100 protein-coding genes and 7 pseudogenes (2 of these 107 only partly in view) are annotated in these 113482 nt (G+C 68.3%); 48 read left to right on the top strand and 59 right to left on the bottom strand.

Annotated elements, in window-relative coordinates:
• Positions 1-226, bottom strand: partial view of a thiolase family protein gene (locus ACFZDJ_RS12215; protein ID WP_384907824.1) — the beginning only. The gene continues 944 nt to the left of window position 1, outside the view; the window shows 226 of its 1170 coding nt (coding positions 1-226); its start codon is at positions 224-226; the stop codon falls past the left edge of the window.
• A 102-nt stretch (positions 227-328) separates the two neighbouring features.
• Here ACFZDJ_RS12215 and ACFZDJ_RS12210 point away from each other — a divergent pair, with 102 nt between their 5' ends.
• Positions 329-790 (top strand): helix-turn-helix domain-containing protein, encoded by a 462-nt coding sequence (locus tag ACFZDJ_RS12210; protein ID WP_168507045.1) that lies wholly within the window; start codon positions 329-331, stop codon positions 788-790.
• Between the two features lie 67 nt (positions 791-857).
• Here the strand turns inward: ACFZDJ_RS12210 and ACFZDJ_RS12205 are convergent, their stop codons facing one another.
• The 3 genes from ACFZDJ_RS12205 to ACFZDJ_RS12195 are packed head-to-tail and all read right to left on the bottom strand — an operon-like array spanning position 858 to position 3726.
• On the bottom strand, positions 858-1589 hold the full coding sequence (locus tag ACFZDJ_RS12205) for a cupin domain-containing protein (RefSeq protein ID WP_390937124.1): 732 nt from the start codon (positions 1587-1589) through the stop codon (positions 858-860).
• Positions 1586-2527 carry a DUF6807 family protein gene (locus tag ACFZDJ_RS12200; protein WP_391058208.1) on the bottom strand — a complete coding sequence of 314 codons (942 nt, stop codon included), beginning with the start codon at positions 2525-2527 and terminating at the stop codon, positions 1586-1588. Before ACFZDJ_RS12200 ends, ACFZDJ_RS12205 begins: the two co-directional genes overlap by 4 nt.
• A complete protein-coding gene (locus ACFZDJ_RS12195) occupies positions 2524-3726 on the bottom strand; it encodes a Gfo/Idh/MocA family oxidoreductase (RefSeq protein WP_391058206.1) in 1203 nt (400 codons plus the stop codon). The genes ACFZDJ_RS12200 and ACFZDJ_RS12195 overlap by 4 nt, the downstream gene beginning before the upstream one ends.
• 355 nt (positions 3727-4081) lie before the next feature.
• Here ACFZDJ_RS12195 and ACFZDJ_RS12190 point away from each other — a divergent pair, with 355 nt between their 5' ends.
• On the top strand, positions 4082-4957 hold the full coding sequence (locus ACFZDJ_RS12190) for an undecaprenyl-diphosphate phosphatase (protein WP_391058203.1): 876 nt from the start codon (positions 4082-4084) through the stop codon (positions 4955-4957).
• Between the two features lie 368 nt (positions 4958-5325).
• On the opposite strand, the gene ACFZDJ_RS12185 is transcribed toward ACFZDJ_RS12190, so the two are convergent.
• The 3 genes from ACFZDJ_RS12185 to ACFZDJ_RS12175 all read right to left on the bottom strand — a co-directional run bounded on the left by ACFZDJ_RS12185 (position 5326) and on the right by ACFZDJ_RS12175 (position 7707).
• The gene (locus ACFZDJ_RS12185) at positions 5326-5538 is read right to left on the bottom strand and encodes a hypothetical protein (protein WP_358389609.1); all 213 of its coding nucleotides are present in this window, start codon (positions 5536-5538) and stop codon (positions 5326-5328) included.
• Positions 5539-5996: 458 nt separating this feature from the next.
• On the bottom strand, positions 5997-6272 hold the full coding sequence (locus ACFZDJ_RS12180; RefSeq protein WP_358389611.1) for a DUF4277 domain-containing protein: 276 nt from the start codon (positions 6270-6272) through the stop codon (positions 5997-5999).
• A gap of 241 nt (positions 6273-6513) precedes the next feature.
• A complete protein-coding gene (locus ACFZDJ_RS12175; protein WP_391058199.1) occupies positions 6514-7707 on the bottom strand; it encodes a hypothetical protein in 1194 nt (397 codons plus the stop codon).
• Between the two features lie 257 nt (positions 7708-7964).
• On the opposite strand from ACFZDJ_RS12175, the gene ACFZDJ_RS12170 reads away from it, so the two are divergent.
• Entirely contained in the window at positions 7965-9968 is a 2004-nt protein-coding gene (locus ACFZDJ_RS12170) for an AAA family ATPase (protein WP_391058196.1), read from the top strand.
• Between the two features lie 14 nt (positions 9969-9982).
• Positions 9983-11599 carry a UvrD-helicase domain-containing protein gene (locus tag ACFZDJ_RS12165; protein WP_391058193.1) on the top strand — a complete coding sequence of 539 codons (1617 nt, stop codon included), beginning with the start codon at positions 9983-9985 and terminating at the stop codon, positions 11597-11599.
• A 238-nt stretch (positions 11600-11837) separates the two neighbouring features.
• Here ACFZDJ_RS12165 and ACFZDJ_RS12160 read toward each other — a convergent pair whose 3' ends face one another.
• The 6 genes from ACFZDJ_RS12160 to ACFZDJ_RS12135 all read right to left on the bottom strand — a co-directional run bounded on the left by ACFZDJ_RS12160 (position 11838) and on the right by ACFZDJ_RS12135 (position 20782).
• A complete protein-coding gene (locus ACFZDJ_RS12160; protein ID WP_391058190.1) occupies positions 11838-12458 on the bottom strand; it encodes a hypothetical protein in 621 nt (206 codons plus the stop codon).
• Positions 12458-13672: an ImmA/IrrE family metallo-endopeptidase gene (locus ACFZDJ_RS12155; protein ID WP_391058188.1), complete on the bottom strand. Its 1215-nt coding sequence runs from the start codon at positions 13670-13672 to the stop codon at positions 12458-12460. Before ACFZDJ_RS12155 ends, ACFZDJ_RS12160 begins: the two co-directional genes overlap by 1 nt.
• Positions 13673-14052: 380 nt before the next feature.
• A complete protein-coding gene (locus ACFZDJ_RS12150) occupies positions 14053-14868 on the bottom strand; it encodes a hypothetical protein (RefSeq protein ID WP_391058185.1) in 816 nt (271 codons plus the stop codon).
• Between the two features lies 1 nt (position 14869).
• Positions 14870-18595 (bottom strand): AAA domain-containing protein, encoded by a 3726-nt coding sequence (locus tag ACFZDJ_RS12145; protein ID WP_391058182.1) that lies wholly within the window; start codon positions 18593-18595, stop codon positions 14870-14872.
• Between the two features lie 1303 nt (positions 18596-19898).
• Positions 19899-20243 (bottom strand): AAA family ATPase, encoded by a 345-nt coding sequence (locus ACFZDJ_RS12140; RefSeq protein WP_390931869.1) that lies wholly within the window; start codon positions 20241-20243, stop codon positions 19899-19901.
• Positions 20244-20554: 311 nt separating this feature from the next.
• A complete protein-coding gene (locus ACFZDJ_RS12135; RefSeq protein ID WP_390931867.1) occupies positions 20555-20782 on the bottom strand; it encodes a helix-turn-helix domain-containing protein in 228 nt (75 codons plus the stop codon).
• Between the two features lie 225 nt (positions 20783-21007).
• Between ACFZDJ_RS12135 and ACFZDJ_RS12130 the strand changes: the two genes are divergently transcribed.
• The 3 genes from ACFZDJ_RS12130 to ACFZDJ_RS12120 are packed head-to-tail and all read left to right on the top strand — an operon-like array spanning position 21008 to position 22624.
• Positions 21008-22147 (top strand): site-specific integrase, encoded by a 1140-nt coding sequence (locus ACFZDJ_RS12130; RefSeq protein ID WP_391058179.1) that lies wholly within the window; start codon positions 21008-21010, stop codon positions 22145-22147.
• Positions 22148-22151: 4 nt separating this feature from the next.
• Positions 22152-22445 carry a CocE/NonD family hydrolase gene (locus ACFZDJ_RS12125; RefSeq protein ID WP_390931865.1) on the top strand — a complete coding sequence of 98 codons (294 nt, stop codon included), beginning with the start codon at positions 22152-22154 and terminating at the stop codon, positions 22443-22445.
• A complete protein-coding gene (locus tag ACFZDJ_RS12120; protein WP_390931191.1) occupies positions 22442-22624 on the top strand; it encodes a hypothetical protein in 183 nt (60 codons plus the stop codon). The genes ACFZDJ_RS12125 and ACFZDJ_RS12120 overlap by 4 nt, the downstream gene beginning before the upstream one ends.
• Positions 22625-22726: 102 nt before the next feature.
• Here ACFZDJ_RS12120 and rarD read toward each other — a convergent pair whose 3' ends face one another.
• The gene (gene rarD / locus ACFZDJ_RS12115; RefSeq protein WP_391058176.1) at positions 22727-23662 is read right to left on the bottom strand and encodes an EamA family transporter RarD; all 936 of its coding nucleotides are present in this window, start codon (positions 23660-23662) and stop codon (positions 22727-22729) included.
• A gap of 134 nt (positions 23663-23796) precedes the next feature.
• Here rarD and ACFZDJ_RS12110 point away from each other — a divergent pair, with 134 nt between their 5' ends.
• The gene (locus ACFZDJ_RS12110; RefSeq protein ID WP_391058173.1) at positions 23797-24702 is read left to right on the top strand and encodes a LysR substrate-binding domain-containing protein; all 906 of its coding nucleotides are present in this window, start codon (positions 23797-23799) and stop codon (positions 24700-24702) included.
• 605 nt (positions 24703-25307) lie between these two features.
• Positions 25308-25949 (top strand): hypothetical protein, encoded by a 642-nt coding sequence (locus ACFZDJ_RS12105; RefSeq protein ID WP_391059128.1) that lies wholly within the window; start codon positions 25308-25310, stop codon positions 25947-25949.
• A gap of 135 nt (positions 25950-26084) precedes the next feature.
• On the opposite strand, the gene ACFZDJ_RS12100 is transcribed toward ACFZDJ_RS12105, so the two are convergent.
• A complete protein-coding gene (locus ACFZDJ_RS12100; RefSeq protein WP_391058170.1) occupies positions 26085-26216 on the bottom strand; it encodes a hypothetical protein in 132 nt (43 codons plus the stop codon).
• A gap of 277 nt (positions 26217-26493) precedes the next feature.
• Positions 26494-27567 carry an enoyl-CoA hydratase-related protein gene (locus ACFZDJ_RS12095; protein WP_391058168.1) on the bottom strand — a complete coding sequence of 358 codons (1074 nt, stop codon included), beginning with the start codon at positions 27565-27567 and terminating at the stop codon, positions 26494-26496.
• A gap of 94 nt (positions 27568-27661) precedes the next feature.
• Between ACFZDJ_RS12095 and ACFZDJ_RS12090 the strand changes: the two genes are divergently transcribed.
• Together ACFZDJ_RS12090 and ACFZDJ_RS12085 are read left to right on the top strand one after the other, a co-directional pair.
• Positions 27662-28906 carry a CoA transferase gene (locus tag ACFZDJ_RS12090; RefSeq protein WP_391058166.1) on the top strand — a complete coding sequence of 415 codons (1245 nt, stop codon included), beginning with the start codon at positions 27662-27664 and terminating at the stop codon, positions 28904-28906.
• Positions 28903-30363, top strand: coding sequence for an amidohydrolase family protein (locus ACFZDJ_RS12085; protein WP_391058163.1), 1461 nt, complete (start codon positions 28903-28905; stop codon positions 30361-30363). Before ACFZDJ_RS12090 ends, ACFZDJ_RS12085 begins: the two co-directional genes overlap by 4 nt.
• 86 nt (positions 30364-30449) lie before the next feature.
• Here the strand turns inward: ACFZDJ_RS12085 and ACFZDJ_RS12080 are convergent.
• Positions 30450-30836 (bottom strand): annotated as a pseudogene (locus ACFZDJ_RS12080) (MFS transporter); the annotation flags it as partial.
• A 1935-nt stretch (positions 30837-32771) separates the two neighbouring features.
• Here ACFZDJ_RS12080 and ACFZDJ_RS12075 point away from each other — a divergent pair.
• Positions 32772-34001 carry a cytochrome P450 gene (locus ACFZDJ_RS12075; RefSeq protein ID WP_391058160.1) on the top strand — a complete coding sequence of 410 codons (1230 nt, stop codon included), beginning with the start codon at positions 32772-32774 and terminating at the stop codon, positions 33999-34001.
• Here ACFZDJ_RS12075 and ACFZDJ_RS12070 read toward each other — a convergent pair.
• Entirely contained in the window at positions 33991-34359 is a 369-nt protein-coding gene (locus ACFZDJ_RS12070) for a metal ABC transporter solute-binding protein, Zn/Mn family (RefSeq protein ID WP_391058157.1), read from the bottom strand. The two genes, ACFZDJ_RS12075 and ACFZDJ_RS12070, sit on opposite strands and share 11 nt — an antisense overlap.
• A 989-nt stretch (positions 34360-35348) precedes the next feature.
• Here ACFZDJ_RS12070 and ACFZDJ_RS12065 point away from each other — a divergent pair.
• From ACFZDJ_RS12065 to ACFZDJ_RS12050, 4 genes and pseudogenes are all read left to right on the top strand, one after another.
• Positions 35349-35915 (top strand): annotated as a pseudogene (locus ACFZDJ_RS12065) (CocE/NonD family hydrolase); the annotation flags it as partial.
• Between the two features lie 101 nt (positions 35916-36016).
• Positions 36017-36319: pseudogene (locus ACFZDJ_RS12060) on the top strand (alpha/beta hydrolase); the annotation flags it as partial.
• Positions 36240-36446, top strand: a pseudogene (locus ACFZDJ_RS12055) (alpha/beta hydrolase fold domain-containing protein); the annotation flags it as partial. The pseudogenes ACFZDJ_RS12060 and ACFZDJ_RS12055, both read left to right, overlap by 80 nt.
• A 28-nt stretch (positions 36447-36474) precedes the next feature.
• A complete protein-coding gene (locus ACFZDJ_RS12050; protein ID WP_391059125.1) occupies positions 36475-36786 on the top strand; it encodes an alpha/beta hydrolase fold domain-containing protein in 312 nt (103 codons plus the stop codon).
• Between the two features lie 30 nt (positions 36787-36816).
• On the opposite strand, the gene ACFZDJ_RS12045 is transcribed toward ACFZDJ_RS12050, so the two are convergent.
• Together ACFZDJ_RS12045 and ACFZDJ_RS12040 are read right to left on the bottom strand one after the other, a co-directional pair.
• Entirely contained in the window at positions 36817-37422 is a 606-nt protein-coding gene (locus ACFZDJ_RS12045; RefSeq protein ID WP_391058155.1) for a TetR family transcriptional regulator, read from the bottom strand.
• Between the two features lie 1079 nt (positions 37423-38501).
• Complete coding sequence (locus tag ACFZDJ_RS12040) at positions 38502-40034, bottom strand: carboxylesterase family protein (protein WP_391058152.1); 1533 nt, start codon at positions 40032-40034, stop codon at positions 38502-38504.
• Positions 40035-40112: 78 nt separating this feature from the next.
• On the opposite strand from ACFZDJ_RS12040, the gene ACFZDJ_RS12035 reads away from it, so the two are divergent.
• Both ACFZDJ_RS12035 and ACFZDJ_RS12030 read left to right on the top strand, forming a co-directional pair.
• Positions 40113-40706: a TetR family transcriptional regulator gene (locus tag ACFZDJ_RS12035; protein WP_391058149.1), complete on the top strand. Its 594-nt coding sequence runs from the start codon at positions 40113-40115 to the stop codon at positions 40704-40706.
• Positions 40703-42316, top strand: a complete 1614-nt coding sequence (locus ACFZDJ_RS12030) for a CocE/NonD family hydrolase (protein ID WP_390931162.1) — start codon at positions 40703-40705, stop codon at positions 42314-42316. Before ACFZDJ_RS12035 ends, ACFZDJ_RS12030 begins: the two co-directional genes overlap by 4 nt.
• Before the next feature lie 3 nt (positions 42317-42319).
• Here the strand turns inward: ACFZDJ_RS12030 and ACFZDJ_RS12025 are convergent, their stop codons facing one another.
• The 3 genes from ACFZDJ_RS12025 to ACFZDJ_RS12015 all read right to left on the bottom strand — a co-directional run bounded on the left by ACFZDJ_RS12025 (position 42320) and on the right by ACFZDJ_RS12015 (position 45031).
• On the bottom strand, positions 42320-43090 hold the full coding sequence (locus tag ACFZDJ_RS12025; protein WP_391059122.1) for an FAD-binding protein: 771 nt from the start codon (positions 43088-43090) through the stop codon (positions 42320-42322).
• Positions 43091-43170: 80 nt separating this feature from the next.
• A complete protein-coding gene (locus ACFZDJ_RS12020; protein WP_391058147.1) occupies positions 43171-44649 on the bottom strand; it encodes a streptophobe family protein in 1479 nt (492 codons plus the stop codon).
• Positions 44650-44746: 97 nt separating this feature from the next.
• Positions 44747-45031, bottom strand: coding sequence for a carboxymuconolactone decarboxylase family protein (locus tag ACFZDJ_RS12015; protein WP_391058144.1), 285 nt, complete (start codon positions 45029-45031; stop codon positions 44747-44749).
• A 235-nt stretch (positions 45032-45266) separates the two neighbouring features.
• On the opposite strand from ACFZDJ_RS12015, the gene ACFZDJ_RS12010 reads away from it, so the two are divergent.
• Both ACFZDJ_RS12010 and ACFZDJ_RS12005 read left to right on the top strand, forming a co-directional pair.
• Positions 45267-46019 carry an alpha/beta fold hydrolase gene (locus ACFZDJ_RS12010; protein WP_391058142.1) on the top strand — a complete coding sequence of 251 codons (753 nt, stop codon included), beginning with the start codon at positions 45267-45269 and terminating at the stop codon, positions 46017-46019.
• Positions 46016-46174, top strand: coding sequence for a hypothetical protein (locus ACFZDJ_RS12005; RefSeq protein WP_391058139.1), 159 nt, complete (start codon positions 46016-46018; stop codon positions 46172-46174). Before ACFZDJ_RS12010 ends, ACFZDJ_RS12005 begins: the two co-directional genes overlap by 4 nt.
• A gap of 39 nt (positions 46175-46213) precedes the next feature.
• On the opposite strand, the gene ACFZDJ_RS12000 is transcribed toward ACFZDJ_RS12005, so the two are convergent.
• From ACFZDJ_RS12000 to ACFZDJ_RS11985, 4 genes are all read right to left on the bottom strand, one after another.
• Positions 46214-46783 carry a MarR family transcriptional regulator gene (locus ACFZDJ_RS12000; RefSeq protein WP_390931152.1) on the bottom strand — a complete coding sequence of 190 codons (570 nt, stop codon included), beginning with the start codon at positions 46781-46783 and terminating at the stop codon, positions 46214-46216.
• 64 nt (positions 46784-46847) lie between these two features.
• Positions 46848-47282 carry a hypothetical protein gene (locus ACFZDJ_RS11995; protein WP_391058137.1) on the bottom strand — a complete coding sequence of 145 codons (435 nt, stop codon included), beginning with the start codon at positions 47280-47282 and terminating at the stop codon, positions 46848-46850.
• An 8-nt stretch (positions 47283-47290) separates the two neighbouring features.
• Positions 47291-47938, bottom strand: coding sequence for a hypothetical protein (locus ACFZDJ_RS11990; RefSeq protein ID WP_391058135.1), 648 nt, complete (start codon positions 47936-47938; stop codon positions 47291-47293).
• Complete coding sequence (locus ACFZDJ_RS11985) at positions 47939-48199, bottom strand: hypothetical protein (RefSeq protein WP_391058132.1); 261 nt, start codon at positions 48197-48199, stop codon at positions 47939-47941.
• Positions 48200-48504: 305 nt separating this feature from the next.
• Here ACFZDJ_RS11985 and ACFZDJ_RS11980 point away from each other — a divergent pair, with 305 nt between their 5' ends.
• A complete protein-coding gene (locus ACFZDJ_RS11980) occupies positions 48505-49368 on the top strand; it encodes a 3-hydroxybutyryl-CoA dehydrogenase (protein WP_390931145.1) in 864 nt (287 codons plus the stop codon).
• 13 nt (positions 49369-49381) lie between these two features.
• Here ACFZDJ_RS11980 and ACFZDJ_RS11975 read toward each other — a convergent pair whose 3' ends face one another.
• The 6 genes from ACFZDJ_RS11975 to ACFZDJ_RS11950 form a co-directional block, all read right to left on the bottom strand.
• Positions 49382-50566, bottom strand: a complete 1185-nt coding sequence (locus ACFZDJ_RS11975; RefSeq protein WP_391058130.1) for an acetyl-CoA C-acyltransferase — start codon at positions 50564-50566, stop codon at positions 49382-49384.
• Between the two features lie 509 nt (positions 50567-51075).
• Positions 51076-52215, bottom strand: coding sequence for an aminotransferase class I/II-fold pyridoxal phosphate-dependent enzyme (locus ACFZDJ_RS11970; RefSeq protein WP_391058127.1), 1140 nt, complete (start codon positions 52213-52215; stop codon positions 51076-51078).
• 35 nt (positions 52216-52250) lie between these two features.
• A complete protein-coding gene (locus ACFZDJ_RS11965) occupies positions 52251-52886 on the bottom strand; it encodes an FCD domain-containing protein (RefSeq protein ID WP_390931140.1) in 636 nt (211 codons plus the stop codon).
• 39 nt (positions 52887-52925) lie between these two features.
• Complete coding sequence (locus ACFZDJ_RS11960; protein ID WP_391058124.1) at positions 52926-53186, bottom strand: hypothetical protein; 261 nt, start codon at positions 53184-53186, stop codon at positions 52926-52928.
• A gap of 146 nt (positions 53187-53332) precedes the next feature.
• Positions 53333-55570 carry an MMPL family transporter gene (locus tag ACFZDJ_RS11955; RefSeq protein WP_391058121.1) on the bottom strand — a complete coding sequence of 746 codons (2238 nt, stop codon included), beginning with the start codon at positions 55568-55570 and terminating at the stop codon, positions 53333-53335.
• A 128-nt stretch (positions 55571-55698) separates the two neighbouring features.
• The gene (locus ACFZDJ_RS11950) at positions 55699-56298 is read right to left on the bottom strand and encodes a TetR/AcrR family transcriptional regulator C-terminal ligand-binding domain-containing protein (protein WP_390931138.1); all 600 of its coding nucleotides are present in this window, start codon (positions 56296-56298) and stop codon (positions 55699-55701) included.
• Between the two features lie 399 nt (positions 56299-56697).
• Here ACFZDJ_RS11950 and ACFZDJ_RS11945 point away from each other — a divergent pair, with 399 nt between their 5' ends.
• The 10 genes and pseudogenes from ACFZDJ_RS11945 (at position 56698) to ACFZDJ_RS11900 (ending at position 63308) form a co-directional block, all read left to right on the top strand.
• Complete coding sequence (locus ACFZDJ_RS11945; RefSeq protein ID WP_390931136.1) at positions 56698-56835, top strand: hypothetical protein; 138 nt, start codon at positions 56698-56700, stop codon at positions 56833-56835.
• A 220-nt stretch (positions 56836-57055) separates the two neighbouring features.
• Positions 57056-57181 (top strand): hypothetical protein, encoded by a 126-nt coding sequence (locus tag ACFZDJ_RS11940; protein WP_390931134.1) that lies wholly within the window; start codon positions 57056-57058, stop codon positions 57179-57181.
• A 40-nt stretch (positions 57182-57221) separates the two neighbouring features.
• Positions 57222-57908 (top strand): hypothetical protein, encoded by a 687-nt coding sequence (locus ACFZDJ_RS11935; RefSeq protein WP_391058118.1) that lies wholly within the window; start codon positions 57222-57224, stop codon positions 57906-57908.
• Positions 57909-57963: 55 nt separating this feature from the next.
• Positions 57964-58071: pseudogene (locus ACFZDJ_RS11930) on the top strand (TetR family transcriptional regulator); the annotation flags it as partial.
• A gap of 162 nt (positions 58072-58233) precedes the next feature.
• Positions 58234-58713, top strand: a pseudogene (locus tag ACFZDJ_RS11925) (PP2C family protein-serine/threonine phosphatase); the annotation flags it as partial.
• A 35-nt stretch (positions 58714-58748) separates the two neighbouring features.
• Positions 58749-59468, top strand: a complete 720-nt coding sequence (locus tag ACFZDJ_RS11920) for a TetR/AcrR family transcriptional regulator C-terminal ligand-binding domain-containing protein (RefSeq protein WP_391058115.1) — start codon at positions 58749-58751, stop codon at positions 59466-59468.
• Entirely contained in the window at positions 59465-60394 is a 930-nt protein-coding gene (locus ACFZDJ_RS11915; protein ID WP_390931128.1) for an ATP-binding cassette domain-containing protein, read from the top strand. The genes ACFZDJ_RS11920 and ACFZDJ_RS11915 overlap by 4 nt, the downstream gene beginning before the upstream one ends.
• On the top strand, positions 60394-61227 hold the full coding sequence (locus tag ACFZDJ_RS11910; protein ID WP_391058112.1) for an ABC transporter permease: 834 nt from the start codon (positions 60394-60396) through the stop codon (positions 61225-61227). The genes ACFZDJ_RS11915 and ACFZDJ_RS11910 overlap by 1 nt, the downstream gene beginning before the upstream one ends.
• 36 nt (positions 61228-61263) lie before the next feature.
• Positions 61264-62640 (top strand): histidine kinase, encoded by a 1377-nt coding sequence (locus ACFZDJ_RS11905; protein ID WP_391058109.1) that lies wholly within the window; start codon positions 61264-61266, stop codon positions 62638-62640.
• Positions 62637-63308, top strand: a complete 672-nt coding sequence (locus ACFZDJ_RS11900) for a response regulator (protein ID WP_390931123.1) — start codon at positions 62637-62639, stop codon at positions 63306-63308. Before ACFZDJ_RS11905 ends, ACFZDJ_RS11900 begins: the two co-directional genes overlap by 4 nt.
• A gap of 192 nt (positions 63309-63500) precedes the next feature.
• Here the strand turns inward: ACFZDJ_RS11900 and ACFZDJ_RS11895 are convergent, their stop codons facing one another.
• Both ACFZDJ_RS11895 and ACFZDJ_RS11890 read right to left on the bottom strand, forming a co-directional pair.
• Complete coding sequence (locus ACFZDJ_RS11895; RefSeq protein ID WP_390931859.1) at positions 63501-64157, bottom strand: TetR family transcriptional regulator; 657 nt, start codon at positions 64155-64157, stop codon at positions 63501-63503.
• A gap of 832 nt (positions 64158-64989) precedes the next feature.
• Complete coding sequence (locus ACFZDJ_RS11890; RefSeq protein ID WP_391058106.1) at positions 64990-65619, bottom strand: TetR family transcriptional regulator; 630 nt, start codon at positions 65617-65619, stop codon at positions 64990-64992.
• Positions 65620-65753: 134 nt separating this feature from the next.
• Here ACFZDJ_RS11890 and ACFZDJ_RS11885 point away from each other — a divergent pair, with 134 nt between their 5' ends.
• The 9 genes and pseudogenes from ACFZDJ_RS11885 to ACFZDJ_RS11845 all read left to right on the top strand — a co-directional run bounded on the left by ACFZDJ_RS11885 (position 65754) and on the right by ACFZDJ_RS11845 (position 77719).
• Entirely contained in the window at positions 65754-66926 is a 1173-nt protein-coding gene (locus ACFZDJ_RS11885) for a cytochrome P450 (protein WP_390931119.1), read from the top strand.
• A gap of 82 nt (positions 66927-67008) precedes the next feature.
• Positions 67009-68259, top strand: a complete 1251-nt coding sequence (locus tag ACFZDJ_RS11880; RefSeq protein WP_391058103.1) for a cytochrome P450 — start codon at positions 67009-67011, stop codon at positions 68257-68259.
• Positions 68260-68296: 37 nt separating this feature from the next.
• Complete coding sequence (locus tag ACFZDJ_RS11875; RefSeq protein WP_390931115.1) at positions 68297-69103, top strand: SDR family NAD(P)-dependent oxidoreductase; 807 nt, start codon at positions 68297-68299, stop codon at positions 69101-69103.
• Between the two features lie 176 nt (positions 69104-69279).
• A complete protein-coding gene (locus ACFZDJ_RS11870) occupies positions 69280-70500 on the top strand; it encodes a cytochrome P450 (protein WP_390931113.1) in 1221 nt (406 codons plus the stop codon).
• Between the two features lie 225 nt (positions 70501-70725).
• Positions 70726-73956, top strand: a complete 3231-nt coding sequence (gene icmF, locus ACFZDJ_RS11865; RefSeq protein WP_390931111.1) for a fused isobutyryl-CoA mutase/GTPase IcmF — start codon at positions 70726-70728, stop codon at positions 73954-73956.
• A gap of 29 nt (positions 73957-73985) precedes the next feature.
• Positions 73986-74849: pseudogene (locus tag ACFZDJ_RS11860) on the top strand (3-hydroxybutyryl-CoA dehydrogenase).
• 234 nt (positions 74850-75083) lie between these two features.
• Positions 75084-75779, top strand: coding sequence for a TetR/AcrR family transcriptional regulator C-terminal ligand-binding domain-containing protein (locus ACFZDJ_RS11855; protein WP_391058100.1), 696 nt, complete (start codon positions 75084-75086; stop codon positions 75777-75779).
• A 451-nt stretch (positions 75780-76230) separates the two neighbouring features.
• The gene (locus ACFZDJ_RS11850) at positions 76231-76734 is read left to right on the top strand and encodes a GtrA family protein (protein WP_390931108.1); all 504 of its coding nucleotides are present in this window, start codon (positions 76231-76233) and stop codon (positions 76732-76734) included.
• 235 nt (positions 76735-76969) lie between these two features.
• A complete protein-coding gene (locus ACFZDJ_RS11845; RefSeq protein WP_391058097.1) occupies positions 76970-77719 on the top strand; it encodes a response regulator in 750 nt (249 codons plus the stop codon).
• A 34-nt stretch (positions 77720-77753) separates the two neighbouring features.
• Here ACFZDJ_RS11845 and ACFZDJ_RS11840 read toward each other — a convergent pair whose 3' ends face one another.
• Together ACFZDJ_RS11840 and ACFZDJ_RS11835 are read right to left on the bottom strand one after the other, a co-directional pair.
• Positions 77754-78407 (bottom strand): TetR family transcriptional regulator, encoded by a 654-nt coding sequence (locus ACFZDJ_RS11840; protein WP_391058094.1) that lies wholly within the window; start codon positions 78405-78407, stop codon positions 77754-77756.
• A gap of 112 nt (positions 78408-78519) precedes the next feature.
• The gene (locus ACFZDJ_RS11835) at positions 78520-79173 is read right to left on the bottom strand and encodes a TetR family transcriptional regulator (protein ID WP_391058091.1); all 654 of its coding nucleotides are present in this window, start codon (positions 79171-79173) and stop codon (positions 78520-78522) included.
• Positions 79174-79522: 349 nt separating this feature from the next.
• Between ACFZDJ_RS11835 and ACFZDJ_RS11830 the strand changes: the two genes are divergently transcribed.
• The 4 genes from ACFZDJ_RS11830 (at position 79523) to ACFZDJ_RS11815 (ending at position 83978) form a co-directional block, all read left to right on the top strand.
• On the top strand, positions 79523-81004 hold the full coding sequence (locus ACFZDJ_RS11830; RefSeq protein WP_391058088.1) for an MFS transporter: 1482 nt from the start codon (positions 79523-79525) through the stop codon (positions 81002-81004).
• A gap of 111 nt (positions 81005-81115) precedes the next feature.
• Entirely contained in the window at positions 81116-81835 is a 720-nt protein-coding gene (locus ACFZDJ_RS11825; RefSeq protein WP_390931098.1) for an alpha/beta fold hydrolase, read from the top strand.
• A gap of 36 nt (positions 81836-81871) precedes the next feature.
• Positions 81872-82654, top strand: a complete 783-nt coding sequence (locus ACFZDJ_RS11820; RefSeq protein ID WP_390931096.1) for an SDR family oxidoreductase — start codon at positions 81872-81874, stop codon at positions 82652-82654.
• Positions 82655-82814: 160 nt separating this feature from the next.
• Positions 82815-83978 carry a histidine kinase gene (locus ACFZDJ_RS11815; RefSeq protein WP_391058085.1) on the top strand — a complete coding sequence of 388 codons (1164 nt, stop codon included), beginning with the start codon at positions 82815-82817 and terminating at the stop codon, positions 83976-83978.
• Between the two features lie 28 nt (positions 83979-84006).
• Here the strand turns inward: ACFZDJ_RS11815 and ACFZDJ_RS11810 are convergent, their stop codons facing one another.
• The 15 genes from ACFZDJ_RS11810 to ACFZDJ_RS11740 form a co-directional block, all read right to left on the bottom strand.
• On the bottom strand, positions 84007-84507 hold the full coding sequence (locus ACFZDJ_RS11810; RefSeq protein ID WP_390931093.1) for a flavin reductase: 501 nt from the start codon (positions 84505-84507) through the stop codon (positions 84007-84009).
• Between the two features lie 136 nt (positions 84508-84643).
• Entirely contained in the window at positions 84644-86125 is a 1482-nt protein-coding gene (locus ACFZDJ_RS11805) for an AMP-binding protein (protein ID WP_391058082.1), read from the bottom strand.
• A gap of 28 nt (positions 86126-86153) precedes the next feature.
• Positions 86154-86465, bottom strand: a complete 312-nt coding sequence (locus ACFZDJ_RS11800; protein ID WP_390931089.1) for a hypothetical protein — start codon at positions 86463-86465, stop codon at positions 86154-86156.
• A gap of 51 nt (positions 86466-86516) precedes the next feature.
• Positions 86517-88934 carry a CoA transferase gene (locus ACFZDJ_RS11795; RefSeq protein ID WP_390931087.1) on the bottom strand — a complete coding sequence of 806 codons (2418 nt, stop codon included), beginning with the start codon at positions 88932-88934 and terminating at the stop codon, positions 86517-86519.
• 20 nt (positions 88935-88954) lie between these two features.
• On the bottom strand, positions 88955-89914 hold the full coding sequence (locus ACFZDJ_RS11790; RefSeq protein WP_390931085.1) for an enoyl-CoA hydratase-related protein: 960 nt from the start codon (positions 89912-89914) through the stop codon (positions 88955-88957).
• 87 nt (positions 89915-90001) lie between these two features.
• Positions 90002-91126, bottom strand: a complete 1125-nt coding sequence (locus ACFZDJ_RS11785) for a M24 family metallopeptidase (protein WP_390931083.1) — start codon at positions 91124-91126, stop codon at positions 90002-90004.
• Positions 91116-92327: a M24 family metallopeptidase gene (locus ACFZDJ_RS11780; RefSeq protein WP_390931081.1), complete on the bottom strand. Its 1212-nt coding sequence runs from the start codon at positions 92325-92327 to the stop codon at positions 91116-91118. The genes ACFZDJ_RS11785 and ACFZDJ_RS11780 overlap by 11 nt, the downstream gene beginning before the upstream one ends.
• A 62-nt stretch (positions 92328-92389) precedes the next feature.
• Entirely contained in the window at positions 92390-93553 is a 1164-nt protein-coding gene (locus ACFZDJ_RS11775; protein ID WP_390931079.1) for an amidohydrolase family protein, read from the bottom strand.
• A gap of 384 nt (positions 93554-93937) precedes the next feature.
• Positions 93938-94975, bottom strand: coding sequence for a TIGR03617 family F420-dependent LLM class oxidoreductase (locus ACFZDJ_RS11770; protein WP_391058079.1), 1038 nt, complete (start codon positions 94973-94975; stop codon positions 93938-93940).
• A gap of 27 nt (positions 94976-95002) precedes the next feature.
• Positions 95003-95824, bottom strand: a complete 822-nt coding sequence (locus tag ACFZDJ_RS11765) for a glucose 1-dehydrogenase (RefSeq protein ID WP_390931075.1) — start codon at positions 95822-95824, stop codon at positions 95003-95005.
• A 104-nt stretch (positions 95825-95928) separates the two neighbouring features.
• The gene (locus tag ACFZDJ_RS11760; protein ID WP_391058076.1) at positions 95929-97173 is read right to left on the bottom strand and encodes a cytochrome P450; all 1245 of its coding nucleotides are present in this window, start codon (positions 97171-97173) and stop codon (positions 95929-95931) included.
• A gap of 27 nt (positions 97174-97200) precedes the next feature.
• The gene (locus ACFZDJ_RS11755; RefSeq protein ID WP_390931072.1) at positions 97201-97395 is read right to left on the bottom strand and encodes a ferredoxin; all 195 of its coding nucleotides are present in this window, start codon (positions 97393-97395) and stop codon (positions 97201-97203) included.
• A 339-nt stretch (positions 97396-97734) separates the two neighbouring features.
• The gene (locus ACFZDJ_RS11750) at positions 97735-98385 is read right to left on the bottom strand and encodes a TetR family transcriptional regulator (protein ID WP_391058073.1); all 651 of its coding nucleotides are present in this window, start codon (positions 98383-98385) and stop codon (positions 97735-97737) included.
• A 200-nt stretch (positions 98386-98585) separates the two neighbouring features.
• Positions 98586-100094: an alpha/beta hydrolase domain-containing protein gene (locus ACFZDJ_RS11745; RefSeq protein WP_391058070.1), complete on the bottom strand. Its 1509-nt coding sequence runs from the start codon at positions 100092-100094 to the stop codon at positions 98586-98588.
• 90 nt (positions 100095-100184) lie between these two features.
• Positions 100185-101075, bottom strand: a complete 891-nt coding sequence (locus ACFZDJ_RS11740) for a helix-turn-helix domain-containing protein (protein WP_390931067.1) — start codon at positions 101073-101075, stop codon at positions 100185-100187.
• A 125-nt stretch (positions 101076-101200) separates the two neighbouring features.
• Here ACFZDJ_RS11740 and ACFZDJ_RS11735 point away from each other — a divergent pair, with 125 nt between their 5' ends.
• On the top strand, positions 101201-102163 hold the full coding sequence (locus ACFZDJ_RS11735; protein ID WP_390931065.1) for an SDR family NAD(P)-dependent oxidoreductase: 963 nt from the start codon (positions 101201-101203) through the stop codon (positions 102161-102163).
• 34 nt (positions 102164-102197) lie between these two features.
• Here ACFZDJ_RS11735 and ACFZDJ_RS11730 read toward each other — a convergent pair whose 3' ends face one another.
• Together ACFZDJ_RS11730 and ACFZDJ_RS11725 are read right to left on the bottom strand one after the other, a co-directional pair.
• Positions 102198-103808 (bottom strand): CocE/NonD family hydrolase, encoded by a 1611-nt coding sequence (locus ACFZDJ_RS11730; protein WP_391058067.1) that lies wholly within the window; start codon positions 103806-103808, stop codon positions 102198-102200.
• A 132-nt stretch (positions 103809-103940) separates the two neighbouring features.
• Positions 103941-105143 (bottom strand): FAD-dependent oxidoreductase, encoded by a 1203-nt coding sequence (locus ACFZDJ_RS11725; protein WP_391058064.1) that lies wholly within the window; start codon positions 105141-105143, stop codon positions 103941-103943.
• Positions 105144-105333: 190 nt separating this feature from the next.
• Here ACFZDJ_RS11725 and ACFZDJ_RS11720 point away from each other — a divergent pair, with 190 nt between their 5' ends.
• Entirely contained in the window at positions 105334-105963 is a 630-nt protein-coding gene (locus ACFZDJ_RS11720; protein ID WP_391058062.1) for a TetR family transcriptional regulator, read from the top strand.
• A gap of 97 nt (positions 105964-106060) precedes the next feature.
• On the opposite strand, the gene ACFZDJ_RS11715 is transcribed toward ACFZDJ_RS11720, so the two are convergent.
• Positions 106061-106339: a hypothetical protein gene (locus ACFZDJ_RS11715; RefSeq protein ID WP_391058059.1), complete on the bottom strand. Its 279-nt coding sequence runs from the start codon at positions 106337-106339 to the stop codon at positions 106061-106063.
• Positions 106340-106450: 111 nt separating this feature from the next.
• Positions 106451-106612, bottom strand: coding sequence for a hypothetical protein (locus ACFZDJ_RS11710; protein WP_391058056.1), 162 nt, complete (start codon positions 106610-106612; stop codon positions 106451-106453).
• Positions 106613-106893: 281 nt separating this feature from the next.
• On the opposite strand from ACFZDJ_RS11710, the gene ACFZDJ_RS11705 reads away from it, so the two are divergent.
• On the top strand, positions 106894-107451 hold the full coding sequence (locus tag ACFZDJ_RS11705; protein ID WP_391058054.1) for a TetR family transcriptional regulator: 558 nt from the start codon (positions 106894-106896) through the stop codon (positions 107449-107451).
• 71 nt (positions 107452-107522) lie between these two features.
• Positions 107523-108644 (top strand): SpoIIE family protein phosphatase, encoded by a 1122-nt coding sequence (locus ACFZDJ_RS11700; protein WP_391058052.1) that lies wholly within the window; start codon positions 107523-107525, stop codon positions 108642-108644.
• Positions 108645-108935: 291 nt separating this feature from the next.
• Here ACFZDJ_RS11700 and ACFZDJ_RS11695 read toward each other — a convergent pair whose 3' ends face one another.
• The 3 genes from ACFZDJ_RS11695 to ACFZDJ_RS11685 all read right to left on the bottom strand — a co-directional run.
• Positions 108936-111239 (bottom strand): MFS transporter, encoded by a 2304-nt coding sequence (locus ACFZDJ_RS11695; RefSeq protein ID WP_391058049.1) that lies wholly within the window; start codon positions 111237-111239, stop codon positions 108936-108938.
• Positions 111240-111597: 358 nt separating this feature from the next.
• The gene (locus ACFZDJ_RS11690; RefSeq protein ID WP_391058046.1) at positions 111598-113193 is read right to left on the bottom strand and encodes an MFS transporter; all 1596 of its coding nucleotides are present in this window, start codon (positions 113191-113193) and stop codon (positions 111598-111600) included.
• Positions 113194-113261: 68 nt separating this feature from the next.
• A protein-coding gene (locus tag ACFZDJ_RS11685) for a hypothetical protein (protein WP_391058044.1) crosses the window boundary here: on the bottom strand, positions 113262-113482 show its 3' portion. 106 nt of this gene lie beyond the right edge of the window; only the last 221 of its 327 coding nucleotides appear in the window; its start codon lies off the right edge, out of view — the gene reads right to left on this strand; it ends in the stop codon at positions 113262-113264.

Below are 113482 nucleotides of genomic sequence, written 5' to 3'. Positions count from 1 at the left end.
CCGAGAGCGCCGCGTAGCGGGTGATGTTCGCGGCCTGCTCGCCCACCTGGCTGACGGTCCCGCCGATGACGTCGTCGATCAGCGCCGGATCGACTCCGGAGCGCTCGACGAGGGTGCGCAGTGTGTGGGCGAGGAGCTCCACGGGGTGGACGTGGGCGAGGGAGCCGTTCGGCTTGCCCTTGCCGATGGGGGTGCGTACGGCTTCGACGATGACGGCGTCACGCATGTTCGATCTCCAGACTCACTAAGTTTGTTTTCCAAACCCACTAGGTGACTCAAGAGTAACCCAGTGAGTTGGACAATCCAACCCACCCCCTAGACTGGTGGCATGAAGGACGCCCGCCCCTGTTCGATCGCCGACACACTCGCTCTCGTCGGCGAGAAGTACTCCCTGTTGGTACTGCGCGAGGTGTCACTCGGCGCCACCCGCTTCGACCAGCTCGTCCGCAACATCGGCGCACCGCGCGATGTGCTCACCGCCCGCCTGAAACGGCTCGTCGACGCGGGCGTACTGGAGAAGGTCGAGTACAGCGACCGTCCGAAGCGCTACGAGTACCGGCCCACCCGGGCCGGTCTGGAACTGGAGCCGGTGCTGCACACGCTGATGGCGTGGGGCGACCGCCATCTCCAGGAGGGCGGTTTCCGTCCCATGGTGCTGGAACACACCTGCGGCCATGAGCTGGTCCCGCAGGTCGTGTGCCGGGAGTGCGGCGAGGTGGTCGAGCACGGCCACCTGACGGCCCACCCGCAGACCCCGGGCTGGACGGCGACGGGGCCTGCGGTGGCGTAGGGAGGGGCCTGCACTGGCTCAGGGACGGACCTGCGGTGGCGCGGGCCCGGAAGAACCCCCGTAGGGGCTAATCGGTCCCTTTGTATACGTCGAGCCGTCCGCACATCCCGAACTTGCCGTGCGCGGACGGCTGTTCGGCCCGTACGAGGGCGTCGGCGAGGTGGGAGACGTCGCCCCGCTCCAGCCGGTCGAGCTGCTCTCCCGTGGCCGCGGCGGCGGCCTCGGCACCGCGCCGCCACCGCTCGCGCCAGGCGGCGAGCCGGGGCCGCACCAGCGCGGCCGCGGCCCGGTGGAACGCGGCGAGCGGCTCGGGCCCGTCCGCCGCGCGCAGCGCCCGGTAGCACTCCAGGGCGAGGTCCCGCCGGGCCCGGGCGACCCGCTCCTGCTCCGCCTCGGGCGCGTCGGCCGGGATGACCGTCGCGGCCGCGTACGTCTCGGGGTCGGTCAGGTACTCCGGAGGCAGGGTGAGCACGGCGTCACCCGCTTCGGGCAGGCCGTTGTTCTGCATGAGGACAGTGATGCGCAGGTCGTCCTCGTTGACCAGGCGATGGATGGTGCCGGGCGTGAACCACGCGACGGTGCCGGGTTCGAGCGGCGTGACCTCGTACCCGGACGTCGTCAACGTCTGCACCGCTCCGCGCCCGCCGGTGACGACGTACGCCTCCGAACAGGTCAGGTGCAGATGGGGGGTTCCGCCGGAGACCCCGTCGGCGGCGGGCCAGTCGTACACGCACAGGTGCGAGACGGCGACGGCGCCCGGCAGCCCGCTGAACACCGGGGTCTCGTGCGCGCCGCTCACCACGGGTGCTCCTCCAGGTACTTGACGACCTCCTCGCGCTCCCAGGCCCCGTCGGCCACGACGACGCGGTAGCGGCGGGTGAGGGTGTCGCCAGGGGCGAGTTCGAGCTCGTCGAAGAAGGCGGACGAGGGGGCGACGGCGGCGAACGGATCGTTGCGCACGAACCAGTGGGCCGGGTGGGCGCCCGCCTCCCCGGTGTGGTCGTTCTCGGGAGCGTGCGCGAAGACGAGGGTCGCGTGGCCGTCGGCGCCGTCGTGCTCGCCGGAGTACGCGAGCCAGGGCGCCTGCTGCCCCATGAGGCCGGGCCCCTCGGAGTCGGGCCCGATGATCCGGCCGTCCCGGAAGGCACGCGGTCCGCGCCAGAACAGGCCCGTGTAGCCGGCCATCTCCCGCCCCGCGGTGGTCGGGCTGCCGAAGCGCAGCGCCTCGTCCCGCCGGTTGGTGACCGCGGTCGTCCAGGTCAGCGCCCAGGAACCCGACGCGGGATCGACGTCGTGCACCTCGACGCGGCGCTCCTCCTCTGCCCACAGCTCACCGTCGTACGGATGCCAGGTGAGGCGCTCGGCGATGACCGCTCGGCTCCCGTCCGAGGCCACCTCGTCGAAGCCGACGTGGGCCATCGACCCGACGCGCTCCGGGAGTTCGAGGTATCCCTCCCCGTGGACGTACGTGTTGCCGCCCCACAGGTTGGAGCCCGACAGGTGGGAGGCCGTCATCTGCAGACCCTTGTGCCAGCGGTGGTCGTTGGGCCGGTAGTCCGTGACGATGTCGCCGGCCAGCGTCCTGAGGGGGTGCAGATACGGCTTGGGGGCCTCCCAGGCCGCCTCGGGCCGGTAGACGTAGCTCAACAGCTCCACGCCGGTGGTCGTGTCGCTGATCGTGATGCGATCGCCATGGGCGTGGACGATACGCAGCGCACCCTGCGCGGACTCGGTCATGCCGACACCTCCTGACTCGCGGTGGACGCGGACTCGCCGGTGGACGCGGCGGCCGGCGCCCAGCCCGGCGCGCCCCCGTGCAGGGCCGTGTAGAACGGGTCCCCGGGCCCGACCTCCCCCGCGCGGACGGTCGTGTCCGTGAACGCCGACTTGTAGAGCGCGGTGATCAGTTCCAGGCTGGTGCGCCCGTCGGCGCCGCTGCTGCGCGGCCGCTCCCCCGCGCGCATGCTCGCGACCAGCTCCCGCAGCTGCTCCAGATGCGAGCTGGGTACGTCCGTACCGAAGTCACGCCAGGCCGCCACGTCCTCGTCGGACACGTCGGGGGCCGGGGTGATCCGCCAGTTGTCGTTGCTGTGGCCGTAAAGGTGCGTGAGCTCGACGGTGGCGCGCTCGCAGTCGATACGGATGCGGCTCACCTCGTCCGGGCTCAGGACGCTGTTGACGATCGTGGCCAGCGCGCCGCTCTCGAAGCGGACGAGGGCGGTCGAGACGTCCTCCGTCTCCACGTCGTGCACCAGGCGCCCGGCCATGGCCCGCACCTCGCTCCACGGTCCCATCAGGTCCAGGAGCAGGTCCATCTGGTGGATGCCGTGTCCCATCGCGGGCCCGCCGCCCTCGGTCTCCCAGCGCCCGCGCCAGGGCACGGCGTAGTACTCGGCATTGCGGTACCAGGTGGTCTGGCAGTGCGCGACGAGCGGGCGCCCCATGGTCCGCTCGGCGATGAGGCGCCGCACGTGCCGGGACCCCGAGCCGAACCGGTGCTGGAAGACGATGGCCGCGTACGGGCCCCCGTCCTTCCCTTCCTGCGCTTCGACGGCGTCGAAGTCGGCGAGCGTCAGGACCGGCGGCTTCTCGCACCAGACCCAGGCCCCGGCGCGCAGCGCGGCGACGGTCTGGTCCCGGTGCAGGGTCGGCGGGGTGCAGATCGCGACCAGGTCCGGCCGCTGCTCCTCCAGCATGCGGTCCAGATCGGTGTACGCGTGCGGGATGCCCGCCTCGGCGCTGAACTTCCGGACGGCGTCCTCCGCGATGTCGACCGCGGCGACGATCTCCGTCTCCCCCTCTTCGGCGAGCCGGGCGAGCGCGGGAACATGGCTCCCGCGCGCGATGGCGCCCGTACCGATGACGGCGGCCCGGATACGGCGGCCCTCGAACGAGGTCGCGGGGCGGTCGGGGGCGGACTCGGTGCTCTTACTCATGTACGTGATCAGCGCTCCACCGGACGTGACGTCAGACGTTGGCCAACGCATGGTGTCACCGAAGCGGAACCGGCGGCAGCAAGCGCTTTCTCCTCCGCTGCAACGTATGCGCCGGTCCAGCGGCAGGTCAACACCCCGGTCACACCGTGGACAACGTTGCCCACCGGGTCGGCACAAGACCGTCACCGCCCGCCCGCGGTCCGCCCACCGCCCGCCCACTGTCTGCGCACGAAACCCCTGTGGCAGAGCTGCCCTTGGGGGACGCTACGCTGCCACCAACACCCGTGATCACCGCCCACAGCGGCTCGACGTGCCCGTCGCCCCTCTCCGATCAGCGCTTGGACCACCTCACTTCATGTCTTGGTTTGAATCCCTCATCCTCGGACTCGTCCAGGGGCTGACCGAATTCCTTCCCGTCTCCTCCAGTGCGCATCTGCGCCTGACGGCGGCGTTCTCCGGCTGGGAGGACCCCGGAGCGGCCTTCACCGCGATCACCCAGCTCGGCACGGAGGCGGCGGTACTGATCTACTTCCGCAAGGATGTCGGCCGGATTCTCGCGGCGTGGTTCCGCTCGCTCACGAACAAGGAGATGCGCCGGAACCACGACGCCCAGATGGGCTGGCTGGTCATCGTCGGCTCCATACCCATCGGCGTGCTCGGTCTGACACTCAAGGACCAGATCGAGGGCCCGTTCCGCGATCTGCGGATCACCGCGACGATGCTCATCGTGATGGGCGTGGTCATCGGCATCGCCGACCGGCTCGCGGCGCGCGACGAGACCGGCGGCAAGCACCGGGCACCCAAGCAGCGCAAGGCACTCGAGGACCTGAACGTCAAGGACGGCCTGCTGTACGGCCTCTGCCAGGCGATGGCCCTGATCCCCGGCGTCTCCCGGTCCGGCGCGACCATCAGCGGCGGCCTCTTCATGGGCTACACCCGCGCCGCGGCGGCCCGTTACTCCTTCCTCCTCGCGATGCCGGCCGTGCTCGCCTCAGGCACCTTCGAGGTCAAGGACGCCACCGCGAACGGACATGTGGCGTGGGGGCCGACCATCTTCGCGACGGTGATCGCGTTCGCGGTCGGATACGCCGTCATCGCGTGGTTCATGAAGTTCATCTCGCACAAGAGCTTCATGCCGTTCGTCTGGTACCGGATCGCGCTCGGTGTGGTGGTGATTGTGCTGGTCAGCATGGGTGCACTGAGCCCGCACGCGGGCGAATCCGGCGGCTGAACCAGGGCCGCGCAGGTAGCGCTATCTAGCATTTCCTAGCGCCTGATTGCAGCACCACGCCATGATCATCTCCCACTTGTCTCCCACTCATCTCCCACCGGGGAGGCGGGATACGTCCCACTAGGACGTGTGCGTCCGCAAAGCGGTGGATGACACGGAGGGGCCGCACGTCCGTGCGGGCCCTTCCCTGCAGAGGGTGGAGCGGGTCAGCTGAGCTTCATGTCCGGCCAAGGCCGCGACCCTCGCTACGCGGAAACGCAGCCGCTCGCCCCCCGTGTCCCAGGCATCGCCGGCGAGGTCGTCCAGCGCGGCGGCGGCCGTGACGATGAGCCGGTCGAGGCGCGCTTCCACGTCCTCCCACGTGTGCGTCACCTCGACTGCCTCACCGTGCGGACCCGTGCCCAGTGCCCCGCGATGGCGACTTCCCCCATGTCCCCGTTGATCGCGAGGACCTGGAGGAGCCGGATGTCCCCAGCCGCTGGCGATCTCATCCGGCGCGCGGCCATGGAGCTGGTGCTCCACACCGCCGCGCCGTGAAGGGCCTCCGCGGCCTCGCCCAGCTCCTGACTGGGCTTGAGCACGCGCACCGGCTCCGCCGCACGCCGCCCATCCTCGAAAGGCCCCTCCACCAGGCCGGTTCACGGACGCTCCTCGCCTGCTGTTCGGCCCATGAGATCTGCACCGTCCCGCGCCACCGCGCACAGTGCCGTGGGCCGAGCCACACCCGATGGTGGCCCGAGGGCCGGCACACCGGGATATGACTGGACGACGAGGACATCGTCTGCGCTGAGGCCTGGCCGATCCTGCACGACTCGCGGTGTACAGGGTCGCCCACAACGCCATCAATACTGCGAGGCGATCTTTGAAGCTGATCGCACAGCTCGCGGCGAGTCAGATATGGTGCCGAAATCGCAGCGGCGTCTCGCCATGGACATCTTCGAGTTCCGGTGGTGTCCCTTAGGAGACATTTTGCTGCCACTGGCCGGACGCGACAACGCCGCTGATCGCCGAAGCCCCAGCAAGACACCGATGAGCTGCGTCAATGCACCAGCCGGGACACGCATCGGCCTCCACCAAGACCCTTGACGGCCTCACACGAGTAGGCCCAGTCCCCGACGCGGAACAGCGGCGCGGGAGCGGTCAGCCGGTTCGCCACCAGTACCTCGATGACCTGGCCGTGCGTCAGGTCCGCCCGCGAATCCGGTGGCCGCAGCCCGTCGACGATCCACACGACGTCCAGCCGACGCAGAACCTCGGCAGCGACAGGCAGAGCGCCCAGGCGCTTGGTCACCACGGACTCAACCACGACCTCCACGCGAGGGCGTTCCGTCCGCCCGGACGACACTCCGGGCCGTCTACGAGACGGTCCTCAAACCACGCGGTTGGCTGCGGCAACTGCGGGTCGGGCAAGGGCGGCAGAGCTCGACCTGGTACCTCGGCGACGGCAGCCAACCCCAAAGCCCTTACTCCCGCTCTCCCGACTCAGGGCGGCGCCAACCTGGAAGACCGACAGCGACCTCCGGGCTTCCTGCCCCTCAGGAGCGAACAGGCCGTTCTCAGACCTCCCAGGGATCTTGCTGGTCGAGCGCAGCCAGCACGCGAGTCGGATCGTCGATCAGATCGAACAGGCCGCTGGTCCGTCGCGCCCACTGCTCTGGATCCTCTCCCTCCGCGAACGCCGCGGCCGACGCAAACGGGGCCTGGAGGTTGACCGGCAGTCTGCCAGCCAGGGACGCACCGAGCTCTCGGCCCAGGACGGCTCGCGACGATGACGGCCGCATGCAGCGGGCCAACTTGCCGGTCGCCGGGACGGCAGTGCCGCTCACGCCCTCGAGAGCCGCAACGGCATCGCGCACCCAGCCGCCATCCCAGGTGTCGGGGAGCGGAACAGCGATCCGCTGAACGCCGGCGATCGCGTCCCTCCCCAGCGCGAGCGAGAGCCCTCCCGGATCCTCGTGGTAGTTCAGGTAGCGGGCGACGTCGACGCCCGGCGGGCAGACCTCGTCGAGCACGACGTCGCCGACGAAGTTGCCGGGGTCGACGAGCCACCCCTCCCGCACCACGACGTATGGCTTCAGACGGACCCGATACAGATAGAACTGGCTGCGCCGGTCGGCCTGGTCGCGGATCCGACGCAGCATGTTGTGGAAAACGGCCTCGTACGTACCGACGTGGAGGGCCTTCGCCCGCTGGCGCGCGTCCCACGCGGAAACCCGCTGCTCTCCGCCCATCCTCCTGCGGGTCTCGGGAGTCAAGACGGCTGCGGGGTCGAAGTGCCGCGTCGGCCAGTCCGGCTGCGTGCTCGTGTGGTACCAGGAGAACTGCGCGACCCTGTCGTCGTCGAGCGCCCGGTCGCCGGAGTCGACCGTCACCCGAGGCGAGTCCTCGTGCTCGCAGGTCATGCCGCAGCCGGGGCAGGTCTCCTTCGCCTGCTCCCACCGATCGAACCAGTCCAGATCGACGCACCACCGATGATCGCAGCGCCCACAGAGCATCTGCCGCTCGCGCCAGAAGTCAATCCGCCGTTCCACAGCACCATTCTCCGGAAGCGTCCGACGGAGAACCAGCCTCAGCCGAGGGTCTCGAAGCCGCCGGAACTCCGCTTCCGCGGCATCTGCTTCGTCGCAGAGCAGGCCGACGATCCGCTCCGCGGACCTGCTGGGATCCTCGGAACGCAGCTCAGTAGCGCAGCGAACGCCGTACCACTTGCCCGCGAAGGCCATCTCGGCGTTGAGCAGGCACTCGGACATGGCTGCGAGACAACTGCTCATACCTCAACCCAACGGGCGGATGCGCCTGATGCGACGAGACCCCGGCAGATTCGGCGGGGCCTCGTCGCGCTCCGAGGATCCAGCAGCGGCCGAAACAGATCCAACCCGCCACACCTCTGACCACTTTGAGCCAAGTAGGCACCTCTGTCCCTTCAGCATCAGATACTGCTTTGACTCGCGGCGGTCGCACGAGTGCGTCTGCCCGTGAGCGGGGTTGGAACGATGTCGGGAGTGCGATGCAGCTGATCCATGCCACCGTGATCAATTTCCGCGCTCTGGACAAGGCGGACGTGCGGATCGATCACCAGACCACGCTCATCGTGGGACGCAACAACAGCGGCAAGACGTCGTTCGTAAACCTCTTCGAGAAGTTCTTCGGTGACGACGACACGCGCTTCGTGCTGGAGGACTTCTCTACCTGCCGGATCCCTGACATCGAACAGGCCCTTCAAATCTTCGGTGAAGCACAGAGACATGCGGCTGAAGGCGATCAGGAGACGCGGGAGGGCCTGCTGGCCAAGGCGTACGAGCTCGTGCCGTCCATCCGGCTGGGACTCACGATCGAGTACGCCGAGGATGATGACCTCGCTCCGCTCACGGACGTGATCCTGGACCTCGACGACTCCTGTTTCACAGTCAAGATTGAAGCGGCGCTGGAGGCAGCGAGGCCGCACGACCTGCTCAAGGACTTCTGGACTGCGAGTCACAGGCCGAAATTCGAACCCATCAAGTGGCTGCGCAAGAACTTCACGGACTACTTCGTCTCCGTCTTTCGAGCAGTGAGCCCGGTCGATGAGAAGGTGACGAAGGAGATCAAGCGCAGTGCCGCGCAGGCGATCGTCTCGGTCAAGTTCGTCTACGCGCAGACCAAGGTCGACGACACCCCAGGGGACAAGGCCCGCACCCTGTCCAAGACGTTCGAGACCTATTACAAGGTCAAGAGCGGGCCTGGGGGGCGTCATCAGAGTATCGAGCAGATCGAGGATGCCCTGGCCGCAGCGTCGCTGGAGCTCGACACCAGCTACAAATCGCTGTTCGACCCGGTCTTCGAGGACCTGCGTAGTTTCGGGGTTGGGACGATCACACCTGTCGAAAAGCCTCGCATCGTGTCTCTGATGGAGGGCTCGGGCATCCTCAGGGGCAGCACGCGGCTCCAGTATCCGTCTGGAGACGGCGACTTCCACCTTCCCGAAGGCCACAATGGGCTCGGCTACAGCAAGCTGATCTTCACGATCCTGCAGGTCATCAGTTTTCACCAGGCCTACGAGCGTGCTGCCCCGAAGCCGGCGCTCCAGGTGTTGTTCATCGAGGAGCCGGAGGCCCACCTGCATCCCCAGATGCAGGAGGTTTTCATCAAGAACATTCAGGACTTCATCAAGCGCAAGGCCCCGTGGAAGGTGCAGGTGGTCATTACCACGCACTCTTCGCACATCGTCGCCAGCGGCGGGTTTCACTCAGTGCGGTACTTCGACCGCTCCGAGCCGGACGGCAAGGTCAAGGACCTCTCTACTTTCCAGGCGAAGGTCAAGGCCACTCCTGACGGTGACGAGACACTGCGGTTCCTGCGCCAGTACATGGTCCTGCACCGTTGCGACATGTTCTTCGCCGACAAGGTGATCCTCATCGAGGGCACCGCGGAGCGACTGCTGCTGCCTGAGATGGTCCGTCGGTGCGCCGAAGGCCTCCTGCACCAGTACGTGTCGGTGATCGAGGTCGGTGACGCCTACGCGGTCCGGTTCCGTGAACTGCTCGACTTCCTCAGCGTGAAGACCTTGGTCATCACCGACATCGACTCCGTCAGCCCCACAGATCAGAAGGCCTGCCCGCCGAGCACCGCGCAGGCGGTCACCTCGAACTCCACACTGAAGAACTGGCTTCCGGGTCATTCCAGCATCGCGAAGCTCCTCGACGTCGGCGCGGACGCGAAGGAGCACGGTCATGTGCGCGTGGCCTACCAGGTTCCGGAGAAGCAGGCAGGCGTCTGTGCACGCAGCTTCGAGGACGCCTTCATCATCGCCAACGCCGCAGTCCTCGCCCGAGACCTGCGGCACCTGGAGCTGAAGAGAGCCTTCGTTCAGGAAGTCGGGGCCGACCCCGCCCCTGAAGACATCGAAGGCCATGCGTTCGCCATCGCCAAACGGCTCTCCAAGCACAAGACCGACTTCGCGTTCGACGTCATGCTCCTGGAGGACTGGGCCGTCCCCCGCTACATCGCCGAAGGACTCCAGTGGCTAGCCTGAACACCCTCGAAGCCGTGGTCGAGGAGCTGGACGCCCGGCGCAGCTTCCTCGTGGAAGCAGGGGCCGGCGCCGGCAAGACAACCGACCTTGTCCACGCCCTTCAGTACCTCCTTAACCGCCGGCGTTCGGAACTTGAGGCGAACGGTCGGCAGATCGCCTGCATCACATACACGAACGTCGCCAAGAAGAAGATCCTTGAACGCATCTCGGCGGACCCGCTCGTCGCCGTCGGCACGATCCACGAGTTCCTCTGGAGCGTCATCCAGGCCTACCCGCGTGAGCTCTGGCAGCAGATCCTCGACTACAACGAGACCCTGTCCAAGCCTGAAGACCTCACTGAGGTGGCCGCTCCCTCAACGATCGAGTACTCCGACCGCGGGCGGAAGCTGAGCGAGGGCCGCATATCCCACGACGATGTCATCGCTCTGTCCCTGCGGCTCGCCGCTAGCCACCCCAAACTCATACGCATCATCGCCAGCAAATATCCGGTCATCTTCGTCGATGAGTACCAGGACACCTCGCCGAAGACGATCGACCTGCTGCTGAACCACCTGGCAGGAGTAGGCAAGGAACCCTGTGTGATCGGCCTTTTCGGCGACTCGATGCAGAAGATCTACCGATCCGGCGTCGGTGCAGTCCGGCACGACAAGCTCACGCCCATCACCAAAATCGAGAACTACCGGTGTTCGCGCCCTGTAGTCGACGTTCTCAACAAGATGCGGCCCGAACTCCGCCAGCAGGCCTCCGGGAAGCAGCAGGAGGGCGAGGTACACCTCTTCCTCAGCACCGACGTGCCGCCGGGGCCACGACGGCTGGATGCCGCTCAAGCCACCCTCGCGAGCACGGGCTGGTCGCTTGAGAGCTCGAAGTATCTCTTGCTGACCCATCGTGGCATCGCGGGCACCCTCGAATACGCCAACCTGCTGGAGCAGTACCGGCAGCTCGGCAGCCACGGCCCCGATGACCTCATGGCGCGCAACGAGCCCTATATCCAGTACCTGACGCAGATCGAAGCCCTGTGCGCGGCCTACCAGGCCCGGGACTACGGGGAACTGACAGACCTGCTGGGCCAGGGAAAGAGACGCATCACCCGGCATACCGACAAGAGGATCATCAGCGAAGCAATTCGCGAGCTCGACACGGTGCGCGCGACCGGGACCATCGGTGATGTTCTGGACCTCATGGCCCACAGCCCCCTCCTGACCGTACCCGGAAGGGTGAAAGACCGCGAGCGCCGCAGAACCGTAGCCGACCTCGACGAGCGACACAAGCGACACAAGCGACAAGCAGAATTCTCCAACAACATCCGTGACGTCTCCTACCGGGAAGTCATCAGCGTCACCCAATTCATCGATGAACTCACGCCCTTTTCAACCCAACACGGCGTCAAGGGAGACGAATTCGAGAATGTCGTCGTAGTGATCGACGACTCCGTCTGGACCATGTACAACATCGGCAAGATGCTTGCCGGCACCGACAAACCTGAGCGCACCGAGCGCTCACGCAACCTCTTCTACGTCTGCTGCTCACGGGCACGCCGCGGCCTGGCCGTGGTCTTCATCAACGACCTCCCTGACGGAGCGGACACAACAGCTCGCAACTGGTTCGCTTCGGGCACAGTCCATCCGTGAAGGGCGCCCCGGGGCACCATCACTCGTGGCGAACGACGCGTCTACGCGGTAGAGGCCGCGTTACGCGCCTTTCGCCAAATGGCCTCGATACCGATCGCCACAGTCCCGCCGCAGGCCCTCGTCATCGCGCCCGTCAACACGATGCCGAGCCGACGCGAAAATGTGCTCTCATCCGGCCGCGTGACGGAAGCACTGTGTCCGCGTAGCAATACCACCGCACAGGCGATTTAGACCAGGGCTAGGGATGGCCCACACGTCCCAATCGGCCGGATATGAACTCCCCGGCCGTATAGTCGTTCCCTCGTTCAGCAGTCTGGAGAGCATCGGCGAAATTAACCGCATTGTCAGCGGCGAGGCGATCACCTTGGACCATGCGAGCCAGTAGCTTGTGGATGCTGAAGGGCGTGAGGTTGTGGTGGAGTGATTCAACGCGTGCGTTGTAGTCCTCGCACAGCATGCACGGGTCCATCTGCTGAAGCCGCTCCGCCATGGCCATGATCACTGACTCTGCCCAGTGTTCCACCGGATGTCTCAGGCTCCTACCGCTGCGCATGATGTCCTGAATCTCCACGACCCGCTCCGCCGCGACAAGTTCGTCGGTGTCTACGGGTTCTCCGAGCCAGTCGAGTTGCCGCAGCGCTGCTACCGCCAGGTCTTTGATGCCCGGTGGGCCCTGGCTTGCCAGGAGTTCCAGTTCGCCGACGACGACGTCCAGCAAGACGCGGCGCTGCGATACCAGTTCACCCTGGACCGTCTGGCGCAAGTTGTCATCAGCAGCAAGGGACAACAGCGAGGAGGTGTCGACGAACCACAGGGCAGGCTTTGCAGGCGCGGGAGTCGTCACCGCGCTGGCCGGCATCAGACGAGCACCTCGGGATCAGCTTCCATCACCGCATCCCACAGAGCATCGTCGTCCTCGCGTTGCAGCAAAGTCGCCACTACGCCCAGGCCCACGTGCTGGTTGCGTGCTGCGTCTACCGCAGCGCTCAAGAGACGCTCGGGCGCGCGGACTGTCTGCCGAACCGTGATCCCCGCACCAGTGGGAGCCACCGAGACGTGGCGTGTGACGAGATCTGTCACCCTCTGGCTGCGCAGGCGCTTGCTCTGATCGTAGGTGATCAAGCCCATGACGCAGAGCTGGTAGACCAGGGCCGCCAGGGAGACACCGAACTGCTCCATGAGTGCAACCAGGCTGCGCTCGGTGACACGTCCAGCACTTAGCCATTTCAGGGTCTCGCGAATGCCCTCCTCGGGCATCAGCAAGTGGCCCGCAAAGGCGTTGACACGCCTTTCTTGCAGATTGTCCGCGAACATGTCCCGCTCGCCCTCGTTGATGACGTCTCGAGGGTCACCGAGCAGGTGATGGCCCAGTTCGTGGGCGAGGGTGAACCGCACATGACCTTGGGAGAAGTCAGTGCTGGCCACGATCAGGGCCACACCGTCACCATGGATGCACAGCCCATCCGTCTGAGTTCCGAGCGGAGACAACGCTACGTCGACCCCGAAGTGCCGCTCGATCAGTCCGGGCAGGTCACCCAGCTCGTGCGACCCCAGACCAAGTTGGAGTCTCATTTGCTCGGCCAGGTGTCTACCCTGACGCTCGGCCTCGGCCTTGTTGCGCGGACGCTGGGAGAGTTCCTTGCGCGCGTAGTCGAAAACCTGCTGCCCTGCTGCGGTCGGCAAGGCGGGAGGCGGCGCCGCGCGCTGAGTCAGAACGTCCTCGACCTCAAGCAACTGCAGGGCGCGGCGCTTGGCGTTGCTGTCCTCGTCTGAGCTGGTGTCGCCGGCCAGCCGGTGAGCCATGGCCAAGGTCGGCCGGGAAGGCTGTCCGAGCAGATGGGCTACCGAGACGCCCAAGACCTCCGCGAACTTCGGCAGCTCCCGGACACCGATCTTGCGCCGACCGTTTTCGATCTTTGAGATTTGGTCCTTACCCAGCCCGACGAGTACACCGAGTGCATCACCCGTCAGCCCACGGCGCGTACGGGCCTGTCCGACTCGGCGACCGACGTCGGCAGGGCTTGCAGTCCGGGTCGAGGACTCTGCAGGAAGCAACGAACCCAGCGCTTCCATGCCTGTCAGTCCGCCTCGCATAGCCGCCTCCCCCCACGCCGTCCGTCTCTGCGCTACCAGTGTCGCAACTAATCTCCACTATCGCAACTATTTCTATGCCGAGGTTGCGAATCTAGGCCTGCTGTGACGCACTGGACGCCCGCCAGTGCCGCCACGGCCACTCTCGCACCGAATGCGACCACACGGCATGTCCAGGCCCAAGCCGTGTCGGCAGCATGCTCACCGCGTGACCCAATCAATGTGATGATCTACGTACCCGCGGATTTCGCAACCCTCGGGATAGAAGGAGCGCCACGCCGAGACCCCGCGCCTCTGGATGACTTCGCCGACCAGGGCAGAGTGCAGAGGAGGAGGCCCCCCAGCAAGATCCTCCCGGTCCTCTATTGAGGGTTGCTTGCTGCCAGGTCGTTGAGCACGGCGTTGACTGTGGACCAGCAGAGGTCGGCTGTGTCGAAGTCTGCGCTGTGTTTGGCTCGCTTCTCCGCGAGGGGGTGGACCAGGTTGCGGTAGGTCCGTAGCAGGTCCGAGGCCATTTTTGCGTCCTGGTCGATCCACTGGTTGGTATGGGCGTGCTGAATGAGGTCCTGCAGCCGTGTGTCGCGGGCAGGCCGGGGCAGCGGCACGGTTGCGGTTCTGACGTCGGCGGCGTGGACGAGGACGCCTTCGAGGAGGCTCCCGAGCATGATGACGGCGGAGGTGTAGGCGCCGTGTTCTTGGCAGATGCGGGCTTCGTCGAGGCGTAGCTGAACGGCGCGGGCCAGGTCGGGGTCGGAGACGATGTCGGTGATGGCCACTTTCAGCTCTACGCGCTGGGAGCGAGGGGGTTCGTCGGGGTCGTACTCGATGAGGAACGGCTGCCCTCTGCGGTAGTCGATGCGGCGGCCTTCGAGGGCGAGGACTTCCTGGAGGCGCTGGATGACGGTGTCGTAGTCGGCGGGTTGTTGTTGGTATTCCCGTCGGTCGGCCAGGCGCAGGATGACGCGCTCGGTGTCCCCTGATTGGTCTTCCTGCCGTTCGCGCAGGATGGTGTGGACCCAGCGGTGGCGCGGGCTTCCGTCGTGGTCGGGGACGTCTTCCCAGCCGGCCCGGCGGAGGAATGGAGCGAGTTCCCAGCCCGCTCGGCGTTTCATACCCGGCTCGTCACCGCAGACCATGGCGGCCAGTTCTTCGAGGGTGCTGTCGTCGAAGTTGTCCATGTCAGTGTTCCTCGCTGTCTTCGTCCGGCTCGCCGTCGTAGGGGTCCGCGTCTTCGTCGGGTTCGGCCTCGGCCAGGCCGACCGGAGTCCAGGGCATGTCGGTCGGCGCGTCATCGATGGATGACTCGCGGACCGTTCGGGGATGGATGCCCAGCTCGGTCAGGCGTTCCCACAGAGGTTCCAAGGCCTCGTCGGGTGAGAGGGCGAAGGCGCTGCTGCGAATGCGCCAGAACGTCCAGCCGGCGCGGCGAAGCTCCCGCTCGCGCTCGGCGTCGTCGTGGATCTGCTTCGGGGTGGAGTGGTGAGGGCTTCCGTCGCACTCCACTGCGAGGCGTCCGTGGCCTCCGGTGACCACGAGGTCGATGCGTTTTCCGTTGACTTCCCACTGGGGCACCACGTCGTAGCCGCGTTCCTTGATGCGCAGGAAGACACGCTGCTCGAAGAGCGAGTCGAAGGGCTCGCAGTGTCGGTCTGCACTGACGTGGGCGGGCTGGTGGGGGTGTGTGTAGGGCGGGGGTGGGCTCACCATGTAGGTGAGCAGGGAGCGCCTCAGGTCTTTGCTGCTGAGCTGGTCGATGGTCAAGGAATGGAAGAGCCACATCTGGTCGCGGGCCCGGCTGGCGGCCACGTTGAAGCGTCGTTCATGGTTCCGGCCGGTCGCGGCGATGACGTTGGCTCCGTCGACGACCATCGACAGGAGGATGACGTCGCGCTGGTCTCCCTGGAACTGCTCGGGTGTGCCGACGAGGATGCTGTGGCGTTCGCGGGCCGACACGTCGATGCGCTGGTCGACGAGGTCCTGTACCAGTCGTGTCTGGTCGCCGTGGCGCAGGATGATCACGCCGATACTGCGATCTGCGTAGGCAGGGTCCTGAGTGAGGCGCTGCAGTTCGTTGACGACGGCCTCCGCCTCCGGCCGGTTGATGAGTTTGTCCCGGCGCCCTTCGCAGTGCCCTTCGGGCACATGGACGACCTTCAGCGGCGGTAGGCGATCGGAGCCGTGCTGGCGCAGCAGGACCAGCTGATTGTCGGGATAGAACTGCATGGAGGACCATTTGATGATCTCCGGCATGCACCGGAAGTGCTCGGTGAGACGGATCACTTCGGTGAAGCGGGACTGCAGCAGTTCGTACAGGTTGGACTTGGGGTCGAAGCCTTCGCGCTGCCAGGGTTCGAGGCCAGCCATGCGCTCGTCGAAGATCTGGGTGATCCGGTCATGCTTGCTGCCGCTGTAGAACGGGGCGCACTGCCGGTCGTCGCCGACGACGATGATGCGGGGTGCGAGCCAGAGCAACAGCAGGCCGTCCAGGCCCACTTGGCTTGCTTCATCGACGATGACGACGTCGAAGGAGTCCGGCTCTGGACTGATCGTTTCCGCTACCTGGTTCAGCGGCATGATCCACGCCGGTACCGCTCCTTGCGCTGTCTGCATGGCTGAGCGCGCATGACGCTGGTGGCGTCTGCCGTACTCGGTGGTTCCCTGGCCTGCGTTAGCCACAGCGCTGGCGTACGCAGCCAGGGCCTGTTTGTGCTTGGTGGTCATGCGGCTGACGCAATGGAGTGCTGCGCGGTCGCAGACCAGCTGTTCCACCAGGTCGTGCAGCCGGTTTTGGATCTGGGTCAGTTCGCCTTCGAGCTGCTCTTCGCGTCCCTGGAGCAGGTGGGTGTCGAGGAAGTCCTGCGCCTGCCGCCAGGCCCAGGCCTGGGGCAGCACGGCGAACCGGGAGCGCCAGTGCGGTGCGAGGGGATCGCCGGCGAAGTCCTTGGCGAGTTCGGGGTGGGCCTCGGCAAGGCACTCGAAGAGTTTCCCGGTCTCGCGCCGGTCTGCCTCACGCTGGTATGCCGCAGCCAGTGCATCCACCGCCTGTGCGTAGGCCTGCGCATCACGGGCCGCTGCGGCATCCGCCGCGCGCTGCAGCTCGTCGACGCCATGCGGGTGGGGCGGCGGAAGGCTCTTGAGAAGCTCTTCGAAGCGTTGTGTTGCGGTCCTGATGTGCAGGAGTTGACGGGCCTGGGCCGTGGCCTGGCGGATGTCGCGCCACTGCTCGGCAGTGGTGACCGGTGTCTGGATCCCGTCGGCCAGCAGGGTTGCGTGGACCTGGCGGATGACCTCCACGCAGGTGTCGATGGCTTGCAGGATGACGGCCCTGTCCAGGAGCTCGGACGTCATCAGTTCGGCGGTGTCCTGTCCGACGGCCGATCCGACGCCGGTCCACCGGCCGCGCAGGGTCCGGGCGTGGGCACGCATCTCCAGTTGCCGTACGACCGCGGTGATGTGCTCTCGGCCGGCCGGCGCCATGCCTTCCACCCGGCACTGTTCGAGGAGGAATCGGGCTTGCTTGACGACGGCCGGCCGGGGCCATCGCGTGTTCAGTTTTCCGGTGCGCAGGACGTGTTGCTCCAGATTGCGGCCCGCGATCAGGAGTTCCTTCTCCTCGCTTTCGGAGAGGCGGGGGATCTCTACTTCCGGGAAGGAGGCAGCGGCTATCTCGTCGTGGGTCTGCTGTGCACGCTGTGAGGCGTTTCGGATGCTGTCCCACAGTTGCTGCCATCGCTGGGCAATGCCGTCCTGCAGCGCGCGCGTGGACCAGGTATCCGCCTGCCAGGAGGTGGGGTCCGCGGACAGCCCTACCCTCTGCAGGGCCTGCTGAGCTCGGTCGAGGAGCGCTTCCAGCACAATGAGCCGCGCGTCACCGTGGTCCGCCAGTTCCTGCGCCAGCGGTGTGACCGGCTCGCGGCCGACGGCTTCCTCGGCTCCTTGAAGTTCCGTGATGCAGCGGGAAACCTCCATCGAGTCCGGCAGCGTGGCAGGGTCCGGGCAGTACTGGATGCGGGCGTCGAGGAGTCCGGGACCGTGCTGGGTGACGAGCAGCCACAGTCGCTCAGCTTCGTCCGTGGTCAGGGGCGGGACCTGTGGGGCCTGGACATCCAGGGGCGGCAGCCACTGGCATTCGGCTGCGCCCTGTTCCACTGCCTGCACGATGTCGTCGAGCCGCCCTCGGTAGCCCGGCGCGATCTCGGGGTGCTCGTACCACTCGACCTCACGTACCTGACGCAGGCGGTCTTGGAGTTTGGCCTGCTCCGCCATGAGCTGGTGCCGCTGCGTCTGTTGGTCGTCGATGCGCTGTTGGAGCCGAGCAAGGTTCGTTGTCGCGTTCAGGTGCGCCAAGGCTCCCAGCGACTGGCTCAGATCGGAGTTACCGCCCTGCCACTGATCGCCTTGGATCACGCACATGCTGCGCAGCTTGGACGGCAGCTGGTCACGCAGCACATTCAGAGCCTGACTCTTCGCGCTGGTGACCAGTACTCGCTTGCCGTCCGCGAGGAGCGCGGCGATCAGATTGCCGATGGTGTGAGTCTTTCCGGTGCCCGGCGGGCCCTGGACCACGACACTGGTGTCGCGCTGCAGCCGGTCCAAGACATCGCGCTGGGCAGCGTTGGTGATCATCGGGAACAGCGGATCCGGTCCCAGTGCCGGCGGCACGGAGCCATTCCTGCTCCCCCAGGCCGTCCGGTGCTCCGGTTCAAGGTCATACAGCAGTTGCGCCAGTCCCAGAGGAGCCTGTGCTCCGGGACGTTTCAGCGCCCGGGCGATGCTCTCGTAGAAGCCAAGGACGGAGCGCCGACTGTGTTCACGCAGGATGAGCGCGGGCGCGAGATGCAGTGACCGCGTCTGGGGTTCAGCGGTGCGGTCGGGGTGCTGGCCGGTGGGGTCGAACGGGAGCACGCGGTCGACTCCGAAAGCCCGCTGCGCCCACGAGCGCACGGCCTGGGCCGCCCGGTCCGACAGCGGGTGGAAGGGGACGTCCTCGACAGCGGAGCGTACGACCCCCAGCAGCTCCGACGTGTAGCCGTCGGACTCGCTGAGGAAGTCGGTGTCTTCCAGACGGCCGGGGTGCTCCGGCACCAGAGAAACGGTCACGTTGATCGATGCCGGTTCAACGGTGAGGGTCACCGGTGTTGTCACGATGTGCCTGCGGACCCGGGCCGAGGGACGCTGGGCTCCGAGTTGCAAGAGACCTACGGCCAGGACTACTTCGAAGCTGTCGCTGTCCTGCTCGATCTTCTTGGCCATCCGGTACAGCTGCTGGTGCAGTCGCCGCTGCGGCTCGGCCGCCAGCTCTTCTTGCGACCATCGCATCCACTTGCCGGCCCACGTCTCGTACGCCTTGAGTTCCTCGGAGCTGCCGCTCTCCAGTGCCAACTGGCTCTCCTCCACAACCGCCTGGTCGTCGGCCATTTGACGGTCATTCGGTGTGGTGTCGATCAGGCCGGGAGGTTGCGGTCCGGCGGTGGCGGCGGCCTCGGCGGAGACCCTGCCATGCAGGATCGCCGGCAGCCGCGGTGCCTCTTGGGGCGGGCGGTGCTTGACCACCATGATGCGAGGATCAGCGTCCGCAGCACGGCGCACGGTCCCATCGGGAGCGTCCGCGAGCCACACCGTCTCCGGGTACTTGGCACAGTCGCGGATGGTCTTGGAGATGGCGCCCCGCACCAGCTCCTGCAGACAGTCGATCAATACGCGAGTGTCGCGGACGGCTTTGGGATCGCTGCCATCTCGTACTGCCGGGCGGGCCATCACATCCCCCAAACGCCTGCCACTGTGGCAAGCCTTTCAGGATCCATGGCCGCTGCACGCCAGGCAATGTGGGGGGACTCGCGCACAACCATTTCCGGACATGAAGACGGTCCGGTGTGCCTCTCTCTCGGTTCTGCCGGGCTATGAATGGAGCAGCGGCCGCAGCACGGCGCATCACGAGACGACACAGGCCCACGCTCAGAGAGGGAGACACCCTGGCCACAGCCTTCCGTCGCAGGTTCTAGCGCAAGCTGATGCGTGGACGGACCAGCCGCGGGAAGTGATCAACGTCCAGGGCGGGCGCCTGCCGCTCGCGGCCGGTGCGCGTGGTCACCGAGACACGGTGGGGAGGCAGCGGATCCATCAGCTCCGCCTTGGCTGTGACGTAGGGCTACGTTGCCTTCGTCGTCGGTGGTGAGCAGTTCCAGGAAGATCGCTTGTTCTTCCGTCGTCAGGTCCTTGAAACCACAGGTGATCTTGAAGGTGCTCGCGCGTCCGTCCGTTCCGACGTGGGCCCCGCCGCCGTCAGCAGGCAGAGCCGGATCGCATCGATGATGGCCGTCTTCCCGCTGTTCTCGCCGACGAGGACGTTCTTGGCGGGACCGAACTCCAGACACAAGCTGGCGTCCGCGTCGCCGTCGTTCCTCGGCGTCGAACCGAAGATCCGGAAGTTCTCCGCGTGGAGACAAGCCAGGGACAACGACGCCCCCGAGAGCCTGCGGCTCGCGCGCGCCCTCGACGACACAGGCGGTTGCAACCGCCTCAAGTTCCCCACTCTCACGCGGTTCTGACGCATCATACGATCAATCTCAACACTTGCGCCCGCTACCAAAATACATACCTACCGCTAGAAATGGGCACGTCAAATCACCTCGGCCGCCTCCAGTGTCAGGGCACGACAGTCAGAGCACCCTGGCGAGACTGGAAGGGGGGTGAAGTGCCCACGGTCGGCACCACAACCGGCCTCCTACGCACGGTAGTGCGGCAAGGGCTGGGCGCCTCGACGGTCACCTGCACGCCATACGCGCGAGCCTCAGGACGAACCGCCAGACAGCGACGACAGACCACCCCACCCGCACGCCTGACAGACTCACGATCCTCGGATTGTCACCTCGAACTATCGGGGGCGGATTTACCGGATTCTTCCTGAGCGATGTGATTGACGAGTTTCCCCGGTTCTACATCGAGCCCTGCAGCGATGTCCAAGAGCGTAAGAACGCTGGGGCTGCGCTGTCCGTGCTCGATATAGATGAGGCCACGAAAGCTCAGCCCGCTGCGTTCTGCGAGTTCTTCCAGGCTGTATCCCCGCCCCTCTCTCAGGCGACGGATTTGCATACCCAGGGACAGGAGTCGCGGGTCCGGTGACGGTTCACGTGCTGGCACACCGTGACTCGACCGTCACACCTTTGCGTGCACCATGAACAGCTGTGCATAACTACTGGTTGTAGCGGACAGTATCGGTCTGGCGGACAGCAGCAGGGCTGCCGCGCACGTCGCCAGGCCAGGGCGAAAGGGTCGGCGACGGGTCCAGTACCCAGCTCAGTTTCGTGGGCAGGACACATGAGCAAGCCAATCGAGCCGTTCGACCGCTGGCACAAGAGATATCCAAAACCAGAACGCGGTGAGACACCGTGCCAATGCGGTACGCCGCAGCAGCCTCTGTACCCGTCTGCGGACCACGACCGAGGCCATCGCTGGCAGGCCCGATACACCGACTACTCAGGAAGGGAGAAGCGGCCGGCCTTTGCCAGCTGGCAGGAAGCCCGCGGCTGCCTGAACAGGGTGCTCATGGAATCCGAAAGGCAGGCGTCACGTGACAATAATCCGGGCAGCCTGCAGGTCGAATACTTCGCAACCGAGATGATGCAGAGGAGACGCAAGCGGAAGAAGAACACCAATACCTGCGACACCTACGAAAGCCATCTCCGCAGCCACATCCTGCCGTTCGTCGGCCACCGCCCTGCAAGCAGCCTACGCCGTCCCGATTCCATGGCCTTCGTCGACCACCTCCTCGACAAGCAAGGCATCGACTCGGCCCGTACCGTCGTCCAGATCTTCAAGACCTGGCGCATCCTCATGCACTACATGCTGGACGAGGATGTCCTACTCCCTGCCAACATCGTGGCGCGGATCGATCTCCCGGACGTCACACCACGCGTCAAGGTCGCACTGTCTCCTGGGCAGGTCGCAGCAGTCGCAGCAGCGATGCAGAAGGTAGCGCCCCGCTATGAGGTTCTGATCTGGCTCGGAGCCTGTGCCGGGCTACGCCAGGGCGAGGCCTTCGGGCTGAAACGACCTCAGGTCGCCTGGGGACACGACCTGCTTCACATCGAAGAGCAACGGCAGCGCGGCAAAGCCGTACGCCTCAAGACCAAGGCCAGTTACGCCACCTTGCCGGTGGATCACTTCCTGATCGAGCGGCTGGCACAACACGTGTCACGATTCTCCGAGCCGGAGCCCGTCTCGTCAGGCGCCGAGCGCCGACGTCGGGCACGCGGCTACGTCGAGCCGCCAGACGAGGGCCTGCTCGTCACAAACCGTTTATCCTCCGATGAACCTCGGCAGCCACCTCGTCCAGCGCATACTGCACCTGCCCCCACCCCTCACCAGGAACCTGACCGTCGAACGCGACCTGCGCGTCCCGATGCGCGACTGGGCAGTTCTGCTGGCCGACCGCTGAGCCCCCAGGACAGGCGGTGACGGCCTGCCGACCGCCCTCATCCGCGTCCCCTACGGCAGGGCGGGCATGCTCGCCAACTCGCTGGCCCGGCCGCTGGCCGAACGCGGCTTCCAGGTGCTTATCCAGAGCACCCGCGGCACCTTAGGCTCCGACGGCCCCTTCGACCAGCTACGGCGCGAGCGCGAGGACGACCTCGACACCCTCGACTGGGTGATCAAGCAGCCCTGGTTCGGCGAGTCAATGATCCTTTACGGCCCTACCTCGGCTTCGTCCAGTGGGCCGTCGCCGACGCCGTACCACCCCAGGTCAAGGCCGTGATCCCGATCGTCTCCGAATCGGCTCTCACCCTGGAATTCCTCCGCGCGGACGGCTTCTCCCTGGAGACCCCGTTCGGCTGGGCCGTCCAGGTCGAAGGACAAGAACGCCGGTTCGCGATGGCACGCGCGATGCTGGGCGCGAAGAAGGTGCAACGCGCCTTGCACACGCTGCCCCTGTGAACCCGGCCGGGACCGCGTGGGCTTCGAGGGGCCGGGACCAGCCCGCCGTCACCCGAACGAGCGGTTACGCGGCACCCTCGATCTCGGCCCGCAGCCGCTGGGTCACGGGCGTGCGCTGTCGACCTGAGGGGCGGGCTGCTTCGGCGCGGCGGGTTCTTTTGCTGCCGATTCAAGCGCGAGAAGAACGAGTCCGGCGCAGATCGGGATGTAGACGAAGGTGTCAGCCGACTGCCACGGCTCGCCCAGGAACGTCAGGGAAACCAGCACCAGCAGCACCGGCTCGACGTAGCTGAGCACTCCGAACAGGGAGAACGGCAGGACACGGCTGGCGGTCAGGTACAGCGCGAATCCGGCGGCACTGAGAAGCCCAAGCAGGACAAGTCCGGCGATCAGCTGTGGGCGGTGGGTGACCGTGCCGAGCGACGGCTTGGCCGCCAGGACGAAGACCGAGAAGGGGAGCATCGCGCTGAGCTCGAAGAGCTGGGCTGCGGCGGAGTCCAAGGCGAAGGCGCGTCGGCTGATGAAGTAGAGCGGAAGCCCCAGTGCGACGAGCAGGGTGGGCCAGCGCAGCCCGCCGGCGACGACTACGGCCGCCGTGACTCCGGCAGCGGCGCAGAGCACGGCCGCGATCCGCCAGCGGGAGAGCTTCTCGCGGTAGACCGCGACGCTGACCACCACCATGACCAGCGGCAGGATGAGATAGCCCAGAGAGAGATCGAGGCCGTGCCCGCTCTGGGGCGCCCATCCGAAAAGCCACAGTTGCAGCCCCAGGAGAGCGGCGTCCACGACCAGGACGCCGGCCAGATGCGGTGTTGCGCGCAGACGGCCGACTAGCGCCGCGGCCTGGTCCCACATCCGCGCCGCGCAGAAGAAGGCAGCCAAGAAGGCGACCATCGCGATGATGCGGTATCCCAGGATCTGCTCGGGATCCAGCGGCAGAAGGTGCGGGGGGATCATGAAAATGATTCCGAAGATGACCGACGCTCCGACCGAGGACAAAATCCCGGACGCAGGGACGGAGGAGGTACGCGCGTTCATGTGAGCGTAGGGACTTTCCGGGAGGCGGGGAGCGTGAGATGCCCTGGGACCGACCAGCGGCGACCTCCAGCGTCTCCCACCTCGCTGGTAAGGACCAGCGATGAATGATGGAGCTGATTCATTAGAATTTGTGGATGGTTCTGTCTGATCTCCGCCGCCTGAGGATGCTTCGCGAACTCGCCGAGCGGGGGACCCTCGCCGCCGTGGCCGCCGCGATCGGCTACAGCCCCTCGGCGGTCTCCCAGCAGCTGGCAGTACTGGAGCGGGAAGTCGGTGCCCGCCTGGTTGAGCCGGCCGGACGGGGAGTTCGGCTCACCGACGCCGGAAAAGTGCTCGCCCGTCACGCCGCCGTCCTGCTGAACGTCGCCGAAACCGCCGAAACCGAACTGGCGAACCTGAACCAGGAAGTCCGCGGCAGGATCCGAGCCGTGGGCCTGCAATCGGCAGCCCGCCGTCTGCTCATCCCCGCGCTGGTGGAAGTGGCACGCTCGCACCCACTCGTCGAGGTCGAGATCACCGAACTCGAACTCGAAGTGGCCCTGCCCGAGCTGCGCCTGGGAACCGTCGACCTTGTCATCAGCGACGAGTACGAAGGCTATCCCCGCCCGCGCCCCGACGGCGTGGACCATCACCTGCTCCTTCGCGAAGGGACACGCCTGGTTCTGCCGGCAGGCCATCCACTCGCCGCCCGCCCCGGGCCCGTTGCTCTTTCCTCGCTGCGCCACGAGGTATGGGCTTCCTCAAGCAGCGGTACCGGACACCACGCAATGATCATCGGGATCTGCCGGGCGCACGGAGGATTTGACCCCGACCTCCGACACCGATCCAACGATGCCGACGTCCAGCTCGAACTCGTCCGCAGCGCAGGCGCAGTGACCCTGCTGCCTGACCTGACCCTGCCAGCCGCAGACCCGCGCCTGGCCATTCGCGACATCGTCGGTACCAGCCTGACCCGACGGCTCTACGCCGTGATCCGCCAACAGTCCCAAACCTCACCAGCGCTCAACGCCTACATCGAAGCCCTGCACCAGCAGAGCTGATCCTGCCGGCGCCTGAACTTCGGTCGCGGGTCGGATGGAGGGGCCGCCGGGGGAGGCGGCGGGTCATCAGCGTGACGGCCGCGAGGGTGAGCATCGCCTCGGGGTGTTCGGGGCGGGCCTCGTGGACACGGACATTGCGCCGCGCGTTCGACAGCCACGCCAGGCTCCTCTCATCTCACCTGAATCGTATGCGCAGAGCATCGCAACGGGCACTGACAGGGCCCTCCCCGCAGACCGCACGGGAGAACCGCATTCGGGCTGACACCCGAAAGGTTCCCGCCTGTCGGCAAACGCCATCGTTTGATGACAGGCGGGCGATGCGCCCAATGAACCCGTGCAATCCAGGGGGTTCGAGGCGGCGCGAATCCAATCAGATCCGATAGTGATTGCTGACAGGGTTTGACGACAGATAGGGTCCATTTTTCCGTACGGAAGGGGCCCTCGGTGGCGAACCTGGTCTACAAGCGGGTCTCGACCGACCAGCAGTCGACGGCCCGGCAGAACCTCGTCCTGGACGAGGCCGGGATCAAAGACCCGGTCGTTTTCGAGGAGGACCCGGGCACCGCCAGCCGCCTCCCCCCCTCCAGCGGCCGAAGTTCCGCAAACTGCTCACTTACGCACGGCCGGGCGACACCGTCCACATCTCCGAGATGTTCCGCCTCGTGCGCGGCACCGGCCACATCCTCGACGTGCTCGACGTCCTCCACGGTGACCAGGTCGCGCTGCGCATCCACGACGGCGCGTTCTCCGCGATGCGGGGCCACACCGACACCACCGTGAAGCTCACCGCCGGCAAGCACAATCTCGGTCGCCACGGCAGGGCATCGGCCGCCCTTGCTGCCGACCTGGAGCCCGCCGAGCGCGTCGTGCTCGACCAGGGGGTGACCGTACGACGAGGCCAGGGCTACACACCGTCACCGGCGCCTCGCGCGAGCTCCTCCTCGACCGGCGCCGGACAGGAAGACCCGGAGCTGATCCGTGCCCTTCTTGGCCCGCGTCAGCACCGTCCCGGCGGTACACCGCCAACTCCTCGACCGCTGCCAGCCGCTCGACAACGCCGCGGCGATCCCGGCACAGCGCAAGGCCGGCCGCGAGTACGCGAACCGCGTCACCGCTCGCCTCGGCAGCCCGGAGCCGTCGTACGTCAACTCCCGTTGGAGGTCGCGCTGGAGTTCGCCGGCGGCGGCGAGGGTCTGCACCCCTGCCCGCTCGCCACCCGCGTACCGGAGAGCTGCTGTCCACCGTGACGCCGTGCGCACCGCGTACCTGGAGGGCCGCTCGATCGCCGCCCTCGCCCGCGACCACGGCGTCAGCCGCGGCGCGATCCGCACGGCCGTCGCCGACCTCATGCCCGACCACGCCGCCACCCGGATCGAGAAGTTTCACGCGGCCGCGACGATCACCGCGATAAGGCCTGCCTGCTTGGACATCACGACGCGCAGGGACATCCAACGCCCCTGGCGCCGGTCGGCGGCCTTGCTTCCATCGGCGCGGACGGGCCCGAACTCCCCCATCGCTGCCCGTCCTTTCGCGTCCGGCGCCTCCCTGCACCGCCCGCGACTGCACGGCCAGGTTTGTGCGCGTTTCATCCGTGCTCCGAACCGTCCCAGTTCGACATCGAAATTAGATACATAGAGAGTTAGCCAACTCTTGCAACGTCAAGCAAGAGATTCCCTCATTACCTTTAACTACATCGAAATGTGGCACGCATTCCTTACTCCTCATGGTGGGGTCAGGGTGGCGCACAGGACCTCGATGACGGCTGGATGGCTCGCCCGCGCCGTCCGGAACTCATGAGGACGTTGCGTCCAGACCGTCGATCAGCCCCCATGACAGCGCGGTCGTCGCGTCCAGGGCCGTACCGGTGAGCGCAAGGTGGAGAGCCCGCCACCGCCCGATCCGGCGCGGAATGCTGACGGTGCCGCCCGCGCCGGGAATCAATCCCATGCCGATCTCCGGGAGTCGGAACGTGGTACCGGGCGCGGCCCTGACCGTTCCCGCGAAGGCGGGCAGCTCGATGCCGGAACCCACACACGTGCCATGCACCCGTGCTTCCACACGCGCCCGCTGTTCGTGCAGGAGCCGTCCGGCGCCCGCCCGGGTGCGGACGAAGTGAGCGACGACGGGGTCCTGTGCCGTGCCGAACTCGTCCAGGTCACCGCCCGAGCAGAACGCGGGACCAGCGCCCTTGAGCAGCACGCGGGAGATGGTGCCGTCGAGGGTGGCAAGGGTGAGGGCCTCGATCAGGGCGTCCCGCATGTGCCGGTCATAGGCGTTGCGCCGTTCCGGCCGGTTGAGGACCACCTCCAGTACGTCTCCCTCCCGGCTGACCAGTACGGGATCGCGCACGGGCGCCGGCTGCGGACGCGGACCCCGCGTGCCGAGCCAGCGCCGGAACCCGGCGCCGCCGAGCAGGGACGAGTACGCCAGCGACTCCGCGTCCAGGGCATCGCGCACCGGAAGCGACTCGGTCATGCGCAGGAGGGCGGCCAGTACGAGGGCGGGCTGCGGGTTGGCCGTCACGGCGGCCACGATCTCGGTCAGGGCGGTGGCGGGGTCGGACGCGGGGACGAAGGCTCGGTCGTCCGACGGCGGTTCGTGCCTGGTGAGCGTCAGGTCGAGGGCCCTCGCCAGCGCCACCGCTTCGGGAGGCTGTTCGCCCCGAGCCGCCTGAGAGACCCCGACGAGGATGCGGTCACAGGTCCGGGCACGGCGGACTGCTGCGGCGACTGCCTCGGGAGCGATCGGTTCATCGAGGACGACTGCCAGCACGGGGGTCATGGCCCGCGCGCTCGCGTCCAGCAAAGGAGTGTGCGCCGCACCGTCCGCCAACTGTGCCGGACTGATCGAGGGCACGGACGTCATCGAAGCCACGCTCCTTCAAGGTCACGGCACGGGACCGCGAGTGTATCGTCGGCCTAGTGTCGACCGTCATGTCGGATTCCTACTGCTCATCGTCATGAATCTGCCCCCTTCGCCCTTGGCCGACTGGGCGTCCAGCGGCATCGTGTCGCTCACCGGACGCGCGGACGGACCACCCCTCGTGCCTCCCGGACGCGCGGCCACGTATGCCCGCGAACTGTCCGAACGGATCTACGAGCTGACGGCCTGCACTCCCTCGCCCGTGCGGGTCGACGGCGCCGGGCTGCTTGCCGAGCGGGCCGCGTTCACCGGCCACTCGCGGCGCGGCCGGACCTCGCCCGGTGGCGCGTGCCGGCTGCTTCCCGTCGCGGACGGCTGGGCTGCGGTCTCGTGCGCCCGCGTCGACGATCCGGCCCTGCTCGGCGCCCTGGTCGGCTCAGAGCTGACCGGCGATCCCTGGCCGGCTGTCGCGTCCTGGCTGCGGGACCACAGCGGTGCCGAACTGGCGGAGCGCGCCGAACTGCTCGGCCTCGCGGCCGGTACGGTCGCGTCCCCTGCTACCGCCCCTCCCGCCCGATCGCCGTCGCACCTGGTATCCCGGCCCGTGGACGGCCTGCTCGTGGTGGACTTCAGCGCCCTGTGGGCCGGGCCGTTGTGCAGTCACCTGCTCGGGCTGGCCGGCGCTCGTATCGTCAAGGTGGAGACTCCGAGCCGCCCGGACGGGTCCCGCCGCGGACAGCCCGACTTCTATCGGCTGTTGCACGCGGGACACCGGTCCGTCGTCCTCGATCCGGATACCGCGTCGGGCCGGCGTGCCCTGGCCGCGCTCGTGGCTGCGGCCGACATCGTCGTCGAGGCGTCCCGTCCGCGCGCGCTGGCCCGCTTTGGGCTCGACGCGTGGGCCGCAGTGGCCGCGGGCACCACCTGGGTCTCCCTCACCGCCGCCGGGCGCGCGAGCGGACGGATCGGGTTCGGTGACGACGTCGCGGCCACCGCCGGACTCGTCGCCCGGGAACCCGACGGCACCCCGCTCTTCTGCGGGGACGCCATCGCCGATCCGCTCACCGGGCTCACGGCCGCCGCGCGTGCGCTCTCCGCTCCCGCCGACGGCAGCGGCTTCTTGCACGACATCGCGATGACCGATGTCGTCGGTGCCACGCTGGCCCAGGACCCGCGACCCGCCGCTGCCGCTCGCCGTTCCACGACGGGGTGGGTCGTGGAGACGGACCGCGGGTGGATCCCCGTCGCGGCCCCCCGGCGGCGCGAACCGGCCGGAGACGCACCCAGCATGGGCGAGAACACCGCCGAGGTGCTGCGCGATCTTGGAATCCCCGCGCTATGAGCCGCCTCCGCCGCGTCATCAACCTCCTCTTGCACGACGCCGAACTCGAAGACGGCCGCCGGGCCGATGTACGTGTCGTGGACGGACGCATCGCGGCCGTGGCCCCGAACCTGTCCCGCAGTTCCGGGGAGGAGACCGTCGACTGCCGCGGTGGCGCGTTGCTGCCCGGTTTGGCCGACCACCATCTCCACCTGCACGCTCTCGCCGCGCATCGGCGCTCGGTCCGGTGCGGCCCGCCCGTCGTGCGGGACCGACACGGCCTCGCCACCGCGCTCGCCTCGGCGGCCCCCGCCGCGCACGGCTGGGTCCGCGGCGTCGGCTACCACGAGACGGTCGCCGGAGATCTCGACGCCGCCGCACTGGACGCCATCCATCCGCACCGTCCCGTACGCGTCCAGCATCGCAGCGGCGCCCTCTGGATACTCAACTCTCTTGCCTCGAGGGCCGTTTCTCTCGATGCCGGTGACCATCCGGGGATCGAGCGGGACGCCTGCGGGAAACCGACCGGCCGGTTGTGGCGCGCCGACGACTGGCTGCGCGGTCGGCTCCCGCGCACCGCGCCGCCAGGCCTTGCCGCCGTCGGGGAGGAGCTCGCCCGCTTCGGCATCACCTCGGTGACCGACGCCACGCCCGATCTCGCCCCGGAGGCGCTGGCCGCCCTCACCGGCGACATGGGGAGCGGGCTGCTCCCGCAGCGGGTTCTCCTGCTGGGTGCACCGCTGGACTTCGCGGCCGACGGCTCTTCACCGGGGCACCCGGCCGTCGGCCCGTACAAGATCGTGCTGGCCGACTCGGGGCTTCCCGCGCTCGACGACCTGGTCAAGCGCATCCGTGCGGCGCACGCTGTCGGCCGTGCCGTCGCCGTGCATGTCGTGACCCGAGAGGCGCTCGTACTGCTGCTGGTGGCGCTGCGGGAGACGGGCGCCCTGCCCGGTGACCGCATCGAACACGCCGCCCTGGTTCCCAGGGAGTTGATCGCCGACATCGCCGTTCTGGGAGTGCGGGTGGTGACCCAGCCCGGCTTCCTCGCCGACCGGGGCGACGACTACGTCCACGACGTGCCCGTCCCGGAGCACGCGGATCTGTATCGCTGCCGGTCTCTCCTTGAGCACGATGTACGGCTGGCCCTGTCCTCCGACGCCCCCTACGGTCCGCTCGACCCATGGGGCGTCATCGCGGCGGCCGTACGACGCACGATCCCGGGCGGACAAGTCGTCGGCCCGCAGGAGGGCCTCACCCCGGCCGCCGCCCTCGACGCGTTTCTGAGTGCCCTCGACGATCCCGGCGGACCGCCCCGACGTGTCGGGGTCGGTGCAGTCGCCGATCTGGTCCTGCTGCATGCCGGGCGGACCGAGGTACTCGCTGCTGCCGGGGTGGAGTTCGTCCGGACGACCTTTATGGGAGACCTTTCTGCGAACGTGCGCGCGCCCGGCCCAGTAACCGGCCGTATCAGGTGAGCTCGGCCGTCGCCGGCTCCGCACCGGCCCCTGGGGCGGCGTCGACGCGTGCCGGGGAACCACTCGTGACCGCCTTCTCTGTGTCCCCCGGCCTCCTCGGACAGCCGCTCCATGCCGCTGATGGTCTTCAGCGGCTTCTCCTTGACGAACAGCACGGCCATCAGGGCCAGCAGCGCGAAAGGCGTGGCGACGAGGAAGGGTTCGGCGGTGGCGACTCCGTAGGCGTGCTCGACGATGCCCCGCATCGGTGTCGGGCAGGGCGGTCATATCGGGTACGCCGCCCTCGCCGGCCTGACTACCGCCGGGCGCGACACCCGCCTCCTTGAGGCTCTTGGCCGTCTCGGATGCGACACGGTTGGCCAGATCGCGCCGAGCACGCTGGTGCCGATGGTGCCGCCCATGCTGCGGGAGAAGGACAACACCGAGGTCGCGGCGCCGAGTTCGGCAGCAGGGACGTCGTTCTGCGCGGCCAGCGGCGAAGGAGGAGCCCGCAACGGGGAGACCCTGCTTGGACCGGGAGGGACGATGTCCCGGTGGCGGTGGAGGATGTCGTCGGAACACCGACGAACACCGTCAGGCAGGGCCTCATGGCTGCCGAGGACGTCCAGTCGGCGCGTAGGTCACCCGAATCCGCCGCCGCCCGCTCTCACACACGCCACAGCTGCGCACCAGGGCGTGCCACGACCATCTCGGGTACGACTGCGTTGGCGGACAACTTCGTTACCGCCAGAGTCAGTTCGGCAATGTCGTCGACCCGGATCATCCGGCTCGGCTCGACCCGGTCACGGATCCACGCCGTCATGTCCGTATCGACATAACCGGGGCAGATCGCCAAGGCCGTGCCGGACCCAATGCCGCACCGCATCGGCTGAAGCGTGCTGGGCAGTTCTGGTCGGAACTCCCCCGCCTCGCTGCTGTCGCCGTTCCCAAGCAGCGGTCGGCCGACGGCGACGACGAGTTGGGGGGTCCGCGGTGCGATGCGGAACGCGACGTTCGGGGTCAGGGAAACGGAAGGGTCTCAGGCCCGAGTGCCGGCGCCAGTCCCCCGGCCGCCGCGAGGGTTAGCAGGCGCCGCACGGCCGCGTCGCCACCCTCGCCAAGGCCGGCCGTGAACTCATTGGCGTAGAGCCGATGTGTGCTGGTCGACGACCGCTGGGGCCATCTCCTGGGCATGTTCGAGGACGTGGAGGCCGGGAGAGCGGCCGTTCGTCCCCGGCGGCCCATGCGGACGAACGCAGGCACTCGGCGAGCGGAGGACAGACCGTCAGGACCTCAGGTGCCGTGGAGTGTTCGCAGCCCCAGCCTCATCGGTGAATCGAGATGGGAACAAGAATTCACTTGGCCCGCGAAATGTCCACACCGCGCACTGGCGCTGGACGGGCGCCGAGCACTGTGACGGAGTGGCAGCGGAGGAACCGTCCGTGGCGGCTTGCACGACGAAAAGATGAGTTACGTTCACGTCTACTCGGACGACGAGAGACAGAAGCTAGAAAGCAGCATGTTTGGAGGTCGCAAGCCCGTCTCCAGTGTGCCGATCGACATCTGCGGCCTGCGCGCCATCCGCCACGCCTGCGTCCGGGTTTGGACGCAAAGCGCAAACCTGTCCACCTTCAGGGCTGAGATGTTGAGCGGTGTTCAAGGTCTCGACTGAGGGGGAATGCGGGCCGGGTCTGACCGACCGCCCACTCATTTGACACCCGTTAAACTACTCGCTTTACTTCTTTGAAGCAGTCGGCTTACTTTTTGAAGGAGCCGGCGAATTTGGTGGTCGTCGTGGCGGCACAGGTCAACGGCGAGGTTGCTGGGAAGTAACGACACTGGCGGGCTGAGACGGTGCGATCGAGGCGAAGCAGGGCCACGTGGGAGTTAGCTCTGACCGCGGGCGAACGAACGCGGGGTCCATGCGGGCTGACCCGCGCCATCGCACGTAAGCACATCGACCAATGGAAACGTGTGCGGATGACGGTGGCCGCCGACACTGTCCGCTCCTCCGAGATCTGCGACCGGGTGTCCTGCCTGGCACGCTCAGGCACCGAACACCCGACAGTGCAGGGCAACTCCTTCTGGTTCGCACGATGCTGCCACCAGGTCACCTGTGCCCCAGCGCTGCACGACATTCTCATCAGCGAGTCTCTCGGCCACCCCTCGCTACGGCTGCTTCTGCTCGATCCGAACCAATGCGCGCCCGGTCTGCGACCAGTGGTCCGCACCGAGCGCTGGGCCATGGCTCCTCGTGGCACGCATGTCCGCCGGGCGCGAACGGGCGTTCACCGAAGGCGGCGCCGCCTGCCAGCTCACCTGGGAAAACCTCGCCACCAGCCTCGTAACGCCATCGCCGGACCGAGACCGGCCTGGGCGACTCCGTTACCACAGGAAGAGAACAACATGGAAAGGACAGTGCAGTAGCGATGAGCGACACAACGACCTCTGCGGGAGAGAACTCAGCAGAGATTCCAGCGTTTCCGATGTCCAAAAATACGGCGGCCTGCCCGTTCGATCCGGCCCCAGCCCTGTACACCCAGCGACAGGAGGGGCCGCTGACACGGGTGCGGTTGTGGAACGGCAGCACCCCGTGGTTGGTCACCGGCTACAACGATCAGCGGTCGGTGCTCGCGGACCCGCGGGTCAGCGCGAATCTCAACACTCCCGGCTTCCCGAGCACGTCACCACCCGTAGCCGCCGCGAAGACCAGCCTCTTCCGGATGGACGACCCGGAGCATGCCCGGCTGCGCCGAATGATCACCGCACCGTTCGCCATCAAGCGGGTCAACGCCATGCGCCCGGCAGTGCAGAAGATAGTGGACGACCAGATCGACGCGATGCTGGCCGGTCCAAAGCCGGTGGACCTGGTGGAAGCCTTCGCCCTACCGGTGCCCTCAGTGGTCATCTCCGAACTCCTCGGTGTCCCATACGACGCTCACGAGTTCTTCCAGGACAACAGCCAGATCATGGCCAGCCGCAACTCCACGCCCGAGCAGAAGTCCGGGGCCGTCAGGACACTGATCGAGTATCTGCACGGCCTGATCTCGGAAAAGGTCTCCAATCCCGGCGACGACCTGCTGTCGGGGTTGGCCGAGCCGATCAAGACCGGGGAGCTGACCCAGCAGGAGGCGGCCGGGTTGGGCATCCTGTTGCTGGCCGCTGGACATGAGACCACCGCCAACATGATCGCCCTGGGAACGCTGGCGCTGCTGCAACACCCCGACCAGCTCGCTCTTCTCCGCGAGTCCGAGGACCCGAAGGTGGTCACCTCCGCTGTGGAGGAGTTGTTGCGCTACCTGAACATCGCTCACGACGGGCGGCTACGCGCCGCGACGGAGGACTTCGAGGTCGCCGGCCAGATCATCCACGCCGGCGAGGGTCTGATCATGCCGAACGAGATCGGCAACCGTGACCCGGAAATCTTCGACGACCCAGACCGGCTGGACATCACCCGCGACGCGCGCCGCCACGTCGCCTTCGGCTTCGGCGTCCACCAGTGCCTCGGCCAGTCACTGGCCCGCGTGGAACTGCAGATCGTCTACAGCACCCTCTACAAGCGGATCCCCACCCTAAAGCTGGCCACCGAACTCGACCAGATTCCGTTCAAAGACGACGGAATAATCTATGGCGTCTACAAACTCCCCGTCACCTGGTAACCGGAGCGATCTGCTGTTCGATCGCGGACTTTTCCTGAGCCGTGGGGTCGGTGCCCTCGCTGATCGCGTCGAGGAAGAACTCCGGCGTGAGCATCTTGAGGCCCAGACCCTCGGCGAGGGGGGTGACGATCGACTCGGAGGCGCCGATGAGGGTGCCCGCGCACTTCGCCTTGATGTCGGCGATGATCTTGTTGTACGGAGCGAGGGCCGTGTCCTCGAAGGTCTTCTCCGGCGCATCGAAGTACGCGGCGTCGGCCGCGTCGATCCTTTTGTAGTCGGCGGTGATCTGCTCGATGACCTGGTGCACGTTGGCGGGCGAGTACCAGCGGTGCGGGTTGCCGCCCGGCTTGATGCCCACCAGGTCGCCGACCTTCGGATCGGTGCGGCCGCTCTCGGGGTTGCGGACAGCAGCTTGTCGGCCCAGGCGTCGTAGCCGATGCCGTTGACGACCGTGAACTGGGCGGGGGCGACGGTGCGGGGGTGGTGCATGGCGCCGTCACGACTGCACACTCAGCAAGCGGGCGAATCAGCCATGCGGCGGTGGATTTCCCGTTGATCACCGACGCTGGGGCTTGCGCTACCGGCCGCGCGGGGTGTTGGTCACCCGCGGCGGGGCACCAACGTGAACGGCTGCGAGCTGGGTGGCGCGGAACCTGACCCGGGACCAAACACGAATCACCGGACCAGACGCTCACTTAGCCGAACTCCGGTCCGCCGCTACCAGGGAGAGCGGCGGGCCGATCCAAAACCACCGTGCCACGGCATGGATTCGGACGCGCGGCACCGCCGCGATGCCTATCGTCGGCCGCGCCGGACCCGGACTCTTGATGTCGGCCGATGTCGAGGTCGGGCAGAGGTCGCACGATCCGCATGGAGGCCGAAGCGTGGAGCGGTTCGCGATGCCGCGTCAACTGTTGGCGTCGAGGAAGACTCTGCGCGCCCTCGACACGCTACCTCTGAACCGGGCGGACACCGCCGCCCTGGGCAACCGCTACCAGTACATCCAGGACATCCTCGACCATCCCAGCGACGACCCGTTCTGGTCAAGGCTCGACCACCGGGACACGGTGGCCGACATCAGCGTGCCGGCCAGCGTGATCGGCGGCTGGTACGACATCTTCCTGCCCGACCAGCTCCGCGACTGGCCCCTGGCCTCACGCCTCCATCGAGGCCGGCGGCATGGGCGCCAGCGAAGCGCTCGACTTCGGACTCGCCCTGTGCCGCGGCGAGCAGCCTGCCAAGCGTCCGCCAGTGCGCCTGTTCGTCATGGGGGAGGGCAAGTAGCGCGACTTCCCCTCCTGGCCGCCGCCCGGCTACACAGCCCAGCGCTTCCACCTCCACCCTGGAGCCGCCCTGGCATCCGAGCCGCCGCCCGCCGACGCCGCTCCCGACGGATACTGCTACGACCCAACCGACCCCACCGCGGCCGTCGGCGGCGTCCGTATGACGTTCGCCGCCGAGGCGGGCGCCGTCGGCCAGGCGAAGCTGGAGGCCCGCAACGACGTCCTGACCTACACCACCTCAGCCCTGGACGAGGACGCCGAGGTGATAGGAGACGTCAGTGCGGAGATCTGGTTCCGCTCCAGCCTTCCGCACGCGGATGTCTTCGTCCGGCTGTGCGACGTCGACGAGAAGGGCCGTTCCGTCAATGTCTGCGACGGCCTCATCGGCCTCAAGGGCGCCGACGAACTCTCCTGCGCGACTGTGCAGTTGTGGCCGACGGCACACCGCTTCAAGCGCGGCCACCGCATCCGCGTCCAGGTCTCCAGCGGCGCCTTCCCCCGCTTCAACCGCAACCCGGGCACCGGCGACCCCCGCGCCACGGCGACCCACCTGCGCACTGCGGACCAGCAGGTCTTCCACGACCCGAAACACCCTTCGGCTGTCATCCTGCCGGTCCGGCAGGCCGACTGAAGGCCAAAGCAGTCGCCGACGCACCTCCGCCGGAGCATCCCACGCACGGCGGCTGAAAGGCACTGCGCGCGGGCGAGTCCGGGCTGGCCGCCCTGGACGCCATGAAGCCCGAGTGGCCGTCGGTCGCTCGTGCGGATCACCACGCCGTCTCCCACGACGGCGCCGAGGTGATGGTGCGCTGGTACACCCCGGAGGGCTACGACACGTCCGAGGAGGGCCCAGCTGTCGTCTTCCTGCACGGCAGCGGCATGATCTCGGGGTCCGTGGCCCTGTTCGACCGCCTGGTCGCCGGATACACCGCCGGCAGCCGCGCCCCCTTCCTCTCTGTCGACTACCGCCGCGCGCCGGAGCATCCCCACCCGACCCCGGTCGAGGACGGGTACGCGGGTCTCGCATGGCTCTCCAAACACACCACACACCGCCGAACTCGGCGTCGCCCCCGCAAGGATTGCGCTGATGGGCGAGAGCACGGGTGGCGGAATCGCCGCCGGCTTGACCCTCATGCTGGACGACCGCAACACCGAGCCCGACCCGGCCCTGATGGCGACCGCCACATGGAATTACGACAACAACTACACCGGTTGGCAGGCCCTGCTCGGCGACGCGGTCGGCGGCCCCGGCGTGCCCGCTCACGCCGCCCCCGCTCGCCGAGGATCTGTCCGGACTGCGCCCGGCCTACATCGAGGTCGGCGAACTGGACATCTTCCGCGACGAGGACGCGGTCTACGCTCGCCGGCTGGCCGCCACCGGCACCTCCGTCGAACTGCACATCCACCCGGGCTGCCCGCACGCCTTCGACCACCTGGCTCCGCAGATCGATGTCGTCCAGCGGGCCCGAGCCGACCGGATCCGCGTCCTGACGAGCTTCTGACCACTCTCCCCGCTGCGGCGGTCCCGCGTGTCAGCCCAGGTCGCCTTGGACCAGAGCACGGCCGGGCAGGGCTGTGCCAGGGGCGCGCAGTCCGTCGAGGATCAGGGACGTTGCCCGGTGCAGCATCATGTCCGAGAGTTCTGCGTCGGCAGTCGGAAAGTGCTTGACCAGCAGCGACAGCAGCACGCTGATATCGCCCACGCCGATGTCCGCGCGTAGGCTGCCCTCCCTCTGCGCGGCAGCCACCAAGCCGTCGAGAAGTCCGAGGATCTCGTCCCTGACGCCCCCGATCTCCGGATCCCCGGTGATGATCGTGTGGGCCCGCTCCGACAACAGCGCCAGCTGGGACATCACACGCAACTCTCGCGAGTGCGCAAGGAGACGGGTGATGGTGTCCCACGCGGTCGGCTCCTGACCGGCTGCCGCCTGCACCTCGTCCAGCACACGTTCAAAGCTGTCTCGCGCCACGGCCCGGATCAGCGACTCACGGTCGGGGAACCGCCGGTAAAGGGTGCCCACGCCGACTCCGGCTCGCCGGGCGATCTCCTCCATCGGAACATCGGGGCCCTGCTCCTGAAACACCGCCTTCGCGCCCGCCAGGATCTGGTCGCGATTGCGCCGGGCGTCGGCTCTCATCGAGGCGTGCGAGTCAGCAGTCATGCGGCCGATTCTCGCAGGGCGACCGGCCGGTCGAACCTGAGAGGTGGGCGAATTTCGTCCGTTTCGATACGGTCGGATCTCAAAGCGGAAGAAACTCGTCCGAGCTGCCGAGCGCAGCGGAGCGTTTCTCCTGATCCGTCGCGCACGCCGCGCGCTCCTCCTCTACGTCCGCATCCGAAGCACCCGCACGATGCCGATCTGCTCCCGCCCAGGCCCCCACGAACCGCCTGCCACCCGGTAGCCCTGGCGCGCACGCGTCGTGGGCGTCTCGCATCTGCTGCTCGAAGGAGATTTCCATGACCAGAACCGCCCGCGTCACCGGAGCGTCCTCCGGTTTCGAGGCCGCCCTGACCCGAGCGTTCGCCCGAGCGGGCTGGAATGTCGCCGCGACCATGCGAAAGCCGTCGTAGGCGCCTGCCGACGTCGCAAGCCTTCCCGCCGTCGAGGTCGTTCGACTCGATGTCACTGAACCCGAGTCGATCGTCACCGCTCTCGAGGCGGTCCCCGCCCGCTTCGGCCTGTTCAGCGAGTCACTCGCCCAGGACGTCCGGCATCTGGGCATCTATGTCACGATCAACCAACCGGCCTCCTACAAAACGGAGTTCGGTACGGGCATGAGCGGACCAGCGCATCCCATGCCCGAGGAGTACGGTCCCGCCGAGGCCGTGCTGTTCGCCAACGATGACTACACGTTCGGCGACCTCGACGCGTCCTGCGACGCGATCGTGTCGATCGCTTCGCCCGGCCGACCGCCGAGGACAACGGAGCCAGGATCGCTCCGGAGAGTGCAGCCGGGGTGGTCGCCGACGGCGGTCTGTCCAATCTCGTGCCGATCCGGGGCGAAGGAGATCAGCATTGGCGTCGTTGGCTGGCCAAGAACTTCACGGTAAGCCGGTGGCTCCACTGCGTCCCGAGATGGTGCGCATGACGGAGGACCTCGGTTCGCGTGCCGTCGGCGCCACCCGAAGTGGCACGATGACGGCGACACGCCTTCGGCACCGACCATCTGAGCGGCGTGCCGTGGCCACTCGGAGGCCGGTGCCGAAAGCCGGGCGTCAGGAACCCAGCAGAGGCATCGCTTGGAAGGAGTGGTTCTGCCACAGCTGGCGCGAGGTCTCCTCCGGGTAGGCCACCACCGACGGCTCCGTGTCGAAGATCCGGGTCAGGCGCCCCTCAGAGTCATAGGCGGGCCAGCCCGGGTCGCCCGTGGCGGCGAAGGAAGTCCAGGCAGTGCGGATCTGGGACGTCAGTACGGCGGCTTCGGCGGTGTGCTCGGGGCCGATGGCAACCGGGCCCAGGTGGGCGTCGTAGGTGCCGAACAGCAGCGGGCCGTCCAGTCCGTGGCAGGCGCGCAGGCGCCCGCCCATGCCCGGGGACTGCCATGCCAGCTCGTACAGGTAGGCCTTCCCTCCCCCGGCCGCCTGCGCCTCGGCCAGCTGCTGGGCCGGCATACGGAACAGCCAGTCGGTCTGGACGAGTTCGAACAGGTCCTCGTCGGAGGTGTCGGGGAACGCCTCGCGGTACATCCGCTCACCGTCGCCGTCGGGGCCGAAGTGGCGCAGTGCCTCAGCCGCCTGTTCCCGGGTGATGTTGCCGAAGAGGTTGCCGAAGAGGAAGAACGTGCGCCACTCGTCGCGGTTGTGCCCGATGATCAGCTCCACGTCCCGTCCCGCACCGCGCGCGAGCCCCTGCCAAGGGGTGACCGGCAGCACCTCGCCGTCGACGACCGGGGAGAAGAGGGTGAGGGTGTGCGACAGCTGGCCCCAGCGGTTCTCGTGCAGCCGCATTTTCTCCTGCAGCGCGTGCCCGATCGCGGGGAGTTTGCGCGGGTCCACGCCGCCCAGGTCCTTGACGGTCGGACGCAGGCCCGCCTCGGCCGCGATGGCCGCTCCGACATCCTGGGCCAAGGCATCGGAGAAGAAGGTCCCCGGCAGGCTCTGCCCGATGGCGCGCCGGAACAGCCCCGTCGCGCTCGGCATGACCATCAGCGAGGCGATGGACCCGGCGCCGGCCGAGTCGCCGAGGATGGTCACGTTGTCCGGGTCGCCGCCGAACGCCGCGATGTTCTCCTGCACCCACTCCAGCGCGGCGACCTGGTCCAGGAATCCCCGGTTGGCGGGAGCGCCCTCGATGGACGCGAAACCCTCGATACCGAGGCGGTAGTTCAGCGAGACGAACACCACCTCGCCGTCGCGGGCGATGTGCTGGGCGTCGTAGCCCGGGCTGCCGGAGAAGCCGTGCTTGTAGGCGCCGCCGTGGATCCACACCATCACCGGTCGGCGGGCGGCCGGGTCCGGGGCGGGCGTCCACACGTTGACCGTCAGCCAGTCGTCGCCGGTACCGCTGAAGAGGCCGTTGTCGCTGCGGCCCCCCATGTTCGCGTCCTGCGGGGCCGGCGGGCCGAACTCGTACGCCTCCCGTACACCGTCCCAAGCGCGCAGGGCACGCGGCGCCTGGAAACGGGCCTTCCCGAGTGGTGGCTGGGCGTAGGGGATGCCTCGGAATACAGCAAGGCCCCCCTCCCTGCGACCGCGCACCCGGCCTGTGGCGGTACGGACCTCGGGCTCGGACGATTCGACTGCGGGCATGGAGCCTCCCTAGCAATTTAAATAAGTTGATTGGTTTAACTCTTGCTCATTTTTTGACAGCTGTCTAGTCTTCACGTCATGCAGGATCGTCAAGACCGTCGGGTGCAGCGCTCCCGCACGGCACTGAAAAACGCCGCGGTCCGCCTGGTGTCCGAGCGCGGCACCACCGCTCTGCCGGTCATCGACCTCTCCGACGCCGCGGACGTCAGTCGGCAGCTGGTGTACATCCAGTTCGGGGACCGTGACGCGCTTCTCGTGGCGGCCGCGGCCGACCTGGTCGAACGGGAGCTCCTGCCGGAGGTCGGGGACGTCAATGCGTCCCATCGCGGACGCCTGCTCGCGATGGCCCGGCACTTCGCCCGGCACCGGCCCTTTTACCGCGCGATGCTCACCGGATCGTGCGCCTTCGCCATGGCCCGAGCCCTGAACAGGCTCTTCGCGTCACTGATCACTGTCGCGGGCCTGCGCGAGGTGTTCGGCGACCTCGACGAGGCCACGGCACAGGACCTGGTGGCGCTGATCACCGGCGGGACCGGCGCGATCGTCAACGACTGGGTGATCGACGCGGACGACCCGCTCGATCCCGAAGAACTGGCGGACCGTCTGCTGCGCGTCTCGACGGTGCTCGCCACCAGCCGCCCCGCTCCCACCCCCGGAGGCCGCCCCCGATGAACCTCAACAGCCACCTCATCCAGCGCATGCTGCACCTGCCCCCGCCCCTGACCAGAGACCTCACCGTCGAACCCGACCGGCGTGTCCCGATGCGCGACGGGGCCGTCCTGCTGGCCGACCGCTGGACCCCGAAGCATCGCGGCGACGGCCTGCCGACCGCGCTCATACGCGTCCCGTACGGCCGAGCGGGCCTGGTCGGCGGCCAGATGGCCCGGCCCCTTGCCGAGCGCGGCTTCCAGGTGATCGTCCAGAGCACTCGCGGCACCTTCGGCTCCGACGGCCCGTGGGATCCGCTGCGCCGCGAGCGTGAGGACGGCCTCGACACCATCGACTGGGTCATCAAACAGCCCTGGTTCGGCGAGTCGATGATCCTCTACGGCCCCAGCTACCTCGGCTTCGTCCAGTGGGCCGTCGCCGACTCCCTGCCACCGCAGGTCAAGGCCATGATCCCGGTGGTCTCCGAGTCCGCCCTCACACTGGAGTTCCTGCGCGCGGACGGCTTCTCCCTGGAGACGCCGTTCGGCTGGGCCGTGCAGGTGGCGGGACAGGAACGGCGCTGGGCGATGCCGCGCGCCGTGCTGGGCGGGAAGAAGCTCCAACGCGCCCTGCGCACGCTGCCGTTGAACCAGGCCGACACCGCCGCCATCGGGCACCGCTACGACTACGTCCAGGACATCCTCGACCACCCCGCCGACGACCCGTTCTGGCAGGGGCTCGACCACCGCCACCGTGTCGCCGACATCCAGGTCCCGGTGAGCAGCATCGCCGGCTGGCACGACATCTTCCTGCCCGGCCAGCTCCGGGACTTCCGCGTGCTGCAGGAGGCCGGACGCACGGCCCGTCTCACGGTCGGCCCCTGGGCCCACACCTCCGTGGGCGTCGGACAGGCCGCCTTCCCCGAGGCCCTCGACTTCGGCCTGGCACTCGCCAAGGGCGGCGAACCGGCCGAACGCGCCCCGGTACGCCTGTTCGTCATGGGCGAGGAGAAGTGGCGCGACTTCCCGTCCTGGCCGCCGCCCGGCTACGAGCCCCGGCGCTTCCACCTCCAGCCGCGCGGAGCCCTTTCCCCCCAGCAGCCCGCCGGGGCACCCCCGGACCGCTACCGCTACGACCCGGCCGACCCCACTCCCGCCGTCGGGGGCGTACGCATGGCCTTCGGTGTCAAGTCCGGCCGCGTCGACAACACCGAATTGGAGGCCCGACGCGACGTCCTCACCTACACAACCTCCGTACTGGACAACGACGTCGAGGTCATCGGGGAGATCAGCGCCGAGATCTTCTTCCGCTCCAGCCTGCCGTACGCCGATGTCTTCGTACGCCTCTGCGATGTCGACGTCGACGGCCGCTCGACCAACGTCTGCGACGGCCTGACGAGCATCGCCGGAGCGGACCAGGTCACCCGGGCGATCGTTCGGCTGTGGCCCACCGCCTACCGTTTCCGGCGCGACCACCGCATCCGCGTGCAGATCTCCAGCGGCGCCTTCCCTCGCTTCAACCGCAACCCCGGCACTGGTGAGCCTCGCGGCTCGGCTGCCCAGCTGCGCACTGCCGAGCAGCAGATCTTCCACGACCCCGAACATCCCTCGGCCATCGTTCTGCCCGTGGGATGACGCTCACTCCGCTGCGGGGGCGTGGGCCACATGGTTCGCCGCCACGTACCCGAACACCGCCGATGCGGCGATGCTCGCCCCCGCACCGGGATACTTGCGGCCCATCACCGACGCAGTGCAGTTGCCGGTCGCGTACAGTCCGGCGGTGGGCTCCCCGCCGGTGTCCAGTACTCGCGAGAACTCGTCACAGAGAAGGCCCCCGCTCGTGCCGATGTCCCCGGGGTACAGAGCCACGGCGTAGAACGGCGGCTTGGCGACGGGCCCCAGGCAGGCATTGGGTTTGTGAGTGATGTCGCCGTAGAACCTCTCGTGGTCGCCCTCTCCCCGGTGGAAGTCCTCGTCGACTCCCGTCTCGGCGGACGAGTTGAACCTGTCGACGGTCTTGAGGAGCCCCTCGGCGTCGATCCCGCACTGGCGGGTCAGGTCCTCCAGGCTGTCGCTCCGCTTCATCGCACCGTCGGCGATCCACTGCTTCGGCGTCCGTCCGGGCGGCGCCGTGGCGAAGGGGTAGTGGCCTCGGTGCCAGGAGTCGACGATCAGCCAGGAGGGGATCGCGCCGCCGCTCTCCCGCTCGCGGGCGTACATCTGCTGGCCCGCCTCCTGGTACGAGACCGCCTCGTTGAAGTAGCGGCGGCCCGTCGAGTCGACAATGATCGCCGCCGGTTTGCTGCGCTCGGACGGGCACATGCTGGGGGTGCCGTCCGGCATGATCCACGAGGGCATCCGCCCGGCCTCGTCCAGCAGGTCGGCCGCAGCGCCGTGGGCCATGGCGATGCGTATACCGCGTGAGTGATCCCGCCGAGACGCGGCCCGGCGGGATCACTCATGTATGCCGGCAGTCGCCTGCCGGGGAGTTATGCGCCCGGTTCCGCCGTGCCCGAAGGCACGGGACTCGCACCGACGGCCACCGGGGACCGGCGCGAACGCAAGGCGCGCGTCTTCTCCCCCTCCCCCTGCAGCAGGCCTCCCGCGAACCCGGCCACCGCGCCGGCCAGCAGGCCGGCGACGAAGGTCCACAGCACGCCGCCGACGACCTTTATCTCACTGCCGCCGACCGCGTGACCGGCCATGCTCACGCTCGTGTGGAACGAGGTCTGCACGCCCACCGCCAGCACTCCGAAGACGATGGCGGTGACGATACCGAAGCGTTCGGCCAGGCCGATCTGCCGGGCCAGCGGGCCGCGATAGGGATGCAGGGGACGAGCCTGTGCCGGATCCGTGCCGCGGGCGGCGGCGAAGGCACATGCCAGCAGGAGGAGAGCGGTGACAACCAGAGTCACGACCCACACGGGCACACCGCCCATCGTGAGGTCACCGATGTGCTGGGTGTGGTTGGGCGGCGCTGCGGCGGCCCGCTGTCCACCGGACGTACCGGCGCCGGGCGCGGCGGCTCCGGCAGCGCTCTGCATCTGGTGCGAGGAGGACGTCCAGGTGGATCCCAGCCCCACGCTCAGCGCGGTCACCAGGGCGACCGGTGCCAGCAGCATGGCTCCGCCCGCCGCCTTGTGGTCACCGACGGCCACCGCCCCGGTGACCGTCATCAGCGCCGCGATGACGAGAAGAGGCCGTACGAGCGCTGAGAGGCTCGGCCCCCACGCAGGCCGCAACCCGCCCGCGGTGAAGCCGGCCGGCACCCGGCGGCTGATGAGCAGCCCCACCGCGATCACAGCGACGGCCCACACCAGGGCGCCGACCGCGGTCGTGCCGATCGCGACGTCGTACGACATCGCCGGCTGGGCGGCGCCGCCCGAGGCCCCCAGGGCACTGGCGCCGAACAGCTTCTCCACCAGCTCTCCGAGCTTGCCGCCGAGCGCGCCGGCTCCGCTCTGCGACACCGCCGGCAGCTTGAACGAGCCATGGGCGAGCGAGGCGGCAAGCATCAGGCCGAGCACGGCCGCGCCCGTGGCGCCAAGGGCTCTGGTCATCAACTCCTTTCCGTTGAGCGTCCGTTGGCGCAGCCCCCAGGAGAAGGTCAGCCAGAGGACCACCGCGCCGAGCAGGGTCACGGCGAGCGGTACCACGTCGACAGCGCCGCTCAGCGAGAGGGTCGCCGATCCGCCGCCGGGGACACCGGCGCCCTGCGCAGCCGCTGCCGGTGGCGCAGGCATGGTGTCGGGACCGATGTTCACCGAACCGCCGACAGCCAGGGCGGTCACGGCCATGATCAGTGCCCACAGGGAGTCGACGGACTGCGGATCGAACACGACGAGCGCGATCGCGGCGACCGCAGCCATGGCGACCACCGCGCACACGGCCGCCGCCGCACCTTCGAGTGCGTTGCGCAGGAGACGGGAGGAGACGGGTGGGGACGTTGGGGACGGGGAAACAGACATACGGGGATCACTCCCCTTTCACTTCGGGGGGAAGGGTTGACGCGACCCGACCGGAGGGCGAGCGGCCCACGGGATGGGATGTCCCTCTGATTCAGGTTCAGGTCGCGTCGGTGTCGGCCGGCTCGAGCAGGTCCGCGATCTTGGTCGCGGTCGAGACCACGAGCGGAAAGCCGACGTATGGGGCCAACTGCGGGAGAATCTCGCCGAGTTCGGCCTTGGTAAGGCCGTTGGCGAGCCCACGCAGCTTGTGGAGCCGCAGCTCTTCGGTGCAGCTGAGGGTGACGAGTGCGGCGATGGTGGCGATGCTCCGGTCACGCGGGGAAAGTCCGGGCCCCGGCCAGACCTCCCCGTACGCGAACCCAGCGGTCGTGACCGTCCGCATCGCGCCGCGCGAAGGGCGCTCTGTCGGCGAACTTCCGCGGAATCCTGCCCTCGAACACGTCCGGCGGTTCGATCGCGTGGTCGTCCACGCTGATCATGACGTAGTCATCGATGCTCATTCGAACCCTCCGTCGCGCGCACGGAATCCTGGTCGATCTTGCAGGGCACGAAATAGTAGGCTAGGCGACAATCGCATAGCCGGTCAATTGGCGGGAGAGTATTAGGGAGTGCAGGACTTGACGCTTCCCGACGTCGATCCAGAGCGATTCACGATCCGCCGCCACGACAGACGCGGGTTCGAGCAGGCCTATGTACGCGAGGGCATGGGCGGTGTGCCACTGCTCTGTGTCCACGGACGGCCGGAGACAAAACGCATCTGGTGGCGGGTGATCGAGCCACTGGCCGCGGCCGGTTTCGAGGTGATCGTGCCCGACCTGCGGGGCTTCGGCGACGGCGGCCTCGCTCCCGACGGCCGGTACGGCGTCGCCGCGCACACTGCCGATCTGTACGACCTCGTCGTGAAAGGGCTCGGACACGAGCGGGTCGCGATCTGCGCCGGCGACCTGCGCGGCCCGATCGCCCAGGATCTGGCACTGCGTTTTCCCGGCCTGGTCGAGCGGATGGTGCTGTTCAACTGCCCGTTGCCGTACGACCGGGAGACCATGCGGCGGCTACGGACATGTTCGCCCAGCGAGGCGCGCGACTATTGCGTGCGCCAGGGAACGGACGCCGACGGCCTGGCCGCCGAACTCAACACCCCGGAGAGACGCAGCAGTTACATCGCGACCTTCTACACATCACGTTTCTGGGCCCACCCCGGCGCCTTCATCGACTCGGTCACCGGGCGCGTGGGCGCCTCGCCCACGGTCGACTTCCACACCGCCCCGTTCGCGGACGCAGCCGGGTTCCCGGCGAGCCTCGGACCGTACGGGGACGTGTTCGCACCGACGGCCCACGGACAACGGACGGTGGCGGTTGCGACCATGTGATCGCGCCGGACTTCGACCGGATGGCCACCCTGGTGTTTCCGCGCCACCTCGGCCCGTTCCTGATCCGCGACTGCGGGCACTTCGTGCCGTGGGAGGCCCCGCACGCCCTGGTCTCGGCCGCACGGCTGCTCTGCCGAGACCTGCTCGGAGGGTGAGTCAACGGGGCCGGTGGCGCAGGCCAGGTTCGTGCGCGGCTATTCGGACTTGGCGTCCTCGCGCTCGAACGTGAGGGCGACGTTGTCCAACCCCTCCAGGAGGCCCTTGATGACGTCGGAATCGACGTCGGAGAGCCCGTACTCGATCGCCGCGAGCTCGGCGTGTGCGCGCCGGTAGAGGTTGTGTCCATCTCGCGTGGCGACCGCCAGGATGCGGCGCCGGTCGTTCGGGTCGGCACGCCGTTCGATCAGGCCGCCCCGCACGAGGCGGTCGATGGTGGCCGTCATGGTGGTCGAATGAACCGAGGCCCGCGCCGCGATCTCGGAGAGCTGCACGCCGTCGGGCTCCGGGCACACGATCGACAACACCTGGTACTTGGCGTGCGAGGTCCCCAGTTCGCTGAGCACACTGTCAAGTTCGCGCAGCAGCAGGTCGCGCACGCGCAGGAGCAGGCCTGCGACGATCAGCCGTTCCGTACCGGCGGAGTCGAGGTCGTACACCTGCCCCAACGCATCGGCGATCCGCGCGCTCGTGGCCGAGCGGCCGGTGGTCGCGGCGTCCGTTCCACGAGCGGCCTTGCGGGTCCCGCGGTTGTCGCCGCTTGCCATGGAGCCTTGTCCCTCCGACGTTCGGACCTTGGATACTTCGCTAGCCTAGCGTCTGCGCCCGAGGTCACGCCGACCGAGCGCTCTCCAGCCTCGCTTCGATGAGCTCGGCGACTACCGCACAGGGGTGTGTGCGAGGGAGCACCAGCCGCAGCTCCGGGAAGTCCGTGATCAGTACCGGCAGCATGTCCGACCGCCCCTCGGCCGTGACCGCGACGTCGACGCGGTCGTAGTCCCCTCCATGACGAACCACGGTGAGCAGTGCCGCGGTAGTCCAGCTCTCCGCGCCGGCCCGCACGAGGACCACGGTGTGCCGACGCGAGTGCGGACGCACGAACACGCTCTGCACGAAGGAGACGGCGGAGCACCCCTCGGGCACGTCGACCAGGAACACCTCGGGGTCGAAGGCGTGTGCCTCAACGGCGCGTCGCATCGCGTCGAGACGGGCGGCATCCTCGTCGACAACCAGGGAGAACCGCCTCCCTGAGCCCCAATGCACCATGGATCTCCTCAATCTCGTTCACCGCGCGATTCCGATACCGCCGTACGGCAGAGCTCCAGGAGCTGAGCACCCTGGGCTCCAGCCACCGTCTCGGGTACGCCGACGTGTGGTTCGGTGATCACGATGCCGTCGACCGACAGGCGCCGACCGCCCAGAGCCAAGTCCCCGCCCGTCACCAACGACCAGCGCCAGTCGCGGAGTCGGTGGGAGGGAATCACCTCACCGGGCGCAAGCCGGGTGCCGAGCGCGACACCACGCTCCGCGTCGTCGATCGAGCCGAGATCCCAGCGTCCGCCCTTGACCAGGCTGCCCTTGAAGAGCCCGGGCGTCCCTTCGATCCGCGTCGTCTGGTTTCCCTCGTTCCGCTCCGAACCCGGAGGCCGGGCGCCGAAATTGAAGGCACCGGCCGGGCCGTATGTGTAGATGCCGGGGCGGTACATGAGCCGGCCGGGACCGACCAGGGTTGGGTGGTCGTGGTACTCACGTGCGTAGCCACCCCCCTTCGTGTTCCGAGAGAAGATCTCCAGCAACTGGCAACCCCGGGGTCCGATCACCAAGGGTCCGTATTCGACGAACGGCGCAGTGACGAGGACGTCTCCCGGCCTCATCAGCCAGTCGCCGACGAGCGCCGAACCATCGAGCGGCGTAATGAACATCTAGTCGTCGTGCCGGTACAGCGGCCAGATCTGGTTGACGGGCATCCTCATGTCGGGGATGCACATCCGGAAGGCATCGTCGCCTGCACCCAGGTACCACAGGTCCTGCCACACCAGCCCACCGACGACCTCCGACAGCACCACATCGTCGGGCCCGTTGGCTCCGCCCGGCTCCAGGCGGGTCAGGGTGACACCCGACACCAGCCACTCCCCGTGCGCCACCGGAAGTACCCGTGTGGTCTCGTCGGCCGAGCTACCCATGCTCCTACTCACCCCTCGACGATCATGTCACCCCTGCAATACATTACGCCGCATTCCGACTATAGGTATACAGATTAGTTACCGTCAACGCACATCAACCGCTCTTCGCGCCCGCACCGCAGAGCAAGCCCACACTCGGCCGCCGACCGCCCATCCGGTCTGTGCTTCTAGTCACACAACGATCACCTTCTGCCACTTACTAGGACGTCCTAGTATCTGGCTCGTCAGCTCTCCTGACCGTTGTGGGTCGGCGGCCGGTACCGCCGCGATGTCTGACCACGACCACCGATCGGATAGGACTTCACATGGACTCCATCGCCCGTCTCGGCGTCGTCGGTTGTGGGCTCATGGGCTCCGGCATCGCCGAAGTAGCCGCCCGACGCGGCCTCGACGTCCGGGTCGCCGAAGCCACCCCCGACGCGGCGGCGACAGGCCGGCGACGCCTCACCGCCTCGCTCGATCGAGGCGTGCGGCGTGGCAAGCTCAGCGAGGAGGAGCGGGACCAGACCCTCGCCCGGCTCTCGTTCACCCACGATCTGAGCGATCTGGCCGACCGTCAGTTCGTCGTCGAGGCGGTCGCCGAGAACCGCGACATCAAGACCGACGTCCTGCGCGCCCTGGACAAGGCGGTGGAGGACCCGGCGGCAGTCCTGGCCACCAACACATCCTCCATCCCTGTCGTCGATCTCGCCGTTGCCACCGAACGGCCCGGCCAGGTCGTCGGCATGCACTTCTTCAACCCCGTGCCCGTGCAGCAACTCGTGGAGGTCATCCCCGCCCTCACCACAAACCAGGACACGCTGCAACGCACCCGCGCCTTCGCCGAACAGCTCGGCAAGCAGGCCGTCCAAGCGCCCGACCGCTCCGGCTTCGTCGTCAACGCCCTGCTCGTGCCCTACCTGCTCAGCGCGGTACGGATGGTCGAGTCGGGCGCCGCCCGCCCCGAGGACATCGACCAGGGCATGGAACTCGGTTGCGCCCATCCCATGGGACCGCTGCGTCTGCTCGACCTGATCGGCCTCGATACCGCGCAGGCGGTGGCCGAGTCCATGTACGAGGAGTTCAAGGAACCGCTGTACGCGCCGCCCGCGCTGCTGCGTCGCATGGTCGCCGCCGGCCACCTCGGCCGAAAGAGCGGCCGAGGCTTCTACCCCTACGACGGCTCGTAGTCGTACGCGTAACTCACCGCACCCTTCGGAAGAGCGCGGCCAGCGCCTGTCCCCCGCCGATGCACATCGTGACGACGCCGAGTTCGAGGTCCCTGCGGACCAGGTCCTTGGCCACCCGGAGGGACAGGATCGCGCCGGTCGCGCCCACTGGGTGGCCCAGGGCGATGGCACCGCCGTACGGATTGGTCCGCTCGGGGTTCAGCCCGGCATCGCGGACGACTGCCACCGCCTGGGAGGCGAACGCCTCGTTGAGTTCGACCGTGTCGATGTCCCGGGGCGTCGTACCGGTCTGCGCGAACAGCTTCTGCAGGGCCAACACCGGCGCATATCCCATGAGTTCGGGCTCCATCGCAGCGGTCGCCACCGCCTCCAGCGACACCAGGCCGGTCAGCCCGCGCTCCCTGGCCACCGACTCCCGCGCCAATACCACCGCGGCGCCTCCGTCGTTGATGCCCGAGGCGTTGCCCGCCGTGACGGTGCCGTTCTTGGCGAACGCGGGACGCAGCCCGGCCAACGCCTCCATGGTGGTCCCGGGCTTGGGGTGCTCGTCCTCGCGGACCGTGAACGGCTTCCGGCCGCCCACCTCCACCGCCACGATCTCCTCGGCGAACGCCGCCCGTGCCGCGTCAGTCGCCGCACGCCGCTGGGACTCCATGGCGAACTCGTCCTGCTGCTCGCGCGAGACGCCGTACTTCTCGGCCACGTTCTCCGCCGTGAGACCCATGTGGACACCTTGGAACGGGTCGGTCAGCATCATGACCGTACCGTCCACCAGTGCGCGATCGCCCAGTTTGTAGCCCGTGCGCGCCCCGAAGTCGTAGAACGGCATCCGGGTCATCGACTCGTTCCCGCCGGCGAGGGCGAAGTCCAGGCCGGCCCAGCGCATCTGCATCGCCGCGGACCAGATCGCTTGCAGGCCACTGCCGCAGAGCCGGTTCACCGTGTATGCGGGCACGTTCTTCGGCAGTCCGGCGGTGATCGCGACCCGGCGAGCGTTGTAGGCGTCCGGTCCGACCTGGCCGATGCAGCCCATCACGACCTCGCCGATGTCCTCCGCGGCGACGCCTGCGCGTTTCAGTGCCTCCTGCGAGGCGGTCGCGCCGAGTTCGAAGCCGGGTACGTCCTTGAACACCCCGCCGAAGCTTCCGACCGGGGTCCTGGCCCCGTCGAGGACGACGATCTTCTCGGGCTCTGCCATGTGTGCATCCCATCTCGCGCCCCGTGCGGAGCGTCCCGCCACGGGGGTTGCCGGTCCCGTCCGAGCATCACCGATACTAGGGCGACCTACTATCTGCTCACCATGCGATGGACGTCACATGGGGGAGCGACATCGAGCCCAGACGCTCGATCTGCAGCCGTAGCGTCCAGGGTGCCGGGTCGGCACGGGCCCGCAGTGCTTGCTGCGTGCCCGGCCGGGCGGTCGACAGATCAACGCCAGGACATCCACCGGGTCAGCCATAAGTAAGAGTCAGGCCGATACGGCCGGGACCACCCGATCCTTGCGTGATCCGGTAAATCGGGCAGCCCCAGGTCGCGGCCGCATCCTGGACGGCTGTCTCCGAGACCGCGTCCCGCGGGTCGTGGTGGCGCAAGGCCGTCGCGTCCGGGACGACCCGCTCATACACCCCGCTCGGCGTGCTCACCGTCAGCGCCATCGGGTCCGAGCACGATAACCGCGTCCCGACCGCCCACTGCGGACCTGACCGTTCAAGGGCGCGGGAGGCGGCCAAGGGCCGTCAAAAGCGGATCGATCTTCCCGGCGACGCAGACACGTATCCATCCCTCACCCGCCGCGCCGAACGCCACACCCGGAGCCACCGCGACGCGCTGCTCGATGAGGAACTTCTCCGCCCAGGCCGAGACATTCCCATCGCTGGCGTGGGAGACATTGATCCACAGGTAGAACGCGCCTGCTGGCCTCTGGTAGCGGATGCCCTGATCGTCGAGTAGGGCAGACGCTGCCTTGATGTTCCCCCTGTAGCGCTCGCGGGCTGCGGCCACGTGGCTCTGGTCGCCTTCCAGGGCGGCGACCGCAGCCAGCTGAGCAGGTGTGTTCACGCAGCTCACGATGGACTCCTGCGCAGCACGGAAGGTGTCCGCGATACCGGTTGGCGTCACGAGGTAGCCAACCCGCGCGCCGGTGAGGGCGTACGTCTTGGACAGTGAGTAGACGCCGAAGACCCGGTCGTCGCTGTCCAGGCTCGCAAGGCTCACGTACGGGCTGTCGTAGGTGAAGTACTCATACACCTCGTCACTGATGACCCACAGGCCGTGGCGGGCGGCGAAGGCCAGCAGTTCGCGCAGCAGCTCCGGCCCATAGACGACGCCGAGCGGGTTCGAGGGACTGTTGATGAGCAGGACCCTGGTACGTCTGGTGATGAGCTGGTCCAGTTGCGCGAGGTCGGGCTGAAATCCGCTGTCCGGTGTGAGCGAATAGGGAACAGGGACCGCGCCGACCAGGCGTGGTGTCATGGCGAACGTGGCATAGCCCGGGTCGGGGATCAGGATCTCGTCGCCAGGGGCGAGTGTCAGCGACATGGCCATGTGGAGCGCTTGGGCGCCGCCGGCGGTGACGTGGACCTGGTCGCCGGAGACGGAGTAAAGGTTGTCACGGCGCAGTTTGGTGGCGATCGCCGTACGCAGGAGCGCGAGGCCGTCGTTGGGGGTGTAGTTCGTGACATCGTCGTTCCATGCCCGCGTGCCGGCGTCGAGAATGTGCCGGGCGACGGGCAGTTCGGGCTCACCGATGCTGAGCGGAATGATGTCGTCGAGTTGAGCGGCGATCTCATAGATGCGCCGGATGCCGGACGGCGGTATGGACAGCGCGTTCTCGGACAGTTTCGGCACTGCGGTCTCCTGATCTACGGAGTTCTGGGATCGGACTAGCGTGTGCCGAGGTAGTAGCTGAGGTGGGTGTGCAGCAAGGCGCAGTACGTGTCCGCGTCACCGGCCTCGAAGGCATCGAGCAACGCCACGTGTTCCTGCGCTCCCGGAGACAGGTGCTCGGGGCGGATGTGAAGGAGCTGAAGCCGCAGCCGCAGCTGACGATCGCGCAGCAGGTTGTACATCTGGGAAGCGATTGCGTTTCCCGAGGCTCGGATGAGCGCACCGTGGAACTCCGCGTCACACTCGGCGAACGCCTCGATGTCGCTGTCGGCGGCAAGCCTGCTCTGCCTGTCGACAAGAAGCCGGAGCTCGGCCAGAGCGGCCGGGCTGGGCCCTGGGCCGCCGAGAGCACGACGAACCGCCGATGCCTCGATCGCCTCGCGCATCTCCACGACGTCGCGGGCCTCATGAGGAGGCATGGGGGTGACCGCGGCGCCCTTGCGCGCGTGCAGCGTCACGAGCTTCTCCGTGTCCAGACGCAGGAACGCTTCGTGCACCGGGGTGCGGCTCATGCCGAGCTCGGCCGCGACGACTCCTTCGCTGACGAGCTCTCCACCGGCGAACGCTCCGGACAGGATCGACTGCTTGACGTGCAGATACGCGCGGTCTGCTGCCGCGAGGGTCTTGGGCATGGGGGCAGCCTAGACTACTTGCATGCAAGAATGCATTCTTCAATGCATTGATGTTGATCGCGCGGTGGGCAGCCCTGAATGGGAGACCGCCCGGTACAGGGTCACGTCGCACTGCTCACTGAGGCGTTCATGTGTCACCGCGACGGCGACCGCGTCGATCGGACCGGACTGCAGGTCCACCGGGCTCGTGCGCTGCCAGCTGCCGTCGGCATGGTCCGGCACGTCGAAGATGTCCTCTCCGGGTCGGACACGGGCTGCCGCCCTGCGGCACTGGCTGGTCAGCAGGCCCCCAGCTGCCACGGGTGCACCGGGCTCTGGCACCGGCCCGGCTGCCACGATCTGTCCGGCACCTACCGCAACGAGGGAGCGGCCTCCCGAACCCGGTGTGTAGCGCCCTACACCCTGGGGTCCGAGAGGCCGCTGTGACTACCTCCGGGCCATTTCCCCTACGCCCGGATCAGCTCCCTGTCCTCGTCCGGATCCGAGTCCTTTGCGTCTGACAGGGCCTTCAGGCCCTCGCCCTCGACATCGACGTTCGGCAGTATCCGGTCCAGCCACTTCGGCAGCCACCAGGCCTTCTTCCCAAGCAGGGCGAGCACCGCCGGCACGATCACCATGCGCACGATGAACGCATCGAAGAAGACGGCGATGGCGAGGCCGAAGCCCATCATCTTCACCATCGACTCGCTGGAGGTGATGAAGCCGGCGAAGACCGCGACCATGATGATCGCCGCGGCCGTGACGACCCGGGCACCGTGCTTGAAGCCGGTCACCACCGCCTCGCCGGGGCGCTCCCCGTGGACGTAGGCCTCTCGCATACGGGTCACCAGGAAGACCTCGTAGTCCATGGCCAGGCCGAAGACCACACCGACCAGGAAGATCGGCGTCATCGACATGATCGGGCCGGTCTCGTCGATGCCCAGCAGGCCGGACAGCCAGCCCCACTGGAAGACCGCGACGACGGCGCCGAGCGCGGCCAGCACCGACAGCAGGAAGCCGAGGGCCGCCTTCAAGGGGACCAGGATCGAGCGGAAGACCAGGATCAGCAGGAGGAAGGCGAGGCCCACCACCAGCAGGAGGTACGGAAGCAGCGCGTCGGACATCTTCTGCGAGATGTCGATGTTCACCGCGGTGGCGCCGGTGACCAGGACCTGCGCGTCCGTGGCGGCCTTGATGCCTGCGGCCTTGCCGCGGATCTCGTGCACCACATCCTCGGTCTGCGTGGACGCGGGCTTGGAATCGGTGGTGACAGTGATCGTCGCGGTGTCACCGGCCTTGTTGAAGGTGGCCGGGGAGACGGACACAACGCCCTTGACACCCTTGATCTCGTCGGTCACGTCGGTGGCCGCGCCCTTGGGGTCCTTGCTGTCCTTGCCGTCGACGACGACCATCAGCGGACCGTTGAACCCGGGCCCGAAGCCCTCTGACAGCAGGTCGTAGGCCTGGCGCTGGGTCGTGGACGTCGGCTGTGAACCGTCGTCCGGCATGCCCAGCTCCATCTTGGTGACGGGCAGCGCCGCCGTGCCCAGGCCGACCACCGCGACGAGGAGCACCGTGACGGGGCGCTGGAGCACGAACCGCGCCCATCGAGTGCCCATGTTGGGCTTGGGCTCGACCGAGGTGTTCTCCGGGGCCGCCGCGGCCTTGCGGCGGCCGAGCAGCTTGCTCTTCCCCCCTGCGGGGGAGACCTTGCGGCCGGCGTAGCCGAGCAGCGCGGGGACCATCGTCAGGGCGACGAGAACGGCGACGCCGACCGTGCCGGCCGCTGCGAGGCCCATCTTCGTCATCATCGGGATGTTGACGACGGACAGACCGGCCAGTGCGATGACCACCGTCAGACCGGCGAAGACGACCGCTGAGCCGGCGGTGCCGACGGCACGTCCGGCCGCCTCCTCGCGGTCTCGGCCGTCCGCCAGCTCGCTGCGGTAGCGGGAGACGATGAACAGCGCGTAGTCGATGCCGACGGCGAGGCCGATCATCGTGGCGAGCGTGCCGGTGGTGGCGCCGAGGTCGAGGGTGCTCGCCAGGGCGGTGATGGTCGACATGCCGATGCCGACGCCGATGATCGCGGTCAGCAGCGGAAGCCCGGCGGCGACCATGGAGCCCAGGGTGATGACCAGGACGAGCGCGGCGACGGCGATGCCGATGACCTCACCGATACCGGCCTCGGCGGCCGTCTGGAGGGCGTCGCCGCCCAGTTCGACGGTCAGGCCGGCGTCGCGGGCGTCCTCGGCGGTCTTCTTCAGGGCGTCCCTGGAGGAGTCCTCCAGCTCCATGCCGGGGACCTCGTACTTCACCGTCGCGTACGCGACGGTGCCGTCCTTGCTGACGGCCTGGGACGTGTAGGGGTCGGTGACGGAGCCGACCTCGGAACCGCTGCCCAGTTCCTTGACGGTCTTCTCCACGGTTGCCCTGACGTCGGCGTCCGTCATCTTCTCGCCGGAGGGCGCCTTGAAGACGACACGGGCGGTCGCTCCGTCGGCGGCCGAACCCGGGAAGCGCTGGTCCAGCAGGTCGAAGGTCTTCTGGGCTTCGGTACCGGGAATGGAGAACGAGGTCTCCCCGGCAGAGGGCGCGGAGGCCGCGCCGACCCCGGCAAGGGTCAGCAGGGCCACCCAGAACAGGGCGACGAAGTGCCGTCGCCTGAAGGCGAGCCGGCCGAGTTTATAGAGGATCGTGGCCACGAGGGCGGTCTCCCGGTCAGGTCGTGTGTTGTGCAGGGCAGGGGTGATCAGCCCGGCGGGGAGACAGGGATGATCGTCCCGACGACTTGAGCGGTGACGTCAGGTGGCGAGGTGGGTGCGGGGAGGGCTCAGGTGGTGGGTACGCCGAGGGCGGGGAGGACCACTGCGTCGATGTACGAGACGAGGAACTCCTGGGTGGGCGGCTCATCGTCGAGCAGCGCCTTGGCCGCGAAACCGCCGACCATCATGTGCAGCAGGAATTCCAGCGCGGGGCAGTTCACGCGGACCTCGCCCCGGTCGATAGCACGCCGGATCATGAGGTTGAAGCCGCTCATCTCCGGCTCGACGAGCTGCGCCCGCAAGGCGCGGCGCAGATCCGGGTTGCCGTGCATCGCCATGGCGACGCCCCGCATCAGCGACGACTTCTTCTCGATCGTGCAGTCGTCGTCGAGCTTGACGGAAGCGTGCAGGTCGCCCCGCAGTGAGCCGGTGTCGATGTCGTCGTGATTCGGCTTGGAGTGCTTCATGGCGCGCACCACGAGCTCGGCCTTGCCGCCCCACTGGCGGTAGAGCGTGGCCTTGCTGGACCGGGTGCGGGCCGCTACGGCGTCCATGGTCAGGGCGTCGTAGCCGACTTCCCGGAGCAGATCGAGCACGGCCGCGTACAGCTCGGCCTCACGCTCGGGCGTGATCCGACTGCGACGCGTCGTTGCGACAACCCGGGTCATGCCTCTCACCTGCTCACTCTGCGTGTTTCTCGTTCGTACGACCATGAAGATATCCTCACTCCGGGCGAAACGAAACCGTTTCGTACGCGTGGGATAAATCAATGAGTTGATTTAAACTGTAGCGGAGGGCGGCTTCCCGAGCAAACGGGACACTGTCGCGGTACACGGGGAGGTCTGGCTGCGCCTGCCTCATCCCGGCGGTGACCTGTTGTGCTGCGCGGCCGAGGGTGGCCTCTGGCTCTCCCCGCTTGTCCCTGCTGCGCGTAGCTGCGACCTCGACGGCCGCACGCTAGGCGATCACGCGTGCGAGGCGTTCGCTGGGGCCAGGTCCACAACCCAACGGCGGCAATGCCACCCCAGCAGGCGCGTCAACGGAGTTCCTGGGCCTGCCCCCGGCTCATGCGCACCGTCGGACTGCAGGGCCCGCACCGCGGACTACGGCGGCTGAGGCCGAACCCCGACCCACGGGCCACGTCACGGCCCGACCTCGTCGTCCGCAACTTCACTCCGGACCCGGACGGCCTGGACACCCGCTGATGCGGTGACATCTCCGGCAGACCTCGTCGCGCCCATCCTGGCCAGGCCCTTGCACCGATCCATCGGCCCTTGGCCCCGCGCCCGCGCCGCCAAGGGCACCGCATACAAGCCGTCCGAATCCGGCAAGGGCGGCCGGACGCCCCGGCTACCCGCTGCCCGCGCACGACGAGGGGACCCTTCCAGTAAGGCGGCTCCCGGCAAGGCCGGGGGTTCCGGAGCGGTGGTTACTCCAGCCGCCCAGTCCTGGCACGACGTCCTGGCCAACACTCCTGACCTCGGCTCCTGGGGCACCCGCACCCGCTACCTCGAACTCGGCTACCACGACGGGAGCGGCCCTCGCAGCTAACCGGCCGCCTGCCCCCGCTGCCGCGTCAGTGGTCGGAGACATGCCTGGTCAGACGGCTGATGTGGTCCGCAGGCCGGTCCACAAGAGAAGCCCTGAGCTGCCCGACTCCTCCTGCTCTCGGCATCCTGCCCTGGCAGGCCATCGCGAGGACCAAGCCGTTCTGGAAACGCTGCGTCTCGGGCCCGCCCAGGCCCTGGCCGCCGTGGATGTCAACAACCTCGAGAACATCGCCGTCCCGATCTCCGCGCACGGCGTGGCACCCACCACACAGCTCGTGATCAGAGCGGGCGACCACGAAGTCATCGCGGAGACCCTGCCCCTGCCGCCTCTGGGCGCCACCAGGGATGTCACCAGCCTGGCCGTCACCTACGTCCTCGCCCACCCCCTGCAGGGCCCTACTGCGGCCGTGGTGGCATACCGGCACGACACGTGTCTGCAGACGGCGGACGAGAACTTCACGCCCTGGCCCCTGACCACTCACGAACACCGCCGTCATCACAGCTCAGACATCCCCGGGTTTGATCGAGGGCTCATTTCCAGCTATATTTTAAATCAACTCGTTGACTTATCAGTACGGCACCAGTCCCGCACGAACCGGAAACCCGAGATGCCCGTCGTTCCCCCGCTGGTCCTAATGCTCGTCGGACGCGCCCTGCAGGGCCTGTCGGCCGGTGTCGTCCCGTTGGGCATCAGCATCGCGGCGGACTCCTCCGGCACGAAGGCCTGACGACGTTCGCGGCCCGGCGACCGCATGCCCGCTCGAGATCGGAAGGACACTGTCCATGACGAGCGACGCCACACGCGGACAGATCCTGCGGGCGGACCTGAAACTCTTCGCCGAGCAGGGATACGACAAGACCGCTCTGCGCGAGATCACCGAACGGCTCGGCGTGACCAAAGCCGCGCTCTACTACCACGTCAGAGCCAAGGAGGACATCCTCACTGCTCTCGTCCAGGAGTGGTGCGGGCCTGTCCAGGAGGTGATCGAGTGGGCGTGGGCCGCACCTCCCGGACTGGAGACGAGGCGACAGCCTCTGCGCCTGTATGAGGCAGCGCTCGTCGACGCCCTGGACGCAGCGGTCGTGCGGCACAACTCCTACGCCGAACAGACGGGTGACGACGAGCGGTTCGTCACCGCCCTCGTCATCGGTGTCGAAACGGGCAAGGAGGCTCAAGTGGTCAGCTGCGAGCACATTCCACCGCAGCCGGTGCACGACGGTGGCATCGTCACGCCGATGCTGGACACCGGTGTGCCCCTCGGTCTCGCCGAGCTCACGGACGAGCCCGCGACGACGGAGTGGTTCGCGTTCCCGGCCGGGTCGACGCTGCTGTTCACCACCGATGGCCTCACGGAGACACGTGCCGCCGACGGCGCGTTCCACCCGGTCGACGAACGGCTGGAGAGCCATGCCGGCCTCTCCCCGACCGACCTGGCGCAGGCCCGCTACGACGACGCCCGAACGTTCGCCGGGGACGACGGTGGGCACGACGACGTCGCCGTGCCCACCGTCCGCCGGACACCGACGCGTTGAGCACGCAAGCTGTCCTCCCTGCGAAGGACCCCCGCATGGCACGAGCCAGGCCCCTGAGGACGAGGCCTCCGGTACCGCTCCGCCGCCGCCTCGACCCCGAACTCACCGCCTGTGCGCACGCGGCGGTGATCGACCTGCTGCGCGAGATCGGCTACGACGCCCTGACCGTGGAAGCCGTCGCCGCCCGGGCGCACTGCAGCAAGACCAGTCTGTATCGCCGGTTCAGCGGCAAGCAGGAGCTGGTGACCGAGGCTTTGCGACACCTGTCGCCCTTCGACGTCGACACCGTCGACACCGGCTCGCTCGCCGGGGACCTGCACGCTTTGATCGACGGGCGTGGCGAGGACGGGCTGCGCGAAGACGCGGCCCTGATACGGGGCCTGGTCAGCGCCCTGCACACGGACCCCGAAGTCTCCTCCGCGCTACGGCAGCCCGGCCCCGGGAGACTCGACGCCCTGATCGCCCGCGCAGTGGACCGCGGCGAACTCGCCGACCGGCACTCGGCGTCGTACCACCTGCCGTGTCTACTGCTCACTGCGGTCCTCACCCGCTCCCTGGTCGACGACGTCCCTGTCGCCGGCGCCTACATGCATCACTTCATCGACGTGGTGATCCTGCGCGCCCTCGGTGCCGTCGACGGGCGGCACTGGTACCCGGGTACCAACATCGCCCCCGGAACCGGAGACGGGTCCGGTCGCGCTCATAGCTTGGGTGCCGAACTCACAGCCCCACAGGCGGGAGAGAACCACCCGTGATCGACGTCCAGCAACTCACCAAGCGGTACGGGGACAAGACCGTCGTCGACAACCTGACCTTCACCGTCAAGCCCGGTCAGGTGACCGGATTCCTAGGCCCGAACGGCGCCGGGAAGTCCACCACCATGCGCATGATCATCGGTCTCGACCGGCCCTCCGGCGGATCGGTGACGGTCAACGGCAAGGCCTACGCGGGGCACCACGCCCCCCTGCAGGAGATCGGCAGCCTGCTCGAAGCCAAGTCCGTCCACCCCGGGCGCAGTGCCTTCGCCCATCTCACGGCCCTGGCCCGCACACACGGCATCCCCCGCAGCCGCGTCGACGAGGTCATCGAACTGGCCGGCCTGCAGAGCGTCGCCCACAAACGGGCCGGTGCCTTCTCGCTGGGCATGGGTCAACGGCTCGGCATCGCGGCGGCGCTCCTCGGCGACCCGGAGATCGTCATGCTGGACGAGCCGGTCAACGGGCTCGATCCGGAAGGGGTGTTGTGGGTGCGCAACCTCCTGTCCCGGTTGGCTGGCGAGGGCCGTACGGTCATGCTCTCCTCCCACCTGATGAGCGAGACCGCGCTGATCGCCGAGCATCTGGTGATCATCGGGCGCGGTCGGTTGCTCACCGACACGACAGTCGATGCCTTCATCCAGCAGGCCGGAGGCAGGGGCGTGAAGGTCGCGAGTACCCAACCGGAGCGGCTGCGGGCGGTGCTGTCCGGCCCGGACGTCACCCTCACCTCCGCCACCGCCGAGGAGCTGGTGGTGGTGGGCCTGGACGCTCACCGCATCGGCGCGCTGGCCCTGCAGCACGGGATACCGCTCTACGAACTCACCTCACAGACGATGTCGTTGGAGGAGGCCTTCATGGAACTCACCAGCGATGCCGTGGAGTACCAGAGCGCCCCCGCCGCGACCACGACGAAGGCCGCCTGATGACCGTGACAACCACCGCACCCGCCACCGGGTCCAGGGAAGCCGCCCGGCCCGACTACAAGGTCACCTTCCCCAGGGTGGTGCGCTCGGAGTTCGGCAAGTTCCTGTCGTTGCGCTCCACTCTGATCGCCCTTGGTCTGTCCCAGGTGCTGCTCGTGGCTGTCGGACTGACCGCCGCGGCCGTCTACACCCCCGGCGGCCAGGACGGGAGCGGACCGGACATCCAGGACGGACTCGTGGGCCTGTCCCTGACGGGCGTGACGTTCGCCGAGCTCGCCCTCGGCGTGCTCGGCGTCCTGATCACGGCCGGCGAGTACACCTCGGGCACGATTCGCTCCACACTGGCAGCCGTACCCAAGCGGCTTCCCGTGCTGTGGTCGAAGACCATCATCTTCGGCGTGATCGCTCAGGGCGCGGCCATGGGAGGCGTCCTGATCACGTTCCAGCTCGGCGGCATGATCCTCAAGACCGAAGACCTCTCGATGTCCCTCTCCGACGCCGGTGTGCTGCGGGCCCTGATCGGCGCCAGTCTCTACCTGGGGCTGGTCGGGGTGTGGGGCGTGGCCCTGGGCGCGCTGCTCCGGTCCACCGCGGGCGGCATCGCCGTACTCGTCGGCCTGCTCCTCATCGTGCCCGGTCTGACCGGGTTGCTGCCCGCGTCCATCCGCGACGACGTCACCCCGTACCTGCCCAACAACGCCGGCCAGGCGGCGTACCACCTCCATGAGGCGTCGGACTCGCTCGGCCCCTGGGCCGGACTGGCCGTGTTCGCCGTCTGGGTGACGCTGACGCTCGCTGCGGCCGCGTACCGGCTGGCGAGGACCGACGCCTGACCGGCAGGCGTGGGACAGGCTTGCGGTGACAGGGGCATGCGTCCGATGAGAGCGGAGACGACGGCGACCGAGCACCCCTTGGGCGCCGGATCCTGGTGCCTTGCCCCGCCCCCCGGGCTGGAGGCCGCCTGGACCCATCCCTTCCTCGGCCGCCTACTGCGCGCCCAGCGCCGACTGCGTCATGCCGACCGGAATCGCCCCTGGGTGCTGGACTCGGCGGTGATGGCGATCGTCGCCTCGACAGCGGTGGTGGACGCCTGTTTCGGCAGCGACCGGGGCCCCTTCGACGCGACCCGACCCGACCTGCCGCTCAGCGTGCTGCTCGCCCTCACCGCCGCGATGGTGCTGCCACTGTGGTGGCGGCGCCGGGCGCCCGTGGCCGTCTCCTCCTTCGTGACCCTGAGCGCCCTGGTTCCGTGGACTCTCAACCTCTGGCTGCTGGCTGGGGCATGTCTACTGACCGCCCTTTACAACCTGGCACTGCACGGCCCACTGCGGCTGCTGGGCTGGGTGGCCGTGGCGGTGCTCGCAGAGGTGAGCGCCGCGGTGTGGTTCCTGCTGCCGTCCGACGATCCCACCCCGGGCATGCTGCTCCTGGTGAGCCAGGAGATCGCCGCGATCGCCCTGGCCCTGGCCCTGAGGACGCAGCGTGTGTACCTTGCCGCGCTGCGAGACCGGGCGGCCCGCCTGGAGATCGAGCGGAAACAGCGTGAACGTCTCACCGCGGCCGCCGAACGCAACCGCGTCGCCCGCGAGATGCACGACATCGTCGGCCACAACCTCGCCGTCGTTGTCGGGCTCGCCGACGGGGCAGCAGCCCTCGCCGCCAGTCAGGGCGAGCAGAGCGCCGAGGTGCTGCGCCTCATCGGAGACTCCAGCCGTGAGGCCATGGGTGAAGTGCGCCGCATGCTGGGCATGTTGGGCGACGAGCCGGAGGACGCACCACTCAGCCCGCAGCCGAGTCTCGCCGACCTGGACACTCTTCTCGCCCGGGTGCGCGCCGCCGGGCTGAGCGTCTCGTATCGCACGGAAGGAGACCTCAGCGACTTGGGCGGCGGCATACAGCTGACGATCTACCGCATCGTCCAGGAAGCGCTGACCAACATCTTCAAACACGCCGGCCCCGGATCCACCGCACAGGCCACCGTGACCTCCGGGAAGGGCGGCATCCGAGTGCGGGTCACCGACACAGGACCGTGCCCCAGCGACCGGCACCCGGCTGTGCCACCCGGCTCGTCCGGCCACGGCCTCGTGGGCATCCGGCAGCGCACCGCGCTGTACGGCGGCACCGTCACCGCCGGTCCGCGCCCGGACCGGCCTGGCTGGGTCGTGGACGTCACCCTCGGCCCGGCGGGTGCCCAAGAAGCACATTCCGCTTTCTCCCGCGCCACTCCAGGAGACCAGGCCCGATGATCACCGTCTTGATCGCCGACGACCAGCCCCTTCAGCGCCTTGGGTTCCGCATGCTGTTGCAGGGCACACCCGGCATGACCCCCGTCGGGCAGGCCGCGCATGGTGCCGAGGCCGTCCGCATGGCCGCCGAACTGCGCCCCGAGGTCGTCCTGATGGACATCCGGATGCCCGGCATGGACGGCATCGAGGCCACCCGCCGCATCGTGGCCGCCGACGCCCGCATCCACGTCCTCATACTCACCACCTTCGCCCTCGACGAGTACGCTCATGCCGGCCTGCGCGCGGGAGCCAGCGGGTTCCTTCTCAAGGAGGCCCGCCCGGAGGAACTCATCGCCGGCGTCCGGGCAGTAGCGAGTGGCGACGCGGTCGTCTCACCCCGCCTCACCCGGCGTCTCCTCGACGCCTACGCACACCAGGTCCTCTCCCCCACCGGTGACACCGACACCCAAGTCGACCCGCGGGTGAGCACCTTGAGCGAGCGCGAGCACGAGGTCCTGCTCGCCATCGCCAAGGGCTGGACCAACACCGAGATCGCCGAACACCTCGTCCTGACCAAGTCCACGGTCAAGAAGCACGTCGGCCGCGTCCTCGCCAAACTCGGCGCACGCGACCGCGTCCAGGCCGTGATCATGGCCTACGACGCGGGACTGGTCCGACCCCGCGCCTGAGCCGCAGTCCACGAAGGGATCATGGAACCGCAGCCCGGCACACGGCCGTCTCAGACTCGACCGCGGACACCTGATTCTCCCGACTCCAGGTTCTTCGACCGATGCCGTGGACGGGGCATGTCGGCCCGGTTCATCCCTCTCTTCACCGGCTTGCCCGCCGGACCCACAGAAGTGCGCCGAAAGGTCCAGCGATCAGCCCCCGTGGGTGACCGGCGCCTGCCACAGGCCGACAATGGCGTCGATCAGGCCGTTCGCCGCCTCACGCCAACTGGCGCGGGAAGTCTGCTCGTTATCCGCAAGGGCACGCTCACGTTCGGCGGTCATCTGTGTGATGAGGTGACGCGTCATGGCGGCCCGTTCGGCGTGCACCTCGGCCGGCAGGTCGGACAGGCAACGGTCCAAGCCCTCCTGCAGCTTCCGCATCGACGGCTGGCCGGCCGCGAACTCCTCGGTCGTGATCGCACGCAGGGCCGGATCGGCCGTGACCTGGGCGATGAACCGGGCATACCAGCTGGGGGCACCCAGAGCCTCCACGTACTCGGTGACAGGGCGGACCGCACAGGCCACCCAGTCCCGCAGGTCTGAGGAGTCGCCGATGTCTGCCAACATGCGAAGACGGCCGGTCTCTATTCCCTCGGCATGCCGACGGGCGATGGCGCGCACCAGGTCGACCTTGGTACCGAAGTGATAGCTGACCGCGGCATTGTTGCCCTGCCCGGCGGCCTCGCTGATCTGGCGGTTGGCGACCGCATGCACCCCATGCTCGGCGAACAGCCGCTCCGCCGCGGCCAGAAGTGCCTCCCGTGTCGCGCCGACCTGCTCGTCACGCTTCGTCCTGCCGCCCATCATCACCACCACTTCGGGACATCACACGGTCTGCGAGGGCCCGTCCCGCAAGCCCTCGCAGATCCTCGACCGGATCGGCGAGTTCAAACGACGAAAGCGTACGCAATGACACGTCCAGCTAAGGCCACCCTCCTCCATGATTCCTCCACGCAGGGTTTCTGCCGGATTCAGCCGGCCCAACTGGAACTCAGCCGCCGCCCAGTGCATACTTTAAATCACGCCATTGATTTAATACTACCCGAGCCGCCTGCACCTGCCTGCTCAGCCGGAAACCAGCTGATCCTCGCCTCCCCCTCCTCCCGCCAACGCACAGTCGCCACGGCACCCGGACCCCGCCGAAGCAGCCACCACCGCGGAAGCCGGGCAGAAGGCGTAGCCCCGGCCGGATCGGCTTGAGGGCGGGATGCGGTCCGGTCTCCGGGCCAGGGTCAGGCGGACCAGATGGCGCGAACCCGTTCCGTCACGTGTCAGCTTTACCAACCGACGTGACTGGCGGAGGCCAGCCGACGGAACTCACGACACCAATAGCCCCGGCTCACGCTCGTTCGACCGCGCCGTTCGTCGGCTCGTCATCCACGGAAGCCGTCGGGCGTCAGCCGACAACCCTCCGTGACAGGTCGACGGCCACGTCGCGAGTAGGCCTCGCGACGTTAAAATCTATCACTCACAACTTTTAATGCCTGGGGTGACCTCGGCACCGCCACCCTCGCGATCGCGCACGATCGCGCACGCCAACTCGATCGCTCCGACTGCCATCCGGATCCATAGATCCGCCCCAACAGGCCAGAGCCGACCGGCTGCGCCCCTGCCCCCCCACCTCGGCGGTCACCGTTCGTCAGGCCAGGTCACCCTGGACCAGAGGGCGGCCGGGCAGCGGCATACCCGGAGCCCGCAGCCCGTCGAGAATCAGGGCCGTGGCCCGGTGCAGCATCATGTCCGCGACCCCGGTGTCGGCGGCCGGAAAGTGTCTCACCAGCAGTGACAGCAACACCCCGATATCGCCTGCACCGATGTCCGTACGCAGGCTGCCCTCCCGCTGCGCGGCCGCCACCAAGTCGCCGAGCAGCCCGAAGATCTCGTCCCGGAAACCCCGGATGTCCGGATCCCCGGTGATGACCGCACGGGCGCGTTCCGACAGCAGCGCCAGCTGGGCAGTCACCCGCAACTCCCGCGAGTGAGCGAGGAGACGGGTGATCGTGTCCCAGGCGCTCGGCTCCTCCCGGGCCACCGCCCGCACCTCTTCCAGGACGCGACCGAAGCTGTCCCGCGCCACGGCCCGGATCAGGGACTCGCGGTCGGGAAACCGCCGGTAGAGAGTGCCCACGCCGACCCCGGCGCTCCGGGCGATGTCCTCCATCGGCACATCGGACCCCCGCGCCTGGAACACGACTTTCGCGGCCGCCAGGATCTGGTCACGGTTGCGCCGCGCGTCGGCTCTCATCGGGGTGCGGGGGTCAGCGGTCATACGGCTGATTCTCGCAGTGTGGCGTCCCTCTCAACCCAAGCTAGATGGACGAATTTCCTCCAGTTCGGTACCGTCGAAATCCGAAGCGGAAGAATTTCATCCGAAATGCCGAGCGCACTCGGAGGTTTCCCCCCATGTCCGCCGCCACCCCTCTCCCCCTTGCACGCACGTGCCCGTTCTCCCCCGTCACGGAACACGTCCAGCTGCGCCAAGACGAACCCATCGCCCGCGTCACACTGCCCAGCGGCTCCCAGGCATGGGTGCTGACCAGGCACGACGACATCCGTACGATGCTGGCCGACCCTCGATTGAACGCCAACCGCACCCTTCCCGGCATACCGCAACTGACGGACGGTCCGAAAGCGCGGCTCGGGTCCTCGCTGATCACCGTGGACTCTCCGGAACATCGGCGCCGACGGCGCGAGGTCACCGGAGAGTTCACAGTCAAGCGGGCAGCCGCGCTGGAGCTGCGAATCCAGCAGGCCGTCGACGATCGCATCGACGCGATGCTCGACGGCCCACGCCCCGCCGACCTCGTACAGGCCCTCGCGCTGCCGGTGCCGTCCGTAGTGATCTGTGAACTGCTCGGTGTCCCCTACGAGGACCACGAGTTCTTCCAGAACCACTCCAGCGCGCTGCTGCGCCTCACGGCGCCGGACGAAGAGAAGAAGGCTGCCGCGGTCGAGCTGCTGCGGTACATGGAAGCCCTGGTCGCGAAGAAGGCGCGGGAGCCTGGCGACGACCTTCTGAGCAGGCACCTGGAGAAGACCCGAGACCGGACAGGGGCCGCCGGCCTCGGGTTCCTGCTACTGATCGCGGGGCACGAGACGACCTCGAACATGATCTCCCTCGGCACGATGATGCTGCTGCGGCGGCCCGAGACCGTCGCGGCGATCCGCTCGGACCCGGCGAAGACACCGGGCGCGGTCGAGGAGCTGATGCGGTACTTCACCGTCGCCGAGTACGCCGTCGTCCGCGTCGCGGACGAGGACGCCGAGATCGGCGGCGTGACCATCCGCGCGGGCGAGGGCGTGCTCGCGCTGTCCAACACCGCGAACCGTGACCCCGCCGCGTTCGAGGCCCCCGACGAGTTCGACATCGAGCGCGACTCCCGCAACCACCTCGGCTTCGGCTACGGCGCCCACCAGTGCCTCGGCCAGAACCTGGCCCGGGCGGAGCTGCGCATCGTCTTCGACACGCTGTTCCGGCGACTGCCCGGGCTGCGCCTGACCCGGCCGGCCGAGGAGCTGCCGTTCAAGGCCGACGGGAACGTCTACGGCCTCTACGAGCTACCGGTGACCTGGTAGGCCACGACCACTTGTCCACCGCCCTGACGGAGTTGTCTGTTTTCCCCGTCCACGGCTCCCTTCCCCCCACCTGAGGAGTGACATGACCAGCTCCCTTGCCACCACCGATAACGAGTCCGTTCCCGACTTCCCGATGCCGAGGGATGCCAGGTGTCCGTTCGCCCCGCCGCCTGAGCTGCGGGAGCTGCACACCGAGCAGGTTCGTTCCGATCAGCCGCTCACGAAGGTCCGGATCTGGGACGGCAGCACGCCCTGGCTCGTCACCCGCTACGACGACCAGCGGACCCTGCTCGCCGACCCGCGCTGCAGTGTCGACCAAAGGCGTCCCGGCTTCCCGTACATGAGCCCCTCCTTCCGCGAGGTCGCCGAGCGCGGCAGCGAGCCTGCCTTCCTCACCATGGACGACCCCGAGCACGCCCGGATCCGCCGGATGATCTCCGGTGCCTTCTCGATCAAGCACGTCGCGGCCATGCGGCCCGCCCTCCAGCGCATGACCGACGACTTCATCGACACCATGCTGGCCGGGCCCAAACCCGTCGACCTCGTCCACGCCCTCGCTCTTCCCCTGCCCTCCCTGGTCGTCTGCGAACTGCTCGGCATCCCCTACGAGGACCACGAGTTCTTCCAGACCAAGAGCGAAGTGGGCATGCGCCACGACGCCGGCCGGGAAGAGGTGGCAGCCTCCCACCACGCCCTGCTGGACTACCTCGACAGCCAGATCGAGGCCAAACTCGCCAACCCGGCCGACGACATGCTCTCCAAACTCGCGGCCCACTACCGGGACGGCGACCTCACCCGCCGCCAGGCCGCCTCCATGGGCCTGCTGATACTCGGCGCCGGGCACGAGACCACCGCCAACATGATCGCGCTGAGCGTCACGGCCCTGCTGGAACACCCCGAGCAGCTCGCCGCCGTCCGCGACAGCGACGACCCGAAGGTCCTGGCGAGCGCAGTCGAGGAACTGCTGCGCTACCTGACCATCATCCACATCGGCAACCGCCGCATCGCCCTGGAGGACATCGAGATCGGCGGCCAGACCATCCGCGCCGGTGAGGGCCTCGTCATCCCCAGCATCACCGCCAACTGGGAGGAAGCCTTCTTCCCCGACCCCGACCGGCTCGACGTCCACCGGGACGCCCGCCGCCACCAGGCCTTCGGCTTCGGCATCCACCAGTGCCTCGGCCAGCCCGTGGCCCGCCTGGAACTCGAGGTCGTCCTCGGCACCCTCTTCCGCCGCATCCCCACCCTGCGCCTGGCGACCGACCTGGAGAAACTCTCCTTCAAGAACGACGGCATCGTCTACGGCCTCTACGAACTGCCGGTGACCTGGTAGCCGCCGACTCACACGCGTCGTAACTGAAAAGGACACCATGACCAGGACCGCCGTTGTCACCGGAGCGTCCTCCGGCTTCGGAGCAGCCCTGACCAGGGCGTTCGCCCGAGCGGGCTGGAACGTCGCCGCGACCATGCGCACCCCTTCGAAGGCTCCCGCCGATTTCGCGAGCCTTGCGGCCGTCGAGGTCATACGGCTGGACGTGACCGAGCGCGAGTCGATCGTGACGGCTCTCGGCGCGGTCGACGCCCGTTTCGGCCCGGTCGACGTCCTCGCCAACGTCGCCGGCTACGGCCAGCGAGGATCACTGGAGGAGGTGACCCTCGATCAGATCCGCGCGCAGTTCGAGACCAACCTGTTCGGGCCGCTGGAACTCACCAAGGCCGTGCTGCCACGGATGCGCGAGCGCGGCGCCGGGCACGTCATCAGCTTCTCCTCCGTCGCCGGCACAGCGGCGGTGCCGACGATGGCGGCGTACAGCAGCTCGAAGTTCGCCCTCGAAGGCTTCAGCGAATCACTCGCCCAGGACGTCCGGCACCTGGGCATCAAGGTCACCATCGTTCAACCGGCCTCCTACGGAACCGAGTTCGGCGCCGGCCTGCGCGCACCGGCGCACCCCATGCCCGAGGAGTACGGCCCCGCCCGGACCCTGCTTTTCAGCCAGGACGACTACAAGCGTGGTGACCTCGACGCGTCCGCCGACGCGGTCGTCTCGATCGCCGCAACCGACGATCCGCCGCTGCGTCTGTCCCTCGGCCACGGGCTCCATCTGCTGCGCAGCAAACTCGCCGCGCAACAGATGGAGTACGACCGCTGGGAAAAGCTCACCGCGGCCACCCTGTAAAGCTGCCCGGCCGGTGGATCCGAGACGGTTTCCCTGGTGCCCGGCCGCCCCGTCGATCCACTTCACACAACTCCCCTACGAGACAAGGACGTCAAGGCCACCGGCGACGTCAGCTCCACGATCCGCGTCCGACGAGACGCGAACAGGTTCTTTCCCTCCACCACGAGGAGACGCAGATGAGCCAGCACGACCAGGTCGTCCACATGCCGCTGACCACCGACGGCCCACTGGAACCGTCAGCGGACTGGAAACGCCTGCGCGAACAGTGCCCGGTGGCCACCGTCGAACTCCCGAGCGGAGACACCGGCACACTGCTGACCCGCTACGACCATGTCAAGGCCCTCCTGTCGGACCCCCGTTTCTCCCGCCCGACCGCCGAGGACGACAGCATTCGGCTCACCGCCGACGGAGCGACCGGCGTAGCGGCCGACGACGACCGGTCGATGAGTGTCCCCCTCAAGGGCGAGGCCCACCTGCGGTGGCGGCGGCTCCTGGGCAGGTACTTCACCGTCAAGCGCGTGGCGGCGCTACGCCCCGGCATGGTGGCGACGGCCGAAGGCCTGGTCGACAGCATGGTCAAGAGCGGGCAATCCGCCGACCTCAGGACCGCGCTCGGCTTCCCACTGCCGATCTACGTGATCTGCGAGCTCCTCGGTGCACCCGCCGAGCACCGGGACCGCTTCTCCTACTGGTCCGACGCGTTCCTGAGCGTCAGCCGCTACCCGAAGGAGGAGATCGCGGCCGCACATTCCGAGTTCGTGACGTACATGTCCGAACTCATCGCGGCCAAACGGGCCGAGCCGGGCGAGGACGTGCTCAGCACTCTGGTGGTGGAGAGCCTGGCCGAGGGTGAGGGGCTGACCGACGCCGAGCTTGTCGCGACGGGTATGGCTCTGCTCGTCGCCGGGCACGAGACGACCGCCAACATGATCGGCAAGATGGTCGCCATGCTGCTGGCGGACCGCACCCGGTGGGAGCGGCTGCTCGCCGATCCCTCCCTGGTGCGCACCGCGGTCGACGAGGCGCTGCGCTTCGACACCAACCAGGCCACCTTCGGTATCCGGCGCTATCTCGGCACGGATTTCGACGTCGACGGACAGTTGCTGCAGGGCGGCGCCACCGTGTTCTGCGTCCCCGCCGCCGCCAACCGCGACGGGCGGACCTTCGCCGACCCGGACGAGATGGACCTCGGCCGCAACCCCAATCCCCATCTGACCTTCAGCGCGGGAGCCCACTCCTGCCTGGGCCAGTCCCTTGCCCGCACCGAACTGCAGGTCGTTCTTGAGGTCCTGCTGCGGAAGCTGCCGACCCTTGCCCTCGCCGTACCGGTACCGGAGTTGCGCAAGCTCGAGGGCTTTGTCGTGGGTGGCCTGCGCGAGGTACCCGTGCGGTGGTGACGTCGCTGAAACGACCGACGTGAGCGGCTCCCGCGAGTCCGCTCACGCGGTCGGTCACCGAGCGCGGTCGCTCCTGCGCCCGACGGGCAGTGAAGGAGATCGCGTCAACGGGACCACTCGGCAACTTTGTGGTCCTGGCTACATCGACACGCCCCTTCTCCAATTTACTAGGACGTCCTAGTATCTGTTCGGTCAGTATTCCCGTGTCCTGTCTGGGAAGGCCCCATGAGCGACTTGCACCGCCCCGCGCACCCTGTCCGGCTGGTCACCGCTTCGGCTCTGTTCGACGGGCATGACGCGTCGATCAACATCATGCGGCGGATCTTCCAGTCCCAGGGTGCCGAGGTGATCCATCTCGGACACAACCGGTCGGTGCGGGAGGTCGTCGACGCGGTCCTGGAGGAAGACGCGCATGGCGTGGCCGTCTCGTCCTACCAGGGCGGGCACGTCGAGTACTTCGAGTACCTGGTGGAGTCGCTGCGCGCGCAGGGAGCGGAGCACGTACGCGTGGTGGGCGGCGGCGGAGGCGTGATCGTGCCCGAGGAGATCGCCCGGCTGCGCAACAGCGGGGTGACCATCTTCTCCCCGCAGGACGGGCAGCGAATGGGCCTGGCCGGAATGGTCAACTCGGTGGTGCGGGACTGCGACTTCGACCTGTGGGACGGCAAGCCGGCCGACGTCGCCGCCCTTCTCGCAGGCGACCGGTTCGCGATCGCCCGCGCCATCACCGGGGCGGAACTCGGCAAGTTGCCCGCGGATCTCCTGGAGCAGGTGCGTACAGCGGCCGTGGCACGGACGGTGCCGGTGCTGGGCATCACCGGCACCGGCGGTTCGGGAAAGTCGTCGCTGACCGACGAGTTGGTGCGCCGGTTCCGGGTCGACCAGCAGGACAAGCTGCGGATCGCGGTGATCGCGGTCGACCCGACCCGCCGTCGCGGTGGCGGCGCGCTGCTCGGTGACCGGATACGGATGAACTCCCTCGACGGCAACCGGGTGTTCTTCCGGAGCCTGGCCACCCGCGCCAGCCGCGAGCTGCCCGAGCACCTGTCCGACGTGATCGACGTCGTGAAGGCCGCCGGCTTCGACCTCGTGATCGTGGAGACGCCGGGCATCGGCCAGGGCGACGCGGCGATCGTGCCGTTCGTCGACGCCTCGCTGTACGTCATGACCCCGGAGTTCGGCGCCGCCTCGCAGCTGGAGAAGATCGACATGCTCGACTTCGCCGACGTCGTGGCGATCAACAAGTTCGAGCGGCGCGGCGCCAAGGACGCACTGCGCGACGTGGGCCGCCAACTGGTCCGCAACCGCGAGGCGTTCGGCATGCGGCCCGAGGACATGCCGGTGTACGGCACCTCCGCGGCCACCTTCAACGACGACGGCGTCACCGCCCTCCACCAGCACCTGAAGACCGTCCTGGCCGAGAAGGAGCTGGTCCTGTCCGAGGGCACGCTGGCCCCGGTCGACGGACGCCACTCCTCCGGCATCCGGCAGGTCGTACCCGCAGACCGGGTGCGCTACCTCGCCGAGATCACGGACACCGTCCGCGCCTACCACGCCGAGACCGGCCAACTGGCCGAAGCGGCACGGCGCGTACAGCGTCTGCAGACGGTCACGGCCGAACTCGTCGATGCCGGCTCCGACGCTGGGAACGTGGAGTCGCTGCTCGCGGACGCCCGCAGGCAGCTCCCGTACGACATCACGAAGCAGATCGAGAACTGGCCCGCCGTCGTCGCCTCCTACTCCGGCGACGACCAGGTCGTGCGGGTCCGGGACAAGGAGATCCGCACCAAACTGACCCGCGAGTCCCTGTCCGGCAACAAGATCCCCCGTGTCGCGCTGCCCCGTTTCACCGACCACGGGGAGCTGGTGCGGTTCTGGCGCCGGGAGAACCTTCCCGGCCGCTTCCCGTTCACGGCCGGGGTGTTCCCTTTCAAGCGCGACGGCGAGGACCCGGCACGGATGTTCGCCGGCGAGGGCGACCCGTTCCGTACCAACCGGCGCTTCAAGCTGCTCTCCGAGGGCCAGCCCGCCACCCGGCTGTCCACGGCTTTCGACTCGGTCACCCTCTACGGCCGCGACCCGGACGAACGCCCCGACATCTACGGCAAGGTCGGCACCTCCGGAGTGTCGGTGGCCACCCTCGACGACATGAAGGCGCTCTACGACGGCTTCGACCTGGTCGCGCCCACCACCTCGGTCTCCATGACGATCAACGGGCCCGCGCCGACCATCCTGGCGTTCTTCCTCAACACCGCCGTCGACCAGCAACTCGACCGGTTCCGGACCGCCGAGGGCCGCGACCCCTCTGGCGAGGAGGCGGCCGAACTGCGGGCGCACGCACTGGCGAACGTGCGCGGCACGGTGCAGGCCGACATCCTCAAGGAGGACCAGGGCCAGAACACCTGCCTGTTCTCTACCGAGTTCAGCCTGCGGATGATGGCCGACATCCAGGAGTGGTTCATCGCCCAGAAGGTCCGCAACTTCTACTCGGTGTCCATCTCCGGCTACCACATCGCCGAGGCCGGCGCGAACCCCATCAGCCAGCTCGCCTTCACCCTGGCCAACGGCTTCACCTACGTCGAGTCCTACCTCGCCCGCGGCATGCACATCGACGACTTCGCCCCCAACCTGTCGTTCTTCTTCTCCAACGGCATGGACCCCGAGTACTCGGTGCTGGGCCGGGTGGCCCGCCGCATCTGGGCCGTCGCGATGAAGGAGAAGTACGGCGCCGCCGAGCGCAGCCAGAAGCTGAAGTACCACGTCCAGACCTCCGGACGCTCCCTGCACGCCCAGGAGATGGACTTCAACGACATCCGCACCACGCTGCAGGCGCTCATCGCGATCTACGACAACTGCAACAGCCTGCACACCAACGCCTACGACGAGGCGGTCACCACCCCGACGGAGGACTCCGTCCGCCGGGCCCTGGCCATCCAGTTGATCATCAACCGGGAGTGGGGCCTGGCCATGAACGAGAACCCCCTCCAGGGCTCGTTCGTCATCGACGAACTCACCGACCTGGTCGAGGCCGCCGTACTCGCCGAGTTCGAGCGGATCAGCGAGCGCGGCGGCGTGCTCGGCGCCATGGAGACCGGCTACCAACGCGGCCGCATCCAGGACGAGTCGATGCTCTACGAGCAGCGCAAGCACGACGGCACCCTGCCCCTCATCGGCGTCAACACCTTCCGCAACCCGCACGCCGACACCGCCGAGCCCGGCGTCATCGAACTGGCCCGCGCCACCGAAGAGGAGAAGCACTCCCAGCTGGAGCGCGTCCACACCTACCAGTCCCGACACCGGGACGAGGCGCATACCGCCCTGACCGCCCTCAAGAAGGCGGCCGTGAGCGACCAGAACGTGTTCGCCGTGCTCATGGACGCCGCCCGGGTCTGCTCCCTGCAGCAGATCACCGACGCCTTCTTCGAGGTCGGCGGCCAGTACCGCCGCAACGTCTGACCAGGCCACTTCTTCCGACAGGACCACGGATGGAACCCGTCACCCGTCTCGGCGTCGTCGGCGGTGGCCTCGTGGGCTCAGGCATAGCCGAAGTCGCCGCCCTGGGCGGCATCGACGTCCGGGTCGCCGAGGCCACCCCGGACGCCGTCGAGAGCGGCCGCCGACGCATCACCACCTCCCTCGACAGAGGCGTACGGCGCGGCAAGCTCGGCGAGGAACAGCGCGACCAGGCTCTCGCCCAGCTCTCCTTCACCCACGACCTCGGCGACCTGGCCGAGCGCCAGTTCGTGATCGAGGCCGTCGCCGAGAACCGTGACATCAAGACCGACGTCATCCGGTCCGATCCCTGGACAAGGGTGTCGAGGACCCGGTCGCGATCCTGGCCACCAACACCTCCTCGATCCCCATCGTCGATCTCGCCGTCGCCACCGAACGGCCCGGCCACGTCAGTGGCATGCACTTCTTCAACCCCGTGCCCGTGCAGCAACTGTTCGAGCTCATCCCCCCGCTCACCACCAGCCCGGAGACCGTCCAGCGCACCCGCGACTTCGCCGGGGCAACTCGGCAAACAGGCCATCCAGGCACCCGACCGCTCCGGCTTCGTCGTCAACGCCCTGCTCGTGACCTACCTGCTCGGCGCGGTCCGGATGGTGGAGTCGGGCGCCGCCCGCCCGACGACATCGACCGCGGCATGGAACTCGGCTCCGCCCACCCCATGGGGCCCTTGCGCCTGCTCGACCTCATCGACCTCGACAGCGCCCAAGCCATCGCCGAGTCCATGCCCGAGGAGCAAGCAGCCGCTGTACGCACCGCCGGCACTCCTGCGCCGCATGGTCGCCATTGGCCACTTAGGGCGCAAGAGCGGACGCGGTTTCCACGTCTACCAAGCTTGAACCGTCAGCACTCCCGCGAGTGTCACCCACCACTTCCCCGCATCACGCAAGTGACGTGATAGGGGGCGATACCGCGATGGTCGCCAGAATTCAAGCACTACGAGGCCGGGAAGCGACCGGCCCCACACCGATCCGCACGCACATGGTCCTGATGCCACAGTGTCCGCCGTCGTCGCCGTGCGCCGGTCACCGAACCGCTGACCAGGACCCTCTATACGTCAGAAGGATCCCGGCATGGCACGCACGACGCCCCAGCAGGCAAGGGCTCAGAGGTCTCCGGAATCGCACCGCGGTCGCCTCGGCTCCGAGCGCACCACCGAGTTGTACACGGCGGTGGTCGACCTGCTGCACACAAGCGGCTACGACGCCCTGACCATGGAAGCCGTCGCCGCCACCGCGCACTGCAGCAAGGCCACTCTGTACCGCCGTTTCAGCGGTAAGCAGGAGTTGGCGACGCAGTCCCTGCTGTGTCTCTCCCCCTTGGACGTCGCCGTCTTTGACACCGGTTCACTCGCCGGGGACCTGCACGCGCTGATCGAAGGGCGGGACGAGGACCGGCTGCGCGACGACGCGGCCCTGTTCCGGGGCCTGCTAAGAGCGCTTCACACTCACCCCGAGCTGGCGTCCGCACTGCGGAAGTCCGGCCCCGGTCAACTCGACGCGCTGGTCACCCGCGCGGTGGGTCGAGGGGAGCTCCCCTCGACCCACCCGGCGTCGGGTTACCTCCCGCACCTGCTGCTCGGGGCGCTGATCACCCGCTCTCTGCTCGAGGGCGTTCTCGCGGACCGCACCTTCCTGCACCACATCGTCGATGCGGTGATCCTGCCCGCCCTCGGCGTCGCGAGTCCGCGGCAGGACCAGGAGGCCGGTTCCGACGGGCATGTCGAGGTCGGTCGTACAGGCGGGGGCCGCAGGCCGATCCGCGGCTGAGCGCGCCGAGCGAGCACCGGAACGAGGCCCTGCCGCCAACCGCCAAGAGCCGAACCAACACCTGGAGACCGCCGAACGGCTCGCCCCGACCGAGCCCACGGTGAAGAAACACGTCAGCCGAATACTGACCAGCCCCGGCGCACGCGACCGCATCCAGGCGGTGGCCATAGCGTACGACGCCGGCTTGCGCTGTGTCCCCGTCGTGCAACGCGTGCGCGCACGGCGCCTCACACACCGAGACCGGTTGTACGACGTCAGCCGCAAGCTCGGCGACCGACGACTGAAGTCGCGCCCCTCAGCGGCGCCGGCCCCACGTGACCCCGTCGTACCGCACTCTCGTGGACGACAAAAAGCCTCCCACATGCTTGCCTAAGTCAAGCAATCCGCTTATGGTTGAGTAAGTTAAGCAATTACGTCCCATCGAGGCGCCGCCGCTCCGGAAGGAAGCCCCATGAAGTCACAGCTCACGAGGAAGCCCGCCGTGGCGACTCCGGCCCCACCCGGCCCCCTTGGCTCGTTCATCCGGTTCGTGATCTTCGGCGGCGGTATCGGGGTCCTCTCCAGCTTCGCCGTGCCGCTGCTGGGCATGACGATGCCCTGGGCCGTATCGAACGCGATCATCACCGTCGCCTCCACCCTGCTGTGCACCGACCTCCACGCCCGCTTCACCTTCGGCAAGGGCCGCGGTGCCGGATGGGGCGAGCACTGGCAGTCCGCAGGCTCAGCCACGGTCGCCTACGTGATGACCAGCGCCGCGGTGCTCGTCCTGCACCTCGTGCAGCCCTCCCCCAGCATGCTGACCGAGCAGATCGTCTACCTCAGCGCCTCCGGCCTCGCCGGCATAGGCCGCTTCCTCGTCCTGCGCCTCTTCGTCTTCGCCACCCGCCGCGACCAGAGCGCCCGACCCCAGAAGCAGAACTGGACCGTCGCCGCGTCCACCCTGGTTCCGGCGTAGGACGCCCTTCCGTCGAGATCCGCGGCCCCGACGTCGCAAGGAGTAGAACGCTTACTACGGCCGCATTACTCGCCCTCTCCAGGTTCGACCCTCCGGCGGAGGGAATCACCAGGAGCCGCCCATACCGTGAGGTGAGGGCCGGGATCGCCCAGCGACTCGCCTTCTCGCGACGCCATGACTCAAGTTGTCGGCCAGATCCGATTCCACCGTGATCCATAGCCCTCAGGAGAAGACAGTGCATGTACTCGTCGTCGAGGACGATCGAACCGTCGCCGATTCCCTGGAGCGTGGCCTCGCCCGCTACGGCTTTCACGTGACCTCGGTGCCCACCGGACGGAGCGCGCTCACCGCCCCGGCGGCGGACATGGTTCTGCTCGACCTCGGCCTGCCGGACATGGACGGCCTGGACGTCTGCCGGGAGTTACGTGCCCGCAGCGATGTACCGCTCATCGTCATCAGCGGGCGGGGCAGCGAGACGGAGAAGGTCGTCGGCCTCGAACTCGGCGCGGACGACTACATCGTGAAGCCGTTCCTGATACGTGAGCTGATCGCGCGGATGCGAGCGGTGCTGCGCCGGCGCCCCATCGGGCCCTGCCCCCCAGAGCTCACCCCCGGCATGAGCTCCGTCCGGCCCGGCCGGTGCCAGGTGTCCCCTCCGCGCCCGCCGCGTGACATGTGCGGCCGGGTGAGCGTCGACCGCCGGGCGCATCGCGCCTTCCTGGACGGAACGGAAATCCCGTTGAGCCCCAAGGAGTACGCCTTGCTGGCCTTTCTCACCGAGCGAGTGGACAACTTGGTGACCAGGGAGGACATCATGACGGCGGTCTGGGACAGCAACTGGTCGGGCCCGACGAAGACCTTGGACACCCATATAACGGCCCTGCGTCACAAGCTCGGTGACGCCCTGTGCATTCAGGCAGTCCGCGGCGTCGGTTTCCGACTGGGAGTCAGATCTGACGAGACCTCAGAAGTGTCCGCGTCCTGATCCAGTTGTTGAATCTTGTGTGGAGCAGAGCGCCTTACTCGCAGCTGACGGGTGCACGCCAGACCGCGACGATCGCGTCGATCAGGCCGGTGGCCGTGCTGTGCCAGTTGTCACGGGGTGTGGGAGTGTTCACGGCCAAGGCACGCTCACGTTCGGCGCAGGCGTGCAGGATCAGATGGCGCGCCATGGCGGTGCGCTCCGCGCGCACCTCGGCCGGGAGCTCGGGAAGGCATCGGTGCAGGCGGTCGAGGAACTCTCCCATCGCAGGGGAGGTGAAGGTCTCCTCGACCATGAGGGCGTGGAGTGCCGGGTCGCTCATCACGTGGACGCAGAACCGCGCGTACCAGCTGGGGTTGCCCAGGGTCACCAGGTACTCGGGAATGGGAAGCACCAGACAGGCCACCAAGTCCCGCAGTTCGGTCGAGTTCCGGGTCTCGACCAGCAGTCGCGCCCGGATCTGCTCGACCTGCTCGGTGTGCCGCCGGACGATCGCGCGGATCAGGTCGGCCTTGGTGCCGAAGTGGTAGCTGACCGCGGCATTGTTGCCCTGCCCGGCGGCCTCACTGATCTGACGATTGGCAACCGCGTGCACCCCGCGCTCAGCGAACAGCCGCTCCGCCGCCGTCAGGATCAACTCACGTGTACTGCCCACTTGTTCGGCTCTCTTCGCCCTAGCCGCCGCAGTCATCCGACCTCCCTCGATTCGAAGCCGTCGAAGAGTCAGGGAACACCACTGCCCCAAGACGGGTCAATCACTTGATTTAAACATTTCAAAATCTGTGGACCCGACCACCGCCGGCTCACACCTCGGGCGTGACCGGCGCCCCCCAGAGTGCGACGATCGCGTCAACGAGGCCCGTGGCGGCCTCGTGCCAGGTCGCGCGAGGAGTGACGACGTTCTCCGAGAGGGCTCGCTCCCGCTCGACGCACATCTGCGTGATCAGGTGGCGCGTCATAGCTCCGCGCTCCACGCGCACCTCAGGTGGCAGGTCGGGCATGCATCGTTCCAGACCGTCCCGCAACCGCCCCAACGAGGGGGAAACGGAATAGAACGCCTCGGCCGTGACCATGTCCAGTGCGGGGTCGGTCGCGACCTGGGCGAAGAAGCGGGCGTACCAACTGGGGACACCCAAGGATTCCAGGTGCCCGGTGACGGGTCGCACCGCGCAGGCGACCCAGTCCTGCAGCTCGGTCGAGTCGCCGGCCGCGGCCACCATGCGGGCGCGGTCCTGCTCCATCCGCCCGGCGTGCTTGCGCACGATGGCACCGACCACGTCGGCCTTGGTGCCGAAGTGGTAAGCGATGGCGGCGTTGTTGCCCTGTCCGGCGGCCTCGCTGATCTGACGGTTGGCGACCGCATGCACCCCGCGCTCAGCGAACAGCCGCTCCGCCACACTCAGAAGCGCCTCCCGCGTCGAGCTGACCTGTTCATTCCGCCTCGTCCTGCCTGCCATCACCACCACCACATCGGGACATCGCACTGTCCCGCGACGGCCGGTCCCGCAGGCCACCGCGGATTCCCTGCCGAGCCGACCAGGCCATATGGCGAAAGAGCGGGCACGGGCCCACCGAATGCGCTCCGACCTCCCCCGCCGACAGCAGCCACTTCCAGCGCCGCCGCACGGCGCGCCGACCAGCGCACAAGTTGCACTCTCCACGACTCCTTCACTGGTGTTCTCTCTTGATTCAGGCTTGTCGACTTGAACATGCGCCCACCCCCAGCTACATTTTAAATCAACCCGTTGATTTAAGCCAGACTTCAACGGATCCGACCACATCTGCCTGCTCAGACGGAGACCAGCCATGCCCCACACCCCCGCCCCACCCACGGACACCAAAACGTCCGCACCCCCCAACCCGAACGTGATCGTGACGGTGCTGGCCTTCGCCGGGATCGTGGTCTCGCTGATGCAGACCCTCGTCATCCCGATCGTCCCGGAACTGCCGAAGTACCTGAACGCCTCGGCCTCCGACACCGCCTGGGCCGTCACCGCCACTCTCCTCGCCGCCGCCGTCGCCACCCCCATCGCCGGCCGCCTCGGCGACATGTACGGCAAACGCCGCATGCTCCTCCTCAGCCTCGGCGCGGTGACCGCCGGCTCGTTCGTCGTCGCACTCAGCGACTCCCTCACCCCGATGATCATCGGACGCCTTCTGCAGGGCCTGTCCGCCGGGGTCATCCCGCTCGGCCTGAGCATCATGCGTGACGAGATGCCCGCCGAACGACTCGGCTCCTCCACCGCCCTCATGAGCGCCTCCCTCGGCATCGGCGCCGCCCTCGGTCTGCCCATCGCCGCCTTCGTCGCCGACAACTTCGACTGGCACACCCTCTTCTGGGCCTCCGGCGTCCTCGGCGCTCTCTCCCTCGTGCTCGTCCTGATGCTCGTACCGGAATCCAAGGTGCGCTCCGGCGGACGCTTCGACCTGGTCGGCGGCGTCGGCCTGGCGGCCGGACTCGTCGCTCTGCTGCTGGCCATCTCCAAGGGCGGCGACTGGGGCTGGGGCAGCGCCACCACCCTCGGCCTCTTCGCCGCCGCCGTGATCGTCCTGGTCGCCTGGGGCTTCTTCGAACTGCGCACCACCCAGCCGCTGGTCGACCTCCGCACGACCGCCAAACCCCAGGTCCTCTTCACCAACCTCGCCGGCCTCGCGTTCGGCTTCTCCCTCTTCGCCCTCCAGCTGGTCGTCCCCCAGCTCCTGCAACTGCCCAAGGAGACCGGCTATGGCCTCGGCGAGAGCCTGCTGACCGTCGGCCTCGTCCTCGCTCCCCAGGGACTGGTCGTCATGATCGCGGCCCCCCTGTCCGCGAAGATCTCCAAGGCCTTCGGCGCGAAGTACACGCTGATGATCGGCGCCGTCATCGTCGCCGCCGGCTACGCCCTCAACATCTTCATGATGAGCGAGGTCTGGGAGCTGATCTTCGTCTCCTGCATCGTCGGTGCCGGCGTCGGATTCGCCTACGGCGCCCTGCCCACACTCATCATGAGCGCAGTGCCGGTATCCGAGACGGGATCCGCCAACGCCGTCAACACCCTGCTGCGCTCCATCGGCAGCTCTCTGGCCAGCGCCATCTGCGGCGTCATCGTCTCCCAGATGACCATCAACTTCGCCGGCCACGCCCTCCCCTCCGAGAACAGCTTCAAGGTGATCATGGCCATCGGCTGCGGCGCCGCCCTCCTGGCCCTTCTCCTCGCCTCCTTCCTCCCCCGCCGCACGGACGCCACCGCCCCCGGCACCCCCGCCGAAGCAGCCACCATCGCGGACACCGCCGGACAGAAGGCCTAAGCGTCTCAGGGGGCGAGCCTGCCTGAGCCGTTCGCTGGCACGGTCGGTGCTCCGCCCCCGAGAGGGCCCCATCCGAAAACCGGTACATCCCTCGACACCAGGAGAGCGATCATGGCCACGTACGTCCTCGTACCCGGCGGAGCACACGGCGGCTGGTGCTACCAGCGCGTCGCCCGGATCCTGCGGGAGGCTGGCCACGACGTCTACACCCCGACCCTGACCGGCGTCGGCGAGCGGTACCACCTGCTCAGCCAGGACATCGACCTCGACTTCCACATTCGCGACGTCATCCAGGTGCTGACCTACGAGGACCTGCACGACGTGGTCCTTGCCGGGCACAGCTATGGAGGCATGGTCATCACAGGGGTGGCCGACTTGGCCGTGGACCGGATCGGCCACCTCGTCTACCTGGACGCGGCCACACCGGTGAACGGTCAGTCGCTCGCCGACATCTCGCCACCGCAGATGCAGGCGGCCCGTGCGAGGGGCGATTTCGTCAACGGTGTCGAGGTCGTGCTCCAGCCCGGGCGGGAGCCGATCCCGCACTACGGCGTGACCGACCCGGACGACATCGCCTGGATGACACCGAAGCTCACACCCCACCCCTACCAGTGCTTCGACCAGAAACTGCATCTGGACAACGAGGTCGAACTCTGGCAGATCCCACAGACCCACATCGTCTGCACCAACACCATCCCCCACCGCGATCCCGTGCTCCTGGCCAAGGCCCGCGCCAACGGAAGGCTCTGGGACATCGACACCGGACACGACCTGATGATCACCGAGCCCGAGGCCGTCGCCGCCTGCCTCCTGCGCGTACCGACCGCCTGACCCACCCCGACAGCAGTTCAGAAAACTGGAGTTTAGATGACCGTCGCAAACCAACCGCCGCACCAGCCGGGCGGTCTGCTCGAAGGCAAGGTGGCCGTGATCACCGGAGTCGGGGCGGCCGAGACGATCGGTGCGGTCACCGCCGCGGTGTTCGTCAAGGAGGGCGCACAGATACTCGCCGCCGACATCAGCGGCGCTCAGAAGGACACGGCGATTGCCCTTGGCCCCGCGGCGGTTCCCTTCCAGGCCGACATCACGCGCGAGGAAGACGTCGAGGCGATGTTCGCCCACGCCCTGGAGACCTTCGGGCGCGTCGACATCCTGGTGAACGTCGCCGGCAACCCCGGCGGGCGACGCGGCGACGAGGTCACGGTCGAGGAGTACGAGAGCCTCACCTCCGTGCACCTGCTCGGCACGCTGCTCACCAACAAGCACGCCGTGCGGGTGATGGCGCCCGCCGGTGGCGGTGCCATCGTGAACTTCTCCTCGGCCGCCTCCTTCAACACCGACAGACTGATTTCGCCGGCCTACTCCGCAGCCAAGGCCGGCATCAACTCCCTCACCAAGTCCTACGCCGTGCACTACGGACCCCAGAACATCCGCGTCAACGCCGTCGCACCGGGCTTCACCATGAGCAAGAAGAACCGCGGTCTGCCGCCCGAGATCGAGGAGAGCCTGAGCAACAAGGCAGCGCTGTCCCGGCCGGGCACCCCCGAAGAGCAAGCCGACGTCGCCGCGTTCCTCGCCTCGGACCGGGCCTCGTTCGTGACCGGAGTCGTGATCCCCGTCGACGGGGGTTGGACCGCGAAGCTCGCCTGACACGGTAGACAGCCTCCTGGGCCATGTCCCGTTGATCGACTCGTTGGAACTACCGCTGCCCGCCGGTGCCGTCCCGGCGGGCAGCGGTGCCTCGGCAGCACCCCCACAGAAACCCAATCGTCGCGCCACCGGAGGCACGCCGTAGAACAGGACCCCCACCATGATCATTGACTTGAAGCGGTACCCACGCGGTCACCCCCGTAGCGCCGCCGCGGCCGCGGCCGCGGCACTCCTCGCCTGTTCCTTCGCCGGCAGCTTCATCACCCTCCCCGGCCGCGATCTGGACATCGCGTGGTGGCCCGGCGTCCTCCTGACAGGCGTCTCCTGCACCGTCCTGATGTGGCGCCGCAGCCATCCCCGCACCACGGTGGTGCTGACCACCGCGTGCACCATGGGCGTGGTCGCGCTCGGCTACGTCGTCACCGTGCTGCTGCTGGGACCCCTCATGGTCGCGCTCTTCTCGCTGGCCGCCCGCACGCGGCGAAGGGTCGCGAACACCTTCGCCTGCGCCTCCATCGCGCTGCTGGTGGTGACCGGGATGCTCGACGGCCCCGCCGGCGAACCGCTGCTGTTCAGGCTGCTGGGCCCCACCGCCTGGCTGCTGTTGCCCACCGCCCTCGGTACCGCGAGCCGGCTCTACCGGGCCTATCTCGAAGAAGAAGCCCGTCGGCGCGTCTCCGACGAGCGCATACGCATCGCCCGCGACCTGCACGACGTCGTCGCCCACCACCTCGTCCTTACCAAGCTGCAAGCCGGCGCTGTGGTTCGCCTGGTCCATGCCCGGCCCGCCGAAGCCGAGCAGGTAGCCACTGAGCTCACCGACACCGCCGCCGCGGCCCTGAGCGAACTCAAGGCCACCGTCGGTCTGTTGCGCCGCGCGGACGACACGGAGCAGCCCATGGAACCGACCCCGGGAGTCGCGCAACTCACCGAGCTGACGGCCTCGTTCCAAAGTGCCGGGCTCGCTGTCACTGTCGCCACCGAAGGTGAACCGCGGCCGCTCCCGGCCGGAGCGGACCTCAGCGCGTACCGCATCGTGCAGGAGGCGCTCACCAACGTCACCAAGCACGCCACCACCCGAGCGGCCGAGGTCCGGCTCGCGTACTCGGAGGACCACCTGTGTATCACCGTCACCAATGACGGATCCGCGGCATCGGTCAACTCCCCTTTCCCAAGGGGTGGTTACGGCATCATCGGGATGCGGGAGCGCGCCCGCTCCGTAGGCGGGGAGCTCCGCGCGGGTCCGCGAAACCAGGGTGGCTTCGAAGTGGTCACCCAACTGCCACTGCGGCCGCGGTCGTTCCAGGAGACAGCGACATCGTGACATCCAGGGCGACGGCGCAGACGGCGGATCAGTCGCTCGCCGCGAGGGTACGGAACCGGCTCGCATGGAAAATCAACGGTGTGGTGTCGGGTTCCGCACGCAGTGCGTGGATGCGCAGCAGGGCGATCGCGTGGTCGCCGGCCGGGATCTCCACCTCCACCGAGCAGTCGAGCCAGGCGGTCGCCCCGTGCACGAACACCGCGCCCCCCGCGGTCGGTTCCCACTCCACCCCGGCGAAGCGGTCGCCCTCCTTGCGGGAAAGGCTCACGCACGCCACGTCGTGGTCGGCGGCGAGCACACTCACTCCGAGCCTCGGGCAGTCCCGCAGCTTGGGCCAGGTCCTCGACGAGTCCTGCACGCACAGCGACACCAGCGGTGGACTCAGCGACACCGAGGTGAACGAGCTGGCCGCCATCCCGACTGGGGTGCCGCCCAGCAGTGCGCAGACCGCGGTCACGCCGGAGGGAAAACATCCGTAGGCCCGCCGTAGAACCGTCGGGTCGGTGGACAGTGCCTCTAGTGTGATCACTGCGGGCTCCGTGCGGGCACGGGAAGCCGTGCCGAGGTCAGCCCTCGGGGGGCGGCTGCGACGGTCGCTTTCATTCTCGTCCTCGTTTCTGCACCCCTGTCGGGCACGCGGGCCTGCGGCGGTCGCCGGAGCCGGCTCAGCGGCTCAACTCCGATCGCACTTCGTGTCGCAGTACCTTGCCGGTGGCGGTGCGGGGTATCTCGTCCCATACGACGATGCGGTCAGGTGTCTTCGAGCCACGCAGCAGCCGCCGCACCTCGGTGCGCAGGTCCTCACCGTCGAGCGAGACTCCTCGGGCGGGAACCACGGCCGCCTCGATGCGCTGGCCCCACTCCTCGTCCGGTACGCCGACGACGACGGCGTCCGCGACTCCCGGCTGGCGGAGCAGGACGTCCTCGATCTCGGCGGGTGCGATGTTCTCCGCGCCGCGGATGATGGTGTCGTCCGCGCGGCCCTCGACGAAGACGAAACCCGCCCGGTCGCACCGGCCGAGGTCGCGGGTGTCGAACCAGCCGTCGGTTACCTCGGAGGCGACACCGGCGTACTTCCCGGACACCTGGGCGCCGCGCACCCAGACGCGTCCGGATGCCCCGGGCGGCACGGGTGCGCCGTCCTCGCCGCGGATCTCGATCTCGATGCCGGGGATCGGGCGTCCGGCGGAGTGCAGGCGCGCCCGCGCCCCGGGATCCTCGGCTGCGAGGGCCTGGCGGTGGTCTTCGGGGCCGAGGACGGAAATGGTCGAGCTGGTCTCCGTCAGCCCGTACGCGCCCACGAACCCGACGTGCGGCCACTCTTCCAGCGCCCGTTCGATCACCCGGGGCGGCATCGCGGCACCGCCGTAGGCGAGGGTCCGCAGGGTCGGCACCGACCGGTCTGCATCCTGCTCCTCCATCAGCCGGGCCAGCATCGTCGGCACCACCATGGCGTTGGTGACGCGCTCGGCACGCACCAGCTCCAGCCACCGCTTCGGCGAGAACGTGTCGAGGACGACCAGTCTCCGGCCTGCGTAGATGTTGGTCAGGACGTTCGACACGGCGGCGATGTGATACGGAGGGACGCACATCAACGCCGCGTCGTCGGGCTCCGCGCTGCCGAACTCCACGCTTCCGATGACGTACGAGACCAGGTTGTCGTGTCGCAGCACGACGCCCTTGGGCGCCGACGTCGTCCCGCTGGTGTAGATGATGACCGCGGCCGGGTCGGCCAGCCCGGGCGGCGGGCTCGCGTCATGTTCCGCCTGGGTCTTGGCGACCGTCGCGTCGAGCCATGCCGACGGTGTGCACGAGAGTGCCGCGACCGGGGGAAGCAGCGGGGCGTGATGGTCGTCGGCGATGACCAGGGCGCCGGTGTGGTTGGCCAGCAGCGCCGACAACTGCTCTGCGCCGAGCCGGTAGTTGACGGGGACGAAGGGCACCCCTGCCCGCGCGGCCGCGAACAGGGCGACGGGGAAGGCCGGTCCGTTGGCCGCGAGGTGGATGACCGAGGTGGCGCCCGACCGGGCTACGAGATCGGCGCCCCTGCGTACCGCGTGGCGCAGATCCTGGGCGGTGAGTCCGTCGTCGCGGGTGCCGACAAGTGTGCGGTCGGCGAACCCGTCGGCCGCCATGTCCAGAAGCATCGTGAGGTCCATCGACGTCCGTCCGGGGTCAGTCGGAGGCGGGCAACGGCTTGGCGCTCTTCACGGCCAACGGCACACCTCCGACGGCGAGGGTGCCCCGACCGGGTCTGGTGCACAGCAGTTCCACGCCTCCGTCCGCGGTGGCGTAGCGCTTGCCGAGCAGAGTTCCGGTCGCGTGCTCCGGATCGAGGGTCTGCTGGGCTGTGGCGTCGTGCTGCGTCTGATCGACCATCGGCCGGCCTCCGCAGGTCACTTCCTGTCCGTCCGCTGCCCAGCGGACGACCACGACGCTGGTGCTGTCCACCGTGCTCGCGAGCATCATGCCGATCCGTGGCTGCATGTCGGCTCCTTCCTTTCGATGGTTCGTGGACCTGGCGATCTCGTCGGCGGCCTACAAGGCAGGCGCCCGGCCGATCACCCCGTCGGCTTCGAGCGCGGCGATCTCCGGCTCGGTGAGCCCCAGTTGGGCCAGCAATTCGTGGTTGTGCTCCCCGAGCAGGGGTGCGTGGCGCAGATGGTGCCGGCCGGGTCCTCGGGAGAGCTTGACCGGCAGGGTGCTGTGCCGGGCGCTGCCGTTCACGGGATGCTCGACCTCCTCGAAGAAGCCGCGGAACTGCAGTTGCGGCAGCTCGGCCACGCGGTGCGGGTGCACCCCCTTGCCCACCGGAACTCCGGCGTCCCAGAGGAGCTCGACAATCTGGTCGGCGCCGCGTTTCCGGCACCAGGCCCCGAGGTGCTCGTCGATCTCGTCGTGGCGCCGTCGCCGTCCGTCGGCGGTGTCCAGACCGGGGTCCGTCGCCCATTCGGGCCGGCCGATCGCGTCCCGCAGTGCGGCCCACTGCTCGTCGGTGGCCACCGCGACCGCGATCCAGGTGTCCTCCCTGCCGAACTCGTCGATGTCGGAGGTCAGATACAGGTTCTGGGGCGCGGCGGTCGGTCCGCGGTTTCCGTCCCGCTGCAGGAGGGCGCCGTGGGCGGAGTGCTCGATGACCTGTTCGGCGGCCACGTTGAGGGCGGCGTCGACCATCGCGGCCTCCACCAGAACTCCCTCGCCGGTGCGGCGCCGGTGTTCCAGTGCCAGCAGCAGACCGTTGAGCGCGTGCACACCCGCGTTCGGGTCGCCGATCGAGTAGGGCTCGATCGGATTCTGGTCGGGGTGGCCGGTCAGCCAGGTCAGCCCGGACGCGTCCTCGATGACGTAGGCGAAGGCGGCGTGATCGCGCCACGGGCCGTCGAGCCCGAAGCCGGGCATGCGGACCATGATGGCGTCGGGCCGGATCGCCCGTATCGCTTCGTAGTCCAGGCCGACCTGGTTCAGCACCCGCGGGGTGTAGTTCTCGACGATCACGTCGGAGATCGCGATCAGTTCGCGCAGCAGTTCCCGCCCGCGCTCGGTCTGGAAGTTGAGTGTCAGGCTCTTCTTGTTGGTGTTGAGGCCGGAGAAGATCGGCGACCTCTCCCACCACTGGTCCACGGTGGCTGCCACGCCCGCCATCAGCCGGGTTCCGTCGGGCCGGGAAGTAGATTCCAGATGGATCACCTCGGCGCCGAGCAGGGCGAGGACGTGTGTGCACGACGGACCGGCCCAGAAGGCCGTCATGTCCAGGACCCGCAGGCCGCTGAACGGCAGCCGGTCCTCGCCGGTGTTCGGCCCGGCGGTCGGCCGCGGAGTGCGGGGTGCGGCACGGAGGCTGTCGGTGTGTTCGCCGAGGTGCGGCGCCGACTCCATGGGCCGCAGCCGCGCCGGCTGAAGGCGGTAGGGGTGATCGGGTTGGAGGAATCCGTCGCGGGGGTTGCGCAGGAAGGTTCCGCGCGCCTCGTAGTGCTCCATGGCCGGGGCGTTGGCGCCGTTGGCCACCAGGGCGTTGGGGATCCGGAACGCCGTCGCCAGTTCGCGGACCTCGGCGATGGTCCGGCTGCCGATCCACTCCTCGATCACCGGGGCCACCTCGTTGGTGCGGTCGACGATCGAGTACGGGTTCTCCTCGTCGATCCACTCGGGGTGGCCGACCATCGCGCAGAGGTCGGAAAATTGTTGGGGGGTCGCACACCCGAGGGCGATGAGGCCGTCCTTGGCCACGGTCACCCCCGGCAGCATCAGCGACCGGGCGCTACGCCTCGGCCCGCCCCGCATGTCGAGCCACGTGACCGAGTAGTAGGTGAGGCTCAGGACGTGTGCCTCGAGCATCGAGAGATCGACGAGTTCACCACGGCCGCTGCCCAGGCCGCGCAGTCGCGAGGTCAGGGTCCCCGCGGCCGCGTACGCCCCCGAGACCCAGTCCCCCGGCTGCCCTCCGATGGAGACCGGCGCTCGGTCCGGTGCGCCGCGGCCCGTTCCGAAGATTCCACCGGACCACGCCTGGAGGGTGAACTCGGTGGCCGGACGGTCCCGCCAGGGTCCGTCCAGACCGAAGGGGGTGATCGACGTTACCGTCAGGTGCGGGTGGCGTCGATGGATCTCCTTCGGGGAGAACTCCGCAAGCCCGGCGACGCGCGAACCCGGGGACCACACCACCGCGTCCGCCGCCCCCAGCAGTTCATGCACCAACTCGAGGTCCGCGGGACTGCCGGGGTCGACGACGACGCTCTGCTTGGAGCAGGACAGGTAGCTGAACAGGGCTCCGCCTCCGTCGGGGTCGACCGCGGCGCCGGAGACCGACCGGCTGCGCAGCGGATCGCCCTCCGGCGGCTCGACCTTGACGACCTCCGCGCCACCGTCGGCCAGCAGTTTGGTGCAGTACGCGCCGGCGATCCCTGTGGACAGATCGACCACGGAATAGTCGCTGAGCGGCGGTTCAACGGGGGACATCAGCGGCTCCCATCTGTTGGCTACTTCTTCTTGCGACCGGTCCGGCTCAGCCGCCATTCGGGCGGGAACTGATCGTCGTTACCCCTGACCGCGTTGGGGATTCCCCCTGCGATCACGTCCTCGTCCAGGACCAGATCGTCACCGTCGGGGCGGGCGATGTTCCCGATCGACTCGAAGAGTCCGGTCAGCATCGAGCCCATGTACTCGCCCTGGTGCTGCTTGTACATCTCGAAGAAGACCTTCTGCATGAAGACCGTGTCCGTCGGCCGGTTGCGGGCACAGGCCAGCGCGTACTTCTCCACCTCCGTCTCCAGGTCGTCCCTCGGGACGACGCTGTTGACGAAGCTGCACTCGTACATCTCCTCGGCGCTGAAGGGCCTTCCGGTGAAGACCATCTCCTGGAACTTCCGCAGGCCCATCATCTGCACCCAGGTCCACATCCGGGGGGCCCAGCCGATGTAGCGGAAGGCGGGATGACCGAAGAGCGCGTCGTCTGCGGAGATCACCAGGTCGGCGTCGGCCGCCTGGTAGAAGTGCCAGCCGTAGCAGTACCCCTTCACCTCAAGGATGCTGATCTTCTTGAAGTCCTGGAGACTGCGGCAGCCGCCCAGCGGGCTGGCGTAGTACTGGCCGAGGGTTCCGCCATACCGGTAGGAGTCTTTGGGGGGATACCGTACGTCGTCCTCGCTGAGCCTGAGTTCGCTCAGTCGCGGTCCGGCCGTGGGCGCGTCGTTCATCTCCATCACTTCGGTGATGTCGGCGCCGGTGCCGAGGTGGTCACCGACGCCGCGGATGACCAGGACCTTCACGTCGTCGTCGACGTTGGCACGGTGGAGCAGGTCGGCGTAGCGGAGCCGCGACGCCGCGGTCGGAGCGTTGAGGTGATCGGGCCTGTTGAGCGTGATGGTGGCGATCTTCGTCTTGGGGTCCTTCTCGTAGAGGATGATCTCCTCCGCCGAGGGACGCGCGCTGTCGGTCATGTGCTGGGAGTCCTTTCCCGTCTGGGTGGAGGGCGGTCAGGGCCGGAGCGGGCGGCCCTGACCTTCGGGGTTGGCCGACCGGCGGAGCTACGGCCTCCAGAGGGGACTTGACGTGAGCAGCTCGGGTCCGTCAGCCGTGATGAGGACCGCCTCGCGCCCGAGGACGGCGCCCACGCCCTCCTGCCAGACGTAGCCGGTCACGGACAGCACCATGCCGACTTCGAGCCGTTCCTCGGCCGCGGTGGCCGGCAGGCCCGACGTGACGACGGGCGGGTCGAAGCCGAGGCCGAGGCCGCGTGCCACCGGCATCGGGGGCAGCGGTTCGCCGGCGGTGTCGTAGGCGGCGAGCAGGTCACTGGCCTGGGCACCCGGACGGCAGGCGTCGGACAGCAGGGCCCAGAGCGCGTCCCACCGCCCGTACAGGGCGCGGATGGCGCTCAGGTCCCCGCCGTCGACCGGCCAGGTACGTCCGACTTCTCCGATGTACCCGCCGGCGACGACTCCCGCGGTAAAGGCCACGAGGTCGCCCGCGCCGATGCGGCCGTCGCCGTTCACCAGCCGCCAGTGATGCTCCCGGGAAGTCCTCCATGCGACCTCCTGGGCCGAGGGCGTGGCCACGCCTCCGGCCGCGGCCGCCTCCAGGAGTACGCCGGACAGCTCGGCCTCGGTGACTCCCGGGCGAAGCTCGGTCACGGCCTTGGCCAGGGCGGCCTCCGCCACGCCGATGGCTTCGCGGAGAGCCACCACCTCTTCGGCCGTCTTGATGCGGCGGGCGGCGCGCAGGGCGAGCTCGCCGTCGACCAGTTCGGCGACCGGGAAGACCTTGGACAGCAGCTCCGCGATGCTCGGGGTCAGGGCGTCCGTGCCCACCCGGCGGGCCGTCGAGGTCCCCTCGATCCCCCGCAGAACCGTGACGTAGTTCATCGGGTTCCAGCTCAGCGGGTAGAGCCGCTCGTGCGGAATGTCGTCGGGGATCCCCTCGTCCCACGTGCTGAGCATGTGGATGGCCCCGGTGGCGCGGACCACCACACACGCGGGGAAGAAGGGATGGGTCCCCGCGTTCGACAGACCCCGCGCGCCGCTGAGGTAGCGGACGTTGGCGCCTCGCCCGAGGACGAGGACATCGAGGTCATGGGCTTCCATTTGTGCCAGCGCACGCTCCCGCCGCCCACTGCGGAGAGCGCGGTCGTCCGGCAGGACCTCAGTCGCCATAAGGCGCGTAGGTGTAGTCGGTCAGGGCAGTCCAGCCCTCTTCCTCGATCACAAGGACCTCCTCGCTGCGGTAACCGCCGGTGCCGTCCTCCCAGACCACCGGCTCGAGAATGAGCACCATGCCGGCTTCGAGCACCACGCTTTCGTCGAACTCCTGGCCGAGGTCGGTGCCGATCAACGGCATCTCGGCGGCGTCCGTGCCCATGCCGTGTCCCAGGTAGAAGTGGGGCAGCCAGGGCTTCGAGCCGCCGTTGGCCTCGGTGGCGGCCCGCGTCAGATCGGCTGCGCGGGCCCCGGCCCGCGTCACCTCCTTCGTCGCGGTCAGGATGTCGAACCACCTCGTGAACTGCGCCTGTTGGCGTGGGGTGGGATCCTGTCCGACGATCCAGGTCCGGCCGAAGTCCGACATGTACCCGGCGTAGTTGATGCCGACGTCGGTCCAGAGCACATCACCCTTCGCCAGCTCCCGCTCCGTCGTCAGCAGCGGGAGGGCGAGGTCGCCGTGGGTGGTCCACACGCCCTCTGCCCGGGAATGCGGCATCACCTGCCAGATGGGGTCGAGCACGTTGGCCAGGGCGCCGTACTCGTAGACCTTGCGCAGGAAGCGGGCCGACAGGTCGATCTGGCGCATCCCCGGGGTCAGCGTCTGCGTGACCTCGGCCATGGCCTGTTCGGTGATCCGCAGGGCCTTGCGGATCGTGGACAGCTCGTCGGGAGTCTTGATCAGCTTGGCCGCGCCCAGGACCGATCCGGCGTCGCGGGGTGATCCGGCCGGGAGCAGCGCCTTCTCGGCCCTGCGCATCGCCCCCGTCAGCTCGTCGACCGCCACCACCGCGCCGGCCGGCACCAGGTCCGCGATCACGGCGGCGAAGTTGCGCACTCCTTCGTCGTACTCGAGATAGACCGGCGGATGCACATGGTCGGGCGGCAACAGCGGCTCGGAGGAGGCCCCTTCGCGGAACGGCATGAACAGATGGGGCCACTCATCGTCCGCCACGACCACGGCGACCGGGCGGTCGACGTGGGCCAGGCCGGCGTCGCCCAGCGGCCAGCTGGCGCCGGTCGCATAGCTCACGGCACTGTTGCCGAGCAGGATCAGGGCGTCGACGCCCTGAGCCGCCATGGCCGCTTTCAGACGGGCGCCACGTTCGCGGCGCATACGGACCAGATCGGGTGTGTCCGGAATGTCGATGACGGTCATTCCCGCCTCCCACACGATGTCATGGAGCTTCGCCGTCGCTTTCTCTGCGGGTCCGGACCGGCCTACAGGCCGAGGAATCGCTTCACGTTGCCGCTGACGATCTTGGCGGCGTTCTCGGGGCCGACGGCGTCCGCGATCATCGCGATCGACTTCTCCGAGTAGCCGAAGGTGCTCTCGTTGTGCGGGTAGTCCGCGGCCCACATGACCTTGTCCACTCCGATGTGCTTGAGCAGTTCCATGGCGAGCGGATCGACCATGAAGGACGCGTACATGTGGTTGTCCCAGTAGTGCCGGACGTCGTGCTCCACCGGCCGGTTCAGCATGTGACGGTAGGAGGCGAGGATGTGCTCGGCGTCCTGGAGGACGGAGGCGACCCAGCTCGCGCCGCCCTCGAACCAGCCGATCTGGAGCCCCGGGTGACGGTCGAGGATGCCGCTGAAGACATACCGGCCCCACACCTCGTGGAAGCCGGTGACGTTGTTCACCATGCCGACGCAGTAGGCGTTGAACTCACAGGGGGACTTCAGGCCGGTCTCACCGATGTGGTGGGACACGGGGAGCCCCGCCTCCTCGACCTCTGCCCAGACGGCGTCCATCGCGGTGCTGCCGTAGTCGATGACGTTGCCCTCGACGTCCTTGCCCGGCGACAGCGGCATCAGGAAGGTCCTGATGCCGAGGCTCTTGAGCTCGGCGAGGGTCCTGCGGGCGCCCTTGGGGTCCCACCAGTTGATGAGACCGACGCCGTAGAACCGGCCGTTCGACTGCTCCTGGAGGCCGGCGATGTGCTCGTTGTAGGTGCGGAAGCAGAGCTCCCGCACCTCCGGGTCGGGGTAGTGGAACAGCGCCAGGAGGGCGTTCGGGAAGGCCAGTTCCTTCTCGATGCCGTCCGAGCGCAGTTCGTCCAGACGGCCCTGGATGTTGCCACTGTTGGAGCCGGTCAGCGGGTCGTACTGCATGAGGACCCGGCTGAACTCCTTCGGCAGGAACGACTTGCCGCCCACGCCGATCTCGAACGCGCCGTCCTCGTACCAGATGCGCGGCGCTTTGTTCTTGAGCCGCTCGGGGAACCGCTCGTAGAAGATGTCGTCCGCCAGCGAGATGTGATCGTCGGCGGAGAAGATCTCGGTGCCCGGCGGAAGGTTCAGGGCACTGCCCGTGTGGCCACGCCGATCCTTCGGCGCGCGAAGCCCCTCGGGTGGGTACAGCGTCTCTGCTTGGCTGGACATCACTGTCCTCCGATCGGATGTACGACGTTGCGGAAATACGCTGGACGACACTGCCCACGAAAGCGCTCTGTGAGATTTCCGGTAGGCAGAGATTCGTCGATTCCGGGCCGACGAAAAGTCATGGCACGGAGGTCAGGTGTCTGTTTCGGCCAGACGAAAAAGAATCGCCGGGAAGGGCCGTCGCCTATCGAGTGGGACGTGGGGCCACGGCATGCATCACGGGTCTCACCGTGGAATGACTTCGCGCACTAATTCTCTGACGCATCGCGATCGTCCATCGCGAACCTCCTCAGTGCCGAGCTGCGTTGCTCGCATTTCGAGTCAACACCTTCCCCGACACCGTGTCAATCGGTTGATTTAAATTTGCGGAAGGAGAATTGACGATCAGTTGTCCGAAGCCTCGCGGCTCAATTCCTGGACCACGGGCGCCCATACTTCTGGGTCGATCTCGTAGGTGGTGTAGAAGGACACCCTGTCCACGAGAGTTCCGTAACGCCGACGGATCTCGCTGGCGATATCGCCCGGTTCCGCCACCACCGCGAAGGCGTTCAGTACGTCGTCGTCGACGAGTTGGCCCATGACCTGCCATCTGTCCTCGCGGGAGGACTTCGACAGCGCGTTGAGCTCGTCGCCGAGCTCGCCCCAGCCGTGCAGGTCCAGCACGCCGCGGTAGGCCGGAGTGCTGCCGTAGAAGGCGATCTGACGCCGTGTGTGTTCCACGGCGTGGGCCAACTCCTCCTCGGTGCGTCCGGTCGCGGTGAGCAGCAGATAACTGACACAGAAGTCGCCGCGGCTCCTTGCGGATTTCGCGAGCCCACGCTCGATCACCGGCAGGGTGACCTCCCGCAGATACCGCTCGGTGGTGAACGCGTGGGCGAGCATGCCGTCCGCCACCTCACCCGCGACGGCGGTCATGGCCTCACCGACGGCCGCCACGAGTACCTTGGGCGGCTTCCCGAGAGGGGTCGGCGGTGGCGAGAAGAACGGGGTCATCAGGGTGTGCGTGTAGAAGTCCCCGCGGAAGTCCAGCTTCGTTCCGTCGTTCCACGCGGACCAGATCGCGTGCAGCGCTGCCACGTACTCGCGCATGCGGCCGGCCGGCTGGCTCCACGGCATCGAGAAGCGCCGCTCGATGTGCGGTTTGATCTGGCTGCCCAGGCCGAGCGTGAAGCGCCCGTCGGAATAGCTCTGGAGATCGTGCGCGGTGTACGCGAGTTGCATGGGAGAGCGGGCGAAGGCCACCGCAATGGCCGTGCCGACCTCCAGGCGTTCGGTGTCCTCGGCCGCCAGAAGCAGCGGAAGGAACGGGTCATGGGCGGCCTCGGAGGTCCACAGCCCGGCGTAGCCCGCTTTCTCGTGACGCCTGGCCTCTTCCCTGACCTCCGAGGCGCCCCACACGTTGAGCGTGCCGTCCACTTTCATGGGGATTCTCCACGTAGATCCGGAGTTTCAGGAGGCGGCGGTGTCGGCCTGGGCCGTCGCGGAACTCGAGAGCTTCATGCGCCTCATGCCCGCCGACGTGCCGCCGTCGACTGTCAGCAACGTGCCGGTGACGTGCGACGACCGGTCGCTGACCAGGTAGGCGACGGCTTCCGCCACGTCCCTGGGTTCCCCCACCCGCTTCAGCGGCTGAATGGCCGCCATCACAGCGCGAATGTTCTTGGTCATCTCGGCGGACGCGGTGGCCGAGGCCAGCAGCTGCGTGGGGATGCCGCCCGGCGCGATGCAGTTGACCCTGATGTCGTGCTGCGCGAGGTCGATGGCGACGCCCTTGCTGAAGTGGACGACCCCTGCCTTGGAAGCGGCGTAGATCGGCACGCCGGGGTTGCCCATGACGCCGCCGATGGAGCTGATGTTGACGATGGATCCGCCGCCGTTCACCGCCATGTGGCGAGCGGCCGCCTGGGTGCCGGCCATGACGCCGAGCAGGTTGACCGACATGATGCGCTGGAAGTCGGCGAGTTCCTCGTCCAGGAAGCTCTCGCGGTGGGCGCCCGCGACGCCGGCGTTGTTGACCATGATGTGGAGGCTGCCGAACGTCTCCACGGCGAAGGAGACGAGTTCCACGACCTGCTGCGGATCCGACACGTCCGTCTGCCGGAACCGCGTGTCAGGACCGAAGTCGGCGGCCAGGGACTCGCCCGACTCCCGGTTGACGTCGGCGATGACGACGCGCGCACCCTCCTCCAAGAGCTTCTCGGTGATGGCGCGGCCCAGACCTCCGGCCGCACCGGTGACTACGGCGACTCTTTCGGACAGTTCTTTGGCCATCGTCTTTGATGTCCTCTCGTCCTGATCTGATGAATGCGCGCGCCGTGGATCCGAACCTCCGGGCGCCCGAAGGGGCCGAGCGCCCGGCTACAGGGCGTGCTCGACTACCAGGTGACCGGCAGCTCGTACACCCCGTACGCGAGCCGGTCATGCTTGAACTCGATCTGATCGACCGGCTTGGCCAGGCGCAGCGTGGGCACGCGGCGGAAGAGCGTGCCGTAGACAACCTGGAGTTCCACGCGGGCCAGTTGCTGGCCGATGCACTGGTGGATGCCGAAGCCGAACGCGTTGTGGTGGCGGGCGTTCTCCCGGTGAAGGTCCAACCGGTCGGGCTCGGGGAACGTGTTCGCGTCCCGGTTGGCGCTGAGGAGCTCGATGATGATGCCTTCGCCGGCGCGGATGACCTCGCCGTTGATCTCGATGTCCTCCGTGGCGATCCGGCGCTGGCCGCCGTGGATGATGCCCAGGTAGCGCAGCAACTCCTCGACCGCTCCCGCGACGACCTTCGGGTCCTCGGTGTCGCGAAGGACCGCCAACTGGTCCGGGTTCTCCAGCAGCGCGACCGTGGCGAGACCGATCATGTTGGCGCTGGTCTCGTGCCCGGCGCTGAGCAGCCCCAGGCCCATCATGGAGGCCTCGGGCAGGGTGATCTCACCGGCGTTGACGCGTTCCGCGATGTCGGAGAGCACATCGTCGGCCGGCTCGGCGGACTTCTTCTCGATGAGCCCGACGAGGTAGTCGTTCAACGCGCGGAACACACCCATGGCCTGTTCGGGAGTCGCGTTGCGCCTGATCCCGTCGGAGGCACTGCGATGGATGAACTCGTGGTCCTCGTGCGGCACGCCCAGAATCTCGCTGATCATGAACGTCGGCAGGGGCAACGCCAGCGCCTCGACGATGTCGGCCGGCTTGGGTCCGGACAGCATCGTGTCGATGAGGTCGTCGGTTTTCTTCTGGATGTCGGTGCGCAGCGCCTCGACACGTTTGAAGGTGAACGGGCTGGTCATGATCCGGCGGTACCGGGTGTGCTCGGGAGCATCCGAGTTGAAGACCGAACGCGGGCGGTGCTCCACGCCCGCCGCCATGCCTTCGTGCCAGTGGGGGAAGCCCGGCAGCCGCTCGTCGGCACTGACTCGGGGATCATTGAGCAGGGCCCGCTGCTCGGCATGGCCGGTGACGATCCAGGGAGTGCTGCCGTCCCAGATCCGTATCCTCGCCAGGCCCTTCCCGCCGGTGAGGGACCGAAGGGCCGGAGGGGGGTCGAACGGGCAGCCTTCCGCCCTGGGCAACGGCCAATTGGGGAGCTCCGCTGCCCTGTCGCTTGTGGTACCTGTCACTGCGTTGGACATGTCCATCCTTCGGTCTGGGCCGGGTCGTCATTCCTCGATGTGGATGGCCAGGGCGGGGCAGACGGCGGCCGCGTACCGGACGTCGTCGGCAAGTTCGGCGGGCGGTTCGGCGCTGAGCAGCACGGCGACACCGTCCTCGTCACGCTGGTCGAACACGTCCGGGGCGTTGGCCACGCACTGTCCGGCCGCAACGCACTTGTCCTGCTCGATGGATATCTTCATGGGAAGGCTCCTCACTGCCATGAGGCGAAGCAGTGCCTCACGGAACGGCGGGAATCGACTGGCGACAGGCTGACGCTTCGTCAGAAGCGCAGACCTCACGGGTCCTGCGGACCGGCATCCCCGCCGGCGCAGATCCTCGGAGAGAACGACGCCGACAGGTGGGGGCACCACGCGACGCACGGAGAATCCCCTCAGAGCCGGTCTCCGTCGACCGCACTTCCGAGTGAACTCCCGCCCAGAAGTTAAGTCAACGGGTTGATTGAAACTTTCTGCCGCGGGTTCTGCCGCCGCGTACTCGGCCAGTCGCGGACAGCCGCGCGGGGAGCACGCACGCCGTCGCTACGAGACGTGGGTGACAGGTGCCTGCCACAAACCGACGATCGCGTCGACCAAGCCGGTGGCGGCGCCGCGCCAACTGGATCTGGGGGTGGCCGCTCCGTCGGCGAGAGCACGCTCCCGCTCGGCACACATGTGCAGGCTTACCTGCCGGGTCATGGCGGTCCGCTCCGCGCGCACCTCGACAGGCAGGTCCGGGAGGCACCGGTGCAGGTTGTCGAGGATCTGCCGCTGCACGGGAGGGGTGAGGGTCTCGTCGACCACGATCTCGTGCAGCACGGGGTCGACCATCACCTGGGCGCAGAACCGCGCGTACCACGTGGGGTTGCCCAGGGCCGCCAGATGCTCGGGCAGCGGGCGCACCAGGCAGGACACCCAGTCCCGCAGGTCGGTGGAGTCGCCGACCTCGGCCAGAAGGCGTGCGCTCACCTGCTCGATCTGCTCGGTGTGTTTGTGTGCGATGGCCCGCACGAGGTCCGCTCTGGTGCCGAAGTGATAGCCGACCACCGCCGTGTTGCCCTGTCCCGCGGCCTCGCTGATCTGCCGGTTGGACACGGCGTAAACACCGCGCTCGGCGTAGAGGCGCTCCGAGGTGCTCATAATGAGCTCCCGGGTCGCCCTGACATGCTCGGCCCGCACAGTCCTACCGGCCATGCACAGTTCCTCCGGGGATTCTTGGTGCTCCACCTGACAATTGCCGAGTTGCGGTGCACAGTACACTCAAACCGCCGAAACCGACTGTGTAAAGCCCTCTGTGAAGCAAGTTCCCGCGCGGGAAGACGTCGACCGGCGACGGTGACCTTGGGCGGATCGCCGCCGGAGTCTGCGATGTCGTCACGAACCCACTCCGGGTGTCAGGACTGTGCCGGTGCCTTGGACCACTCGGCGGCCGCCTGCTCGAGGAGGGTCCGCCGGTCGGCTTCGAGGAGCAGCCGCTGTGTCACCAGTCTGGTCGCCAGAGTGTCGTAAGCGGCGAGATAGCGGTCGAGTGAGCCGTAGCGTCCGCGCAGGTCGTCGCCGGTGAAGGGCTGCCAGCCGCCGGAATTCCCGCAGGTGGCCGCGGAGTTCGCGGTGGACACAGGCGTCAGCGCCGGCGGCGCTGGTGAGCCGAGGGGCAGGTCGGCCGCGGGGAATCGCACTCCGCCCAGCGGGAAGCCGTCGCCGTCGACCTGGGGCACCGACACCTCGCGACCGGGCAGCCCGTTCAGAAGTGCGGGGTCGGCGGGCTTCGCCCCGGCCGTGAACAGCCGCTCCGGCGGCATCGGAGCCGGCCCGCCGACGCCGACTCGACGCTCCAGGGCGACCAGCATCGCCCGCGAGTAGGGCCGGTTGTCGATCGCGTTGAGCGGAATGACCTCGCCGCTGTTGCACCCTTGGGCGAACGCGGAATCCGCCTGGGCCTGCGTCAGCGTCGGCCTGTGAGCGGCGGGCCAGTCGTACCGGTGGTAGCCGGTCACCGCATACGCCTGCCGGGAGATACTGGCCCGAAGCCGGTAGTAGTCGGTGTATGCGGCCACATCCACGAAAACAGGGTCAGTCCTGGGTCGGCGCAGCACCTGTCGCGGAGTGAGGGGGACTCCGTCGGGCCTGACATAGGCGGTCTGCGGTTCGCCGTCGGCGGCTGCGACGGCGTTGATTGCCAGTTGGTTGCCGACGCCGTCCTGAGCGTACGCACCCTGGAAGACCTGTCCGCGCGCGTCGTTGAATCCCTCGGCGACGAAGCTGGTGACGAACCAGGCTGCCTGGCTCAGCCCGACGAGCAGCAGGTACCGGTAGGAGCCCAGCGGTGAGTCTGCGTCGCCGAGCCGGCCCTCGCGCAGCAGTCGGCCGAAGTCACGGACGATCACCTGGCCGACGCCCTGCGCGGCTGCCGGGACGCCCGGCGAGTAACCGGTCTGCCACTGCACTCGCGCGTAGGAACGTGTGCCGTCGAACAGGAAACCGCTACCCATCCCGGACGTGTACGACACGTCCTGCGGTGCACCTCCCGGCACGTCGAAGCCGTTGAAGTCGCGGAGCATCAGCGGGGTTCCGCGGTTCTCCGCCTCCACCACGATCGAGCCACGTGCGTCCTCGCCGACCGGGCGGATCACCTCGAAGCCGGATGTGTAGGCATGGACGCCGTCACCGGCGACCGTGTCGAACCCCGCAACGGGCTCGTCGCCCGACACGGATCCGGAAACGGTGCCGGCCAGCCGTTCATACGGCGTGCCACCGAACGTGCCCAACGATTCCCGGCGCGTCACGCTGACACCGGTGATGCCCGATGTGCGGTCGGCCACCGACGCCGAGGCGGGAGCGGGCGTCGGCAGGGCGACGGTCGTACCGAGCGCGAGGAGCAGAAGCGAGCGGCGATTCAACACAGGGTCTCCCAGGGGGATGTGGCTGAAGTTCTGAAGTTGCCGAGGGGCAACGGATCCAGGTGGCGGCCCTCGCGGTGCCCCGCCCGCCGGCTACGAGGCCGACCGGCCGTGTGGTGAGCCGCCTGTCGGCGCTGTGGGGCCCACGATCGCGTCGCTGTCGGTGAGTTGGGCGAGACGGGCCAGCGACTGGGCGGATTCGCCGTTCGGGGCGGCATGGAAGAAGGCCAGGTGCTGGCCGTGGGTACCGGTGATGGCGAGCTTCTCGTAGTTCAACTCCATCCGGCCGACCCGCGGGTGCGTCAGGACGACCCTGCCACTGGCGCAGCGGGCCACCTCCTGCCGGGCCCACATGCGGCAGAACTCCTCGCTGCGCAGGGACAGTTCACCGACCAGCTCGGCAAGGTGCCTGTCCCGGCCCTCGGGACCGGCCAGCGCGCGGATCCCGGCGACCATGGTGGCCGCGACGCGCTCCCAGTCCTGGTCGTCTCCGTCGTACATCGCCCTCACCGCCGCGTCGAGGAACACGGAACGCAGCGCGTTCTCGCCGGGAGTGATCGCCGGGGAAAGCGCCGTGGCGAGGGGATTGGCGACGAGGACGTCCTCGTAGCGGTTCATCACCATGGCGGGGATGTCGGTGCGGGAGAGCACGAACTGCCGTATGCCGTCAGGCACCCGCTCGGTGCGACGGCGAGCGGGGCGTGGCCGCTCGGGCGAGGCGAGGCGATGCAGGTAGGCGGTCGCCTCCGCGTCGAGGCCGAGCACGCGGGCCAAGGCGTCCAGGACCTGGGCGGACGGGTGGTGGTCGCGGCCTTGTTCCAGGCGGAGGTAGTACTGCGCGGAGAGCCCGGCCAGCTGTGCCACCTCCTCCCGGCGCAGCCCCGGCACGCGCCGCCTGCCGTGGGCCTCCAGACCGACGTCCCCGGGTGGGATGCGGTCACGACGGGCCCGCAGAAAGGCGCCCAGTTCGTTGCTCCGACTCATGTCACGCCCCCACGACGCCCCTGGGTGCCGACGGATGCCGGTGAGCCTGTCCCTGTCGGGGTCCTGGCTGGACGGACCGCCGAGGCACAGAGTGCTGCCGAAGCCACCTCTCCCGGAGGAGCACCATGACCAACGGCACCCGCCTCACCACGCCCTTCACTCGCGACACCACCGCCGACGAGGTCCTGGCCGACGTCGACCTGACCGGCCGTCGCGCGGTGGTCACCGGCGCCTCCTCCGGCATCGGCATCGAAACCGCCCGCTCCCTGGCCAGGGCCGGCGCCGAAGTGACCCTCGCCGTCCGCAACACCGAGGCGGGACACTTGGCCGCCGCCGACATCACCGCCACCACCGGCAGCACCAAGATCGAGGTGTCCGCCCTGGACCTGACAGACCAGGCGTCGGTGGCCGCCTTCGCCTCCGGCTGGTCCGGCCCGCTGCACATCCTGGTAAACAACGCCGGCATCATGGCCGTGCCCGAGCTGCGCCGTACCCGGGAGGGGTGGGAGTACCAGTTCGCCACCAACCATCTCGGCCACCTCCACCTCGCGCTCGGCCTGCACACCGCGCTCGCCGCCGAGGGCGCGCGCATCGTCGCCGTCAGTTCCTTCGTCCATCTGCACACTCCGGTCGACTTCGACGACATCCACTTCGACCGCCGCCCGTACGACCCGTGGCTCGCCTACGGCCAGTCCAAGACCGCCAACGTGCTCTTCGCCGTCGAGGCGTCCCGGCGCTGGGCCGACGACGGCATCACCGCCAACGCCCTGCACCCGGGCGGCATCCGCACCGGCATCCAACGCCATCAGGCGGCGATTCTGGAGTCGAACCAACACGCCCAGGAGGTCATGGAGCGCTTCCCCTGGCGCACCCCCGAACAGGGCGCGGCAACCTCGGTGCTCCTTGCCGCCTCCCCCCTGGTGGAAGAGCTCGGCGGACGCTACTTCCAGGACTGCGACGAAGCCCTTCCCCACGACCCTGCCACCGTCGAGGACGTCCCGGAGCCGACGGGCGTGGCCGCTCACGCTCTGGATCCGGGGGCCGCCGAACGGTTGTGGACCGTGTCCCGGAAGATGCTCGGCCGTTGAGGTCACGACGCCACCCCTCGCTTCCACAACCGCGCTATCGCGCCCCGTGCATGGGCAGGATGATGGCCGACGGTCGGGCGGGGTCGTGAAACACCTCCTGGTCGGCCGTGCGGAGTTCGGTGGCGGTGGCGGTGGCAGGTGACACTCCCGTGCCGGGGTTGCGGGCGTACCGAGGGAAGGCACCGCTGGAGACCTGCACTCTGATGCGGTGTCCGCGCCGGAACCGGTAGGCCGTCGGCCACAGTCGCACGGTGGCGCGGGAGAGTTTGTCCGCACCTGAGAGCGAGACCAGGCCGTCGCAGACGTTGACCGAGCGGCCGCGGCCATCCACGTCGCACAGTCGCACGAACACGTCGGCGAAGGGCCGGCTGGAGCGGAACCAGATCTCCGCACTGACCTCACCGACGACCTCGACGTCCTGGTCGAGGACGGTGGTGGTGTACGTGAGGACGTCCGGCCGCGTCTCCAACTTGGTGTTGTCCTTGCGACCGCCGCCGGCTGCGCGCGCACCGCCCACCGCAGGAGTGGGATCCGTCGGGTCGTAGAGGTACCGATCGGGCGCCGAATCGGCGGGCGCCCCGGTGGACAGGGCGCCACCGGGCTGGAGGTGGAAGCGCTGGGGCCGGTAGCCGGGTGGTGGCCAGGACAGGAAGTCGCCCCAGGCCTCCTCGCCCATCACATAGAGGCGCACGGGAGCCCTCTCCGGTGGTCGCTCGCCGCGCGCGAGGGCGAGTCCGAAGCTGAGCAGTTCGCGTGTCGGTGTGTTGTCGAGGTTGGCGTGTGTCCACGGGCCGATCGTCAACCGCGCGTGCCGGCCCGCCGCCTGCAGGGCTTGGAAGTCGCGGATCTGGCCGGGCAGGAAGATGTCGAACCAGCCGCCGACCGAACTCACCGGCACGGCCGCCTCGGGCACCCGGTGCCGGTGGTCGAGCCCGGTCCAGCGCGGGGAGTCCGCGTCGTGGGTGAGGATGTCCTGGATGTACTCGACGCGCTGCCCGGTGGCGGCGACGTCGGCCCCGCTCAACGGCAGGGTGTCCAGCGCCCGTTGCTTTCTCCGCATCTGGGCCAACCCGCGCAGTACGCCGGTCGGCTCGGGGAGGGCATTGTTCACGCCCCAGGTGAACGGCGTCTCCAGGGACAGGCCGTCGGCGCGGAGGAACTCCAGGGTCAGCGCGGACTCGGTCATGTTCGGGATCATCGCCTTGACCTGTGGCGGCAACCGGTCGGCCACGGCCCACTGCACATAGCCGAGGTAACTGGCACCGACCAGCACGACAGACTCGCCGCACCACGGCTGCTCGACCACCCACTCCAGGGTGGCCAGGCCGTCGTCCCGTTCCTGGCGCATGGGGTCGAACACGCCGCCCGAGCCATGGGTGCCCCGCACGCTCTGGATCAGCACCTGGAAGCCGCGCTCGGCGGGCACCCGACCCAGTTGCACGCCGACCGGCCCACGTCGACCGTACGGGGAACGCACCAGTACGAGCGGCAGGCCCTCGCCGCCGGACCGCGGTGCCCACCGGTCGGCCAGCAGCACGGTGTCGTCGGGCATCGGCATGCGCAGATCCCGCTGAACGATCACGTCTCGCGTCAGCGGCGGGTCCAACTTGAGGACACGTTGGGCGAGATGGCTGATCGGCTGCACGGGTTCTCCTCGTCTCGACGCGGCTCGCGTGCCGCATGCAGGCCGAGGCCACACGCCTCGGCCGACCGATGACCGCTCCACTCGGTCACTCTCAGATTGCTCTGCCCAAGGGGAGAACCTCGTCCTAGTTGGTCACGCGGCGATCGGGGCGGTCAGCGCGTCGGTCCACGGAGTGGTACAGGAGATGAGGGCTCGCCACGCACGCATGATCTTGGGGGATTTTCCCGCAACCAGTACGCCGGTCAGCTGGTCGCCCTTGCGGTAGGCGACAAAGAGCTGCCGGGCCCCTAGGTCGCTGTCCAGAACAACCGCCTCGTCGTGGTCACGCAGGTTTCCGTACGCCTGGAACTTGGTTCCGTACTGGTCGGACCAGAAGTACGGAACCGGGGAGAAGGGGCGCTTCTCGTCCGGGTGGAGCAGGTTGCGGGCGACGGCCATGCCCTGCTCGGCGGCATGGGTACGGTGCTCGACACGCATCACTGTGTCGAAGAGCGGGTTGTACCAGCGGGCCACGTCCCCGACCCCGTACACGCCGGGCGCGGCGGCACAGTACTCGTCACACACCAGCCCGTTGTCCACGGTGAGCCCGCTGCCGGCGAGCCACTCGGTGTTGGGGATCGAGCCGATGGCGACCAGCACGTCGTCGGCCGGGAGGACGGTTCCATCGGCCAGCCGTACGCCGGTGACAACGCCGTCGGCGCCGAGGAGCTCGACGACCGCGGCATTCGTCCGCACCTCGACGCCCTGGTCATGGTGGAGGCCGGTGAGGAACCGTCCGGCTTCCTCGCCGACGGCCAGTGCCAGCGGGACCGCCGCCGACTCCAGCAGCGTCACCTCGACCCCGAGGCCGCGGGCCGTGGCGGCCACCTCCGCGCCGACGAACCCGGCGCCGACGATCACCAGCCGCCCTCCGGGGCGCAGTGCCGCTTTGAGCGCCAACGCGTCCGGCAAGGTGCGCAGGACGTGCACCCCGGCCAGCTTGTCGCCTTCCGGCAGGCGGCGGGGGCGAACACCGGTCGCCACGACCAGATCGTCGTAGGGCACCTCGGAGCCGTCGGCCAGCGTCACCACGCGCTGCACCGTGTCCAGCCCGGTCGCAGGCACACCAAGGCGCCATTCCAGGCCCAGTGCCTCGATGTCGGCAGTCGATCGCAGGCTGAGCCGGTCGGGTTCCCACTGCCCGCACAGCAGCTGCTTGGACAGTGGCGGCCGGTCGTACGGGAGATGCAACTCGTCACCGACGAGCGTGATCTCGCCCTCGTGCTTCGCTCTGCGCAGCGCTTCCGCCGTGGCCAGCCCGCCGGCCGACGCACCGACGACCACCACGCGGTTCATGCCGCCGCCAGAAGGACGGTCACGGCCAGGCAGACCCGCGAGGCGCCCAACACGCGGTGCCGGGCGGCCACCCACTCCCCGGTGTCGACTGTCACCTTCACTCGACTCTCCTCCCACAACTGGAAGCCAACTACTACTTGCACCAGTGAACCATAAGCGGGAGTGCACTACCGGTTGTTAGACTGGGTCGGTGACTACGGATACCTCGCGACAACTGCGCGCCGACGCCGCGCGCAACGCCGAGCGGATCCAGCGCGCCGCACGGAAGGTCTGGGCGGAGCAGGGAGCCGATGCCCCGCTCGAGGAGATCGCGCGCCACGCCGGCGTCGGCATCTCGACGCTCTATCGCCGGTTCCCGGACAAGGGGGTGCTCGCCCGGGCCGCGCTTGAGCAGTGCCTCGCCGAGGACCTCTCTCCCGCCCAGGCACGGGCACTCGAGGACGACAACCCGCTGCACGGCCTCACCACGTTGATCGAAGCGGCGCTGACCCTGGCGGCCCGCGAACACAACACCCTGGCAGCCGCACGGATGGCCGACTCACTCACCGCGGATGTCGCCGCCGAGTTCCACGCGACACTGGCCGAACTGGCCCGCCGTAGCCAGCGGGCCGGACTCGTCCGCGCCGACCTGGTCCCCGAAGACCTGCCCAGGTTCATGGTCATGCTCTTCAGCGTCCTGTGGACCATGGATGCCCGGGCCGAGGGGTGGCGTCGCTACGTCGCCTTCGTTCTCGATGCCCTGTCGCCCACCGGAGCGAATCCGCTGCCCCCGGCCACCGCCCTGCTGAAGCACCCACGCCCGGACAAGTTCCCGATCTGACGTCAGCGGGTTCACGACGCATGCGAAGGTCAGGCCGCCGACCGGCTCGGATCCGGGAGCATTCCGCCGCATGGGCAGACGCACCGACGTCGCACCATCACCCCCACTGGAAGCCGCTGCGGGCCACGACTCCCTGCTTGAGCCGCTCGTCGGGGCCGTAGTCCTCGGCGGGGTGGAAGAACAAGGTCTCGGTGTCCTCCAAGGTCAGCAGACGCTCGGCGTAGCCCTCCAGGTACGCCGCCCGCTGCTCCGGAGACACCCTGCCCGGCATCCAGGCGACGTACGGCGGCAGCACGTCGAAGCCGAGGTAGCGGAAGATCCCGTTGTGGACTGGCCACAGGAACCGGTCATCAACGGCCGCACGCTCTACCGGCACGACAACAGGACGCAGCGGACGCGCCCACCCGGTGGCGCGCCCACCCCACCCCTCCGGCACGGCCGGCCGGCCTGGAACCTGTCCGTCTGCCAGAGCCGTACAGGACAGCCCCTAACCGACCGTCACCCTCGGCGCACAGAACAGTGCAACGGCGGCGAGCCAGGCCAGCACGGTGACCTCACCCGGCTCGATACCGCGACGCCCGTCGACCAGCCAGGCCCAGCCCGGGAGCTGCGCGGCCGGGCGGCGTTCCGCTTGATCGGGGCGCCACACTCCGCTACATTTTAAATCAACCCGTTGATTTAAGATTGGCCGAACCCGTTCAGACCGGAGACCTCGACATGCCGGACGCCGTCACCCAGCCCGTGGGCATCACAGGGGCCGCGCCACCGATCCTCCGTCACCGCGTCCTCCGGGGGAGCAAGCCCCGGAGGACCGCTCGCTCCGGCCGAAGCCTCCGGAACGAAGGCTAGAACGGCCTTCCCCTCAGGACATCTCAAGTAATGCCGGGATGCCCCCAGAACCTGACGTCGGCGAATCCCCAGGTGGGTGACATGAGAACGAGCGACACGCACAGACGCATCCAGCAGGCGGCCCTGGAACTCTTCACCGAGCAGGGGTACGAGCGGACTTCCCTCCGCGAGATCGCCGAGCGGCTGGGAGTCACCAAAGCCGCGCTCTACTACCACTTCAAGGCCAAGGAAGACATACTCACGCCCCTGTTCGAGGAGTGGATCGGACCTGTCACCGAGGTGATCGAGTGGGCCCGGACCGCGCCTGGCGGCCTGGCGACCAAACAGGAGGCACTGCGCCGGTACGAGACCGCCCTCGCCCGGACGGCGCCGCTCCTGCGGGCCTTCTACGCCAACCGGGCAGCCGTCCGCGACCTGCCCGTGGGCGCGGCGTTCCAGGAGACGACGAAGCGCCTGGTCGCGCTCTTCAGGGACGGCGAAGCAAGCCTTCCCGACCAGTTCCGCTGCATCGGCGCGGTGCTGACACTGCACGCGGCGGTGCTCGCCCCGGACGACGTCGATGGCCCGCCCGAGGAGAAGCGGGCCGCGGCTCTCGACGTCGCACTCGACCTGCTCGCCTCAGCCCATCCGCCGGACTGACGACACGGAGGGCCCGCGTGCCTGCCGCCTGTACGACGTACAGAGAGATCACCACCTGCCCAGGAGTTCCCATGCCCCGTATCCGTCGAAAGAGGCCCGCCCACGTCCTTGAGGCCATCGAGCCGCCGGGCAACCCCGACATGATCGTCGGCGTGGTGTCGGTGACGATCCTGGTGGAGCTCCTCGGGTTCCTGTCCGGATCCGCCGTGTGGCTCCTCGGTCTGCTGGTCTTCCTCCCGGGCACGGCCTCGGCACTGTGCACCGTTCGACAGACGAGGTTCGTCTCGGGGTGGACCACGCTCGTCGTCACCCTCACCGTGCTGCTCCGGGGTGGTGACAGCGGCCAGTGGCTCGACCGGGTACTGCTGGTGCTGCTCACCCTCGCCCTGGGAATGGCCTCCGTCTACGCCTGCCACCGGCGCATCAAGCGTGAGCACGAGATGCTCCGATTGCGCTCCACCGCCGCGGCCATGCAGCGGCACATCCTGCACCCCCTCCCCGTCGTGACCGAGGACATCCTGGTCAACGGCGTCTACGAACCCGTGCAGGAGGACCGGCTGGTCGGCGGCGACATCTACGACGTCGTGGCCTCGCCCTGGGGGACCCGGGTATTGATCGGAGACGTGCAGGGCAAGGGACTGGCCGCCGTGGGCGCCGCGTTCGCCGTCATCGGGGCCTTCCGCGAGGCCGCCCATCGCGAGCCCACGCTCACCGCGCTCGTCGACATCCTGGACGCCGCTGTCGTCCGCCACAACTCGTACGCCGAACAGACCGGCGACGACGAGCGGTTCGTGACCGCGCTCGTCATCTGCGTCGATGGCGGTGCCGAGGCTCAGGTCGTCAACTGTGGCCATATCCAGCCCCGGTTGGTGCACGACGGCGTTGTCACCACTCCTCCGCTTGACTCCGGCATCCCGCTCGGCCTCGGCGAACTCGCCGCCGAACCCGCAACCGTGGACTGGTTCGCGTTCCCGGCCGGTTCGACACTGCTGCTGACCACCGACGGACTCACCGAGACCCGCGCCGCCGACGGTACGTTCTACCCGGTCGACGAGCGACTGACGAGCCACCTCGGCCTCTCCCCCACCGAGCTGCCACAGGCCCTGTACGAAGACGCCCGCGCCTTCACCGACAACGACGACCAACACGACGATGTCGCCGTCCTGACCGTCCGCCGGTCTCCGCACCGCTGAGGACGGCCGCCGTCGTGGTGACTGGTGCGTGCCTTCTGCTGTACGCACCGGCCATTTGGCCCGGGGCCCCGGCCGCCCGGGCATCGATGAGCTCAGTGCGGGCCTGTAGGTGTAACCGCGCATCACGGGATGTTGGAGGATCAGGCAACGGCCCGGGTGTCGTCGCCTGTCAGCAGTGCCGCCAGGTCGCCCTTGCCGTTCTGCTCGATCGCCCTCCGGCCGCGGAGGCCCGGCGACAGGGTCGCGGGGCGCACCGCCGCCTCGGCAGGCGCCCCGCCGGCCGACGCTGAACTACTCGCCCGTGTGGGCCAGTTCGATGTCGTGCTCGTCGATGCCGCCGGTGGAGACCGCCACTCCGGTCACCCTCGGCGGATAGCCCCTCGCGATGATCGTGTACTCGCCGCCGTCAAGGTCGGAGAAGGCGTACGCGCCATCCGTGCCGGTCGTCGTGGTGGCGACCACGTTGCCCGCCGCGTCCATCAGCGTGACGTTCGCGTCGCTCAGCGGGACACCCGCGCCGCGCACCGTGCCCCGGACGTTGGCCCCGGGGTGCAGTTCGATCTCGATGTGCGTGGCGCCCGTGGCGCCGATCTCGACGGGCAGGGCGAGCGGGCGGTGCTTGGGGGAGTTGACCGCGAGGGTCACCGTGCCCGGGACCAGGTCCGCGATCGTGAACTCGCCCATGGAATTTGTCTGTGCGCTGGACAGGACATCACCTCGTACGTCCGTCACGATGACGACCGCACCGACCACCGGCGCCCCGCTGTCAGACCGCACCGCTCCGGTCAGACCGCTGGTGCCGCTCAGCAGGATGTCGTAGGAGACGGGCTCGCCGTTGACGACGATCGTCGAGGCCTGCGGCTGGTGGCCGTCGGAGGAGGCGATCAGGACGTAAGAGCCCGTGCCGGGGGCGTGCACCGCGTAGGCGCCGTCGGCCTGCGCGACCGACCGGCCCAACTGCCGCCCCTCCAGGGAGATCAGCGTCACCGCGGCGCCCGGGACGGATGCCTTCTCGGCGCCGCGCACAAAGCCACGTACCGGTATGGCGGGGGTCCCGACGCTCGCGGTGGTGACGAGTTCCTCGCCGACGGTGGAGGCGGGCGGCTTCTCCAGCGTGGTGGCCGGAGCCGTGGGCGTGGCCGGAGCGGGCAACTGCGACGTCGGTGCCGCCGAGCCCGCCGGACGGTGGCGCGGGATGAAGGACGCGACCGCGAAGGCAAGCAGGGCCGCGCCGCCGCCGATGGCGAGGACCACCTTGAAGCCGTTCTCGGAGGGCACGGCGACACCGCCGAGGTTGGTGGTCATCTGCGCCAGGATGACGCCGGCGACGGCACTGGCGGACGAGGTGCCGAGGGAGCGCATCAGGGTGTTGAGGCCGTTGGCGGCACCCGACTGGGACGGCGGCACGGCGCCCATGATGAGCGAGGGCATCGCTCCGTAGGTGAAGCCGATGCCGGAGCCGATGACGCTGGAGACCAGTACGAACTGCCAGATCTCGTCCATCAGCAGAATCTGCAGGCCGTAGCCGGCTGCCACGATCAGGGAGCCGAGCATGAGGCTCGCCTTGGGGCCCCTGGCCCTCGAGAGGGCGGAGGAGAGCGGGGCCATCAGCATCATCACCAGGCCGGACGGCGCCATGACCAGGCCGGCGGTGAGCAGCGACTCACCCAGACCGTATCCGGTCGCCTCAGGCAACTGCAGGAGCTGCGGAATGACCAAGGACATCGCGAACATGCCGAAGCCGAGGGCGATCGAGGCGAGGTTGGTGACCAGCACCTGACGACGCGCGGTGGTACGCAGGTCGACGAGCGGCTGCTCGGCGCGCAGCTCGTACCAGCCCCACAGCAGCAGGACGACAACGGACGTGGCGAACAGGCCGAGAGTGGTGATGCTGCCCCAGCCCCAGTCGGCGCCCTTGGAGATGGGTAGCAAGAGGCAGATCAGACCGATCGCCATGCCGAGGGCGCCGATCACATCGAGGGTGCCACCGGTGCGCACTTTGGACTCGGGCACCAGGACCAGCACGAGGACGAGGGCGACGGCGCCCAGGGCGCCCGAGCTCCAGAATAGCCAATGCCAGTCGAAATTGTCGGCGATGACGGCCGCGGCAGGCAGGCCGAGGGCGGCTCCGACACCGAGGGAAGCGCTCATCAGGGCGGTGGCCGAGCCAAGCCGTTCGGCGGGCAGTTCGTCGCGCATGATGCTGATGCCGAGCGCGATCACACCGCCTGCCATGCCTTGCAGCACACGCCCGACGATCATCGGAGCGAGGGAGCTGCTGAGCCCTGCGGTCACCGAGCCGGTAATCAGCAGCAGCAGGCTGACCAGCAGCATCCTGCGCTTGCCGTACATGTCTCCGAGTCGCCCCATGATCGGGACGGCGACGGCGCCGGCGAGCAGAGTGGCGGTGACGGCCCACGCGGTGTCGGACGCCGGTGCGTTCAGGAGCTTCGGCAGCTCGGGAACGATAGGGATCACCAGCGTCTGCATCAGCGCGACCACGATGCCGCCGAAAGCCAGCACGGCCACGACTGCGTTGGTCCGCGATACCGGCTGCCCTTCGGTCTCGGCGGTTCGGGGTTGTGCGTGGGACATGGTCGGGCCTCCGTAGGGACAATCGGGGTTGCGCGACACAGCACAAGCAATGTACTTGACTAAGTTAAGCAAAACTAAATCGTTTCGCAAGGGCCTCGTGACCCTGGGTCTCGGGAACGGAAACGAGGGCGAATTCGGGGCGGGGGACTGTCTCCCGCAGGGCGGCAATCTCCGCCATGGGCGGAACTCGACGTCGGAGCCCTGTGTCATGGCAGCCGTCTTCATGCTGGGCGCGCCACGAGTGTGATCCCGCCGGAACGGAGCCCGGCTGGATCACGCTCCGCGCACGTCCCGGGACGCGCCGGTTGTTGTCCGGCGGTCCCAGGCGCCCCCGTACGCATCGGCCAGGTGTGAGGCCTCATCGATTCGGATCGGGCCGCACGTTGTCAGGCGCCGAGCCGGTCGCATCCCCTTCGGACGCGTCGGCCGTTCTGTCGGAATCAGCGGCACCGTCTGCCGCCTCGGTGGCAGACGATTCCCTCACTTCGGGTGTGTCGAGGCTCGTGCGCAGGACGACCGGCTTCAGCAGGACCGCCGCGAGGATGCCTAGTGTGGCGATACCGGCTGCGATCAGGAAGATGGTTCCGGTCGCGTCGCCGTAGGCGACGGCGGCCGGTTCGTGATCTTGCGAGATTCCTTTGGTGACCTGACGAGCCAGGACGGCTCCCAGAACGGTGACGCCGAACGTGCCGCCCAGGGAGCGGAAGAAGGTGACCGTGGTGCTGGCCGTGCCGATGTCCTTCATCGGGACGGAGTTCTGGACGACGAGGATGAAGTTCTGCGTGGTCATACCGACGCCGGCGCCGATGCACAGCATCGCGACACTCATGAAGACCAGCGATGTCTGGTGGTCAATGGTGCCGAGTCCGGCGAACCCAGCCGTGAGCAGGACGGAGCCGACGACGACGAACGGCTTGAGCTTTCCGGTCTTGCTGAGCAGCCGGCCCGCGAGGATGGAGGAGACGAGGATGCCGCCCATCATCGGGATCGTCAGCAGTCCCGCCTCGGTGGCCGTGTAGCCGCGGCTGGTCTGGAAGTACTGGCTGAGGTAGACCGAGGCCGCGAACATGGCCGTGCCGGAGGCGAGACTGCCGAGGATGGCCAGCACGGTGGTGCGCTGCTTGATGATGTGCAGGGGCACGATGGGTTCGGCGGCGCGCGTTTCGACCCACATGGCGACGGACAGCAGGACCAGTGCCGCACCGACCATGGCGGCGGTCTGCCAGGAAGCCCAGGCGAACGAGCTGTCGACGAACGAGATCCAGACGAGCAGCACGCTGACGCCCGAGGTGATCAGAGTCGCGCCCAGGTAGTCGATCTTCACGTTGTCACGTCGGACGACCGGGAGGCTCAGCGTTCGCTGGAGCAGGACCAGTGCGGCGAGGGCGACCGGGAGGCTGATGAGGAAGCACCACCGCCAGCCCAGCCACGAGGTGTCGACGATGAAACCGCCGAGCAGCGGTCCGCCGATGGTCGACAGGGCCGTGACGCTGCTGAGGTAGCCGCTGTACCGGCCTCGTTCGCGGGGCGGGATCATCGCGGCGATGGCGATCTGGACGAGAGCCTGCACGCCGCCGACACCTACGCCCTGCAGGGCGCGCGAGGCGATGAGCTGCCCGGGAGACTGGCTCACGCCCGCCGCCACCGAGCCGAGTACGAAGACGATGACGGCTATTTGTACGAGGGTCTTCTTGCTGAACAGGTCGGCCAGCTTGCCCCAGATCGGGGTGGTGGCGGTCGTGGTGAGCAGGGTCGCGGTGACGATCCAGGTGTACTGGGTCTGCGAGCCGTGCAACGCGCCGACCATCTTGGGCAGCGCGGTCGAGACCACGGTACTGCTCAGGGTCGCGACGAAGAGCGCGATGAGCAAGCCGCTGAGGGCCACGAGGACCTGTCGTTGGACCTTGGGCTGTGCGTCTGCGGTGACGGACTCGTTGATTGCGGTTGTGCTCATCGCGTGGAAACTCCGGGAACTGTCGAAGAAGGGTAGGGAGGAATCGTTGGGCAGGCGTCGGTTCGTGGTTACACGATCACGGTGCGGACACCCTCCTTTCGCTCAAGCAGCTCGACGCCCTCATCGACCTCGTCGACGAGGAGCTTCGGAGCACCAGAACGCACGGGATCCACGCCGACCCTCAGGTCGGAGAACGCCGCACGGCGCGCGTCACAGCCGGTCACCAGCCATGCGCTGCTGCCGTCCCACAGACGGATCTGCGTCAACGGGCCTTCTGCCTGCTGTGCCC

This window comes from Streptomyces sp. NPDC007896 (genome assembly GCF_042959425.1).
GTDB lineage: Bacteria > Actinomycetota > Actinomycetes > Streptomycetales > Streptomycetaceae > Streptomyces.
Note: the sequence above shows the minus strand (reverse complement) of the source record. Positions and strands in the feature narration are given on the sequence as shown.

What these genes read in the sequence shown, in the direction of transcription:
- ACFZDJ_RS12210 (WP_168507045.1), top strand. Translation starts at nt 329, where the DNA reads ATGAAGGACGCCCGCCCCTGTTCGATCGCCGACACACTCGCTCTCGTC.
- ACFZDJ_RS12200 (WP_391058208.1), bottom strand. Translation starts at nt 2,527, where the DNA reads ATGACCGAGTCCGCGCAGGGTGCGCTGCGTATCGTCCACGCCCATGGC.
- ACFZDJ_RS12195 (WP_391058206.1), bottom strand. Translation starts at nt 3,726, where the DNA reads ATGAGTAAGAGCACCGAGTCCGCCCCCGACCGCCCCGCGACCTCGTTC.
- ACFZDJ_RS12190 (WP_391058203.1), top strand. Translation starts at nt 4,082, where the DNA reads ATGTCTTGGTTTGAATCCCTCATCCTCGGACTCGTCCAGGGGCTGACC.
- ACFZDJ_RS12175 (WP_391058199.1), bottom strand. Translation starts at nt 7,707, where the DNA reads ATGTCCGAGTGCCTGCTCAACGCCGAGATGGCCTTCGCGGGCAAGTGG.
- ACFZDJ_RS12170 (WP_391058196.1), top strand. Translation starts at nt 7,965, where the DNA reads ATGCAGCTGATCCATGCCACCGTGATCAATTTCCGCGCTCTGGACAAG.
- ACFZDJ_RS12160 (WP_391058190.1), bottom strand. Translation starts at nt 12,458, where the DNA reads ATGCCGGCCAGCGCGGTGACGACTCCCGCGCCTGCAAAGCCTGCCCTG.
- ACFZDJ_RS12155 (WP_391058188.1), bottom strand. Translation starts at nt 13,672, where the DNA reads ATGGAAGCGCTGGGTTCGTTGCTTCCTGCAGAGTCCTCGACCCGGACT.
- ACFZDJ_RS12150 (WP_391058185.1), bottom strand. Translation starts at nt 14,868, where the DNA reads ATGGACAACTTCGACGACAGCACCCTCGAAGAACTGGCCGCCATGGTC.
- ACFZDJ_RS12140 (WP_390931869.1), bottom strand. Translation starts at nt 20,243, where the DNA reads ATGCGTCAGAACCGCGTGAGAGTGGGGAACTTGAGGCGGTTGCAACCG.
- ACFZDJ_RS12135 (WP_390931867.1), bottom strand. Translation starts at nt 20,782, where the DNA reads ATGCAAATCCGTCGCCTGAGAGAGGGGCGGGGATACAGCCTGGAAGAA.
- ACFZDJ_RS12130 (WP_391058179.1), top strand. Translation starts at nt 21,008, where the DNA reads ATGAGCAAGCCAATCGAGCCGTTCGACCGCTGGCACAAGAGATATCCA.
- rarD (WP_391058176.1), bottom strand. Translation starts at nt 23,662, where the DNA reads ATGAACGCGCGTACCTCCTCCGTCCCTGCGTCCGGGATTTTGTCCTCG.
- ACFZDJ_RS12110 (WP_391058173.1), top strand. Translation starts at nt 23,797, where the DNA reads ATGGTTCTGTCTGATCTCCGCCGCCTGAGGATGCTTCGCGAACTCGCC.
- ACFZDJ_RS12100 (WP_391058170.1), bottom strand. Translation starts at nt 26,216, where the DNA reads ATGGGGGAGTTCGGGCCCGTCCGCGCCGATGGAAGCAAGGCCGCCGAC.
- ACFZDJ_RS12095 (WP_391058168.1), bottom strand. Translation starts at nt 27,567, where the DNA reads ATGACGTCCGTGCCCTCGATCAGTCCGGCACAGTTGGCGGACGGTGCG.
- ACFZDJ_RS12090 (WP_391058166.1), top strand. Translation starts at nt 27,662, where the DNA reads ATGAATCTGCCCCCTTCGCCCTTGGCCGACTGGGCGTCCAGCGGCATC.
- ACFZDJ_RS12085 (WP_391058163.1), top strand. Translation starts at nt 28,903, where the DNA reads ATGAGCCGCCTCCGCCGCGTCATCAACCTCCTCTTGCACGACGCCGAA.
- ACFZDJ_RS12075 (WP_391058160.1), top strand. Translation starts at nt 32,772, where the DNA reads ATGAGCGACACAACGACCTCTGCGGGAGAGAACTCAGCAGAGATTCCA.
- ACFZDJ_RS12045 (WP_391058155.1), bottom strand. Translation starts at nt 37,422, where the DNA reads ATGAGAGCCGACGCCCGGCGCAATCGCGACCAGATCCTGGCGGGCGCG.
- ACFZDJ_RS12040 (WP_391058152.1), bottom strand. Translation starts at nt 40,034, where the DNA reads ATGCCCGCAGTCGAATCGTCCGAGCCCGAGGTCCGTACCGCCACAGGC.
- ACFZDJ_RS12035 (WP_391058149.1), top strand. Translation starts at nt 40,113, where the DNA reads ATGCAGGATCGTCAAGACCGTCGGGTGCAGCGCTCCCGCACGGCACTG.
- ACFZDJ_RS12030 (WP_390931162.1), top strand. Translation starts at nt 40,703, where the DNA reads ATGAACCTCAACAGCCACCTCATCCAGCGCATGCTGCACCTGCCCCCG.
- ACFZDJ_RS12020 (WP_391058147.1), bottom strand. Translation starts at nt 44,649, where the DNA reads ATGTCTGTTTCCCCGTCCCCAACGTCCCCACCCGTCTCCTCCCGTCTC.
- ACFZDJ_RS12015 (WP_391058144.1), bottom strand. Translation starts at nt 45,031, where the DNA reads ATGCGGACGGTCACGACCGCTGGGTTCGCGTACGGGGAGGTCTGGCCG.
- ACFZDJ_RS12000 (WP_390931152.1), bottom strand. Translation starts at nt 46,783, where the DNA reads ATGGCAAGCGGCGACAACCGCGGGACCCGCAAGGCCGCTCGTGGAACG.
- ACFZDJ_RS11995 (WP_391058137.1), bottom strand. Translation starts at nt 47,282, where the DNA reads ATGGTGCATTGGGGCTCAGGGAGGCGGTTCTCCCTGGTTGTCGACGAG.
- ACFZDJ_RS11990 (WP_391058135.1), bottom strand. Translation starts at nt 47,938, where the DNA reads ATGTTCATTACGCCGCTCGATGGTTCGGCGCTCGTCGGCGACTGGCTG.
- ACFZDJ_RS11985 (WP_391058132.1), bottom strand. Translation starts at nt 48,199, where the DNA reads ATGGGTAGCTCGGCCGACGAGACCACACGGGTACTTCCGGTGGCGCAC.
- ACFZDJ_RS11980 (WP_390931145.1), top strand. Translation starts at nt 48,505, where the DNA reads ATGGACTCCATCGCCCGTCTCGGCGTCGTCGGTTGTGGGCTCATGGGC.
- ACFZDJ_RS11975 (WP_391058130.1), bottom strand. Translation starts at nt 50,566, where the DNA reads ATGGCAGAGCCCGAGAAGATCGTCGTCCTCGACGGGGCCAGGACCCCG.
- ACFZDJ_RS11965 (WP_390931140.1), bottom strand. Translation starts at nt 52,886, where the DNA reads ATGCCCAAGACCCTCGCGGCAGCAGACCGCGCGTATCTGCACGTCAAG.
- ACFZDJ_RS11950 (WP_390931138.1), bottom strand. Translation starts at nt 56,298, where the DNA reads ATGACCCGGGTTGTCGCAACGACGCGTCGCAGTCGGATCACGCCCGAG.
- ACFZDJ_RS11945 (WP_390931136.1), top strand. Translation starts at nt 56,698, where the DNA reads ATGCGCACCGTCGGACTGCAGGGCCCGCACCGCGGACTACGGCGGCTG.
- ACFZDJ_RS11935 (WP_391058118.1), top strand. Translation starts at nt 57,222, where the DNA reads ATGCCTGGTCAGACGGCTGATGTGGTCCGCAGGCCGGTCCACAAGAGA.
- ACFZDJ_RS11920 (WP_391058115.1), top strand. Translation starts at nt 58,749, where the DNA reads ATGGCACGAGCCAGGCCCCTGAGGACGAGGCCTCCGGTACCGCTCCGC.
- ACFZDJ_RS11910 (WP_391058112.1), top strand. Translation starts at nt 60,394, where the DNA reads ATGACCGTGACAACCACCGCACCCGCCACCGGGTCCAGGGAAGCCGCC.
- ACFZDJ_RS11905 (WP_391058109.1), top strand. Translation starts at nt 61,264, where the DNA reads ATGCGTCCGATGAGAGCGGAGACGACGGCGACCGAGCACCCCTTGGGC.
- ACFZDJ_RS11900 (WP_390931123.1), top strand. Translation starts at nt 62,637, where the DNA reads ATGATCACCGTCTTGATCGCCGACGACCAGCCCCTTCAGCGCCTTGGG.
- ACFZDJ_RS11895 (WP_390931859.1), bottom strand. Translation starts at nt 64,157, where the DNA reads ATGATGGGCGGCAGGACGAAGCGTGACGAGCAGGTCGGCGCGACACGG.
- ACFZDJ_RS11890 (WP_391058106.1), bottom strand. Translation starts at nt 65,619, where the DNA reads ATGACCGCTGACCCCCGCACCCCGATGAGAGCCGACGCGCGGCGCAAC.
- ACFZDJ_RS11885 (WP_390931119.1), top strand. Translation starts at nt 65,754, where the DNA reads ATGTCCGCCGCCACCCCTCTCCCCCTTGCACGCACGTGCCCGTTCTCC.
- ACFZDJ_RS11880 (WP_391058103.1), top strand. Translation starts at nt 67,009, where the DNA reads ATGACCAGCTCCCTTGCCACCACCGATAACGAGTCCGTTCCCGACTTC.
- ACFZDJ_RS11875 (WP_390931115.1), top strand. Translation starts at nt 68,297, where the DNA reads ATGACCAGGACCGCCGTTGTCACCGGAGCGTCCTCCGGCTTCGGAGCA.
- ACFZDJ_RS11870 (WP_390931113.1), top strand. Translation starts at nt 69,280, where the DNA reads ATGAGCCAGCACGACCAGGTCGTCCACATGCCGCTGACCACCGACGGC.
- icmF (WP_390931111.1), top strand. Translation starts at nt 70,726, where the DNA reads ATGAGCGACTTGCACCGCCCCGCGCACCCTGTCCGGCTGGTCACCGCT.
- ACFZDJ_RS11855 (WP_391058100.1), top strand. Translation starts at nt 75,084, where the DNA reads ATGGCACGCACGACGCCCCAGCAGGCAAGGGCTCAGAGGTCTCCGGAA.
- ACFZDJ_RS11850 (WP_390931108.1), top strand. Translation starts at nt 76,231, where the DNA reads ATGAAGTCACAGCTCACGAGGAAGCCCGCCGTGGCGACTCCGGCCCCA.
- ACFZDJ_RS11840 (WP_391058094.1), bottom strand. Translation starts at nt 78,407, where the DNA reads ATGACTGCGGCGGCTAGGGCGAAGAGAGCCGAACAAGTGGGCAGTACA.
- ACFZDJ_RS11835 (WP_391058091.1), bottom strand. Translation starts at nt 79,173, where the DNA reads ATGGCAGGCAGGACGAGGCGGAATGAACAGGTCAGCTCGACGCGGGAG.
- ACFZDJ_RS11830 (WP_391058088.1), top strand. Translation starts at nt 79,523, where the DNA reads ATGCCCCACACCCCCGCCCCACCCACGGACACCAAAACGTCCGCACCC.
- ACFZDJ_RS11825 (WP_390931098.1), top strand. Translation starts at nt 81,116, where the DNA reads ATGGCCACGTACGTCCTCGTACCCGGCGGAGCACACGGCGGCTGGTGC.
- ACFZDJ_RS11820 (WP_390931096.1), top strand. Translation starts at nt 81,872, where the DNA reads ATGACCGTCGCAAACCAACCGCCGCACCAGCCGGGCGGTCTGCTCGAA.
- ACFZDJ_RS11815 (WP_391058085.1), top strand. Translation starts at nt 82,815, where the DNA reads ATGATCATTGACTTGAAGCGGTACCCACGCGGTCACCCCCGTAGCGCC.
- ACFZDJ_RS11805 (WP_391058082.1), bottom strand. Translation starts at nt 86,125, where the DNA reads ATGCTTCTGGACATGGCGGCCGACGGGTTCGCCGACCGCACACTTGTC.
- ACFZDJ_RS11800 (WP_390931089.1), bottom strand. Translation starts at nt 86,465, where the DNA reads ATGCAGCCACGGATCGGCATGATGCTCGCGAGCACGGTGGACAGCACC.
- ACFZDJ_RS11795 (WP_390931087.1), bottom strand. Translation starts at nt 88,934, where the DNA reads ATGTCCCCCGTTGAACCGCCGCTCAGCGACTATTCCGTGGTCGATCTG.
- ACFZDJ_RS11790 (WP_390931085.1), bottom strand. Translation starts at nt 89,914, where the DNA reads ATGACCGACAGCGCGCGTCCCTCGGCGGAGGAGATCATCCTCTACGAG.
- ACFZDJ_RS11785 (WP_390931083.1), bottom strand. Translation starts at nt 91,126, where the DNA reads ATGGCGACTGAGGTCCTGCCGGACGACCGCGCTCTCCGCAGTGGGCGG.
- ACFZDJ_RS11780 (WP_390931081.1), bottom strand. Translation starts at nt 92,327, where the DNA reads ATGACCGTCATCGACATTCCGGACACACCCGATCTGGTCCGTATGCGC.
- ACFZDJ_RS11775 (WP_390931079.1), bottom strand. Translation starts at nt 93,553, where the DNA reads ATGTCCAGCCAAGCAGAGACGCTGTACCCACCCGAGGGGCTTCGCGCG.
- ACFZDJ_RS11770 (WP_391058079.1), bottom strand. Translation starts at nt 94,975, where the DNA reads ATGAAAGTGGACGGCACGCTCAACGTGTGGGGCGCCTCGGAGGTCAGG.
- ACFZDJ_RS11765 (WP_390931075.1), bottom strand. Translation starts at nt 95,824, where the DNA reads ATGGCCAAAGAACTGTCCGAAAGAGTCGCCGTAGTCACCGGTGCGGCC.
- ACFZDJ_RS11760 (WP_391058076.1), bottom strand. Translation starts at nt 97,173, where the DNA reads ATGTCCAACGCAGTGACAGGTACCACAAGCGACAGGGCAGCGGAGCTC.
- ACFZDJ_RS11755 (WP_390931072.1), bottom strand. Translation starts at nt 97,395, where the DNA reads ATGAAGATATCCATCGAGCAGGACAAGTGCGTTGCGGCCGGACAGTGC.
- ACFZDJ_RS11750 (WP_391058073.1), bottom strand. Translation starts at nt 98,385, where the DNA reads ATGGCCGGTAGGACTGTGCGGGCCGAGCATGTCAGGGCGACCCGGGAG.
- ACFZDJ_RS11740 (WP_390931067.1), bottom strand. Translation starts at nt 101,075, where the DNA reads ATGAGTCGGAGCAACGAACTGGGCGCCTTTCTGCGGGCCCGTCGTGAC.
- ACFZDJ_RS11735 (WP_390931065.1), top strand. Translation starts at nt 101,201, where the DNA reads ATGACCAACGGCACCCGCCTCACCACGCCCTTCACTCGCGACACCACC.
- ACFZDJ_RS11725 (WP_391058064.1), bottom strand. Translation starts at nt 105,143, where the DNA reads ATGAACCGCGTGGTGGTCGTCGGTGCGTCGGCCGGCGGGCTGGCCACG.
- ACFZDJ_RS11705 (WP_391058054.1), top strand. Translation starts at nt 106,894, where the DNA reads ATGAGAACGAGCGACACGCACAGACGCATCCAGCAGGCGGCCCTGGAA.
- ACFZDJ_RS11700 (WP_391058052.1), top strand. Translation starts at nt 107,523, where the DNA reads ATGCCCCGTATCCGTCGAAAGAGGCCCGCCCACGTCCTTGAGGCCATC.
- ACFZDJ_RS11695 (WP_391058049.1), bottom strand. Translation starts at nt 111,239, where the DNA reads ATGTCCCACGCACAACCCCGAACCGCCGAGACCGAAGGGCAGCCGGTA.
- ACFZDJ_RS11690 (WP_391058046.1), bottom strand. Translation starts at nt 113,193, where the DNA reads ATGAGCACAACCGCAATCAACGAGTCCGTCACCGCAGACGCACAGCCC.